Source organism: Methylobacterium sp. WL64, from assembly GCF_008039945.1.
Classification (GTDB): domain Bacteria; phylum Pseudomonadota; class Alphaproteobacteria; order Rhizobiales; family Beijerinckiaceae; genus Methylobacterium.
This window is the reverse complement of sequence record NZ_VRVA01000003.1, coordinates 115,153-199,865: the sequence shown is the minus strand read 5'-3', so window position 1 is coordinate 199,865 and position 84,713 is coordinate 115,153. Positions and strand designations below refer to the sequence as shown.

At 68.8% G+C, this 84,713-nt stretch carries 87 protein-coding genes and 1 pseudogene (1 of these 88 running past the window's edge); 54 read left to right on the top strand and 34 right to left on the bottom strand.

The window, feature by feature from the left end:
• Nucleotides 1-175: 175 nt before the first annotated feature.
• The 8 genes from FV242_RS03175 (at nt 176) to guaA (ending at nt 7,474) form a co-directional block, all read left to right on the top strand.
• Nucleotides 176-619, top strand: a complete 444-nt coding sequence (locus tag FV242_RS03175) for a CHRD domain-containing protein (protein ID WP_147937908.1) — start codon at nt 176-178, stop codon at nt 617-619.
• Between the two features lie 377 nt (nt 620-996).
• The gene (locus FV242_RS03170; RefSeq protein ID WP_147907745.1) at nt 997-1,335 is read left to right on the top strand and encodes a hypothetical protein; all 339 of its coding nucleotides are present in this window, start codon (nt 997-999) and stop codon (nt 1,333-1,335) included.
• A 539-nt stretch (nt 1,336-1,874) separates the two neighbouring features.
• Nucleotides 1,875-2,780, top strand: coding sequence for an aldo/keto reductase (locus FV242_RS03165; RefSeq protein ID WP_147937907.1), 906 nt, complete (start codon nt 1,875-1,877; stop codon nt 2,778-2,780).
• Nucleotides 2,770-3,513: an NADPH-dependent F420 reductase gene (locus tag FV242_RS03160; RefSeq protein ID WP_147937906.1), complete on the top strand. Its 744-nt coding sequence runs from the start codon at nt 2,770-2,772 to the stop codon at nt 3,511-3,513. The genes FV242_RS03165 and FV242_RS03160 overlap by 11 nt, the downstream gene beginning before the upstream one ends.
• A 7-nt stretch (nt 3,514-3,520) precedes the next feature.
• The gene (locus tag FV242_RS03155) at nt 3,521-4,867 is read left to right on the top strand and encodes an NTP/NDP exchange transporter (protein ID WP_147937905.1); all 1,347 of its coding nucleotides are present in this window, start codon (nt 3,521-3,523) and stop codon (nt 4,865-4,867) included.
• Nucleotides 4,868-4,967: 100 nt separating this feature from the next.
• A complete protein-coding gene (locus FV242_RS03150) occupies nt 4,968-5,348 on the top strand; it encodes a hypothetical protein (RefSeq protein ID WP_147937904.1) in 381 nt (126 codons plus the stop codon).
• Entirely contained in the window at nt 5,345-5,764 is a 420-nt protein-coding gene (locus FV242_RS03145; protein WP_147907750.1) for a hypothetical protein, read from the top strand. The genes FV242_RS03150 and FV242_RS03145 overlap by 4 nt, the downstream gene beginning before the upstream one ends.
• Before the next feature lie 153 nt (nt 5,765-5,917).
• The gene (guaA, locus tag FV242_RS03140; RefSeq protein WP_147907751.1) at nt 5,918-7,474 is read left to right on the top strand and encodes a glutamine-hydrolyzing GMP synthase; all 1,557 of its coding nucleotides are present in this window, start codon (nt 5,918-5,920) and stop codon (nt 7,472-7,474) included.
• A gap of 30 nt (nt 7,475-7,504) precedes the next feature.
• On the opposite strand, the gene FV242_RS03135 is transcribed toward guaA, so the two are convergent.
• The 3 genes from FV242_RS03135 to tsaA form a co-directional block, all read right to left on the bottom strand.
• Nucleotides 7,505-8,116, bottom strand: coding sequence for a LysE/ArgO family amino acid transporter (locus FV242_RS03135; RefSeq protein ID WP_147937903.1), 612 nt, complete (start codon nt 8,114-8,116; stop codon nt 7,505-7,507).
• A 275-nt stretch (nt 8,117-8,391) separates the two neighbouring features.
• Nucleotides 8,392-9,084: a GDSL-type esterase/lipase family protein gene (locus FV242_RS03130; RefSeq protein ID WP_147937902.1), complete on the bottom strand. Its 693-nt coding sequence runs from the start codon at nt 9,082-9,084 to the stop codon at nt 8,392-8,394.
• Nucleotides 9,081-9,539: a tRNA (N6-threonylcarbamoyladenosine(37)-N6)-methyltransferase TrmO gene (gene tsaA / locus FV242_RS03125; RefSeq protein WP_246692416.1), complete on the bottom strand. Its 459-nt coding sequence runs from the start codon at nt 9,537-9,539 to the stop codon at nt 9,081-9,083. Before tsaA ends, FV242_RS03130 begins: the two co-directional genes overlap by 4 nt.
• Nucleotides 9,540-9,698: 159 nt before the next feature.
• Between tsaA and FV242_RS03120 the strand changes: the two genes are divergently transcribed.
• The 22 genes from FV242_RS03120 (at nt 9,699) to dprA (ending at nt 31,254) form a co-directional block, all read left to right on the top strand.
• Nucleotides 9,699-11,192 carry an AMP nucleosidase gene (locus FV242_RS03120; RefSeq protein WP_147937901.1) on the top strand — a complete coding sequence of 498 codons (1,494 nt, stop codon included), beginning with the start codon at nt 9,699-9,701 and terminating at the stop codon, nt 11,190-11,192.
• A gap of 157 nt (nt 11,193-11,349) precedes the next feature.
• The gene (locus FV242_RS03115) at nt 11,350-11,931 is read left to right on the top strand and encodes a hypothetical protein (protein WP_147937900.1); all 582 of its coding nucleotides are present in this window, start codon (nt 11,350-11,352) and stop codon (nt 11,929-11,931) included.
• Between the two features lie 189 nt (nt 11,932-12,120).
• Nucleotides 12,121-13,422, top strand: coding sequence for an SLC13 family permease (locus FV242_RS03110; protein ID WP_147937899.1), 1,302 nt, complete (start codon nt 12,121-12,123; stop codon nt 13,420-13,422).
• Nucleotides 13,423-13,554: 132 nt separating this feature from the next.
• Nucleotides 13,555-13,956, top strand: coding sequence for a succinate dehydrogenase, cytochrome b556 subunit (gene sdhC / locus FV242_RS03105; RefSeq protein ID WP_147910782.1), 402 nt, complete (start codon nt 13,555-13,557; stop codon nt 13,954-13,956).
• A 12-nt stretch (nt 13,957-13,968) separates the two neighbouring features.
• A complete protein-coding gene (sdhD, locus tag FV242_RS03100) occupies nt 13,969-14,388 on the top strand; it encodes a succinate dehydrogenase, hydrophobic membrane anchor protein (protein ID WP_147937898.1) in 420 nt (139 codons plus the stop codon).
• A gap of 32 nt (nt 14,389-14,420) precedes the next feature.
• Nucleotides 14,421-16,238 carry a succinate dehydrogenase flavoprotein subunit gene (sdhA, locus tag FV242_RS03095; protein WP_147937897.1) on the top strand — a complete coding sequence of 606 codons (1,818 nt, stop codon included), beginning with the start codon at nt 14,421-14,423 and terminating at the stop codon, nt 16,236-16,238.
• Nucleotides 16,239-16,331: 93 nt separating this feature from the next.
• Complete coding sequence (locus FV242_RS03090) at nt 16,332-17,156, top strand: succinate dehydrogenase iron-sulfur subunit (protein ID WP_147937896.1); 825 nt, start codon at nt 16,332-16,334, stop codon at nt 17,154-17,156.
• A 166-nt stretch (nt 17,157-17,322) separates the two neighbouring features.
• A complete protein-coding gene (locus FV242_RS03085; RefSeq protein WP_147937895.1) occupies nt 17,323-17,904 on the top strand; it encodes an AprI/Inh family metalloprotease inhibitor in 582 nt (193 codons plus the stop codon).
• Between the two features lie 151 nt (nt 17,905-18,055).
• The gene (locus FV242_RS03080; RefSeq protein ID WP_147937894.1) at nt 18,056-19,921 is read left to right on the top strand and encodes an ABC transporter ATP-binding protein; all 1,866 of its coding nucleotides are present in this window, start codon (nt 18,056-18,058) and stop codon (nt 19,919-19,921) included.
• A 203-nt stretch (nt 19,922-20,124) separates the two neighbouring features.
• Nucleotides 20,125-20,718 (top strand): ubiquinol-cytochrome c reductase iron-sulfur subunit, encoded by a 594-nt coding sequence (gene petA, locus FV242_RS03075; RefSeq protein ID WP_147906554.1) that lies wholly within the window; start codon nt 20,125-20,127, stop codon nt 20,716-20,718.
• A gap of 13 nt (nt 20,719-20,731) precedes the next feature.
• Nucleotides 20,732-22,018, top strand: coding sequence for a cytochrome b N-terminal domain-containing protein (locus tag FV242_RS03070; RefSeq protein WP_147937893.1), 1,287 nt, complete (start codon nt 20,732-20,734; stop codon nt 22,016-22,018).
• Nucleotides 22,019-22,036: 18 nt separating this feature from the next.
• Complete coding sequence (locus FV242_RS03065) at nt 22,037-22,948, top strand: cytochrome c1 (protein WP_147937892.1); 912 nt, start codon at nt 22,037-22,039, stop codon at nt 22,946-22,948.
• A gap of 267 nt (nt 22,949-23,215) precedes the next feature.
• A complete protein-coding gene (locus FV242_RS03060; protein ID WP_147906557.1) occupies nt 23,216-24,091 on the top strand; it encodes an S-methyl-5'-thioadenosine phosphorylase in 876 nt (291 codons plus the stop codon).
• A gap of 87 nt (nt 24,092-24,178) precedes the next feature.
• A complete protein-coding gene (gene hisB / locus FV242_RS03055) occupies nt 24,179-24,766 on the top strand; it encodes an imidazoleglycerol-phosphate dehydratase HisB (protein ID WP_147855552.1) in 588 nt (195 codons plus the stop codon).
• A gap of 75 nt (nt 24,767-24,841) precedes the next feature.
• Nucleotides 24,842-25,327, top strand: coding sequence for a DUF2628 domain-containing protein (locus FV242_RS03050; RefSeq protein WP_147937891.1), 486 nt, complete (start codon nt 24,842-24,844; stop codon nt 25,325-25,327).
• 19 nt (nt 25,328-25,346) lie between these two features.
• On the top strand, nt 25,347-26,006 hold the full coding sequence (hisH, locus tag FV242_RS03045; protein ID WP_147937890.1) for an imidazole glycerol phosphate synthase subunit HisH: 660 nt from the start codon (nt 25,347-25,349) through the stop codon (nt 26,004-26,006).
• Nucleotides 26,007-26,043: 37 nt separating this feature from the next.
• Nucleotides 26,044-26,787, top strand: coding sequence for a 1-(5-phosphoribosyl)-5-[(5-phosphoribosylamino)methylideneamino]imidazole-4-carboxamide isomerase (hisA, locus tag FV242_RS03040; RefSeq protein ID WP_147937889.1), 744 nt, complete (start codon nt 26,044-26,046; stop codon nt 26,785-26,787).
• 40 nt (nt 26,788-26,827) lie between these two features.
• Nucleotides 26,828-27,286, top strand: coding sequence for a DUF29 domain-containing protein (locus FV242_RS03035; RefSeq protein WP_147937888.1), 459 nt, complete (start codon nt 26,828-26,830; stop codon nt 27,284-27,286).
• Nucleotides 27,287-27,304: 18 nt separating this feature from the next.
• A complete protein-coding gene (gene hisF, locus FV242_RS03030) occupies nt 27,305-28,108 on the top strand; it encodes an imidazole glycerol phosphate synthase subunit HisF (protein WP_147937887.1) in 804 nt (267 codons plus the stop codon).
• Nucleotides 28,105-29,409, top strand: a complete 1,305-nt coding sequence (locus tag FV242_RS03025; RefSeq protein ID WP_147906563.1) for a dihydroorotase — start codon at nt 28,105-28,107, stop codon at nt 29,407-29,409. Before hisF ends, FV242_RS03025 begins: the two co-directional genes overlap by 4 nt.
• Nucleotides 29,406-30,011: a glycerol-3-phosphate 1-O-acyltransferase PlsY gene (gene plsY, locus FV242_RS03020; protein ID WP_147906564.1), complete on the top strand. Its 606-nt coding sequence runs from the start codon at nt 29,406-29,408 to the stop codon at nt 30,009-30,011. Before FV242_RS03025 ends, plsY begins: the two co-directional genes overlap by 4 nt.
• Nucleotides 30,012-30,051: 40 nt before the next feature.
• Nucleotides 30,052-31,254 carry a DNA-processing protein DprA gene (dprA, locus tag FV242_RS03015; RefSeq protein ID WP_147937886.1) on the top strand — a complete coding sequence of 401 codons (1,203 nt, stop codon included), beginning with the start codon at nt 30,052-30,054 and terminating at the stop codon, nt 31,252-31,254.
• Here the strand turns inward: dprA and ruvX are convergent.
• On the bottom strand, nt 31,244-31,738 hold the full coding sequence (gene ruvX / locus FV242_RS03010) for a Holliday junction resolvase RuvX (protein WP_147906566.1): 495 nt from the start codon (nt 31,736-31,738) through the stop codon (nt 31,244-31,246). The two genes, dprA and ruvX, sit on opposite strands and share 11 nt — an antisense overlap.
• Before the next feature lie 103 nt (nt 31,739-31,841).
• Nucleotides 31,842-32,408: an SMI1/KNR4 family protein gene (locus FV242_RS03005; RefSeq protein ID WP_147937885.1), complete on the bottom strand. Its 567-nt coding sequence runs from the start codon at nt 32,406-32,408 to the stop codon at nt 31,842-31,844.
• 117 nt (nt 32,409-32,525) lie between these two features.
• Between FV242_RS03005 and FV242_RS03000 the strand changes: the two genes are divergently transcribed.
• The 5 genes from FV242_RS03000 (at nt 32,526) to gatB (ending at nt 36,768) form a co-directional block, all read left to right on the top strand.
• On the top strand, nt 32,526-32,720 hold the full coding sequence (locus tag FV242_RS03000) for a hypothetical protein (RefSeq protein ID WP_147906568.1): 195 nt from the start codon (nt 32,526-32,528) through the stop codon (nt 32,718-32,720).
• Between the two features lie 229 nt (nt 32,721-32,949).
• On the top strand, nt 32,950-33,237 hold the full coding sequence (gene gatC, locus FV242_RS02995; RefSeq protein ID WP_147906569.1) for an Asp-tRNA(Asn)/Glu-tRNA(Gln) amidotransferase subunit GatC: 288 nt from the start codon (nt 32,950-32,952) through the stop codon (nt 33,235-33,237).
• Between the two features lie 73 nt (nt 33,238-33,310).
• Nucleotides 33,311-34,789 carry an Asp-tRNA(Asn)/Glu-tRNA(Gln) amidotransferase subunit GatA gene (gene gatA, locus FV242_RS02990; protein ID WP_246692391.1) on the top strand — a complete coding sequence of 493 codons (1,479 nt, stop codon included), beginning with the start codon at nt 33,311-33,313 and terminating at the stop codon, nt 34,787-34,789.
• Entirely contained in the window at nt 34,786-35,085 is a 300-nt protein-coding gene (locus tag FV242_RS02985) for a hypothetical protein (protein WP_147906571.1), read from the top strand. The genes gatA and FV242_RS02985 overlap by 4 nt, the downstream gene beginning before the upstream one ends.
• A 210-nt stretch (nt 35,086-35,295) precedes the next feature.
• The gene (gene gatB, locus FV242_RS02980; RefSeq protein WP_147937918.1) at nt 35,296-36,768 is read left to right on the top strand and encodes an Asp-tRNA(Asn)/Glu-tRNA(Gln) amidotransferase subunit GatB; all 1,473 of its coding nucleotides are present in this window, start codon (nt 35,296-35,298) and stop codon (nt 36,766-36,768) included.
• A gap of 666 nt (nt 36,769-37,434) precedes the next feature.
• Here gatB and FV242_RS35330 read toward each other — a convergent pair.
• The 5 genes and pseudogenes from FV242_RS35330 to FV242_RS02955 all read right to left on the bottom strand — a co-directional run.
• Nucleotides 37,435-37,623: pseudogene (locus FV242_RS35330) on the bottom strand (DUF2380 domain-containing protein); the annotation flags it as partial.
• Nucleotides 37,624-37,983: 360 nt separating this feature from the next.
• Nucleotides 37,984-39,039, bottom strand: a complete 1,056-nt coding sequence (locus FV242_RS02970; protein WP_147937884.1) for an HlyD family secretion protein — start codon at nt 39,037-39,039, stop codon at nt 37,984-37,986.
• The gene (locus FV242_RS02965; RefSeq protein ID WP_147906574.1) at nt 39,039-39,233 is read right to left on the bottom strand and encodes a DUF1656 domain-containing protein; all 195 of its coding nucleotides are present in this window, start codon (nt 39,231-39,233) and stop codon (nt 39,039-39,041) included. The genes FV242_RS02970 and FV242_RS02965 overlap by 1 nt, the downstream gene beginning before the upstream one ends.
• A 24-nt stretch (nt 39,234-39,257) precedes the next feature.
• Nucleotides 39,258-41,294, bottom strand: coding sequence for an FUSC family protein (locus FV242_RS02960; RefSeq protein ID WP_147937883.1), 2,037 nt, complete (start codon nt 41,292-41,294; stop codon nt 39,258-39,260).
• A 209-nt stretch (nt 41,295-41,503) separates the two neighbouring features.
• Complete coding sequence (locus FV242_RS02955; RefSeq protein WP_147937882.1) at nt 41,504-41,836, bottom strand: hypothetical protein; 333 nt, start codon at nt 41,834-41,836, stop codon at nt 41,504-41,506.
• Between the two features lie 235 nt (nt 41,837-42,071).
• On the opposite strand from FV242_RS02955, the gene FV242_RS02950 reads away from it, so the two are divergent.
• On the top strand, nt 42,072-42,707 hold the full coding sequence (locus FV242_RS02950; RefSeq protein WP_147906577.1) for a glutathione S-transferase family protein: 636 nt from the start codon (nt 42,072-42,074) through the stop codon (nt 42,705-42,707).
• A gap of 3 nt (nt 42,708-42,710) precedes the next feature.
• Here the strand turns inward: FV242_RS02950 and FV242_RS02945 are convergent, their stop codons facing one another.
• Nucleotides 42,711-43,175: a DUF2147 domain-containing protein gene (locus FV242_RS02945; RefSeq protein ID WP_147937881.1), complete on the bottom strand. Its 465-nt coding sequence runs from the start codon at nt 43,173-43,175 to the stop codon at nt 42,711-42,713.
• A gap of 241 nt (nt 43,176-43,416) precedes the next feature.
• On the opposite strand from FV242_RS02945, the gene FV242_RS02940 reads away from it, so the two are divergent.
• From FV242_RS02940 to FV242_RS02925, 4 genes are all read left to right on the top strand, one after another.
• A complete protein-coding gene (locus FV242_RS02940) occupies nt 43,417-43,836 on the top strand; it encodes a type II toxin-antitoxin system RelE/ParE family toxin (RefSeq protein WP_147937880.1) in 420 nt (139 codons plus the stop codon).
• Nucleotides 43,837-43,849: 13 nt separating this feature from the next.
• The gene (locus FV242_RS02935; protein WP_187278314.1) at nt 43,850-44,239 is read left to right on the top strand and encodes an XRE family transcriptional regulator; all 390 of its coding nucleotides are present in this window, start codon (nt 43,850-43,852) and stop codon (nt 44,237-44,239) included.
• A gap of 183 nt (nt 44,240-44,422) precedes the next feature.
• Complete coding sequence (gene ndk / locus FV242_RS02930) at nt 44,423-44,845, top strand: nucleoside-diphosphate kinase (RefSeq protein ID WP_147856474.1); 423 nt, start codon at nt 44,423-44,425, stop codon at nt 44,843-44,845.
• 170 nt (nt 44,846-45,015) lie between these two features.
• The gene (locus tag FV242_RS02925) at nt 45,016-45,381 is read left to right on the top strand and encodes a hypothetical protein (RefSeq protein WP_147906581.1); all 366 of its coding nucleotides are present in this window, start codon (nt 45,016-45,018) and stop codon (nt 45,379-45,381) included.
• A 57-nt stretch (nt 45,382-45,438) separates the two neighbouring features.
• Here FV242_RS02925 and purN read toward each other — a convergent pair whose 3' ends face one another.
• Together purN and purM are read right to left on the bottom strand one after the other, a co-directional pair.
• On the bottom strand, nt 45,439-46,089 hold the full coding sequence (gene purN / locus FV242_RS02920) for a phosphoribosylglycinamide formyltransferase (protein WP_147906582.1): 651 nt from the start codon (nt 46,087-46,089) through the stop codon (nt 45,439-45,441).
• A complete protein-coding gene (purM, locus tag FV242_RS02915) occupies nt 46,089-47,156 on the bottom strand; it encodes a phosphoribosylformylglycinamidine cyclo-ligase (RefSeq protein WP_147937878.1) in 1,068 nt (355 codons plus the stop codon). The genes purN and purM overlap by 1 nt, the downstream gene beginning before the upstream one ends.
• 145 nt (nt 47,157-47,301) lie before the next feature.
• On the opposite strand from purM, the gene FV242_RS02910 reads away from it, so the two are divergent.
• From FV242_RS02910 to FV242_RS02890, 5 genes are all read left to right on the top strand, one after another.
• Complete coding sequence (locus FV242_RS02910) at nt 47,302-48,432, top strand: AI-2E family transporter (protein ID WP_147906584.1); 1,131 nt, start codon at nt 47,302-47,304, stop codon at nt 48,430-48,432.
• A 20-nt stretch (nt 48,433-48,452) separates the two neighbouring features.
• Nucleotides 48,453-49,163 carry a DnaA/Hda family protein gene (locus tag FV242_RS02905; protein WP_147937877.1) on the top strand — a complete coding sequence of 237 codons (711 nt, stop codon included), beginning with the start codon at nt 48,453-48,455 and terminating at the stop codon, nt 49,161-49,163.
• A 91-nt stretch (nt 49,164-49,254) separates the two neighbouring features.
• On the top strand, nt 49,255-51,810 hold the full coding sequence (locus FV242_RS02900; protein WP_147937876.1) for an RNA degradosome polyphosphate kinase: 2,556 nt from the start codon (nt 49,255-49,257) through the stop codon (nt 51,808-51,810).
• A gap of 270 nt (nt 51,811-52,080) precedes the next feature.
• Complete coding sequence (gene ppx / locus FV242_RS02895) at nt 52,081-53,631, top strand: exopolyphosphatase (RefSeq protein ID WP_147906587.1); 1,551 nt, start codon at nt 52,081-52,083, stop codon at nt 53,629-53,631.
• Nucleotides 53,632-54,056: 425 nt separating this feature from the next.
• Nucleotides 54,057-56,153: a methyl-accepting chemotaxis protein gene (locus FV242_RS02890; protein ID WP_147937875.1), complete on the top strand. Its 2,097-nt coding sequence runs from the start codon at nt 54,057-54,059 to the stop codon at nt 56,151-56,153.
• A 56-nt stretch (nt 56,154-56,209) separates the two neighbouring features.
• Here FV242_RS02890 and FV242_RS02885 read toward each other — a convergent pair whose 3' ends face one another.
• Entirely contained in the window at nt 56,210-58,537 is a 2,328-nt protein-coding gene (locus FV242_RS02885) for an NADP-dependent malic enzyme (RefSeq protein WP_147906589.1), read from the bottom strand.
• Nucleotides 58,538-58,615: 78 nt separating this feature from the next.
• On the opposite strand from FV242_RS02885, the gene FV242_RS02880 reads away from it, so the two are divergent.
• Complete coding sequence (locus FV242_RS02880) at nt 58,616-59,290, top strand: CatB-related O-acetyltransferase (RefSeq protein WP_147937917.1); 675 nt, start codon at nt 58,616-58,618, stop codon at nt 59,288-59,290.
• Nucleotides 59,290-59,547, top strand: coding sequence for a DUF3297 family protein (locus FV242_RS02875; RefSeq protein ID WP_147937874.1), 258 nt, complete (start codon nt 59,290-59,292; stop codon nt 59,545-59,547). Before FV242_RS02880 ends, FV242_RS02875 begins: the two co-directional genes overlap by 1 nt.
• Here the strand turns inward: FV242_RS02875 and FV242_RS02870 are convergent.
• The 4 genes from FV242_RS02870 to aspS are packed head-to-tail and all read right to left on the bottom strand — an operon-like array spanning nt 59,511 to nt 63,649.
• Nucleotides 59,511-59,840, bottom strand: a complete 330-nt coding sequence (locus FV242_RS02870) for a hypothetical protein (protein WP_147937873.1) — start codon at nt 59,838-59,840, stop codon at nt 59,511-59,513. The two genes, FV242_RS02875 and FV242_RS02870, sit on opposite strands and share 37 nt — an antisense overlap.
• Nucleotides 59,837-60,913: an acyltransferase gene (locus tag FV242_RS02865; protein WP_147937872.1), complete on the bottom strand. Its 1,077-nt coding sequence runs from the start codon at nt 60,911-60,913 to the stop codon at nt 59,837-59,839. The genes FV242_RS02870 and FV242_RS02865 overlap by 4 nt, the downstream gene beginning before the upstream one ends.
• Nucleotides 60,913-61,782 carry a glycosyltransferase family 2 protein gene (locus tag FV242_RS02860; protein ID WP_147937871.1) on the bottom strand — a complete coding sequence of 290 codons (870 nt, stop codon included), beginning with the start codon at nt 61,780-61,782 and terminating at the stop codon, nt 60,913-60,915. The genes FV242_RS02865 and FV242_RS02860 overlap by 1 nt, the downstream gene beginning before the upstream one ends.
• 22 nt (nt 61,783-61,804) lie before the next feature.
• On the bottom strand, nt 61,805-63,649 hold the full coding sequence (gene aspS, locus FV242_RS02855; protein WP_147937870.1) for an aspartate--tRNA ligase: 1,845 nt from the start codon (nt 63,647-63,649) through the stop codon (nt 61,805-61,807).
• A 133-nt stretch (nt 63,650-63,782) separates the two neighbouring features.
• Here aspS and FV242_RS02850 point away from each other — a divergent pair, with 133 nt between their 5' ends.
• The 6 genes from FV242_RS02850 (at nt 63,783) to xoxJ (ending at nt 70,580) form a co-directional block, all read left to right on the top strand.
• Nucleotides 63,783-64,175, top strand: a complete 393-nt coding sequence (locus FV242_RS02850; protein ID WP_187278319.1) for a hypothetical protein — start codon at nt 63,783-63,785, stop codon at nt 64,173-64,175.
• 86 nt (nt 64,176-64,261) lie between these two features.
• On the top strand, nt 64,262-65,449 hold the full coding sequence (gene rnd / locus FV242_RS02845) for a ribonuclease D (RefSeq protein WP_147906595.1): 1,188 nt from the start codon (nt 64,262-64,264) through the stop codon (nt 65,447-65,449).
• A 632-nt stretch (nt 65,450-66,081) separates the two neighbouring features.
• Nucleotides 66,082-66,369, top strand: coding sequence for a hypothetical protein (locus FV242_RS02840; RefSeq protein WP_147937869.1), 288 nt, complete (start codon nt 66,082-66,084; stop codon nt 66,367-66,369).
• A gap of 804 nt (nt 66,370-67,173) precedes the next feature.
• On the top strand, nt 67,174-68,979 hold the full coding sequence (gene xoxF1 / locus FV242_RS02835) for a lanthanide-dependent methanol dehydrogenase XoxF1 (protein ID WP_147906597.1): 1,806 nt from the start codon (nt 67,174-67,176) through the stop codon (nt 68,977-68,979).
• Nucleotides 68,980-69,111: 132 nt separating this feature from the next.
• The gene (locus FV242_RS02830) at nt 69,112-69,723 is read left to right on the top strand and encodes a c-type cytochrome, methanol metabolism-related (RefSeq protein WP_147906598.1); all 612 of its coding nucleotides are present in this window, start codon (nt 69,112-69,114) and stop codon (nt 69,721-69,723) included.
• The gene (xoxJ, locus tag FV242_RS02825) at nt 69,723-70,580 is read left to right on the top strand and encodes a rare earth element methanol dehydrogenase accessory protein XoxJ (protein WP_187193669.1); all 858 of its coding nucleotides are present in this window, start codon (nt 69,723-69,725) and stop codon (nt 70,578-70,580) included. Before FV242_RS02830 ends, xoxJ begins: the two co-directional genes overlap by 1 nt.
• 46 nt (nt 70,581-70,626) lie before the next feature.
• Here the strand turns inward: xoxJ and folK are convergent, their stop codons facing one another.
• The 16 genes from folK to FV242_RS02745 all read right to left on the bottom strand — a co-directional run bounded on the left by folK (nt 70,627) and on the right by FV242_RS02745 (nt 84,297).
• A complete protein-coding gene (gene folK, locus FV242_RS02820) occupies nt 70,627-71,100 on the bottom strand; it encodes a 2-amino-4-hydroxy-6-hydroxymethyldihydropteridine diphosphokinase (protein WP_147937868.1) in 474 nt (157 codons plus the stop codon).
• Entirely contained in the window at nt 71,097-71,474 is a 378-nt protein-coding gene (gene folB, locus FV242_RS02815) for a dihydroneopterin aldolase (RefSeq protein WP_147906601.1), read from the bottom strand. The genes folK and folB overlap by 4 nt, the downstream gene beginning before the upstream one ends.
• The gene (gene folP, locus FV242_RS02810; protein ID WP_147906602.1) at nt 71,471-72,307 is read right to left on the bottom strand and encodes a dihydropteroate synthase; all 837 of its coding nucleotides are present in this window, start codon (nt 72,305-72,307) and stop codon (nt 71,471-71,473) included. The genes folB and folP overlap by 4 nt, the downstream gene beginning before the upstream one ends.
• Before the next feature lie 88 nt (nt 72,308-72,395).
• Entirely contained in the window at nt 72,396-72,758 is a 363-nt protein-coding gene (locus FV242_RS02805) for a hypothetical protein (RefSeq protein WP_147906603.1), read from the bottom strand.
• Nucleotides 72,739-73,449 carry a hypothetical protein gene (locus FV242_RS02800; protein WP_147937867.1) on the bottom strand — a complete coding sequence of 237 codons (711 nt, stop codon included), beginning with the start codon at nt 73,447-73,449 and terminating at the stop codon, nt 72,739-72,741. Before FV242_RS02800 ends, FV242_RS02805 begins: the two co-directional genes overlap by 20 nt.
• Complete coding sequence (gene pqqE, locus FV242_RS02795; RefSeq protein ID WP_147937866.1) at nt 73,446-74,591, bottom strand: pyrroloquinoline quinone biosynthesis protein PqqE; 1,146 nt, start codon at nt 74,589-74,591, stop codon at nt 73,446-73,448. Before pqqE ends, FV242_RS02800 begins: the two co-directional genes overlap by 4 nt.
• Nucleotides 74,588-75,685: a pyrroloquinoline-quinone synthase PqqC gene (gene pqqC / locus FV242_RS02790; RefSeq protein ID WP_147906606.1), complete on the bottom strand. Its 1,098-nt coding sequence runs from the start codon at nt 75,683-75,685 to the stop codon at nt 74,588-74,590. The genes pqqE and pqqC overlap by 4 nt, the downstream gene beginning before the upstream one ends.
• Nucleotides 75,686-75,866: 181 nt before the next feature.
• Nucleotides 75,867-76,766, bottom strand: a complete 900-nt coding sequence (gene pqqB, locus FV242_RS02785) for a pyrroloquinoline quinone biosynthesis protein PqqB (RefSeq protein ID WP_147906607.1) — start codon at nt 76,764-76,766, stop codon at nt 75,867-75,869.
• Nucleotides 76,767-76,800: 34 nt separating this feature from the next.
• Nucleotides 76,801-76,890 (bottom strand): pyrroloquinoline quinone precursor peptide PqqA, encoded by a 90-nt coding sequence (pqqA, locus tag FV242_RS02780; RefSeq protein ID WP_007564431.1) that lies wholly within the window; start codon nt 76,888-76,890, stop codon nt 76,801-76,803.
• A gap of 223 nt (nt 76,891-77,113) precedes the next feature.
• Nucleotides 77,114-77,818, bottom strand: coding sequence for a response regulator transcription factor (locus FV242_RS02775; RefSeq protein WP_147906608.1), 705 nt, complete (start codon nt 77,816-77,818; stop codon nt 77,114-77,116).
• Entirely contained in the window at nt 77,815-79,449 is a 1,635-nt protein-coding gene (locus FV242_RS02770; protein ID WP_147906609.1) for an ATP-binding protein, read from the bottom strand. Before FV242_RS02770 ends, FV242_RS02775 begins: the two co-directional genes overlap by 4 nt.
• 79 nt (nt 79,450-79,528) lie before the next feature.
• Entirely contained in the window at nt 79,529-79,735 is a 207-nt protein-coding gene (locus tag FV242_RS02765) for a hypothetical protein (RefSeq protein ID WP_007564437.1), read from the bottom strand.
• Nucleotides 79,736-79,819: 84 nt separating this feature from the next.
• Nucleotides 79,820-80,614 (bottom strand): formylmethanofuran dehydrogenase subunit C, encoded by a 795-nt coding sequence (locus tag FV242_RS02760; protein ID WP_147937865.1) that lies wholly within the window; start codon nt 80,612-80,614, stop codon nt 79,820-79,822.
• 3 nt (nt 80,615-80,617) lie between these two features.
• Nucleotides 80,618-81,565: a formylmethanofuran--tetrahydromethanopterin N-formyltransferase gene (fhcD, locus tag FV242_RS02755; RefSeq protein WP_147937864.1), complete on the bottom strand. Its 948-nt coding sequence runs from the start codon at nt 81,563-81,565 to the stop codon at nt 80,618-80,620.
• Nucleotides 81,566-81,592: 27 nt separating this feature from the next.
• Complete coding sequence (locus FV242_RS02750) at nt 81,593-83,224, bottom strand: formylmethanofuran dehydrogenase subunit A (RefSeq protein WP_147937863.1); 1,632 nt, start codon at nt 83,222-83,224, stop codon at nt 81,593-81,595.
• A complete protein-coding gene (locus tag FV242_RS02745) occupies nt 83,218-84,297 on the bottom strand; it encodes a formyltransferase (RefSeq protein WP_147937862.1) in 1,080 nt (359 codons plus the stop codon). Before FV242_RS02745 ends, FV242_RS02750 begins: the two co-directional genes overlap by 7 nt.
• 294 nt (nt 84,298-84,591) lie before the next feature.
• On the opposite strand from FV242_RS02745, the gene FV242_RS02740 reads away from it, so the two are divergent.
• Nucleotides 84,592-84,713, top strand: the beginning of a protein-coding gene (locus tag FV242_RS02740; RefSeq protein ID WP_187278318.1) for a beta-ribofuranosylaminobenzene 5'-phosphate synthase family protein. The gene runs 865 nt beyond the window's last position; the window shows 122 of its 987 coding nt (coding positions 1-122); the start codon lies at nt 84,592-84,594; its stop codon lies beyond the right edge, outside the window.

Genomic DNA, 84,713 nt, shown 5'->3' with positions numbered 1-84,713 from the left:
GCCCATGCCCGCCCGCCGGGGCGCCCGCGTCCGTGACCGCCATCGCGCCCCCATCGGCCCACGCGGCCGGACATCTGTCCCAGGTTTCACGATAGCCCGATGGTCCGGGCGCCGCCGCCCCCTTATCTTGCGACACGTGGCCCCGCTTGAGGGCCACGCCGAAGCGGAGCGTCCGATGACACGCCTGTCCAAAACCGGTCTGATCGCCCTCCTCGCATGGTCCGTGCCGCTGGCGACCTCCGCGGTCCAAGCGGCCGGCGCCGGCACCCCGTACGCGGCGACGCTGAACAGCGGCAGCGAGGTGCCGGCGACCGATTCGAAGGGCACCGGCAGCATCACGGCGACCTACGATCCGGCCACCAAGCACCTGAGCTGGAACGGGACCTACAGTGGCTTGACCGGCCCGGTCACCGCCGCGCATTTCCATGGCCCGGCCGCCGCAGGCGCGAATGCCGGCGTCCTGGTGCCCGTGACCGCCACCAGCAGCCCGTTCTCCGGCGAGGCCACCCTCGACGATTCCAAGGCCGCCGACCTCGAAGCCGGCAAGCTCTACTTCAACCTCCACACCGCGGCGAATCCGAAGGGGGAGATCCGGGGGCAGGTCGAGCGCGCGCACTGAACGTCCCAAACGCCGGGAGACGCGGCTTCGCGCGGCAGCGCAGACCCTGTGCGACGGTGTGATCGTACACCGTCGGCGGCTCCGGCGGTCGATGATCTGGGCCGCGGATCTGGGCCGCGGTCCCCTTCTCATGTGCCGGGCGATCGAAGACCGCCCGGCCTCAAAGACGGGCGCGCGGTCGGGCAGGCTTCAGGCCCGGCATAGCTCCATGATCATGGCGAACGCGGGCGACGCGATCTCCGGCAGCGCGACAGCCTCGGCTGTGAAGAATCGCTGGATCGCTTCGCCATGCGGGACGACTACTTTTTAGCGCCTGCCGGGTGGCCCCTCCGGCAAATGACGCTTAGGCGGATTCTCCCGAGCAGCCGGAGGTGCCGATGAAGCAGATCGAGGCCATCATTGCGTGGACACCCGCCCGCTGGGCGGAGCTGCGGCCCGAGACGGCCGGGCAGATCGTGGTGCTGCCGGCCCCCGACACGGACGGTGCGGCGAAGCATTACATCATGCACGCGGGCGCGAGTTCCTCCGCGCTGGCGGCCCTGTCGGACGAGGCCCGGATCGCCCGCCTGTTCATCGATTTCCAGACGATCGTGGTGCGCGACGGGCTCGACCCGCAGGTCGTCCACCGCGCCTTCCTGGCGATCGACGAGTACCGATTCCGGATCGCGCCGGACACGGAGGGCGCCGAATTCGAGGACCCGCCCGAGGAGGATTAGCACCGCGCCTTGAAAACCGGGGCCACGCAGCAAGACCTGCGGCTGCGGAACGCCGACATCGTGACAACGGCTTTCCTCGCTTGGAGCGCCGGGCCTGCCCGCTCTCGACTTTACCGGCTAGAACGCGCGCCGTCGAAATGGAGGCCCGTTCGACGTAAGCGAGCGCGCGAAAGCTAGGACGCTAGATCTGCTCCCGATCGCAACGTAACCGGGACCAGCTCTGGCGTCCGTCGGATCGCGTTTCGCCGGAGTCTTGGACGGAGCAGCGATTTGCAGGGTCGCCTGGCGTTAGCGACTTGCCGCGCATCGAAGTGGCGCGATCCGGAGATCCCCCGGGATGCAACAGGGCGGGGCTGAGGCCGGAGACGGCCGGGCAGATCGCCATGGTGCCCGCGCGCGACGGTGCCGGACCGAGCGGACCCATTTCCGGACGTATGTGAAACCGGCCCGCCGCTCGCGCAAGCGTGAGAATAACGAATACACATCCGCGCAGCGTGCCCTATGTCCCGGTCGGGTTCCGACACCACCGGAGGCTGGCCATGCCCCTATCCCGTCGCGCCGTCATCGCGGCTGCCACTCTGGCGCCGCTCGCCGGCCGCTTGTCCTGGGCCGCGGAGCCACTGATCCGAAGACCGATCCCATCGACTGGCGAGATGCTGCCGGCGTTGGGGATCGGCACCTCCCGGCGCTACGAGGTCGAACCGAATGCCGAGGCGGTCGCGCCCCTGAAGGCGGCGGTGCAGGCTTTTGTGTCGCTCGGCGGCACGGTGATCGACACGGCGCCGAGCTACGGCACCGCCGAGGACGTGCTGGGCCTGATCCTGGCCGAGCCCGGCCTGCGCGAGAAGCTGTTCCTGGCCAGCAAGGTCGACACGCAGGGTCGCGACGCGACGCGCGCGGAGTTCGAGCGGTCGCTGAAGCGGATGAAGGTCGAAAGCCTCGATCTGGTGGCGGTCCACAACCTGATCGACGTGGACGCGAATCTCGCGGTCCTGCGCGACCTGAAGGGTACCAAGCGGATTCGCTATGTCGGCGTCACAGTCTGGCGGGACGGCCAACTCGACGCCCTCGAGGCGGTGATGAAGCGCGAGACGCTCGACTTCATCCAGGTGAACTACGCCATCGACAACCGGGCCGCGGCCGAGCGCATTCTCCCGCTCGCCGCCGACAAGGGCGTGGCCGTGATGACCAACGTGCCGTTCGGCCGGGATCGCCTGTTCAAGGCGGTGCAGGGCAAGGAGCTGCCCGCGGTGGCCAAGGATCTCGGCTGCACCAGCTGGCCCCAGGTCTTCCTGAAATACGTGCTCGGCCACCCCGCCGTGACATGCCCGATCCCCGGCATGGCCAAGGTGGCCTATGTCGAGGACAACCTTGCCGCAGCCCGGGGCCCGCTCCCCGACGCGGCTCAGCGTAAGCAGATGGAGACCTTCATCGATGCGGTCTGATCGCACCACGCGGCGCGCTGCGCTCGCCCTCGCCGCCGTCCTCATGACGGCCACCGCGGTTCCGGCCCTGGCGCAAGAGAGTGCCAAGAAAATACGGATCGGGGTGATCGGGGCCGGCAACATCGGCGGTACCATCGGCGGCCTCTGGGTGAAGGACGGCCACGAGGTGATGTTCGCCTCGCGCCATCCAGAGACCCTGGCGCCGATGATCGCGGAGCTTGGATCCAAGGCCAAGGCCGGGACGCCGGAAGAGGCGATCAAGTTCGGCGAGGCGGTGTTCGTCGCCGTGCCCTACAAGGCCTATCCCGACCTCGCGAAGGATTTGGCGGCGTCACTCTCCGGCAAGGTCGTGCTCGACGCCGGCAACGCCACGCAGAAGCGCGACGGCGCGCTCTACGACGAGGTTCAGGCGAACGGCATCGGGGCGACCTCGGCCAAGTATCTGCCGGGCGCCAAGGTGGTCCGGGCCTTCAACGCGGCCAACTACAAGGTGTTCGCGAAGGCGGGTGCGAACGGCGGCCAGGACCGCCAGGGCGGCCGGATGGCGATCCCGATCGCCGGCGACGATCCCGCGGCGCTGAAGGTGGCCGAGGTCCTTGTGCGCGATGCCGGCTTCGATCCGGTCGTCGTGGGCCCGCTCAAGGACGCCGACAAGTTCGCCATGGGGTCGCCCGGCTTCGGTCACGAGGCCACCGCCCCGGAGTTGCGCGAGAAGCTCGGGCTGGGGAAGTGACGGGCGCGTGCCTGAAACATCCGCGCCCCGCGGCCCGCTCGCGCGCCTGATCGACATCCGGCCCGGCGAGGGCCAGGCGCTCGCCTGGTCCTGGGCCTATATCTTCTCGATCCTGGCCGCCTACTACGTGCTGCGCCCGATCCGCGACCAGATGGGCGTGGCCGGGGGCATCGAGAACCTGCCGTGGCTCTTCACGGCGACGCTGGTCGGCATGCTCGCCCTGAACCTGCCCTTCGCCTACCTGGTGAAGCGCATGCCGCGGGCGCGGTTCGTGCCGATCACCTACCGGTTCTTCGCCGCCAACATCCTGGCCTTCGCGCTGGCCCTGTACCTGGCCCCGCCCGATTGGGGCATCTGGATCGGCCGGGTGTTCTTCGTCTGGCTGTCGATCTTCAACCTGTTCGTGGTCTCGATCTTCTGGGCCACCATCGTCGACGTCTTCTCGAACGACCAGAGTAAGCGCCTGTTCGGCTTCATCGCGGCCGGCGCGACCGTGGGGGCCATCACGGGCTCGGCCACCACCGCGATCCTCGCCAAGAACGTGCCGACCTGGGGCCTGATGCTCTGCGCGGTGGTGCTTCTCGAAGTCGCGGTGTTCTGCATGCGCGGGCTGGCGTCCCTGTCGGCGCGGCTCCACGCCGTTCCGGGCAGCGAGACCGTCAGCGACGGGCAGGACCGCACCATCGGCGGCAGCGTGCTGGCGGGCGTGACCCGGACCCTGGCGTCGCCCTACCTGCTCAACATCTCGCTGTTCCTGCTGCTGTTCTCGGTGACCTCGACCTTCCTGTATTTCGAGCAGGCCGGCATCGCCAAGCGGAGCTTCCCGGACCGGGGCGCACAGACCGCGTTCTTCGCCAGCGTCGATCTCGCGGTGAACGTGCTGACCCTCGGCGTGCAGCTGTTCCTGACCGGGCGGATCGTCAAGCGGCTCGGCGTTGGGATCACCCTGGCGCTGCTGCCGGCCTTCAGCGTGCTGGGCTTCGCCGCGCTCGCCGTCTCGCCCACCATCGGGGTGATCGTAGCGTTCCAGGTCCTGCGCCGGGCCGGAAATTTTGCGATTGCCCGCCCGATCCGGGAAGTCCTGTTCACCGTGGTTCCGAGGGAAGATCGCTACAAGGCCAAGAGCTTCATCGACACGGTGGTCTATCGCCTGGGCGATCAGGTCGGGGCGTGGTCGTTCACCGGAATCCAGGGGCTCGGCCTCGGCAGCACCGGGATCGCCGGGGCGGCGGTACCGCTCTCGGTGGCCTGGCTGCTCAACAGCCTATGGCTCGGCCGGGCCCAGGATCGCCGTCAGGCTGCAATGGACGAGCCTGCACCAGACCCCGCTGCCTTGCGACGCGACGCGCCGTAATCCGCCGCCACTGGTGCCGAAGGGGCCGCCGCGTTAAGCGGCGGTTTACCATGCGGCGCGAGATCTCGTGCTCAGCTCCGCAGGAGGGGGACGAGACGGCATGACGTGTCCGGCACAGCCCGGTCCGGGCTCGAAGGTCCGCGCCGCGGCTCTGCTCGTCCTGGTGGCGCTCGCCTCGGTTCCGGCCCGCGCGGAGGAGCCGCTGTTCATCCGCATCCGGCCGACGCAGGACGGCGACCGGACCGCCCGCGAGGCCCTGTGGGCGCGTCGTCAGGCCCATGCCCGCGCGGTGATCGAATCCGTCTGCACCGGCTGCCTCGGCGCCTGGAAACCGGAGCAGCCGGTACTCCCAGTTGCGACCCCCGGTCCCGCGCAGGCCAGGATTGCGGACCTTACTGCGCCGGCAGGGCTTGAAACCGACACCGGCTCCGGGGCATCCGAGCCAGCTTCCGATCCATCGCTTCCCGAGAGGCAACCATGACACAAGCGCATCCGACCAGCGGCGCCGAGCCCGAAGTCGATTGCCCCGTGAGCCTCGAGGTTCTGGGCGAGGTCTACCGGGCCGACGAGTTCGACCTTCCGATGATCCTGGAGCAGATCACGCCTCTGAAGCGCGCCCAGCTCGCCGCCTACCTCTACGGTAAGAGCCACATGCACAAGCTCGGCCTGAAGGTGGCCCGCTCCTGCGACCGCGACGACCTGATTCGGGTCGCCGGCGAGATCGGCTCGGTGATCCACGGCCAGGCGCACCTGAAGCCGGCCAAGCCGGCCCCCGTCGCCGCCCCGGAACTGCGCGCCAAGACCCTGCCGGGCCAGAAGAAGGTCAGCCTCGCGGGCGCACCGGCCAAACCCGCGATCAGCCTGGGCGGCTCGGCCAAGGTCCGCAACTTCGACTGACCGCGACCGGCGCGTAGGCCGTCCCGTCGGGCGCACGGCCCGGCGTCGAGCCGGCCGCGAGCTCTGCGCCCGGCGCGCGGCTCGCATCGTGATCCCCAGGCGGAGCCGGGCCCCTGCGTTGCGTGTGCCCCGGCCTTCGGATAATCGCCCGCGATGAACACCGACCACGACAAGATCCTGATCGTCGATTTCGGCTCTCAGGTGACCCAGCTCATCGCCCGGCGGGTGCGGGAGGAGGGGGTCTATTGCGAGATCGTCCCCTTCACGAAGGCCGAGGCCGCTTTCCGCGAGCAGAAGCCGAAGGGCGTGATCCTCTCCGGCGGCCCCGAATCGGTGACCGTCGAGGCGAGCCCCCGGGCGCCGCAGCTCGTGTTCGAATCGGGCGTCCCGGTCTTCGGCATCTGCTACGGCCAGCAGACCATGGCGGCCCAGCTCGGCGGCGCGGTCGAGGGCGGGCACCACGCCGAGTTCGGCCGGGCCGAGGTCGAGATCCTGGCCGATTGCCCGCTGTTCAACGGCGTCTGGCATACGGGCGAGAAATATCCGGTTTGGATGAGCCACGGCGATCGGGTCACCAAGCTCCCGGACGGCTTCACCACCGTGGCGATCTCGAAGAACGCCCCCTTCGCGGCCGTGGCCGACGCGGCGCGCAACTACTACGCGGTGCAGTTCCACCCCGAGGTGGCCCACACCCCGCACGGCGCCCTGCTGATCCGCAACTTCGTGCGCGACATCGCCGGCTGTTCCGGCGACTGGACCATGGGCGCCTACCGCGAGGAGGCGATCGCCAAGATCCGCGAACAGGTCGGCGCGGAGAAGGTGATCTGCGGCCTGTCCGGCGGGGTCGATTCGGCCGTCGCCGCGGTGCTGATTCACGAGGCGATCGGCGATCAGCTGACCTGCGTGTTCGTCGATCACGGACTGCTCCGCCTGGGCGAGGCCGAGCAGGTCGTGGCGCTGTTCCGGGACCATTACAACATCCCGCTGGTCCACGTTGAGGCGAGCGGCATGTTCCTCTCGGCGCTGGAGGGCGTCAGCGACCCGGAGGTCAAACGGAAGACGATCGGCCGCCTGTTCATCGACGTGTTCGAAGCGGAATCGAAGAAGATCGGCGGCGCGGCGTTCCTGGCGCAGGGCACGCTCTACCCGGACGTGATCGAGAGCGTGTCGTTCACCGGCGGTCCGTCGGTGACGATCAAGAGCCACCACAATGTCGGCGGCCTGCCCGAGCGCATGAACATGAAGCTCGTGGAGCCGCTGCGCGAGCTGTTCAAGGACGAGGTCCGGGTGCTCGGCAAGGAACTCGGCCTGCCCGACGCCTTCGTCGGCCGCCATCCGTTCCCGGGTCCCGGCCTGGCCATCCGCTGCCCCGGCACGATCACGACGGAGAAGCTCGAGGCCCTGCGCAAGGCCGATGCGATCTATCTCGACGAGATCCGCCAGGCCGGCCTCTACGACACGATCTGGCAGGCCTTCGCGGTGATCCTCCCGGTGAAGACGGTGGGCGTGATGGGCGACGGCCGCACCTATGACCACGTCTGCGCCCTGCGCGCCGTGACCTCGGTGGACGGCATGACCGCCGACTTCTACCCATTCGACATGGCCTTCCTGGGCCGGGTCGCAACCCGGATCATCAACGAGGTGAAGGGCATCAACCGGGTGACCTACGACATCACCTCGAAGCCGCCCGGCACGATCGAGTGGGAGTGACGGGCGCGCTTCGCAGCGATCGAACGACCGCTATGAACCCCCGCTCAGCAGCAGCTCGGCCGCGATCACCCACATGGTGATCGCGATCCCGCCTTCCAGCACGCGCCACGCGGCCGGCTTGGCGAACAGGGGCCGGAGGATCGCGGCGCCGTAGCCCAGCGCGAAGAAGAACGCGACCGAGGCGCTCATCGCGCCCGCCGCGAAGGCGGGTTCCTGGCCGGGGAAGCGCGTCGAGATCGATCCGATCAGCAGCAGCGTGTCGAGATAGACGTGCGGGTTGAGCCAGGTCAGCGCGAGGCAGGTCGCAAGCGTCCGCCCGAGGCCGGCGGCGGATCCCGGGGCGGGCCGCAGCGCCTCGGTGGCTGCGAAGGCCGACCGGAGGCTGCGCGCGCCGTACCAGATCAGGAAGGCCGCGCCGGCATACAGCATCGCCGGCCGCAGCCACGGGGCGAAGACCACGAGGCTCTTGAAGCTGGTCACGCCGACCAGGATCAGGAGCGCGTCGGACGCCGCGCACGTGGCGCAGACCAGCGCGACATGCTCGCCGCGCAGGCCTTGCCGCAGCACGAAGGCGTTCTGGGCACCGATGGCCAGGATCAGGCCGGCGCTGACGGAGAACCCGGTCAGATAGACGTCGAACACGCGGGGTTACTCATCGGAGGTCGAACGCTCTTGGCGCTGTCGGCGCGGTATGCGTTCAAGAGCCAGAGATTGTCCAAGGTCATCGCTACGAAGCCCGCCGACACGGTGAGCGCCGCGAATCGTCCCTGCCCGGCGCCGTGTCATCCCCTGTGATGCTGACCGGGGTCACGTCGCTTCACACCTGATGACGGGGCGGAAGGCCGAGATTCACACGCAGGAGCCGCGGGACCGAGTTCCGAGGCTCGCACAAGCGATCACCCGCCTTCCGCGAATGCTCACCGCGCGCACAGCACCGGCTCCAGCGCCGCCATCGCCTGCCGGAACGCCGCCAGGTGCAGGCCGTCCCGGAGCGCTCCGGGCTTGGCGTAGCCTGTCTCGCCGTCGCGCAGCGGCGCGAACGGGTCCGCGAAGGTGCATCCGAGGCGGGTGCAGAGCGCGCGCAGCCGGTGCGAGTAATCCGGCACGGCCGCCGCATCGAGGAACCGGCCGCTCTCGCGGCCGATCGGGGGCAGGGCGGTCACCACCACGCGGGGGCTAGCCGCCTGAAGCCGTTTGACGAGGGCAACCACATGCGCCTCGAACCGCGAAGCCGCCTCGGCTGACCGTGGGGCGTTCTTCGCGAGGATGTCGTTGGTGCCGATCGTCAGGGCCGCGACCTTGGGCGCATGGTCGAATCGCAGCCCGGCGAGGTGATCGAGAAGGGCGGCGGCGGTCGCACCGCTGAAGCCGCCGTTGACGAGGTCCAGGCCGCAGGGCCGCTGGCTTCCGGGCTGCAGCTCCACCTGGGAATCGCCGGCCCAGAACACGTAGTCCTGCGGCGCCTCGTCCAGGCTGACCTGGACGGCGATGCCGCGCATCACCGCGTAGGCCCGGGCATCCACGGCGGGCTTGTGCAGATGCCAGCCGGCGAGGGCTCCCAGCGCCAGCAGGGCCAGCGCCGCGAGGATCGCGAGAAGGCCCCGCCTCACGGCTCGGCGCCGGCCCGGTCGACCCGCGCCTCGGGCCGCGAATCGGTCGTCGCGTAATAGGGCTTGATGTCGAGGAGCGGCGTTCCGTCCAGGCAGTCGAGCCCGCGGACCTGCAGGGTGTCGCCCGCGCGGCTGATCAGCGCGACGACCGAGAGCGCGATCGGGTTGGGCCGGGCGGGGGAGCGCAGCGCGAACGTGCCGCGCGGCCCGTCGGCGTGGCGCGGCTGCTGAACCACGAGCCCCCGGGTGGCCTGGTCCATCCAGTAGAGCAGGATGAGGTGCGTGCAGCCGGTGATCGTGAGCAGGCCGGGCGCATAGGCTGGATCGACCTCGACGGTGCAGACGGCGTCGGTCTGCAGCCCGTTCTTCGGGCAGTCCCGGCGCGTACGCCACGGCGTCCTGAGGCGGCCGATGAAGTGGAGGCCGGCGTCGAATGCGGCGGGCAGGTCCGCCATCTCCTCGCCGGGACGGATCCCGAATTCGTCCGCGCCGCTCAAGGAACCTCCGCGCCCTCTCATCCCGCGCCGGTTCTCGGTCAAGCGCCGTCCGGCCGCAAGCCCGGGTCGCGCGCGCACGCTCCGCGGTGTAGATCCGAGCTTGCGACGGGAGGGTTCATGATCGAGCGGGAATTGCGGCCGATGCAGGCCGTGGCGGATGCGGAGAGCGCAGTCGATCGCCTGGTCGAGCTCTATGACGGCGCCGCCGACGCCTTGCGGCAGGCGCTGGAGCGGTACCTTGCGGGCGGTCCTCCGCCGGACGCCACCGAGCGTCTCGCGTTCCGCTATCCCGAATTGCGGATCAGCTATCGCCCCGCCGGCCCGCTGCCGCGGGTGCGCCGCGCCACCGCCAAGCTCCAGGCCGCCGGCACCTACGCCACCACGGTCACGCACCCGGCCTTCTTCCGCCACTATCTCACCCGGCAGCTGCAGCCGCTGATCGACGATTACGGCATCCAGATCGAGGTGGGCCTGAGCGCACAGGAGATCCCCTATCCCTACGTGCTGGAGGCAGGGCTCGACGCGCGCGGGAGCACCGTCGACGGCGCCGAACTCGCGACCTACTTCCCCGTTCCGCTGCTGTCGCTGGTGGGCGACGAGATCGCCGACGGGACGTTCGATCTTGTGGACGGCGAGCCGCTGCCTCTGGCGTTGTTCGACGCGGTGCGGGTGGATTACTCCCTGCGCCGCCTGGTCCACTACACGGGGTGCGACTGGCGCGAGGTCCAGCCCTGGATCCTGCTCACCAACTACCACCGCTACGTCGATCAGTTCGTCCGGCACGGGCTGGAGCGCCTGGCTTCCGGCGCGGAGGGTTTCGAGCGGCTGGTGCTGCCCGGTGGCCTGTCGGTGAGCCGGGCGGAGGCCGCGACGGCCGATCCCGCCGCGGTGATCGCCGCTTCGCCCTGGCACCGCCACCAGATGCCGGCCTATCACCTCGTGGCGCGCGGCGCCGATGGCACCATGCAGGGCACGACGCTGGTCAATATCGGCGTCGGCCCCTCGAACGCGAAGACGATCACCGATCACCTCGCCGTCCTGCGCCCGGATTGCTGGCTGATGGTCGGCCATTGCGGCGGCCTGCGCCAGTCGCAGACCATCGGCGATTACGTGCTGGCCCACGCCTATCTCCGGCGGGACCGGATCCTCGACGAACTGGTGCCGCCGGACGTGCCGGTGCCGGCGCTCGCCGAGGTGCAGGTCGCGCTCCAGAGCGCCGCCGCCTCGGTGACCGGCGAGCAGGCGGAGGCTCTGAAGCGCCGGCTGCGCACCGGCACGGTGGTGACCTATGACGACCGCAACTGGGAGCTGCGGTTCAGCCAGGAGCGCCGGCGGATCAACCAGTCGCGGGCGATCGCGGTGGACATGGAGAGCGGCACGGTGGCGGCGCAGGGCTTCCGCCTGCGCGTGCCGTACGGGGCGCTGCTCTGCGTCTCCGACAAGCCGCTCCACGGCGAGATCAAGCTGCCCGGCGCGGCGAACGCGTTCTACGACCGGGCGGTGTCGGAGCACCTGCGCGTCGGGCTGGCGGCCCTCGACGCGCTGCGGGCCGACCGGCACGGGCTGCATTCGCGCAAGCTGCGCAGCTTCGACGAGCCGCCGTTCCGGTAACCCGCCGGACCCTCGATACAGTCAAGCTTTCAATATTTTCGTACAATTTTCGCATGACAGCGACTGACTGACACGGCGTATTCAGTCGTCGCGCCGGGATACCTGCGATCGATCGGACGTTGGAAAGTCATACTCCTCGCAAGGATTGGACTTTCTCATGAAGCGCTTTGCTCTCGCATCGACGGCTCTGCTGGCGGCCTTCACCCTGGTCCCGGCCGGCGCGGATGCCCGCGGCTTCGGCGGCGGCGGCTTCCGGGGTGGCGGCTTTCACGGCGGCGGGTTCGGCTGTGGCGGGTTCCTGGGCGGCGCGTTGGGTGGCGGCGGTTTCCGCGGGGCCGGCTTGGGTGGCGGCGGCTTCCGCGGTTCAGCTCTTGGCGGTGGCGGATTTCGCGGCGCGGGCATCGGTGATCCCGGCATCGGGGTCGGCCGCGGTGTCGGAGTCGGTGGCTTCCAGCGCGGCGGCTTCGCCAATGCCGGCCGCGGCGGTCTGATCGGCCATCGCGGCGTCGTCGGCCGTGGGTTCGCCAACCGCGGCTATTATGGCCGGGGTTATGGTGGTGGCTACGGCCGCGGCCTGGGTTATGGCCTTGCCGGTGTCGGCCTCGGATTGGGGGTCGGCTACGGTCTCGGCGGTGTCGGATACGGCTTGGCCGGCGACGGCTACGGCGACAGCTGCACCGGTGCCTTCGGCTACGGTTACGATCCCGCCTATTGCGGCACCTACGGCTACGGCTACTGAACGCCGTCCGCAGGCTCCGTCGCTGCCATGAAGGCCCGGCCGGAAACGGTCGGGCTTTTTTTAGGCGCGAGGGCGGTTTCTGGACCCGTCGGCCTTCGCGGTTCGCGAAGGCTGCGTCGCGGACTGCCGAATTGCGAATGGTTCCAGACCGGCCCATGCAGGTGCTTGCGCGCAGAGCGGGAGGGGCGGATGAGCGGAGGAGCGGTCGTTCCGGCGACAGCCGCCCTGCTGGTGTTGTGCATGGGCCTCTGGGCCACGGCACTCCTGCCGGAGATCGTCACTGCGCTCGCCTTCTTTGGTCTGGCGATGCTGCTGCGGCTTGGAACTGCCGCCACCGTGTTCTCGGGCTTCTCGGCCTCGGCGTTCTGGCTGGTCCTGTCCGGCATGGTCGTGGGCCAGGGCATGACCCGCACGGGCCTCGGCGCCCGCATGGCCGGCGCGCTGGCGGGACGCCTGTCCGGCTCCTACGCGCAATTCATTGCCGGCCTTGTGATCCTGAGCTTCCTGATCGCGTTCGTGATGCCGTCCAACCTCGGCCGGATCGCCCTGATGATCCCGGTGACGCTCGCGCTCTGCGACAGCTTCGGGCTGGTGCCGGGCCGGCCGGGACGGACCGGCGCGGTCCTGGCGGTCGGCGTCGCGACGCCGATCCTGTCGGCGGCGATCCTGCCCGCCAACGTTCCGAATCTCGTGATGGCCGGCTCCGCCGAGAAGGTGCTCGGCCTGCACCTCTCCTACCTGTCCTACTTCGTCCTGCACGCGCCGGTCCTGGCGGTGGTGAAGGGCGCCCTGCTGGTGGCGCTGATCGTGCGCCTGTTCCCCGACCGGCTCAGCCCCGACGCACACGCCCTGCCGGTGCCGCGGCCCGTCTCGGGTGCGGAACGGCGCCTGGCGGTGATCCTCGCCTGCACTCTGGCGCTCTGGATGACCGACAGCCTGCACGGCCTCGCCCCGGCCTGGGTCGGGCTCGCGGCCGCGGTGATCTGCCTGCTGCCCAGGATCGGGGTGCTTCCGCCCGAGTCGTTCCAGCAGGTGAACCTGCGGACCTGCTTCTACATCGCGGCGCTGCTGGGCCTCGTCGCCCTGGTGAACGAGACCGGCCTCGGGGCACGGCTCGGCCATGCGCTGCTGGCCGTGGCGCCGCTCACCCCGGACGTGCCGACCCAGAACTTCGCGGTGCTCGCCGGCATCAGCACGGTCCTGACGCTGCTCGTCACGGCCAACGGGGCGCCGGCCCTCTACACCGCGCTGGCGGGGGAGATGTCCCAGGCCAGCGGGCTGTCGGCGCTCGCCGTCGTGTCCGTGCAGGTGATCGGCTATTCGACGCTGTTCTTCCCCTATCAGGCGCCCCCGATCGTGGTCGCCAGCGAGCTCGGTGGCGTGCGCCTGCGGGACGCGACGCGACTCACCCTGGCTTTCGGGCTGGCCTCGCTCGTGATCGCGACGCCCCTCGATTACGCCTGGTGGCGCCTCCTGGGCCAACTCAAGTGACAGATCCGCCACCCTATCAACACGCCCCCCGCATTGCGCCGCAGCATGACACATTGCGGCTTGGGCCCGGAGGCACTAGCGCTACCACCAGATTAGAGACGGTCCAGTTCGCAGCTGCGAGGCTTCAACCCAATGGCACCCACCGCCCGCCCGACAGTGGCACAGCCGCTTTCACCGCATCTCCAGATCTATCGCTGGACCTGGACGATGGCGATGTCGGTGTTTCACCGTATTACCGGCACCGCGCTCTACGGCGGAACTGCCCTCGTCGCGATCTGGCTCGTGGCGCTTGCCTCGGGGCCGGCGGCCTATTCCTACGTCGCCTGGTTCTTCGGCTCGCTGCTCGGCCGCCTGATCTTGTTCGCCTACACGTGGGTGCTGATGCATCACATGCTCGGCGGCCTGCGCCACCTGGTTTGGGATACCGGCGTCGGCTTCGACCGGGAGAAGCGCCTGAACATGGCGCGCCTGACGCTGGTCGGGTCGATCGCGCTCACCATCGTCATCTGGGCGGTCGCCCTTCTGGTCCGCTGAGGGGAGGCCGGCATGGCTAAGGAAGAGATCCGCCAGGACACCCGCGTCTCGATCCGCACGCCGCGCGCGCGCGTCCGCGGCATCGGCATCGCCCATCACGGCGCCGGCCACTGGTGGCAGCAGCGGGTGACCGCCGCGGCGAACGCCGTCCTGATGCTGGCCTTCGTGGTGATCGTCGCCAGCATGGCCGGCCGGGGCTATGTCGAAGCGACGCAGCTGATCGCGAAACCCTTCGTCTCGATCATCCTGATCCTGGCGCTCCTGTCGGTGACGATCCACATGCGGATCGGCATGCAGGTGGTGATCGAGGACTACGTTCACGGCCAGGGCACGAAGATCGCCGCCGTGTTCGCCAACAACATCTACGCGGTCCTGGTGGCCGTGGCTTGCCTCTACGCGGTCCTGCGCATCGGCTTCGGACAGCCGGCCTGAACCCCGCCATCACGCATTTCGAGGAGCCGATCATGGCCGCCAACGGCACCAACGGCAGCGGACCTGCCTACACCATCCACGATCACGCCTTCGACGTGGTGATCGTCGGGGCCGGCGGCGCGGGCCTGCGCGCCACCGTCGGCTGCTCCGAGGCCGGCCTGCGCACCGCCTGCATCACCAAGGTGTTCCCGACTCGGTCGCACACCGTGGCGGCGCAGGGCGGCATCTCGGCCTCGCTCGGCAACATGGGCCCGGACGATTGGCGCTGGCACATGTACGACACCGTGAAGGGGTCGGACTGGCTCGGCGACCAGGACGCGATCGAGTACCTCGTCCGCAACGCGCCGGCCGCCGTCTACGAGCTGGAGCATTGGGGCGTGCCCTTCTCCCGCACGGACGAAGGCAAGATCTACCAGCGCCCGTTCGGAGGCATGACCACCGATTACGGCAAGGGCACCGCCCAGCGGACATGCGCGGCGGCCGACCGAACCGGCCACGCCATGCTGCACACCCTCTACGGGCAGGCGGTGAAGAACCAGACCGACTTCTTCATCGAGTACTTCGCCCTCGACCTGATCATGGATGAGGACGGCCGCTGCCGGGGCGTCATCGCCCTCGACCAGGCCACCGGCGAAATCCACCGGTTCCGCGCCCAGACCACCATCCTGGCCACCGGCGGCTACGGCCGCGCCTACTTCTCGGCGACCTCGGCGCATACCTGCACGGGCGACGGCAACGCCATGGTGCTGCGGGCCGGTCTGCCGCTCCAGGACATGGAGTTCGTGCAGTTCCACCCCACCGGCATCTACGGCGCCGGCTGCCTGATCACCGAGGGCTCGCGCGGCGAGGGCGGCTACCTGACCAACTCCGAGGGCGAGCGCTTCATGGAGCGCTACGCCCCCTCGGCCAAGGACCTCGCCTCGCGCGACGTGGTCTCGCGCTCGATGACCATGGAGATCCGCGACGGCCGCGGCGTCGGCAAGAACAAGGACCACATCTACCTGCACCTCGACCACCTGGACCCGAAGATCCTGCACGAGCGCCTGCCGGGCATCTCGGAATCCGCCAAGATCTTCGCGGGCGTCGACGTGACCAAGGAGCCGATCCCGGTCATCCCGACCGTGCACTACAACATGGGCGGCATCCCCACGAACTATCACGGCGAGGTGCTGACCCTGCGGGACGGCAACCCCGACACCGTGGTGCCGGGCCTCATGGCGATCGGCGAGGCGGCCTGCGTCTCGGTCCACGGCGCCAACCGCCTCGGCTCCAATTCGCTGATCGACCTCGTGGTGTTCGGCCGCGCCGCCGGCAAGCGCTGCGCCGAGATCGTCGAGCCGAACGGCCGGGCCCAGGAACTGCCGAAGGGCGCCACCGACAAGGCGCTCGAGCGCCTCGACCGCTTCCGCCACGCCAACGGCTCGACGCCGACCGCGGAGCTGCGCGCCGAGATGCAGAAGACCATGCAGAACAACTGCGCGGTGTTCCGCACCGGCGAGGTCCTGGAAGAGGGCAAGGGCCTGATCCACAAGGTCTGGAACGCCGCCTCCGACGTGAAGATCACCGACCGGTCGCTGGTCTGGAACACCGACCTGCTCGAGACCCTGGAGTTCGACAACCTGATCGGCCAGGCGGTGGTGACCATGGAATCGGCGGCCAACCGCAAGGAATCCCGCGGCGCCCATGCCCGCGAAGACTTCCCGGACCGCGACGACAAGGAGTGGATGAAGCACACCCTCTCCTGGCTCGACGAGGGCCGCCACCAGGTCAACATCGATTACCGGCCGGTGCACACGTACACGATGTCGAACGAGATCCAGTACATCGAGCCGAAGGCTCGGGTGTACTGAATTCAACACTCTCGATGCGCGCGTCGGACCGCGGCGTGCGTATCCGTCCAGACCGGTTTCCGGTTCTGACCGATATTGCCGGATATAAACGCGATGGCCCAGTTCAACCTTCCCAAAAACTCCCAGATCACGCAGGGACGCTCGTGGGCACCGCCTGCCGGGTCCAAGAACCTGCAGACCTTCAAGATCTACCGGTGGAACCCGGATGACGGGGCCAACCCGCGGATCGACACCTATCAGGTCGACCGCGACGATTGCGGCCCGATGGTGCTCGACGCGCTGTTGTGGATCAAGAACAAGGTCGACTCGACCCTCGTGTTCCGTCGTTCCTGCCGCGAGGGCATCTGCGGCTCCTGCGCCATGAACATCGAGGGGCAGAACGCGCTCGCCTGCACGATGGGCATCGAGGAGTGCAAGAGCCCCGACAACGCCCTTCCGATGATGACCCGCAAGGACAAGGACGGGGCGATCCGGATCTACCCGCTTCCGCACATGCCGGTGCTGAAGGATCTGGTCCCGGACCTGACCAACTTCTACGCCCAGCACGCCGCGATCGAGCCCTGGCTCCAGACAGAGACCCCCGCCCCCGAGAAGGAGTGGCGCCAGACCCCCGAGGACCGGTCGAAGCTCGACGGCCTGTACGAGTGCATCCTGTGCGCGTGCTGCAGCACGTCGTGCCCGAGCTACTGGTGGAACGGCGACAAGTTCCTCGGCCCGGCTGCCCTGCTCCAGGCCTATCGCTGGCTGATCGATTCGCGCGACGAGAACACCGGCGACCGGCTCGACGCCCTGCACGACCCGTTCCGGCTCTACCGCTGCCACACGATCATGAACTGCGCCAACACCTGCCCGAAGAACCTGAACCCGGCCAAGGCCATCGCCGAAATCAAGAAGATGATGGTCGAGCGGGTGGTCTGACCGTTGGATCTGAGGCGCCCCGGCCACACCGGGGCGAAAAGGCCTTCCGTCCGCAGCGGACTCGGGTGCGGCCGGCGCGGTCGCCTTGCCGTCAGCGCATTTGCCACCGAGTCAGGGCCCAAGGCGCCGCCGTGCGCTTTTCCCAAGCCTGATCCGAAGTGGTCCGATGCTGCGCCCGAGCCTGCCGACCTTCGCCGCCCTGTGCCTGAGCGCCACGCTCGGCGCCTGCGCGTCCACCCGACTGGAAAGCCCGAGGACGAGGGCTCCGTCGCAGGCGCCTCTTGATTCCGTTCAGGCGGTCCCGTCGGGCACGGTGACGGCGGCGCCGCTCGCGCCCCCGCCCGGTGCGAGCGCCAGCCCCGACGCGCAGCCGCTGCCCGGCGCTCAGGCCAATGCGACGCCCAACACCCCCACGGTCATCGCCGAGCCGGTCGTGCCGCCGGCGCCGCCCCCACCCGTCGTCACCAGCGGCCGCGCCTCGGTGGTCGGCAGCTGGGACGCGCGGGACGCGACTGGCGGGAACTGCAAGGTGACCCTGTCCAGTGCCCCGGCCCTCGACCTCTACAAAGCCTCCGCGTCCGGCTGCCCCAACAAGGACCTCGCCCGGGTCTCGGCCTGGGATTTCCGCGATGGCGAGGTCTACCTCTATCAGCCCGGCGGCACGGTGGCGGCGCGGCTGCGCCAGGGCGGCGGCGCGCTCGAGGGGGCGCTGACCAAGTCGGGCGCCTCGCTCGCCCTGGCCCGCTGAACCGGATCCGCGACAACGGGATCGGCCGCGTCCGGCCGATCCTCAAGAAGGAATTTTATCTGAGGCCCCGGCGCCGCGACGACCGCGCGCGCTTGGCGGCCGACGGCTGGCGCTTACATGGTGGGCTCTCCCATCTGTGCGCCCGGAAGACATGTTCCTGAATTGGCTTGAGCGCCGCGTCGATCCGTTCGCGCCCTTCGACGAGACGCGGACCCCGCCGCGGACGGTGCTGGGCTTCGCTGGGTTCTACCTGCGTCCGATCCGGGCGGCCCTGGTGGCGTTGTTCGTCATCGCGGTGGTGGCAGGGACCGTCGAGGCCTCGCTCTACCTGGTGATGCGCTGGTTCATCGACCTGCTGGCCACGTCCGACCGGGCCAGCGTCCTGTCGGACCATGCGGTCGGGCTCGGGCTGGTGTTCCTGCTGATCGCGCTGGTGCGGCCGATCTCGATCTGGCTGCACGAGGTGCTGTCCAACCAGCTGATCGTGCCGCAATCGACCAGCCAGATCCGCTGGCGGGCGCATCTCTACACCCTCGGGCATTCGCTCTCGTACTTCCAGGGCGACTTTTCGGGCCGCCTTGCGAACCGCGTCGTGCAGGTCGGTCCGGCGGTTCGCGAACTGGCCGTCGTGTTCATCGACACGCTGCTCTACGTCGCGATCTACGCGGTGACAGCGGTCGGGCTGTTCGGGTCGATCTCGCCCTGGCTCGCCCTTCCGGTGCTGGTTTGGATCGGCGCCTATGCCGCGCTCACGACCTGGTTCGTGCCCCGCGCCCGCGCCCGCTCGCACAAGACCGCCGACACCCGCTCGGTGCTGATCGGCCGCATCGTCGATAGCTACACCAACATCCTCACCGTGAAGCTGTTCGCCCGCGACCGCGAGGAGCGTGCGACGGTGCGCGACGCGGTGGAGGTCCATACCGACGCCTACCTGTACCAATTCCGGCTGGTGACGCTGACGACCAGCGTGCTCGGGATGCTCAACAGCGCGCTGCTGATCGCCACCGGGGCGGCCTGCCTGATTCTCTGGCGGGACGGCAGCATGACCACCGGTGAAGCCTCGGCCGGCCTCGCCCTGATCCTGCGGCTCATCGCCATGTCAGGCTGGGTTATGCAGACGGTCCGCGGCGTGTTCGAGAATGTCGGGGTGATCCAAGAGAGCATGCAGACCATGGCGCGCCCGCACGCGCTGGTCGACGCCCCGGAGGCCCGCGAGTTGGCAGTCGCGGGCGGCGAGATCCGCTTCGAGAATGTCGGCTTCCATTACGGACGCGGCGACGCCACCGTGATCGAGGATTTCACGCTGACGATCCGCCCCGGCGAGAAGGTCGGGCTGGTCGGCGTCAGCGGCGCGGGTAAATCCACCCTCGCGAGCCTGCTGCTGCGCCTCTACGAGGTCGAGAGCGGCCGGATCCTGGTGGATGGCCAGGACATCGCGACGGTGACGCAGCAGTCGCTCCGCGAGGCCATCGCGATGGTCAGCCAGGACACGTCCCTGCTGCACCGCTCGATCCGCGAGAACATCGGCTACGGGCGTCCCGGGGCCACGCAGGAGGAAATCGATCGCGCCGCCCGGCTGGCCCATGCCGACCGGTTCATCGCCGATCTCGTCGATCACAAGGGCCGCCGGGGCTACGACGCCCAGGTCGGCGAGCGCGGCGTCAAGCTGTCGGGCGGCCAGCGCCAGCGCATCGCCATCGCCCGGGTCATGCTCAAGGACGCGCCGATCCTGATCCTGGACGAGGCGACGTCCGCCCTCGACAGCGAGGTCGAGGCGGCGATCCAGGAATCACTGGACACGCTGATGGCCGGTAAGACCGTGGTGGCGATCGCCCACCGGTTGTCGACCATCGCGGCGCTCGACCGCCTGGTGGTGATCGACCGGGGCCGAATCGTCGAGGAGGGCACCCATGCCGAACTCGTCGCCCGCGGGGGCGTCTACGCCGGCCTTTGGGCCCGCCAATCCGGGGGCTTCCTGGACGGTGGAACGGCCTGTCTCGACAGCGCCGTGGCGTAGCAGCGCAGGCCGGGCGCTGCCCTGCAACATATGACAACGATCGTGACCTAAGCGCGTCCTCCGGCGCCCCGGCATAGCTTGACTTGGGGGTGGCAGACGGTCTCATTGCTCAGATTAGAACGATAATGCTTTGATCTCGGTACAGCCGGGACATCAGGGCAGGGCACCTGCGGCCCTCACGCCGACGCACGGAGTTCCAAATCTTGGCGACCACCTCCGCCACTACTCCCGCATCCCGGGAGGGCAGCGCCCACGACGGCAGCTCCCAAGACGGCAGCCGCCGCGACTTCCTGTTCCTCGCCACGGGGGCTGGCCTCGCCGTCGGTGCGGGTGCCGCGGCATGGCCGCTGGTCTCCTCCATGGCGCCCGACGCCGACACGATCGCGGCCGGGGCGCCGATCGACGTCGATCTGACGCCCATCCAGGACGGACAGATCGTCAACGTCTTCTGGCGCGGCAAGCTGATCTTCGTCCGCAAGCTCACCGCCAAGGAGGTGACCGACATGGAGGCGGTCCCGCTGTCGGCGATGATCGATCCGGCGGCCTTCCCGACCCGGGTCAAGAAGGGCCACGACCAGTGGCTGATCGTTTACGGCAACTGCACGCATCTCGGTTGCGTGCCGATCGGTCACCAGGGCAGCTTCGAGGGCTGGGCCTGCCCCTGCCACGGCTCGCAGTTCGACGCCGTCGGGCGCGTCCGCCACGGGCCGGCCCCCATCAACCTGCCGATCCCGCCCTACGCCTTCGAGACGGATACGAAGATCCGGATCGGCGAGGGTGGCAAGGAAGCGGCGTGAGAAGGACGCGGACATGAGCGGAACTGCCAGCACGTACGTCCCGAAGAGTCGCGTCGCCAAATGGTTCGAGGCCCGGCTGCCGATCGCCGGGCTCGTGCACTCGTCCTTCATCGCCTATCCGGTCCCGCGCAACCTCAATTACTTCTGGACCTTTGGGGCGATTCTCGCCGCCTTCCTGGGAATCCAGATCGTCACCGGCGTCTGGCTGGCGATGCATTACGAGCCCTCCGCGACGGGGGCGTTCAACTCCGTCGAAAAGATTATGCGCGACGTGAATTACGGCTGGCTGCTGCGCTACGCGCACGCCAACGGCGCGTCGATGTTCTTCGTGGCGGTCTACGTCCACATGTTCCGGGCACTGTACTACGGGTCGTACAAGGCCCCGCGTGAGGTGCTCTACATCCTCGGCGTGATCATCTACCTGCTGATGATGGCGACCGCCTTCCTCGGCTACACGCTGCCGTGGGGCCAGATGAGCTTCTGGGGCGCCACCGTCATCACCAACATCCTAGCGGCGATTCCGGTGGTGGGCGACACCATCCAGACCCTGCTGTGGGGCGGCTACTCGGTCGGCAACCCGACCGTGAACCGGTTCTTCTCGCTGCACTACCTGCTGCCCTGGATGATCGCCGGCGTCGTCGTGCTGCATGTCTGGGCGCTGCACGTCACCGGCCAGAACAACCCGGCCGGCATCCCGATCAAGTCGGGCAAGGACGCGGTTCCGTTCACCCCCTACGCCACCGTCAAGGACGTGTTCGCCACCTGCGTGTTCATGACCCTGTTCGCGTGGTTCCTGTTCTACCAGCCGAACTACCTGGGCCACGCCGACAACTACATCCCGGCCAACCCGGCGGTGACGCCCGCGCACATCGTGCCCGAATGGTACTTCCTGCCGTTCTACGCGATCCTGCGGGCCGTCCCGAGCAAGCTCGGCGGCGTGATCCTGATGTTCTCGGCGGTGATCATCCTGGCGTTCGCGCCGTGGCTGGACTGGTCGCGGGTGCGCTCCTGCAACTACCGGCCGATCTACCGCCAGTTCTTCTGGGCGTTCATCGGCGCGACCTTCCTCCTGGGCTGGCTCGGATCCCAGCCGCCGGAGGGGGGCTACGTGATCGCGTCGCAGATCTGCACGGCCTATTACTTCGCCCACTTCCTGATCGTGATGCCGCTATGCGGCCTGTTCGAGACGCCCAAGGCGCTCCCGGCCTCGATCCTGGAGAGCGTGACCGGGCCGGGCAAACAGGTGAGCGGATCGGGGATGCCGGCGGGCGCCGCCGCCGCTCCGATTACCAAAGGCTGACGGGGTGACGACGGAACCATGATGATGACCCGCGTCCTCTCGACGACCGCTGCCGCCGCCCTCGCGGCGCTGCTGATCGGCGCCGTGCCGGCCTCCGCCCAGGAAGGGCATGGCGGCCCGGTGCCGGGCCGCGTCAACTGGAGCTTCGCCGGCACGTTCGGCCGCTTCGACACCGCCCAGCTCCAGCGGGGCTTTCAGGTCTACAAGGAAGTCTGCTCCGCTTGCCACTCGATGAAGCTGGTGGCCTTCCGCAATCTCGCGCAGGAGGGCGGGCCGGACTTCTCGGCCGCGCAGGTCAAGGCGCTGGCCGCGACCTACCAGGTGAAGGACGGCCCGAACGATGCGGGCGACATGTTCGACCGGCCGGGTCGGCCGGCGGACACGTTCCCGCCCCCCTTCCCGAACGACCAGGCCGCGGCGGCCGCCAACGGCGGCAAGGCACCGCCGGACTTCTCGGTGATCGCCAAGGCGCGGACCTTCTCCCGCGGCTCGCTGTACTTCCTGACCGATTGGCTGCCGCTGATCGGCTATTCCGAGCAGGGGCCCGACTACATCCATGCGCTCCTCAACGGCTACGAGGAGGCGCCGAAGGACTTCACGGTCCCCGATGGCGGCCACTACAACAAGTACTATCCCGGCCACATCATCGCGATGCCGCCGCCGATCACCGACGGCCAGGTCACCTACGCCAAGAACGACGCCGGCCAGCCCGTGGTCCCCGAGACGGTGGACCAGTACGGCAGGGACGTCTCGGCCTTCCTGATGTGGGCGGCCGAGCCGCACATGATGGACCGCAAGGCGCTTGGCTTCCGGGTGATCCTGTTCCTGATCATCATGTCGGGGCTGCTCTACTACGTGAAGAAGAAGGTCTGGGCCGATGTCGGCGGCGAGGTCCACGGCCTCCAGCCGGAGCTGCACAAGACCTTCTGAGGCGCCGCCTCACCGATCCTGCCGGGTGGGCCTCCTTCGGGGGGCCCATCTTTTTTGCGCTGGGACTGCGTGCTACCGGTCGGCGAACGCGATGGTCCGCCTCCCGGCAACGCAGATGCCCTCCACCCCCTCATCCTGAGGTACCCGCGTCGGCGGGCCTCGAAGGCGGGCTCCAGGGATAGCCGCTGACGCCGGAGGCCTCCGCTCCGCTCCGGCACCTCACGATGAGGTCGCGGATTGGACGAACCTCACGAAAGGGAAACCGGCATGACGGCAGCGGTGCTCGGGGTGATGGGCGGGTCTGGGGTCTACGACCTGCCGGGCCTGGAGGACGTGCGCGAGGAGCAGGTCGCATCGCCCTGGGGCGAGCCATCGGACGCCCTGCGCATCGGGCGGATCGGCGACACCAAGATCGTGTTCCTGGCCCGCCACGGGCGCGGCCACCGGTTCTCGCCGTCGGGCATCAATTACCGCGCCAATATCGACGCGATGAAGCGGGCGGGCGTGACGGATCTGGTCTCGCTCTCGGCCTGCGGATCGTTCCGCGAGGAGCTGCCTCCGGGACTGTTCGTGCTCGTGGATCAGTTCGTCGACCGCACCCATGGGCGCGCGTCGTCGTTCTTCGGCGACGGCTGCGTGGCCCATGTCTCGCTCGCGCATCCGGTCGGCCCGACCCTGCAGGCGCACATCGCGGCGGCGGCCAAGGCCGAGGACATTCCCGTCCATCGCGGCGGGACCTATGTCTGCATGGAGGGCCCGCAATTCTCGTCGCTCGCCGAATCCCGCGCCTACAAGGCACAGGGGTTCGACGTCATCGGCATGACCAACATGCCCGAGGCGAAGCTCGCCCGCGAGGCCGAGATCACCTACGCCACGATCGCCATGGTGACCGACTTCGATTGCTGGCACCCCGGCCACGACGCCGTGGACGTCGCCGCGGTGATCGCCGTGGCCCGGGCCAACGCCGACAAGGCCGCCCGGCTGGTGGCACGGCTCGCCCGCGATTTCCCGGCCACGCGCGAGCCCTGCCCGGCCGGTTCGCACCGGGCGCTGGACGGCGCGATCATGACCGCGCCGGCCGCCCGCGACCCGGCGGTGCTGGCCAAGCTCGACGCTGTGGCGGGCCGGGTGCTGAACGGCTAGGGCGGCGTCGCCCTTTCCATTCCGAACGAAGTCACACTAGAACGCCCGCGCGGCCGCAGGCCGGCCCCGACGCAAAGTCCTCATAAAATGCGCAGCGCCTCCATCAGCCGGAAGACCGCCGAGACCGACATCGCGGTTAGCGTCGGCCTCGACGGGACCGGGCAGTCGAAGATCGCCACCGGCATCGGCTTCCTCGATCACATGCTGGACCTGTTCGCCCGGCACGGCCTGTTCGACCTGGAGGTCAAGGTCGACGGGGACCTGCATATCGACCAGCACCATTCCGCGGAGGATTGCGGCATCGCGCTGGGCCAAGCCTTCGCCAAGGCGCTCGGCGACAAGCGCGGCGTGACGCGCTACGCCGACATCCACCTGCCCATGGACGAGGCGCTGACGCGGGTCTGCGTCGATATCTCGGGGCGGCCGTTCCTGGTGTTCCGCACCACGTTCAAGGTGGAGAAGATCGGGCAGTTCGACACCGAGCTGGTCCGCGAGTGGTTCCAGGCCTTCGCGATGAATGCCGGGCTGACGCTGCACGTCGAGACCCTGTACGGCGACAACGCCCACCACATCGCCGAAAGCTGCTTCAAGGGCCTGGCCCGCGCCTTGCGGAAAGCCGTCGCGATCGATCCCCGCGAGGAGGGACGCGTTCCCTCTACGAAGGGCTCCCTGTAGACCGTCGTTTCGTCCTTGAGTTTGCACCGTCCCGAAAACATCGTTCGGGATAGCGCCGGAGCCGGGAGACCCGCCATGCGGATGCGCAGCTACACGCTCCACCTGCCGATCGATGCGCGGCCGGGCGAGTCCATCGGCCTCGACAGGGCCGTGCTCGTGCCGGACGGCTTTGCTTGGCCGGCCTTCGCCTTCGGCGTGCTGTGGTTCCTGTTCCACCGCCTCTGGATCGCGGCGCTCATCGTCCTGGCGGGGTTCCTGGCCCTGGCCGGCATCGGCCATCTGCTGGGATTGCCGGCGGGGATCGCCACGCTCGTCACGCTGCTGACCTCCTGGCTGGTCGGCCTCGAAGCCTCGAGCCTGCGCCGCTGGACCCTGGCGCGCCGGGGATGGCCGGCCCGGGATGCCGTCATCGCCGCTACCCCCGAGGAGGCTGAAGCCCGAGCCCTCAACCGCTGGCTCGATTCGAGCGCAGCGGCGCCGCGGGCGCCGTTCCCGGCCGGGCCGACCCGACGCACCGAGCCGGTGATCGGCCTGTTCCCCGCGCAGGAAATCGCCCGGTGACTGTCACGTCGAGACCCGCATGAGTACCGAGACGGTCGCGATCATCGATTACGGGTCGGGCAACCTCCATTCGGCCGCCAAGGCGTTCGAGCGCGCCGCTCGAGAGAGTGGGCGCGACGCCCGGATCCGCCTGACCTCCGACCCGGCCGTGGTGGCCGCCGCCGACCGCGTCGTCCTGCCGGGCGTCGGCGCCTACGCGGATTGCCGGCGCGGGCTCGATGCCGTCCCCGGCATGGTCGAGGCAATGACCGAGGTGGCGCAGGTCGCCGGCCGGCCGTTCCTGGGGATCTGCGTCGGCATGCAGTTGCTCGCGACCCGCGGTCTCGAATACGAGACCACGCCGGGTCTCGGCTGGATCCCGGGCGACGTCGCGCCGATCCGCCCGTCCGATCCGGCGCTCAAGATCCCCCATATGGGCTGGAACACCCTGCTGGCGGCTCGCGACCACGCGCTGCTCGCCGGCATCCCCACCGGGGAAGACGGCCTGCACGCCTACTTCGTGCACAGCTTCGCGCTCGCCGCCGCGCACCCGGACGACGTGGTCGCGCAGGCCGAGTACGGTGGGCCGGTCACCGCCATGGTCGCCCGCGGCAACATCGCCGGAACGCAATTCCACCCCGAGAAGAGCCAGCGCCTCGGCCTGGCTCTCATCGCGAACTTTTTGAACTGGCGCCCCTGAGCGGGCTCCGGCTTCGGCCAGAAGGAAACGACCACCCGTGATCCTGTACCCGGCGATCGACCTGAAGGAAGGGCGCTGCGTCCGCCTCATCCAGGGGGATATGGCGCAGGCCAAGATCTTCGGTGACGATCCGGCCGCGCAGGCCGCGACCTTCGAGGACCAGGGCTTTCCCTGGCTGCACGTGGTCGATCTCGACGGCGCCTTCGCGGGCGCGCCGCGCAACGCCGGCGCGGTCGATGCGATCCTGGCCCGGGTCGGCGTCCCGGTGCAGCTCGGCGGCGGGATCCGCGAGATGAAGACGCTCGAGGGCTGGCTTGCGAAGGGCGTAGCCCGGGTGATCATCGGCACCGCCGCCGTGCGCGATCCCGCATTCGTCCGGGAGGCGGCGCGCCTGCATCCCGGCAAGATCGCGGTGGGCATCGACGCCAAGGACGGCCGGGTGGCGGTCGAGGGCTGGGCGCAGACCTCCAGCATGACCGCCGAGGAGCTCGGCCGCCGGTTCGAGGATGCCGGCGTCGCGGCGATCATCTACACCGACATCGCCCGCGACGGGATCCTCAAGGGCCTCAACGTCGAGATGACCCTGGCGCTGGCACAGGCCGTGCGGATCCCGGTGATCGCCTCCGGCGGCCTCGCCTCGATCGACGACGTGCACCGCCTGCTCCAGCCCGATTGCGCCCTTATCGCCGGCGCCATCACCGGCCGGGCCCTCTACGACGGCCGCATCGACCCGCAGGCCGCCCTCGCGGCGATCGCGCAGGCACGCGGCCCAGCGGCGTGATAGGTTTGACGATCGACGCCCATCGACCCAAGAAGTTGTCATGGCCCACCGCGCACCAGTCGGAACGGCCTACCAAGACGACTTCTACGCCTGGACGCAGGATCGGCGCGCTCTCCTGCGTGCAGGCGCCGTAACGGGGCTCGACCGGGAGACTCTCGCTCAGGAGATAGAGTGCTTAGGCCGGATTCAATTCGCCGGCTTGATGGGCGTCTTGCGGGGGGTACTCGCGACCGTGCTCACGGTCGACGACGGCTCAAGCGCGCATAGCCGACGCGATGCAATCGATATCGCAAGGCACCGGAACCACGTCTCTGACGAACTTCGTGACAGCCCAAGTCTCAAGAACCGGCTGGGCGATGCTGTCGGGCGGGCTTATCGATCCCCCCGCCTTGAAGCCGCGGACACGACAGGTCTCGCCTTGAGGCACTTCCCAGAAGCCTGCCCCTACACGTATCAGGACATCATGGATCGGCCGTTCGCGATCGATCCCGAAACCTGATCGGACCGCCGAGGGCTCGTGCTCAAGACCCGCATCATCCCCTGCCTCGACGTGAAGGACGGGCGCGTCGTGAAGGGCGTCCGCTTCGAGGGCCTGCGCGACGCCGGCGACCCGGTGGAGGCGGCCAAGGTCTACGACGCGGCCGGTGCCGACGAGCTGTGCTTCCTCGACATCACCGCCAGCCGCGAGGCCCGCGGGACGCTGCTCGACATCGTCAGCCGGACCGCCGAGGCCTGCTTCATGCCCCTCACGGTCGGCGGCGGCGTCCGCGCGGTGGAAGACGTGCGCGGGCTGCTCCTGGCCGGTGCCGACAAGGTCGCGATCAACACCGCCGCCGTGAAGGACCCGGACCTCGTCGCCCGCGCGGCTGAGAAATTCGGTGCGCAGTGCATCGTGGTGGCGATCGACGCCAAGCGGGTCTCCGGCCCCGGCGAAGCCGCCCGCTGGGAGATCTTCACCCATGGCGGCCGCGATCCGACCGGCATCGACGCGGTGGCGTTCGCCCGCCTCGTCGCCGGGAAGGGCGCAGGCGAGCTGCTGGTCACCTCGATGGACAAGGACGGCACGCGCTCCGGCTACGACCTCGCGCTGACGCGGGCGATCAGCGACGCCGTGACCGTCCCGGTGATCGCCTCGGGCGGGGTCGGCGGTCTGGACGACCTCGTGGCCGGCGTGGCCCAGGGCGGCGCCAGCGCCGTGCTGGCCGCCTCGATCTTCCATTTCGGGCAGGCCAGCGTGGCCGAGGCCAAGGCCCATATGGCGGCGGCCGGCCTCGCCATGCGTCTCGACGGCCCGGCATCCTCAGCGAGAGCGCCCCTGTGAGCAGCATTCTTCTGGCCAACGCGACCCTCCTCGACCCGGCGACGGGCCACGAGACGCGGGGGGCCGTTCTGGTGCGCGACGGCCGGATCGCCGACATCGCCGAGGGGGCCGCCCCCGGAGTTCCGGCGGAGGCCACGCGGATCGATTGCCGTGGGCGTGTTCTCACCCCGGGCCTGATCGACATGCGTGCCTTCGTGGGCGAGCCCGGGGCCGAACACCGCGAGACCCTGGCTTCGGCCAGCGCCGCCGCGGCGGCGGGCGGCGTCACCACCCTGGTCTGCATGCCCGACACCAACCCGGTGATCGATGGCCCGGCGATCGTGGACTTCGTGCTCCGCCGCGCCCGTGACACCGCGTGCGTCAACGTCCTGCCCGCGGCCGCGATCACCAAGGGCCTGGCCGGCAAGGAGATGACCGAGTTCGGCCTGCTCCAGGAAGCGGGCGCGGTGGCATTCACCGATGGCCTGCATGCGGTCGGCAACGCCCAGGTGATGCGTCGTGCGCTGACCTACGCCCGGGATTTCGATGCCCTCCTCATGCAGCATGTCGAGGATGCCGACCTGGTCGCCGAGGGCGTCATGAACGAGGGCGAACTCGCCTCGCGCCTTGGGCTGATGGGCATCCCCCGGGAGGCTGAAACGGTGATGCTGGAGCGCGACATCCGCCTCGTCCGGCTGACCGGCGCCCGCTACCACGCGGCCATGATCTCGACCGCCGATTCGGTCGAGATCGTGCGCCGGGCCAAGCAGGACGGGCTGCCGGTGACCTGCGGGGTCTCGGTCAACAACCTCGTTCTGAACGAGAACGACATCGGCCATTACCGCACCTTCTGCCGGCTCTCGCCGCCGCTCCGCGACGAGGCCGACCGGCACGCCATGGTGCAGGCCCTGAACGAGGGCGTGATCGACGTCGTCGTCTCCGATCACAACCCGCAGGATGTGGAGACCAAGCGCCTGCCCTTCGCGGAGGCGGCCGACGGGGCGCTGGGGATCGAGACCCTGCTCGGCGCGTCCCTGCGGCTGGTCCATACCGGCGACCTCGCGCTCGCCAAGCTCGTGGCGGCGCTCACCGTCAACCCGGCCCGGATCCTCGGCCGCGAGGCCGGCCGGCTGGCGGTCGGTGCGCCCGCCGACCTCGTGCTGATCGACCCCGATCTGCCCTACGTGCTCGACAAGCGGCGGCTCAAGTCGCGCTCGAAGAACTCGCCGTTCGATGAGGCGCGCCTCCAGGGCGCCGCGGTGCTGACGCTGGTCGGAGGCCGGACGGTACACGCCCTCGACGATCTGGCGGCGGCGGCATGATTTTCCCGGACCTCGCGACGCCGGCCGTCCTCGGCGGCCTCGCCCTGGGTTATGCCCTGGGGGCGATCCCGTTCGGGCTGATCCTGACGCGCTTCGCCGGCCTCGGCGACGTCCGGGCGATCGGTTCAGGCAATATCGGCGCGACCAACGTGCTTCGCACCGGCCGGAAGGGTCTCGCCGCCGCGACCCTGCTGGGCGATGCCCTGAAAGGAACCGCCGCGGTGCTGATCGCCCGGCAGTTCGGCGAGGGACCGGCGCTCGCCGCCGGGCTCGGAGCCTTCCTGGGCCATCTCTTTCCGGTCTGGCTCGGCTTCAAGGGCGGCAAGGGGGTGGCGACCTTCATCGGCGTGCTGCTGGCCTTCAGCCCGCCGGCTCTGGCGGCCTTCGCGGCGATCTGGCTCGGCCTGGCCTTCGCGCTGAAATACTCGTCGCTGGCGGCCCTGGCCGCCTCCGCGGCGACGCCGCTCGTGCTGTGGGCGCTCGGCGCGCCGACGCAAGCTGTGCTGTTCCTGCTGCTCGGCCTGCTGCTATGGTGGAAGCACGCACCCAACATCCGCCGACTCGCGGCCGGCTCAGAGGGGCGTATCGGCCAGAAGGGCTGAGCCGTCACGGGCGACGGCGTGATCCCGAGGAGGGGGCGCCATGCAGCTCAGCGACGCCCAGCGCCTCGACTGGCTGCGGCTGATCCGGACCGAGGGCGTAGGCCCCCGCAGCTTCCGCTCGCTGATCAACCGGTTCGGCGGCGCCGCCGCAGCCCTCGAAGCCCTGCCTTCGCTGACCGGGCGCCAGGGGAAACGCATCGAGCCGCCGAGCCGGATGCAGGCCGAGGACGAGGTCGCCGCGCTGGCACGCCTCGGGGGTCGGCTGCTCGCCACCGGTGAACCGGACTTTCCGCGCCTGCTTCAGGTTACCGACGCGGCCCCGCCGCTCATCGCGCTGCGTGGCGACCCCAGGATCCTGGCGCGGCCCGCCATCGCCATCGTGGGGTCGCGAAACGCGTCGACCGCCGGGCTCGCCTTCACGGAGCGGCTGGCCCGGGGCCTCGGCGAAGCCGGTCTCGCCGTGGTCTCGGGGCTCGCCCGGGGGATCGACGCCCGCGCCCACAAGGCCAGCCTGCACACCGGCACCGTCGCAGTGATGGCCGGCGGGCAGGACCGGATCTACCCCGCGAGCCACGCGGCCCTGGTCGACGCGATCCTGGGGGAGGGCGGTGCGGTGCTGGCCGAGATGCCGATCGGCTGGGACGCGCGCGGCCGGGACTTCCCGCGTCGCAACCGCATCATCTCGGGCCTGGCCTACGGAACGATCGTGGTGGAGGCGGCGCGCCGCTCCGGCTCGCTGATCACGGCGCGCTACGCCCTGGAGCAGAACCGCGAAGTGTTCGCCGTCCCGGGCTCCCCGCTCGACCTGCGGGCGGAGGGCACCAACGACCTGATTCGCCAGGGCGCGACCCTGGTGGCCGACATCGACCACGTCCTCGCCGTGATCGGCCCGATCATCGATCGCGGCCCAGATCCCGATGCAGCCCCCGCACGGGACCGGCCGGACTTCGCCGAGCAACCGGATTTCTGGGACGAGATCGATCTGGATGGGCGGGCGGACCTGCTCAACGACAGCACCAGGATGGCCGCCGGTCCCGACGCGCCGGCGGTCGAACCGGAGGAGCCTACAGACGACCGCCAGAGAATCATCGCCCTGCTGGGGCCGTGCCCGGTTGGGACCGACGAGCTCGCGCGCAGCGCCGGGGTCGGCGCCCGGGTGGTGCAGACGGTGCTGCTGGAGCTGGAGCTCGACGGCCGGATCGAGCGGCACGGCAGCGGTGCGGTCTCGCTCCTCAGTCGTTGAGTGCGTCTGCGTCGGAATCCGCGAGGTTGCGCATCACGTCGAGGCAGCCCTGCAGGATGTAGGCGGCGGCGAGCTTGTCTACGAGCTGGCCGCGCCGGGCCCGGGAGGCATCCGCCTCGATCAACGCCCGGGTCACCACGGCCGTGGACAGGCGTTCGTCGAAGAAGACGTGCGGGATGTCGATGATCGGCCTGAGGTTGCGGATGAAAGCGCGGGTCGATTGCACCCGCGGCCCCTCGCTGCCGTCCATGTTCAGGGGCAGCCCCATCACCAGGCCGCCGACCGCGTGCTGCCGGCACAAGGCGGCCAGGCGCTGCGCGTCCGGGGTGAACTTCACCCGGCGGATCGTCTCGAGCGGGCTCGCGATCTGGCGGCCGAGATCCGACAGGGCGAGCCCGATCGTCTTGGTCCCGAGATCGACCCCGATCAGGCGCGCGCCACCGCGCGATGCGGCCGCGAAGGTGCGGATCTCGTCGAAGTTCATAGCTCCGCCTGATGCATCGTCCCGAACGGTGGTCGCCGGCTTTCGGGACGATGCCGCATAAAAACTGAGAGCATCATTCAGGATTCCGACCCTTGGCGATGCTCTAAGCGACCCCGGCGCCACGCGCCAGCGTGGCCTCCGAGATCCCCTCGAACCCGGCGGGGAGCGACGCCGCCCCGGGGCCCAGGACCAGGGCGGCGGAGGGTCCGGTCACCCGGGTGAAGAAATCGGCCAGGCTCTCGCCGCCGAACCGCACCGTCTCGAGGTCGGGCGCGAGCAGCCAGATGTCGTATTCCTCTCCGGTGCCGGAGACGTCCCAGAACAGGAAGCTGCCGTCCTCGCCGGCGCCGAAGAAGCACGCGCGCTCGATCACCGCCGGGTCGCCGTCCTCGACATCGAAGCGGTGCGGTTCCCCGCCATCCTCCAGCATCGCCACGGCGTTGCCGACGCTGATGGCGATCACCCCGGCCTGGGTGGCCAGATCGCTGGCCTCGTACGGCGACGGAACGGCGATCCGGAACTGCCCGCCCGCCAGGCCGATGCCGCAGGTCTCGCAGAAGCTGCGGTAGGAGGCGGGCAGGGGGAAGCCCAGCTCCGCCGCGGCGCGGTCGAGGTCGGCCCCCTGCGCCGTGAACCCCGCCGCCAGGCTCGTGAACACAGACTCCCACATCACAGCCACTCCACCGTCCACAGCGTTAACGCTCTCCGTAGATCGACCCGGATGCGCCCGGAGCCGTTCGCGAATAGGTAGGTTAAGACTTCGTTAATCCCCACTCCGGGTATCGCCATGACGACGATCGGCCAGCCCTGCACTCCGGCCCAGCCCAGCCGCAAACGATCCGTGACCCGCAAGCACTGCTGGATGTTGGTCCTGGCCTTCGAAGTCCTGGTCTTCGGCGCCTCGCAATCGGTCTTCCGGCCCGTGCGCCCGGCCGGCATCACCATCGAGATGTCGGTCACGCCGAACCACGTGGTGACCTAGCGCATCGCGCCGGGCAGCGGAACCGGCACGATGCGCTAGATCCTTGGTCCGCATCGTCTTTTTCCGAAATCCAGCCGCTACCGTCCGGAAAGAGGCGTTCGGCGCGCCTCTCGCCCGCCATCCTGTGGGGCGGGCCGGCTCTAACGCCCGCGTTGCGGCGCGTCGAACCGCAGTGCTATAGCGCGGCCGGCGCCGGGGATGCCTCCCGGGCAGGGACGAACGGGACGGCATGTCGGTCGACGAGAAGACGGTTCGGCGCATCGCGCATCTGGCGCGGATCGCGGTCACCGACGACGAGGTCGGTCCGCTGCAGGGTGAGCTGAACGCCATCCTGGCCTTCGTCGAGCAGCTCGGCGCCATCGACGTGAGCGGCGTCGAGCCGATGACCTCGGTCACCCCGATGGCGATGAAGAAGCGCGAGGACGTGGTCACCGAGGGTGGCCGCGCCGCGGACGTGGTCGCCAACGCCCCCGAGACCGAAGACAATTACTTCCTGGTTCCGAAGGTCGTCGAGTAGGCTGCATCCAGCCTTCGGCGAAGCTAACATTCTGGCGGGCATGCGCGCCGTGGCGCGCGAGGACGGGAACAGCGTGGATCCGAACGAACTCACCCTGGCCGAGGCGCGCGACGCCCTCAAGGCGAAGCGGATCTCGGCCCGCGAGCTGACCCAGGCCCATCTCGACGCGATGGCCAAGGCCCGCGCCCTGAACGCCTACATCCTGGAGACGCCGGACCGCGCTCTCGCGATGGCGGATGCCGCGGACCAGAAGTTCGCGGCCGGTGCGGCGCGCCCGCTCGAAGGCATCCCGCTCGGGATCAAGGACCTGTTCTGCACCGAGGGCGTCACCACGACCGCGGGCTCCAAGATCCTCGAAACCTTCGTGCCGCACTACGAATCGGCTGTTTCGGCAAACCTCTGGCGCGACGGCGCCGTGATGCTGGGCAAGCTGAACCTCGACGAATTCGCCATGGGCTCATCCAACGAGACCAGCGCCTATGGCAACGTGGTTTCGCCCTGGCGGCGCAAGGGCTCCGAGGCGCAGCTGGTGCCGGGCGGGTCCTCCGGCGGTTCGGCCGCCGCCGTGGCGGCGCGGCTGTGCCTGGGCGCCACCGCTACCGATACCGGCGGCTCGATCCGCCAGCCCGCCGCCTTCACGGGCACGGTCGGGATCAAGCCGACCTACGGCCGCTGCTCGCGCTGGGGTACGGTGGCCTTCGCGTCCTCCCTCGACCAGGCCGGCCCGATCGCGCGCACGGTGCGGGACTGCGCGATCCTGCTCGGCTCGATGGCCGGTCCGGATGCGCGCGACACCACCTGCGTCGACCTCCCGGTACCGGACTTCGAGGCCGCGGTCAGCCGCGGCGTGAAGGGCCTGACCATCGGCATCCCCAAGGAGTACCGGGTCGACGGCATGCCGCCCGAGATCCAGAAGCTCTGGGACGACGGCGCAGCCTGGCTGAAGGATGCCGGCGCGACGATCAGGGAGATTTCCCTGCCGCACACCTCCTCGGCGCTGCCGGCCTATTACATCGTCGCCCCGGCCGAGGCGTCCTCGAACCTCGCGCGCTACGACGGCGTCCGCTACGGCCTGCGCGTGCCCGGCAAGGACATCGCCGGGATGTACGAGAACACCCGCGCCGCCGGCTTCGGCCGCGAGGTCAAGCGCCGGATCATGATCGGCACCTACGTGCTCTCGGCCGGCTACTACGATGCCTATTACGTCCGCGCCCAGAAGATCCGCACCCTGATCAAGCGCGACTTCGAGGAGGCTTACGCGGCCGGGATCGACGCGATCCTGACCCCGGCAACGCCGTCCTCGGCCTTCGGGATCGGCGAGAAGGCGTCGGCCGACCCGGTGGAGATGTACCTCAACGACGTGTTCACCGTGACGGTGAACATGGCGGGGCTGCCAGGCATCGCCGTCCCGGCCGGCATCGACGGCCAGGGCCTGCCCCTCGGCCTTCAGCTGATCGGCCGTCCCTTCGACGAGGAGACGCTGTTCGCGGTCGCCCAGGTGATCGAGCAAGCCGCCGGCCGGACGACCCTGCCCGAGCCTTGGTGGGCATGACAGTCCCCTTCTATCCCTGGACGGTCTGGATCTGGGCCGCGTTCGATCCGGCGCTGATCGTGGTGGCGGTCTATCTCGGCTGGACCGCCAGCCAGTTCGGCAAGGTCTTCATTGCGGCGATCGCGGCTCTCGGATTCTCGGTCCTGTTCTCCTGGGCTGTGAGCGCGGCCGGGATCCCGTGGCCGGCGCCGATCACCCATGACGGGCCGACCTTCTTCCCGGTACGGACGATCGCCGCCCTGCTCTGGGCCATGCTCGCCTATGGCGCCCGGCGGACGATCGCCCGGCGCGCTTGATTCTTCCGCGAAGCGGCCCGTAAGTGCTTCTCGAGAGTAGGACAGCGGCACACCGCGCGATCCCATCCGCGACCGCATCCTGAGGTGACCGCGCACGCGCGCCTACCAAGGGGGCCGCGAACGAGCCCACGAGGCCGCTGCGCAGCACCTCAGGATGCGGTCGTGAATTGGATCGTGCGGAGACCGCATCACATCCTGGCCCGGACCACCATGAACGCACCTGTCGACCCCAAGAAACTGATCAAGGGCGGCCTGCACGACTGGGAGGTGATCGTCGGCATGGAGATCCATGCCCAGGTCTCCAGCCAGTCGAAGCTCTTCTCCGGCGCCTCGACCGAGTTCGGGGCCGAGCCGAACGACCACGTCTCGTTGGTGGATGCCGCGATGCCCGGCATGCTGCCGGTGATCAACGCCGAATGCGTCGCCCAGGCGGTACGGACCGGTCTCGGCCTGAAGGCGCAGATCAACCTGCGCTCGGTGTTCGACCGGAAGAACTACTTCTACCCGGATCTCCCGCAGGGCTACCAGATCTCGCAGTACAAGGACCCAATCGTCGGCGAGGGCGAGGTGCTGGTCGACATGGCCGACGGCACGTCGATCACGGTCGGCATCGAGCGGCTGCACCTGGAGCAGGATGCCGGCAAGTCGCTGCACGATCAGGATCCGCTGCGCAGCTTCGTCGACCTCAACCGCTCGGGCGTGGCGCTGATGGAGATCGTCTCCCGGCCGGACCTGCGCTCGTCTGAGGAAGCCAAGGCCTACGTGACCAAGCTGCGCACGATCCTGCGCTACCTCGGCACCTGCGACGGCGACATGGAGAAGGGCTCGCTGCGCGCCGACGTGAACGTCTCGGTACGCCGCCCGGGTGAGCCGCTGGGCACGCGCTGCGAGATCAAGAACGTCAACTCGATCCGCTTCATCGGCCAGGCGATCGAGATCGAGGCCCGGCGCCAGATCGCGATCCTGGAAGACGGCGGCAAGATCGACCAGGAGACCCGCCTGTTCGATCCGGGCAAGGGTGAGACCCGCTCGATGCGCTCCAAGGAAGAAGCGCATGATTACCGCTACTTCCCCGATCCCGACCTGCTGCCGCTCGAGTTCGACCAAGCCTATGTCGACGCGCTGGCGTCCGGCCTGCCGGAGTTGCCGGACGCCAAGAAGGCGCGGTTCGTCAAGGATTACGGCCTATCCCCCTACGATGCCGGCGTGCTCGTGGCCGAGCGCGCCTCGGCCGACTATTACGAGGCGGTCGCCAAGGGTCGCGACGGCAAGGCCGCGGCCAACTGGGTGATCAACGAGCTTTTCGGCCGCCTCAACAAGGAGGGGCTCTCGATCGACGCCACGCCGGTCTCGGCCGACCAGCTCGGGGCGATTGTCGACCTGATCGGCGAGGGCGTCATCTCCGGCAAGATCGCCAAGGACCTGTTCGAGATCGTCTGGACCGAGGGCGGCGACCCGCGCGCCGTCGTCGAGAGCCGCGGCATGAAGCAGGTCACCGACACCGGCGCCATCGAGGCGGCGATCGACCAGATCATCGCGGCCAATCCCGACAAGGTCGCCCAGGCCAAGGAAAAGCCGACCCTGCTTGGCTGGTTCGTCGGCCAGACCATGAAGGCCACCGGCGGCAAGGCGAACCCGGCGGCGGTCAACGCCCTGCTGAAGGACAAGCTCGGCATCGCCTGAAGTGAGATCGGCAAAGCGCGCGCCGCTTGGTGATGCGACGTCCGCCTTGCCGGTTCCTGTCACGAGCCAGGGATGTCGGCGCGAGGGGTTCGAGTCCGGTCGGCGCCGTCATCTCAGCCGCGGATACGTCGTCCGGCCATCGCGGGCGGCGTTCATCGCGCCAAGTGGTGTGACCGCCGCGGCGATGCCGGGCGGTGGAGAGCCAATCTGGACCTGATGGGAACCGCGGCGGAAGCGGCGCGATGTGGGGCCTTTCGCGCATTCGAAGACGAGCCATTGCTTGGCCGCTTCTGCGCCCCTGAGGCCGCCTCCGTCCGGTTGTTCGTCTGATGCCGCTGGATTCCGGGCCGAACCTGTCCCGAAGCCGTCTAGGCGGCGTCACGCTGCGGTGGAGTCATCCCTGTCTCCTCCAGCTTCCGGAAGCTGATCTGGACCAACACATCCCCGACGTGCCGGCCATCTCTCCGGTTTGTGTTCACTATCGCTGAACACATCCGAAGATTGCGCCGCCTTCAGATGCCCGTCAACACCCGATTTCCGGCCAGGCTCGATTTTCCAAGAACCCCCCCGCATCCTTCGCAGCGCGGGACAGCCGAATCAAAGACTTACGGGCCGGGGCTCGGCACCGCAAAAGTTTGTCTCGTGCCCGTCTGGATCGACCGCATTTCACTGGCCGGCACCCCTGTCGTCCTCAACCAGAAACCCGATGCCGCGCTCGAAGAACTCGTCCGTGTCGCCGCGCAGGTTGACGCTATAGGCGCTCTCCGGAGCGTTTCCGGAAACCGGCTCGACATAGACATTCAGGTTCAAGATCCGGTTCGAAACCTTCTCGACCTCCCCGGTGATCGCGATGGCGGCGCCGAGCTTGCGGGCGAAGACACCGACGCAGCCGCTGCAGCGGCGTAGGTCTTGCGCTCCAGGCGACCTCGTCTTTCACCGGGTCGGTCGGCGCGACCACGGACAGACCCATCTTCCGGAGCAGGTCGCGCAGTTGGTCGCTGGTGCGTTCGAGCCGCGCCCGGTTGGCCTCGTCGCCCGGCACGGGGGAGAAGTTGGAGATTTGGACGTCGAACACCGCGGCCGTCTCGCGGGCCGCGACGGCTCGGCCCGCCGCACACAGCAGGCCTGCCGCGCTGAATACGGTCCGCAACGAGGGCGCCTCCTGATCGGCGCGCGTTTCGGGCCCTTCAGGACCAACCCTGTCGAGGTCTGCGATCAGCGTCGATCGGCTTCGACCTGCGGGCCGGACGGGCCGGAGATCAGGCCCGAGACCCGGTTGCGCAGGTCCATGAACCATGTCGGCATCGGCGCGCGGCCATCACCCACCACCACGGTCGCGGTCATGCCGGCCACCAGCGGCACGTCGGCGGGCTTGCGGTCGATGCGGACGCGGACCGGGACGCGCTGGGCGAGGCGCACCCAGGTATAGACCGGGTTCACGTCCGGCAGGCCCTGGGTGCTCGCCGCCGCGTTCGCCGTCGAGATACCAAGCGTGATGCTCTCGACCGTCCCCGTGAGATGCGGATCGTAGCCCATCAGCTTCACGTCGGCCGCATCGCCGACATGGATGTTGGCCATCTTGGTCTCCTCGAAATAACCGTCGATCCAGAACGAGTCCGTATCCACGATGCTGATGTTCGAGGTGCCCGTGCGGGCGTAATCGCCGACCCGCATCAGCAGGTTGGTGACGCGGCCGTTCACCGTGGATTTCACCTGGGTCCGTTCGAGGTTGACCTTGGCCTGCCGCAGCTGCGCCTGCGCGCTCTCCAGCGCCGCCTCGGCGATCTTGGCGGTGCCGGCGTATTGCTGCTTCTCCTCGACCGACGTCGACACGGTGGTGAGCGCCTGGCGCCGCGCGGATTGCGCATTCTTCACTTGGAGGTCGGCCTCGCGGTTCTTCACCTCGGCATCGGCCGAGGTGACGTTGACCTCGAAATCGATCGGATCGATCACGTAGAGCAGGTCGCCCTTCCGGACGAGCTGGTTGTCCTGCACGCGCAGCGCCACGATCTGCCCGGAGACCTGCGGGGCGACGTTGGCGACCTGCACGCGGACCCGGCCGTCCCGGGTCCACGGCGCCGCCACATAGAACTCCCAGACGAACCAGGCGGCCGCGAAGGCGACGAGCAGGATCACGCCCGTGGCGGCCAGCCGTAGGACCTTCCCGGCGCGGCCCCGTTGCGCGGTGAGGGGCGGCGGATCGGCCGGGCGCGGCGCCTCCTCGCGGTGAGCGGCTCTGGGATCGTCCTCGTCGGCGGTGGTGGCAGGCATCAGATGAACGCGATCAGGAGGGCGAGGACGCAGACGTAGATGCCGGCCTCGGCGAGCGGCGCGTTGGCGACGTAGCGGCTGAACCGGATCCGGGCAAAGACCCAACGCAGGCCGAGGAGGATCACGAAGGCCGCAAGCGCATACGCGACGAACGAGGAGACCAGGACCCCACCGATATGGATATCCTCATACATGTCGGTTTCGCGCCAAACCCAAAGTTAGAACAATGCGATATCGAGGCGCCGCAGGACGCGTCGATGGCGCGCGATGGTTCGGGCCGCGGTCACCAGGTCACTGGCGGCCCGCGCCGTCGTCAACCGCAGAACCCGGTCCTCCTGGGAGGCTGCCCGGATCAGGTCCCGTGCCGCGCTCTCCAGTGCCCTGTCGTCGCCGGTGGCGAGGCCGGCCCTGGCCCGCTGGATCGCGGCCCGCAACGGCTCGACCGCCCAGAGCCGCCGCAGCTCCGCATGGGCCCGCGCGGCCGAGGCTTCGAGCCGGGCCAGCGCGAAGGCGTGCGACAGGCTCGCCCGGCGCACCGCCCCGCTGCCTGAACTGTAGCCGGCGAATTGGAACAGCCTGTCCGCGTTGAGGCTCGTGCGGGTGGTCGCGTCCCCGCCTTCGCCGACCAGGGCGTCGGCCAGCGACCGCTGGGCCGAATCGAGTGCGTAGACCCGCTGACGCTCCGGCGTGACCGGCAGGAGCAGGCGGACCACGATCGACAGGACGATGGCGGCGATCACGACCAGGAACGCGTTCAGCAGGAAGCTTTGGGCGTCGTAGCTCTGCGGGTTGGACGGGCCCAGAAGTACGGGGAAGAACACGATCACGATGAAGCCGATTCCGAAGGTCTTCGGATTCAACGACAGGAAGCAGCCGAGGAAGATCACCGGCGCCATCACGATGGCGAGCATCGGGAAGCCCTGGACGCCGTCGAGGAACACGAACCGCGCGATGCCCGCGAACGTCGCCGCCAGCGTCATCCCGATGACCACGCCGTTGGCGAACTTCTTGGGATCGGGCGTTACTGACGAGAGCGCCGCGGTGGACGCCACCTGGACCAGCGCGAAGGATGCCTGCGGGAGCCCGAGTGCCACGAAGGCGGCGGCCGTGATGGCAAAGCCGATCGCCACCCGCAGGGCCCCGCGCAGGGCCACCGGGAAATCCCGGTGCGTCGGCAGCCTGGCGTCGCGCAAGGGCCGATGGCCGTCGGCCACCGCCTGGATCCCGTCCTGCGCGAAGGTGGCCGCGCAGGCGACGTCGAGGGCACGCTGCAGGACCACGACCTCGTCGAGGGGCCTTTTGCCGTCGCGGATCGCGGCGTCCACCAGATCCCGCAGTCGGGCGTCGTCCCGCTGGAGCGTCTCGGGGTCGGGATCCTCGGCGACGCGGCGGCAGATCGCGAGCGCCTCCTCCACCGCAGGGCTCCGCGTGCGCAAGCAGGCGGAGGCCGCAGCGACCGCGCGGACCGCAGCCGCCAGGACGTAGAGCGCCGCGATGCAGCTGCGCGCGCCCGCGGCCCGCCAGGGTCCGTCGTCGAGCTCGCCCGCGATGGCGCTGGCATCGGCCCGCATCGGCGCGATGGTGCGGATCAACGCGGCGGTCCGCGATGCACCCAGATCGCCGTCCGACAGGGTCTCGCGGGCGTAGGCGCGCGTGTCGTCCCAGGCCTTGCGCAACTGCGGCAGCAGCGTCCGCCAGGTACTCGGCGAGGCAAGGGCGTCGTTGATGAAGGTGATGACGATGATGCCCAGCACGATCACGGCGACGCGGGAGACCGCGGCATCGAAGGTGCCTTGCGGCTCGTCGATCTGGCCGAGGGCGACGATCGCCACCGTGTAGCCCGACAGCATCGCCCCGTAGGCGCGCGTGTCCTGGAGGTACTGCGCGGTGAACACGCACAGCCCGAGCCAGACCGTGAACGAGAGCAGCAGCAGGACCCGGTCCTGGCCGAACAGCGCCATGAACAGGATCGATACGGCGGCGCCGATCAGCGTGCCCAGCAGGCGGTAGACGCCCTTGGAGATCGCCTGCCCGCGCTTCGGCTGCGCGAGGATCGCCACGCAGGTGGCCGCCGACGAGGCGCTGTCGAGTTGGAGCCAGAACGCGGCAGCCAGGGCCAGCATCATGGCGATCCAGATCCGCAGGGCGAACGCCCAGGCCGGGGGCTTGGGCACCCAGGCATCGAGGAAGCCGATCAGTCGGTCGCCGATCGCCGCCTGCCGGGGCGAGCCGGCATGGGCCGAGACCTCAGCCATGCTGCACCGGGTCCGGCGTGCTTGCGCAGGGGCGATACCCATACCGGGAGGAACGCCGGCACGACGGCATCGACCACGCGCACCGATCGGCTGCCGGGTATGCCGCAGACGGCCGGAGTGCCTGCCGATCCGTCATGTCAGCACCGAATTCCACCCACGCTCCCGATCAAACCAGCAACGAACGAGAGGTGCGGCGGTTCGCGTTGCTGTCAAGCTTTGTCGCCGCCTTTCAGCCGCTTGTTACAACTGCTCCAGTATTGCGGCCATTTCGGCCCTTGAGTGGTCTTCTGAGCGTCGGAGAGGGCGCGCCACTGGGCGCCGCACGTCTTCTGCCGTTCGCGGGCCGCGCTCTGCCCGGCGCTCGGCGCCTTCGTGGAGGGCTCCTTGGCGGCCGGCTCCTTGGCGGCCGGCTCCCGGGTGGCCGGCTCCTTGCCCGCGGGGGCCTCGCTCGCGGTCGGAGCCGGCGCCTCCTTCGCCAGAAGCGGCTGGACCAAAAAGAGCGGCGCTATCAGCACCGCAATCCGCACACGACGATCGAACATCGAGACTCCCCCCGGGATCACAATGATTCCGGGGGGCAATCTCGCCGGACGGCCACGCTTCGGACAAGGGCGCGGCAGCTTTCGCCAACAAGACAGGTGCGCGCTCTCGGAAACGTGAGCCCGTCGCAATCGACGCCCTTGAGCGCGGCCGGGAAATCGTCTTCACTGCCGGCAGTGTCCGAGATCGGCGGGGGAACGCCGCGCCGCCGTGTGATCGGTCGAGGAGCAGATCAAGATGGCAGCGGTGTCCGGGCGGCCGATCGACGTCCATACCTGGAGCACGCCGAACGGCTGGAAGATTCCGGTGATGCTCGAGGAGTGCGGGCTGCCGTACCGCGTGGTTCCGGTCAACATCGGCAAGAACGAGCAATTCACGCCCGACTTCCTGGCGATCTCACCGAACAACAAGATCCCGGCCATCGTCGACCCGGACGGGCCGGGCGGGCAGCCGATCACGGTGTTCGAATCGGGAGCAATCCTGCAGTATCTCGGTCGCAAGACCGGCCAGTTCTACCCGACGGACGAGCGCGCCCGGGTGGCCGTGGACGAGTGGCTGTTCTGGCAGGTGGCCGGGTTCGGCCCGATGCTCGGGCAGACGCACCACTTCAAGATCTACGCGTCCGAGAAGGTGCCGTACGCCATCGAGCGCTTCACCGCCGAAGCCAACCGCCTCTATGGGGTGCTGGAGCGCCGGCTCGAGGGTCGAGACTACCTCGCGGGCGACTATTCCATCGCCGACATCGCGACGGTGACCTGGGCCAAGCTCAACTTCAAGCAGGGCGTCGAGATCGCCGCCCTGCCGAACGTGGCGCGCTGGCTGGACTCCGTGCTGGCGAGGCCGGCCGTCCAGCGCGGCCTCGCGGCGATCTAAGCCTCAGTTCTTGTTGGCGGCCTGCTGGTTCACGTCCGGAACCCGCGTCCAGGTCTGCGAGCCGCAGAGCACCTTGAGCATGCAGCCCGAGACGCTGAGCTCGGCCTCGCTCTCGCGCTCCAGGCTGACGGTATAAACCTTGCCCTCTTCGATGTTGTAGAGTTCACCGGTGAACTTCTCCTCGTCGGGCTTCAGGCCGTCGATGAGCTGCAGGCCGATTACCGGACGGCTGCGCTTTTTCGGATCGGGGTTCTTCACGTCGGTCTTGGCGGCGCCGTTCTCGGCGGTGGGTGCCTTGAGCCAGACCACCTTGCCGCAGACGAGCTTCTGGCCGAGGCCGCAGCGGTCGATGCGGATCTTGGCGCGGCCATCGCCGGTGAGCCACGTGCCGGACGGATCCTTCCCGGTATCGGCGGCGGCGGCCGAGAGTCCGGCGAGCAGGAGGGTGGTGCTGAGGGCGAGGCGCATGGTTCGTCTCCGTATGTTGGGCACCGAAGGCGCCTGAGGGGCGGACGAAATCGGCTTGGGCCGAGTGAGCCGCCGCAATCAGGCGATTTTTCGGCGGTGTTGCGGCAGAGCCACGGCTCAGTTTGTTTCGCCTGTTGGCAAAGCCGCCGCGCGGGCGAAACTCAACGCCAGCGCAGGACTCGCTAACGCACGCCCTTGACGATATAACTCATGAGTTATAATCAGGTCGGACGGCCCGGCAATGACGTGGACGGTCGCTTTCGACGTGGATTTTCGCGCGGAGTTCGCCGCGTTCGATGCTGAAGCCCGAAAAACGATCGCGGCTTATGCCTTGGTCCTCGCCAGCGAAGGCCCGCAGCTGGGCCGTCCCATGGCCGACACCTTCAAAGGCTCGAAGCACGCGAGCATGAAAGAACTGCGTCCGACCGTGAACAAGGTCGAATGGCGCGTGGCCTACGCATTCGATGTGACGCGCAGGGCGACCGTGCTCGCAGCCGCATCTAAGGGCGGTCGATCTTCGGCGCTTGTCTACAAGCAAACGATCGCGACGGCGGATGCGCGTTTCACGCGGCATCGAGCGAATTTGGTTTCGTCCCGGACCACACAATCGGCCTCGCATACCCGTTCGCAACGCAGCAGCAGAAGGACGCCCAGGCGATGACGGAGGGCTTCAGATGACAAAGGACGCACAGCGCGGAACCATCTTACCGCTCACCGACATCCTGGCGGAGTTTTCCCCAGACGATCAGGCGGAGATCCAGGCCCATGCGGACCTGCTTGTCCAGGAGAGCCGAACCTTGGCGCAGTTCCGGCGCGACATGGGGATGACGCAGGCAGAACTGGCGCAGGCGCTGGAGACCTCTCAGGCCTACGTGGCCAAGCTTGAACGTAATCCGTCCGCGGACATGCAGGTTTCCACCATCGCCCGCATCGCTTCCGCCCTCGGCGGAAAGCTCAGGATCGTCGTCAGCCTGCCGGGCGGGCCGGATGCGACCTTCGCGATGCCGGCTGCCGGCCCGCGGAAGAAAGCCGCGCGTTCGAGGAAGAGCTCGGCCACCGCCTGAGCTTCGGCTCCCGGATTCGGCGCGACGCCGCAGATCGCCGGCAGAGCCCAGTCCGTGCGCCGCTTGAGGCCCGGTAGGGCGCCCGCTATAAGCCTGCGGCGGAAGCGAAATTTTCGCGCCTGAGATGCGCCCGTCAGCCCGGCGCGCACCCTCCGCCTTTTTCACAGACAGACCGGACACACCATGGCCACCGAGCGCACCTTCTCGATCCTCAAGCCCGACGCCACCCGGCGCAACCTGACCGGCGCCGTGAACGCGGTGATCGAGGAGGCGGGCCTGCGCATCGTCGGCCAGCGCCGCATCCGCCTGACCCAGGAGCAGGCCGAAAAGTTCTATGAGGTCCACAAGGAGCGGCCCTTTTTCGGCGAGCTCGTCAGCTTCATGACCTCCGGCCCGGTGGTCGTGCAGGTGCTCGAGGGCGAGAACGCCGTCGCCAAGTACCGCGAAGTGATGGGCGCCACGAACCCGGCCCAGGCCGCCGAGGGCACGATCCGGAAGCGGTTCGCCGAGTCCGTTGGCGAAAACACCGTGCACGGCTCGGACAGCGCCGAGAACGCCAAGCTCGAGATCGCGCAGTTCTTCAAGGATTCCGATATCGCCGCCTGAAGCGGAGGCCGGGGTGGCGGGTCGGGCACACCGTTCCGCCATCCCGTCGCATTCCCCCCGGCAGCGGGATGAATGCCGCCCGGTGTGTCCGGTCCGTCATTGACGGAGCGGCGCCCCGCGGCGTCCAACGGCCGAGGTTATTTGACCCTCAGCCCTGGACCGCCAAGACCATGACGATGCGCCGCCTGCCCCTGCTGATCGCGTCCGGCCTGATCGCGATCGGCGCGACCGCCGCCCTCGCGGGCGGATCCCCGGCCCCGTTCCAGCAGTACGAGCCGGATCCGGCGCTGAAGACGGCCACGAAGGCCAGCCTCGAAGGCCGCGTACGCCATGCCTGCACGGTCGTCCAGGCCCGGCTGACCAGCGCCCCCGAGGCGTCCCTCGAGCGTCCCTGCGGCTGCTACGCCCGGCAGACCCTGCGCAGCCTCGACGAGTCCGAGGTCGAGTCCTACCGGGCGACCGGCTACTTCAACGATTCCGCCCGCGCCAAGGCCCTGTCGGCGCTCGACAGCTGCAAGCTGCAGCGGCCGATCTGATCCTCCCGGGGCGCGGCCCCGGCCCCTCCCGAAGGGGCTTGTCCCTTCGGGATCCCGCTACAGGCTGAACAGGACGCCGTCCGGTGCGGCGTCGGCGATGACGACGCGGTCGCCCTCCAGCCGGGCACGTCCCCCGGCCACCAGCGCCAGCACCGCGGGATAGAGCCGCCGCTCCTCGACGATCACCCGATCGGCGAGACTGTCCGGGTCGTCGCCCTGGCGCACCGGGATCGCGGCCTGCGCCACGATCGGCCCGGCATCGAGTTCGGGCACCACGAAGTGAACCGTGCAGCCATGCAGCCGCACGCCGGCTTCGAGCGCCTGGGCGTGCGTGTGGGTCCCCTTGAACAGCGGCAGCAGCGAGGGGTGGATGTTGAGCATCCGCCCGGCCCAGCCGGCTACGAAGTCCGGCGTGAAGATCCGCATGAATCCGGCAAGGCAGACGAGGTCGATGTCGGCGGCCCGGAGTTCGGCGTCGAGGGCGGCATCGAAGCTGGCCCGATCCCGGAAACCGGTGTGGTCGATCGCCCGGGCCGGAATCCCGGACGCCGTCGCCCGCGCAAGGCCGGCGGCATCCGGACGGTTCGACAGGACCAGCACGATCTCGGCCGGGTAGGCCGGATCCTTCGCAGCCTCGATCAGCGCGACCATGTTCGAGCCGCGGCCCGAGATCAGGACCGCGACGCGGGTCTTCCGGGGGGCGGCCATCAGAGCGCGAGGCGTCCGCTGAAGGTCACGGGCTCGGAGCCGCGCGCGGTGATCCGGCCAAGGCGCACCGGCGCCTCGCCGGCTCGGGTCAGGGCCTCGTCGACGTCGTCGACCGCCTCGGCGGCGGCGATCACCACCATGCCGATGCCGCAGTTGAAGGTCCGCAGCATCTCCGCCTCGGCGACACCGCCCTCGCGGGCGAGCCAGCCGAACACCGGGGGCGGGGTGATGGCGTCGAGGTCGATGGCGATGCCGATATCGTCCGGCAGCACCCGAGGCAGGTTGTCGGGGAAGCCGCCGCCGGTGATGTGCGCAAGCGCGCGGATGCCGTCGGTCGCCTCCAGGGCGGACAGCAGGGGCTTCACGTAGATCCGGGTCGGCTCCAGCAGGGCGTCTCCGAGGCTGCGGCTCGCGTCGAACGGGGCCGGCGCGTCCCAGCCCAGGCCGGTCTTGGCGACGATGCGGCGGACGAGCGAGAAGCCGTTGGAATGGACGCCGGAGGAGGGCAGGCCGAGCACCACGTCGCCGGGTCGGATACCGGGCTTCGGCAGCAGCGTGCCGCGCTCGGCAGCGCCCACCGAGAAGCCGGCGAGGTCGTAATCCGAGCCGTCGTAAAGGCCCGGCATCTCGGCGGTTTCGCCGCCGATTAGTGCGCATCCGGCCTGCCGGCAGCCCTCGGCGATACCGCGCACGATGTCGGCGCCGACGCCGGGCACCAGCTTGCCGGTGGCGTAATAATCCAGGAAGAACAGCGGCTCGGCGCCCTGGACCACGAGGTCGTTGACGCACATCGCCACCAGATCGATGCCGATCGTGTCATGGCGACCGGTCTCGATCGCGATCTTGACCTTGGTGCCGACGCCGTCGTTGGCCGCAACCAGGATCGGGTCGCGGAACCCCGCGGCCTTCAGATCGAACAGGCCGCCGAAGCCGCCGATCTCGGCATCCGCCCCCGGCCGCCGCGTCGAGCGCACCAACGGCTTGATCGTCTCGACCATCGCGTTGCCGGCGTCGATATCGACGCCCGCCTCCGCGTAGGTCAGTCCCTGTCCATCCTTGGCGGTCATGCCAGCGTCGTCCCGGTCATCATCGGGTCCGCTCTAGCGGCTTCCAGCGCGCTGCGCGAGTCGGCTGGCGCGTGCCTTGATCGGGACCTGCCCGATCTCCACTCTGCGACAGGGCGTGCTATGCGGCCCGAGGGGGGACGACATCATGCGCGCACGGGCTGTCATCGGGCTGGGGAGCCTCGTCGCCCTCGGCCTCCTGGTCTACCTGCTGCGCGAGGTGATGCTGCCGTTCGTGGCCGGCATCGCGCTGGCGTACCTGCTCGATCCGCTGGCGGACCGTCTGGAGCGCCTGGGCCTCGGCCGCCTTGCCGCGAGCCTGCTGATCCTGGCGCTGTTCGTCGTGGCGCTGATCGTGTCGCTGCTGATCCTGATCCCGCTGACCGCCAATCAGGTCGCGGGGTTGGTGAACGCGCTGCCCGCGATGGTCTCACGGCTCCAGGGGATCATCGCCGAGCGCGCCGGGCCGCTGCTGGAGCGCGTCGGCGGCGACAACGTGCTCACCGAGCTGCAATCCTCCGTTGGCACGCTGGCGAGCCAGGGCGGCGCGTGGCTGCTCGCGTTCCTCAAGTCGATCTGGTCAGGCAGCCAGGCGCTGATCTCGATCGCGTCGCTGCTGGTGGTGACCCCGGTCGTGGCCTTCTACATCCTTGTCGACTGGGATCGGATGATGGCGGCTCTGGACAGCTGGGTGCCCCCCCGGCACCGGGCCACGGCGCGCGACCTCGCACGCCAGATCGACGGCGCGATCACCGGCTTCGTGCGCGGCCAGACCCTGGTCTGCCTGATCCTCGGCAGCTTCTACGCCGTCGGCCTCTGGCTGGTCGGGCTCAATTTCGGGGTTCTGATCGGGCTGATCGCCGGCCTCCTGACCTTCATCCCGTATGTCGGGACGCTCACCGGCTTCATGCTCTCGGTCGGGGTCGCCCTGGTGCAGTTCTGGCCGTCCTCGGACTGGCTGCATCTGGGGCTGACCGTGGGCGTGTTCCTGATCGGCCAGTTCCTCGAGGGCAACGTGATAGCTCCGAAACTGGTGGGCGAGTCGACCGGCCTGCATCCGGTCTGGCTGATGTTCGCGCTGCTCGCCTTCGGAACCCTGTTCGGCTTCGTGGGCCTGCTGCTCGCGGTGCCGGTGGCGGCCTCGCTCGGCGTGCTCGTGCGGTTCGCCCTGAAGCGCTATCTTCAAAGCCGCCTCTATCATGCCGAGCAACCGGTGCTGATCGACCTGAACGACGAGGCCGGCCGGACCTTGACCGCCACCAAGACGCGGTCATCCTGAACGATCGATCTGGGCACCCCATGCGCGAGAACGCACCACCCCGGCAGATGGCCTTCGACCTGCCCCTCGATCCCCGGTACGGCCGCGAGGACTTCCTGGTCGGGCCGGCGAACGAGGCGGCCTACGCGCTGGTCGAAGCCTGGCCGGACTGGCCCGACAGCGTGCTGGTGCTGACCGGCCCCTCGGGCAGCGGCAAGAGCCACCTCGCGGCGATCTGGGCCGAGCGGGCCCATGCCTGGACGGCCGCCGCCTCCGAAATCGGGGCGGATGCGGTCCAGCACCTCGTCTCGAACGGCGCGCTGGTGATCGAGGATATCGATCGCGCGGAGGGGCGCGACGAGGCGGCCCTGTTCCATCTGCTCAACCGTGCCCGCGAGCGGGCGTGTCCGGTCCTGCTGACCAGTGCCTCCGGCATCGACGCCCTGGGCCTCGTGACGCCGGACCTGCGTTCGCGGCTGCGCCTGGCGCCGAGCATCGCCATCGAGGCGCCGGACGACGCGCTGCTGCGCGCCGTCCTGGTCAAGCTGTTCGTCGACCGTCAGCTGGTGGTGGATCTCAGCGTGATCGAGGCATTGGCGCTGCGGATCGACCGCTCCTTGGGACGCGCGCGGGATCTCGTCGCCGAACTGGATCGGGACGCGCTCGGACGCGGGCGGCGGATCAGCCGGCCCCTGGCGCTGGCCGTGCTACGCCGCATGGGGTTCGACGACGAGATCGATCCGGACGCTTAGAAGCGGAAAGCCGTGGCCGTCACGAAAGCGTCGTGAAAGCTACGGGTGTAGAATGGTAGACGCGCCGGCAGCGGCAAGGACAGGAATCGGAATGGAATCGACGCAGAAGCCCATGGACCGCGACGCCGCCGACGAGGCTGCGGAGCCCCGTCGGCCCGACGCGACCGATCCGGCCCCACGCCGCCCCGCCGCAAGGCGCGCGCCGGTCAACCGCACGGCCGCATCGGGCCAACCGGCCGAGGACACGGCCGATGCGAGCGCACCGGCTCCGCGGGCGCGCGCTCCCGCCTCTCGTACGGCCTCGCGGAGCGCCGCCGCCAAAAGCGCGGCCGTCAAGAGCGCTGCGGTGACGAGCGACACCAACCCGAAAGCGATGGCCGCCGCGGCACCCGGTGCAACCGCTGAGACGAAGCCTGTACCGATCGATACCGCCGACGAATGGCCCGCCGTCCCGGCGGCACCGGTGGAGCAGCCGGCCGGCGCGGCGCGGGAACCCGTGGTCGAGGCCGGGCGCTCGCTCCGGCATTCCCCCGAGCGGTTCGTGAACCGCGAGCTGTCCTGGCTGCAATTCAACCGCCGGGTGTTGGAGGAGGCCTCCAACCCGAACCATCCGCTTCTGGAGCGCCTGCGCTTCCTGTCGATCTCGGCGAACAACCTCGACGAGTTTTTCATGGTCCGCGTGGCCGGCCTGATCGACCAGGTCCGGGCCGGTCTGACGCTCCCGTCCCAGGACGGGCTGACGCCGTCCGAGCAACTGAACCGGATCGGTATCGAGGTGGCGCGGCTCGCCGCCGACCAGCAGGCGCGCTGGCGCCAGCTGCGGGTGGAACTGCAGGCCTCCGAGATCGAGATCGTCGAGCCCGCCGCCCTCACCGCCGAGCAGGCCGCTTGGCTGGAGGAATACTTCCTCAATCATGTCTCACCAGTCCTGACGCCGCTCGCGATCGATCCGGCGCACCCGTTCCCGTTCATCCCCAACCTCGGCACCACCATCGCGCTGGCGCTGGTGCGGCCACGCGACGGCCGGCTGCTGCGGGCCCTAATCCGGGTTCCCGGCGTCATCGATCGGTTCGTTCGCCTGCCCACCAGCCAGAGTGAGACCGCCGCGCGCCTGATCTCGATCGAGCAGGTGATCGGGATGTTCACCGGTCGGCTGTTCCCGGGCTATCTGGTCAAGAGCAGCGGCGCGTTCCGGGTGGTGCGGGATTCGGATCTCGAGATCGAGGAGGAGGCAGAGGACCTCGTCCTGCATTTCGAGACCGCCCTGAAGCAGCGCCGCCGGGGCGTCGTGATCCGCCTCGAGGTCGAGTCCGGCATGTCCGAAGACCTCCGCGGTTTCGTCGCCGACGAACTCGAGATTTCAGCGGACGCGATCTTCCTGATCGAGGGCATGCTCGCCCTCAACGAGCTGTCCCAGATCGTCGGGATCGACCGGCCGGACCTGAAGTTCAAGCCCTACAACCCGCGCTTTCCCGAGCGGATCCGCGAGAGCGGCGGCGACGTGTTCGCGGCGATCCGCCAGAAGGACTTCATCGTCCACCACCCCTACGAATCCTTCGATTCGGTGGTGCAGTTCCTGGCCCAGGCGGCCCGGGACCCGAACGTCGTGGCGATCAAGCAGACGCTCTATCGCACCTCGTCGAACTCCCCGATCGTCGCGGCGCTCGCGGAGGCCGCCGAACTCGGCAAGTCGGTCACCGCGCTCGTCGAGCTGAAGGCCCGGTTCGACGAGGAGGCCAACATCCGCTGGGCGCGCAACCTGGAGAAGGCTGGCGCGCAGGTGGTGTTCGGCTTCGTCGAGCTGAAGACCCACGCCAAGCTGTCGCTGGTGGTCCGGCGCGAGGGCGACAAGCTCGTGACCTACTGCCATGTCGGCACCGGCAACTATCACCCGATCACGGCGCGCGTTTACACGGACCTGTCGTTCTTCACGGCCGACCCGGCGATCGCCCGGGACGTCTCGCGGATCTTCAACTTCATCACCGGCTACGCCGAGCCCGCCGAACTGGAGCGGATGTCGGTCTCGCCCCTGACGATGAAGAACCGGCTGCTGGAGAACATCGAGGCCGAGGTCGCCCACGCCAAGGCCGGCCGGCCGGCGGCGATCTGGATCAAGTGCAATTCCCTCGTCGACGCGCAGATCATCGACGCGCTGTACGATGCGTCCTCGGCCGGTGTGCAGATCGATTGCGTGGTACGCGGCATCTGCTGCCTGCGGCCGGGCATCCCGGGGCTGTCCGAGACGATCCGGGTCAAGTCGATCGTCGGGCGCTTCCTGGAGCACGGGCGGATCTACGCCTTCGGCAACGGTGTCGGGCTGCCGCACCCGAAGGCGACGATCTACATCTCGTCGGCCGACCTGATGAGCCGCAACCTCGACCGCCGGGTCGAGGCTATGCTGCCGATCACGAACCCGACCGTGCACCAGCAGGTCCTCGACCAGATCATGCTGGCCAACCTCCTGGACAACCGTCAGAGCTGGCGGCTGCTGGCCTCCGGGGGCTGCGAGCGGATCCAGCCGGCGGACGGTGAGGAACCGTTCAACGCGCACAAGTACTTCATGACGAATCCAAGTCTTTCCGGCCGGGGCAAGGCATCGAAGAAGTCGAGTCCCCGCGCTCTGAGCCGTCGGGCTCAGCGCGCCTAAGTGCACCGGCCGATGCGCGGGACGCTCGACAGGTTTCGGGACCATGTTGTGCGGGTCTGCGTCCGGAAACTCCGCCCGGCGAAAGGGCCGGGCGGCCGAAACGTTGCTCTGCCGGCCCGATTGGGCTTAGAGCTTGCGCCGTCGCCAGGGATCCCGGTTCGGCCGCGAGCGCAGCGAATCATCGACGTGGAGCCGATCTCGGTTGCGGCTCCGGATTGCACACGCGGCCCGCCGGTCCGGCCGGCCACGTTCCATCAAGGACTCGGACGTTTGGGCAGCCCTCGCGCCAACCTCACCCTCGCGCATTCCGCCGACCGGCCTTCGCGCGATCCGCGGCCGCCGGTGGCGATCATCGATATCGGCTCGAACTCGGTGCGGCTCGTCGCCTATGACGGCCTGAGCCGCGCGCCGACGCCGCTCTACAACGAAAAGGTCCTGTGCGGCCTGGGCCGCAACGTGCTGACCACGGGCCGGCTGAACGAGGACGCGGTCAACCGTGCGCTGACCGCCCTGGGACGGTTCCGCGTGCTGTGCGAGACCATGCGGGTCGGCCGGGTGTTCGTGCTGGCGACGGCAGCGGCCCGGGACGCCGAGAACGGGCCGGACTTCCTGCGCGCCGCCGAGGCCGCCTGCGGCCAGGAGATCCAGCTGCTGTCGGGGCGCCGTGAGGCGGAGCTGTCCGCCATGGGCGTGATCTCGGGCTTCCACGCGCCGGATGGCGTGGTCGGCGACATGGGCGGCGGCTCCCTCGAACTGGTGGACGTGCGCGGCACCGTGGTCGGCCAGGGCGTGACCATGCCGCTCGGCGGCCTCGCCCTGCAGGACCTCTCCGGCGGGTCGATCAAGAAGGCCGCCAAGATCGTGCGCGAGCATATGCGCAAGGCCGAGCCGCAGCTCGAGACCCTGCGCGGCCGGACCTTCTACGCGGTCGGCGGTACCTGGCGCGCCCTGGCGCGGCTGCATCAGGCGGCGCGCGGCTACCCGGTCCACGTGATGCACGGCTACGCGGTGGAGCCCACCGACGAGATGAGCTTCCTGCAGATCGTCGAGCAGACGGATGTCAGCCTGCTCCAGGACGTCGACACGATCTCGGAGGCGCGCCGCCCGCTCCTGGCCTACGGCGCCGTGGTGCTCGAAGAGATCATCCGGGTCGGGCGCCCGCGGGAAGTCGCGATCTCGGCCTCCGGGGTTCGGGAGGGCTTGCTGTTCGAGCAGCTCGACCGCGACACGCGACTCGTCGATCCGCTCCTCGCCTCGGCGGCGGAGTTCAACGCTTTGCGCTCCCGCGCGCCGCGCCACGGCGAGGAGTTGATCGCGTGGACGGACCGGTTCGTGGCGACGCTGGACGGCCCCGAAACCGCGGACGAACGCCGCCTGCGCCATGCGGGCTGCCTGCTCTCGGATGTCGGCTGGCGCGCGCACCCCGATTACCGCGACGAGCAGAGCATCGCGGCGATCCAGAACGCCGCCTTCGTGGGGGTGGACCATCCGGGACGGGCCTATCTCGCCCTCGCCGTCTCGCTCCGCCACAGCGGCCTCGCCCCGGAAAAAGCCAACCCAATCCTCCGGACCGTGGCGGGTCCGCGCCTGTTTGAGCGGGCCCGCCTGCTCGGCGCGATGCTCCGGGTGGCGTTCCCGATCTCGGCCGGCATGGACGGTGCGCTCACCCGGGCGCCGCTCCTCGTCGAGGACGGCCGGGTCACGCTGCGGATGCCGCGGGATTGGGCCGCTCTCGCCAGCGACCGCCTTCTGAACCGGGTGCGCGCACTCGGCCGCGTGGTCGGGATGGACGGGCGCATCGAGATCGACACCGCCGCCTGACCCGACGCGGCCGGCCTGTCAGGCGCGCCGGTTCTGGAGCCGGATCGGCCGGGTACGACGGCCCGAACCCGCACCCGAAACCGGATCGCGCCCGCGGACGCCTGTTCGAGCGGGTACTTCAGTCATCACGTCCCGGGGCACGCCACGAAAGCCCTGCGTGCGACAAACGCGCGGCCTCGCCGCTGCGACGGTGCGGAGCTTTGGCCCCGGCATAAAAATTCTCTATTAACAGCCGATGTGTTGTCGGCACCACCGTACAATATGACGTCGTCTAAGCTATAACTATTGAATCATTTATTATAATTCTTTGGTTCTTCAACATCAAAGTACAGCAAATCCATCGCATCAGTAGGATGCGGTGCATCGAAAGAAAGTTTCAGGTATCAGGATCTGCAGAGGCCGTGGGCGGCCATCGGATTGTGATCATGCGTTGGCTTGGACGGTTCTCGATACGGACGCTCCTATGCTTGGTGATCGCCGCTCTGGCGGTGATGTTGCTGAGCTATACGACGACTGCGCTCGTCTCTGCGCAGGAACAGGCCCGGCAAGCCGATCTCGCCGTCACCCTGGCCCATACGAGTCGGCGCCTGCTCAAGACGATCCTGCCACTGCGTCTCGAACGCGGCTCGACTCTCGCCCTGGGTAGCCAGGAACCCGCGGGGCCGAACACGCTGTCGGCGATCGCGACGAACCGGCAGGCGATGATCGAGAGTTTCGCCAGGGCCCAAGACCTCCTGCACGAGCAGACCGTTCCGGCGGTGACCGCGACCGTCACGCGGCTGAACGCAGCGCACGAGGCCGTGAACGCGCTGCGCCCCCGCATCGACGCGGCCCTGCGCCTCACCAAGGAGCGACGCGACGCGACGCTGATGCCCGCGATGCTCGCCGCCTATCAAGAGCTGCTCGATGCCCTGACCGCAACGACGAACGCCGTGGACGGCGCCATCCCCCGTTCGGACGCCGCCCTGCAGCGTTATCTCGGCCTCAAGCGTGCGGCCTGGGCGGCGCGGGTCGCGATCGGAAACGTCGCCCTCCGGGTCCAGACGTCGCTGGCGGCCGGCACCTCCTGGACCCTGCCCGAGACCGTGGCGGCTGCCGGGGAACGGGCGCGGTTGGAAACGGCCTGGGCCGTCACCACCGAGGCCGCCGCCTCCGTCTCGGATACGGTTCGGTCCGCGTTCCAGAATGCCGACGCCAAGAACTTCCAGGGCGAGAACGCGGCCACCGCGAAGGCCGTGTTCGACGCCCTGAGCCAGGGAACGCCGCCGAGCGTGACGTTCCAGGACCTGCGGCAGCGGAATACCGAGACGCAGGCCACCATCGTCGATCTCGCCTACGCGAGCCTCGACGATATGATCGAGCACGCCGACCTCCTGGCCGATGCGGCACGCGGCATCCTGGTCCGCAACGTCGCCGCCCTCGCGGCGGTCGTCCTCCTGGTCGGCCTGGGCCTCGTCGTCATCTTCGCCGGCGTGCTCAGGCCGATCCGGACGATGTCGACGACGATGCGGGACCTCGCCGCGGGCGACGCCTCCGTGGAGGTGCCGGTCGGACAGTATCGCAACGAGTTCGGGCCCGTGGCGGCGGCCGTGCAAGTGTTCAAGGACAACCTGATCCGGAACCGTCAGCTGGAAACCGCGGCCGCTGAGGCGCGCCTGGCAACGGAGCAGCAACGCAAGGCCGGCATGCGCCAGATGGCCGAAGCCTTCGAGACGGCGGTCGGCGGCATCATCGGTCAGGTCTCGTCCTCGGCCGCCGAGCTGCAGGCGACCGCCCAGACCCTGACGGCCACCGCGAACCAGACGGCCAGCCAATCGACGACGGTGGCCGCAGCGGCCGAGCAGGCGGCCAGCAACGTCAACACCGTGGCGGCCGCCTCGGAGCAGCTGGGTTCCTCGGTGCAGGAGATCGGCCGGCAGGTCGACGGATCGGCCAAGCTGGCGCTGGGGGCGGTCACCGAAGCCGGGCAGACCGGCGCGCTGGTGCAGGAACTCTGCAGCGCAGTGGCGCGGATCGGCGACGTGGTCGGGTTGATCTCGAACATCGCCGGGCAGACCAACTTGCTGGCGCTGAACGCCACGATCGAGGCGGCTCGGGCCGGAGAGGCCGGGCGCGGCTTCGCGGTGGTCGCCTCCGAGGTGAAGGCGCTGGCCGAGCAGACCGCCAAGGCGACGGAGGAAATCTCCGGCCAGATCGCGCGGGTGCAGGCCTCGACCGGCCAGGCCGTGACGGCGATCGGCACGATCACGGCGCGGATCCGGGACATCAACGCCGTGGCGACCTCGATCGCGGCGGCGGTCGAGGAGCAGGGGGCCGCGACCCAGGAGATCGTCCGCAACGTCGGGCAGGCGGCAGCGGGCGCAGGGGAAGTCACCAGCAACATCGCCGGCGTCGCCAGTGCCGCGGAGGAAACCGGCAAGGCCGCGAGCCAGGTGCTCGGCGCGGCCACCGACCTGTCGCGGCAATCCGAACACCTCACCGCCGAGGTGTCCCGTTTCCTCGACACCGTCCGGGCGGCCTGAAGGCGCGACTCGGAACGATCCCGGCAGCCGAAGCTGCCGGGATCGTTCCGCTCAGTTTACTCGGAGATCATGCCGGCGCCGGCTTCGCCCCCGGGCAGGGGCGCCGGCTCGGATTGCGCCTCGACCACGGCCGCGGCGGTGACGTTGACGATGCCGCGGGCCGTAACCGACGGCGTCAGGATGTGGGCGGGCTTGGCCGGGCCGATCAGCAGCGGCCCGACCGGCAGCGCGTCCGCCAAAACCTTGGCGAACTGGAACGCGATGTTGGCCGCATCCAGGTTCGGGAAGATCAGGACGTTGGCCGCGCCCTTGAGGCGCGAGCCCGGCAGCACCCGGTCGCGCACCAGCTCGGAGAGCGCCGAATCCGCCTGCATCTCGCCGTCGACCATCAGGTTCGGGTCGCGCGACTGCAGAAGCGCCAGCGCCTCCCGCATCTTCATGGCCGAGGGGGAATCCGACTGCCCGAAATCCGAGTGGCTCAGCAGGGCGATCTTGGGCGTCAGGCCGAAGCGGCTGACATGGCCGGCGCAGGCCTGAGCGACCTCGGCGATCTCCTCGGCGGTGGGATTCTGGCGGACATGGGTGTCGGCCAGGAAGTACGCACCTTCGCTGGTCACGATCAGGCTCATGGCGGCGCATTGGGCGATGCCGGGCGCCAGGCCGATCACGTCGCGGATGATCCTGAGCCGGGTCTCGAACCGGCCCTCCAGGCCGCAGATCAGGGCGTCGGCCTCGCCGCGCCGGACCGCGATGGCGCCGATCACGGTGTTGTTGGTGCGCACGAGCGTGCGGGCGGCATCCGGGGTGATGCCGCGCCGGCCGGCGACGTCCAGATAGGTCTGGACGTAGGCGCGGTAGCGGGGATCGTCCTCGGGATCGATCAGCTCGAAGTCGCGACCCTCCTGAATGGAGAGGCCGAAGCGCTTCAGGCGCGATTCGACCACGCGCGGGCGCCCAACCAGGATCGGGAACGCGACCTTGTCCTCCACGATCGCCTGGACGGCGCGCAGGACCCGCTCGTCCTCACCCTCGGCGTAGATCACCCGCTTGGGGTCGGCCTTCGCCTTCGAGAACAGCGGCTTCATGATGAGGCCGGACCGGTGGACGAACCGGTCGAGGCTGTCGACGTAGGCGTTGAAATCCGTGAGCGGCCGGCCGGCGACGCCGGAATCCATCGCGGCCTTGGCCACCGCCGGGGCGATGCGCACGATCAGGCGCGGGTCGAACGGGCTGGGGATCAGCGATTCCGGGCCGAACGGCCGTGCCTCGCCGCCATAGGCCCGCGCGACCACGTCGGAGGGAGTCTCGCGGGCGAGCGCCGCGATCGCCTTCACGGCCGCCTGCTTCATCTCCTCGTTGATGCTGGTGGCGCCGACATCGAGCGCCCCACGGAAGATGTAGGGGAAGCACAGGACGTTGTTGACCTGGTTCGGGAAGTCCGAGCGGCCGGTGCAGATCATCGCGTCGGGGCGCTTGGCCTGCGCGAGGTCCGGCATGATCTCCGGATAGGGGTTGGCGAGCGCCATGATCAGCGGCTTGTCCGCCATCTTCTCCAGCAGCTCGGGCTTCAGGACGCCGCCGGCCGAGAGGCCGATGAACACGTCCGCCCCCGGGATCACCTCGGCCAGCGTGCGCGCCTCGGTCTCCTGGGCGTAGACGTCTTTCCACCGGTCCATCAGCTCCGGGCGGCCCTTGTAGACCACGCCCTTGATGTCGGTGACCGTGATGTTCTCCCGGGTCGCGCCGAGCGAGACGAGCAGGTTCAGGCAGGCCAGCGCCGCCGCGCCGGCGCCGGAGGTGACGATGCGGACATCCGAAAGCGCCTTGCCGGCGAGTTCGAGCCCGTTGAGGACCGCCGCCGCCACGATGATCGCGGTGCCATGCTGGTCGTCGTGGAAGACCGGGATGTTCATCCGGGCCCGGCACTGCTCCTCGACCTCGAAGCACTCCGGCGCCTTGATGTCCTCCAGGTTGATGCCGCCGAAGGTCGGCCCGAGCGCGCAGACGACGTCGACGAGCTTGTTGACGTCCTTCTGGTCGACCTCGATGTCGAACACGTCGATGCCGGCGAACTTCTTGAACAGGACCGCCTTGCCCTCCATCACCGGCTTGGAGGCGAGCGGGCCGATATCGCCAAGGCCGAGGACGGCGGTACCGTTGGTGAGCACCGCCACGAGGTTCTGGCGGATCGTCAGTTCGGCAGCCTGTTGCGGGTCGTCGTAGATCGCCATGCAGGCGGCTGCGACGCCGGGCGAGTAGGCGAGGGCGAGGTCGCGCTGGTTGCCGAGCGGCTTGGTCGCCTGGATCTCCAGCTTCCCGGGCTGCGGCAGGCGGTGGTAGACGAGCGCCCCGGCCTTGAGGTCCTCGGACATGTTATCGGCCATCGCTCACCTTCCAGCTCGCCTACTTTCCCGGAGACGACGCGGTCGCGCACCGCGCCGGATCCCATCGTGACCGGTCTGTTGCACCGGCTGCGTAGGGGGCGCAACCCGCATAACGAGACGCGGATCCACCTCGCCGCGCTGGCGCGCGCGCACGGCTTCTCCATAGGCGCTTACTCGTACGGGCGTCCCAAAGTGCGCTTCCCGGAGAGCGGCCGTCGCCTGACGATCGGCCGCTATTGTTCCATCGCCGACAAGGTCGAGATCCTGCTCGGCGGCGACCACCGGCTCGACTGGGCCTCCACCTACCCGTTCGCGGCGATGCGCGGCCTGTTCCCGGATGCGCGTGCACCGGCGGATCACCACGCCTCGCGCGGCGACGTGGTGATCGGGCACGATGTCTGGCTCGGGTCCGGCTGCATGATCCTGTCCGGCGTCACGATCGGGCACGGCGCCGTGGTCGCGGCCCGGGCGGTGGTGACCCGGGACGTCCCGGCCTACGCTGTGGTCGCCGGCAACCCGGCCCGGGTGGTGCGCCACCGCTTCGACGAGGCCGCCGTGGCGGCGCTGGTGGAGACCGCCTGGTGGGACCGGCCGCACGCGACGGTGACGCGGCTGGTGCCGCTGCTGCAGAGCGGGCGGATCGCCGACCTGCTCGCGGCGTTGCGCGCCGAGCCGGATTCCCGTACCGGCGAGCCCTTCGCCCTGCCGGACCCGCGCGGGGCCGCACACGAAACCGACCCGAGATCCGGATGATGACCGACACGCCTCCCGACCGCCTGGCCGCGAACCCGAACAGCCCGTTCTACGACGAGGCCATGCTGGAGCGCGGCGTCGGCGTGCGATTCAAGGGCGTCGATAAGACCAACGTCGAGGAATACTGTGTCAGCGAGGGCTGGGTCCGCCTCTCGGCCGGCAAGACCCTCGACCGGGCCGGCAACCCGATGACCGTGAAGCTGAAGGGCACCGTCGAACCCTACTTTCGCGAGCCCGAGGCCGAGGCCGAGGGTTGAGCCTCTCGTAGAGTCAGTGCCGCGCTGAAGTTCTTCAATGCCCCCAGGACCAGCGTATGAACCTGATCCGGCGAGCGGGGCGCATCGATGATCAGGCTCGTCAGGATGTCATTGCGCCGGGCGCGCTGCTTGGCGGTTCGTGCATGGTTCGACAGACGCAGGTGCCAGGGGCTCTTAGATAGCGCGAGATAGAGGCTGTCACCGCGCTCGTTCCGGGCGACGATGGCGAAGCCCTCGGCCTCCAGAAGCCGTGCTGCAAGGGCCAGCGCGGCCGATGGGGGGAGGGTGCTCACGGCCCGGCCGGCTCGATCGTGCCGAGGCTGCGTCGGCCGAGCGCCCGCGCCTTGAGCGCCAGTGCCGGCCGTTCGACGCCGTACCAGGACAGCGCCGCCACCGGCAGCGTCACTGCGAGCGCGGGAGCGAGCAGGGCGAGGCCGGAGGGCTCTGGCCAGAGGGCATGCAGGCTCTGCTGCACCGGCCAGCCGTAGAGATAGATCCCGTAGGACAGGTCGGCCCTCGGATCGAACAGGCCGCGCGCCATCGGCCCGAGGGCGAGCCACACGGCGCCGTAGGCTTCCGCCAGGAACAGCAGGGGCGGGTAGGCCGGCGTTCGAGCGAGGAGCGTGGCCGCGACAGCCAGGCCGGCAAAGACGACACCCGAGACGCGCAGGCTGTCGCGCCACAGATACAGTCCGGCGCCGGCTGAAAAGATGAGCGGCAGCCGCAGGACCGTCTCCAGACCCTTCGGCAACTCGGGGCCACGCCAAGCTATGGCGGCCGTCAAGGCGACAGCGAGCCCCGCAACGATCAAGAGCGTCGGGATCCGCCGGCGGAGGAGGCCGCATAGGGCGGCGAGCAGCACGCCCAGGTAGCAAAGAGACTCGTATTTTAAGGTCCAGATCGTGCCGAGCGGCGCCCGGTACGGGTTGGCCTCGAAGACGCCGGGCAGCGCGGCGTTGCTCTTGAAGGCGGTCAGCGTCCCGCGCACGAACGACCAGAGGGCTGGATCGCGCAGGTACTCGCTCAGCGGCAGGCGCGTCATCGCGGCGCCGAGGAGCAGAGAAACGAGCACGGTGGCGGCGACGAAGCCCGGGAGGATCCGCAGGGCGCGGGCCAGCGCGTAGTCTCTGAGGCCGCGCCGGTCGCAGCTCATGGTGACGAGAAACCCCGAGACCGCGAAGAAGCCGTTCACCGCGTGCTCGCCCAGAGTGTAGCCGGTGAGCCGCGCCAGCGGCTCGTCGCCCGCGGCCCCGGTAGCGACGCTGAAAGCGTGCGAAACGACCACCGCCAGCGCCAGCGCCAGGCGCAAGCCGGTGAAGCCGTTGCGGCCGCGTGCCAGGGCGGTGGCGATCGTGGGGCCGGCCATCAGCGCAGCCCCTCGCGGGCCAGGGCGTCTCGGCCGCGCAGGAAGGCGAGGGCGCCGGATGCGGAGCCACCGTACCGCTCCAGCCCGGACCGGCGCAGGGCGAGTGCCGAGAGCGCGACCTTCGGCAGGTTGGTCATGAGGTGGGACACGCTCGGGTCGGGCAGGCCGTATTTGCGGCTGACATAGGCCCGCGACCACGCCTGATGCCAGCGCGACCGGAACACCCGGCCAAGCTCCGGTGCGGACGAGCGCCCGCGACCGTGCAGAGCCACGGCGCCGTGGACGTGGACGAGGGCGCGGCCCGCATCGGCTACGCGCCGACAGAGGTCGTCGTCCTCGTAGAACAGGAAGATGTTCGGATCGAAGCCGCCGAGGTCGAGGAACAGGGCCCGCGCGATCATCAGACAGGCCCCGGACAGGAACGGCGCGCAGGCATCGCCCTCGGGCAGCGCCGGGCGTCCCCCCGGGTTGGTGAGATACGGCGCCAGCAGCGAGCGCGCCTGGTAGAAGAACCGCCCGTCCGGCTCGACCAGGCGCGGCGCCAGCATTCCCGCATCCGGCCAAGCGGCGGCCGCCGCCAGCAACGCATCGACGGACCCCGGCTGCAGGACCACGTCCGGATTGACGATGAGGACCCGCTCCGCCGTCACGGCCGCGGTGACGCCGATATTGTTGGCGCGGCCGTAGCCCTCGTTGCGGGCGTTGCGGATCACCCGCGCGCCGGCGGCCTCCGCCACCGGCACGGAGGCGTCCTGGCTGGCGTTGTCGACCACGATCGCCGGCACGTGCTGCCGCGCCAGTGCCGCCAGACAGGCCGGCAGCACGTCGGCGCTGTCATGGGCGACGACGACCGCGACGAGGCTCGCCACGGCGCGACCGGACCGCCTGCGCTTACGCCTTCTTCTCGGGCAGGTTCAGGCGGATGTGCAGCTCGCGGAGCTGCTTGGGCGTCGCCTCGGAGGGCGCGCCCATCATCAGGTCCTCGGCGCGCTGGTTCATCGGGAACAGCACGACCTCGCGGATGTTCGGCTCGTTGCACAGGAGCATGACGATGCGGTCCACTCCCGGGGCGATGCCGCCGTGCGGCGGGGCGCCCATGCGCAGGGCGTTGAGCATGCCGCCGAACTTCTGCTCCAGCACATCGTGGCCGTAGCCGGCAATCGCGAAGGCCTTCTCCATCACGTCGGGGCGATGGTTGCGGATCGCGCCCGAGGACAGCTCGATGCCGTTGCAGACGATGTCGTACTGGAACGCCTTGATACCCAAGATTCTTTTTGTGACTTCGCCGTCCTGGCCCTCTGTGGCCAGGGTATCGAGGTCGAGGGCCAAAAAGTCCTCGCGGTCGATGTTCGGCATCGAGAACGGGTTGTGGGAGAAGTCGATCCGCTTCTCCTCCTCGCTCCACTCGTACATCGGGAAGTCCGTGATCCAGCAGAACGCGTACTGATCCTTGTCGCAGAGGCCGAGCTCGTCGCCGACGCGGATGCGGGCCTTGCCGGCGAGCGCCGCCGCCTTGGCCTCGGTCCCGGCGGAGAAGAACACCGCGTCGCCCGCCTTCGCGCCGGTCTTCTGCGCGATCAGGGCCTGGACCTCGGCCGGGATGAACTTGGCGATCGGCCCCTTGCCGGTAAGCTGCCCGCCGTCGTCCTCGAACACGACGTAGCCGAGCCCGGGCGCGCCCTCGGAGCGGGCCCAGTCGTTGAGCTTGTCGAAGAACGAGCGCGGCTGCGACGCGGCTCCGGTCGCCGGGATCGCCCGGACCACGCCGCCGGCACTGATGACGCCCTTGAAGGCCTTGAACGCCACGTCGTCCCGGGCGAACTCATCGGTAACGTCGGCGATGATGAGGGGATTGCGAAGGTCCGGCTTGTCGACGCCGTATTTCAGCATCGAATCCGCGAAGGTGATGCGCGGGAACTCCTTGGTGACGCGCTTGCCCTCGGCGAACTCTTCGAAGACGCCGCGCAGGACCGGCTCCACCGCCTGGAACACGTCTTCCTGGGTAACGAAGCTCATCTCGATATCGAGCTGGTAGAACTCGCCCGGCGAGCGGTCGGCGCGGGCGTCCTCGTCACGGAAGCAGGGCGCGATCTGGAAGTAGCGGTCGAAGCCCGCGATCATCGTCAGCTGCTTGAACTGCTGCGGCGCCTGCGGGAGCGCGTAGAACTTTCCGGGATGGACCCGGGACGGCACGAGGTAGTCGCGCGCGCCCTCGGGCGACGACGCGGTGAGGATCGGCGTCTGGAACTCGAAGAAGCCGCCGTCGCGCATCCGGCGGCGCAGCGCGTCGATGATCGCCCCGCGCTTCATGATGTTGGCGTGGAGCTTGTCCCGGCGCAGGTCGAGGAAGCGGTACCGCAGCCGCGTCTCCTCAGGGTATTCCAGATCGCCGAAGACCGGCAGCGGCAGCTCGCCGGCCGGACCCAGCACCTCCAGATCGTCGATGTAGACCTCGACCGCCCCGGTCGGCAGCTCGGCATTCTCGGTGCCGGCGGGCCGGGTGCGCACGCGCCCGTCGATACGCACCACCCATTCCGAGCGCGCGACCTCGGCGGCCTTGAAGGCGGGCGAGTCGGAATCGACCACGCATTGCGTCAGGCCGTAATGGTCCCGCAGGTCGATGAACAGCACGCCACCATGGTCGCGGATGCGGTGGCACCAGCCGGAGAGCCGGACGGTCTGTCCGACGTCGGACGGGCGGAGCGCCCCGCAGGTGTGGGAACGGTAACGGTGCATGACGGGCTTCTTCTCTGGGAAGGCGGGCACCATTCACGCGAGGCCCCCCAAGTCAAGCACGCGACGCCGGAAACCGGTGCCGAACCGGGCCTCCAGCCTACCGGACGGGGCCCACGATCCCCATATGATGTCCATGAGCCAAAACGCGTTTTCCGTTTCTGTCGGCCGTCCCGACCGGCCCGTCGAAAGCCAGTCCGGCGCCTGGCGCACGCTACCGCTCGAGGGGCATTTCGATCTGGTCTACGAGGACGCGACCGGTGCCTGGAGCAACCGCTCCCTGTCTGCGCGCGAACTGAAGCTCGGACCGGGCCGGACGCTCCTGGGCGGCATCGACGCCCGCCGGGGCGGCTATCGCGGCTTCCGGGTCGACCGGATCCGCCGGCTGACCGACGGCGCCACGGGCGAGCGCATCGAGACCGGCATCCTGGATCGCCTGCTCGGGCGCGCCGAAGCCCAGCGCCGGGCCGACGCAATGCGGATCCGCCGGCAGGCCCAGGCGCGCCGCCGGACGGCCTTGGCGAGCTGACCGGGCGCAAAGAGGACCGTGTGAAACATGGGGACCTTCGCGCAGGCGTCTCCCCATGACGGCGCCGGTTGCGTATAGCCGGATCCATGGACCTGATTACCACCACCGCCGCGCTGCACGACGTCTGCTCGCGTCTCGCCGAGCAACCCTTCGTGACCGTCGACACGGAGTTCATGCGCGAGACGACGTACTACCCGAAACTGTGCCTGATCCAGATCGCGGCACCGGACGGGACCGGCGTATTGGTTGATCCCCTGGCACCGGGCATCGACCTGCAACCGTTCATTGATCTGATGGCCGACGAGCGGACCGTGAAGGTGTTCCACTCGGCCCGTCAGGATCTCGAGATCATCTGGCTGATGGGCGGGATCCTGCCGCAGCCGTTCTTCGACACGCAGGTTGCCGCCATGGTCTGCGGCTACGGGGATTCCGTGTCGTACGAGCAGCTCGTCAACGACGTGGCGAAGGCCAAGATCGACAAATCGTCACGGTTCACCGACTGGTCGCGGCGGCCGCTCTCGGAAGCCCAGCTCAGCTACGCCCTGTCGGACGTCACCCACCTGGTGAAGGTCTACGAAGTCCTGGTCGCCGAGCTGCTGCGCACCGATCGCGGCGCCTGGCTCGACGAGGAGATGGCGGTCCTGACGTCGCCGGAGACCTACCGGGCCGACCCGGCCCAGGCCTGGCGGCGGCTTTCCGGACGGATGCGCAAGCCCCGTGAGATCGCCGTGCTCATGGAAGTAGCGGCCTGGCGCGAGAGCGAGGCACAGTCCCGGAACGTCCCCCGTGGCCGGGTCCTGAAGGATGAGGCGGTGATCGACGTCGCCTCGGCGGCGCCACGCGGCGCCGAGGCCCTGGGCCGGCTGCGGACGATTCCGGCCGGCTTCGAGCGTTCGCGCACTGGAGCCGACATTTTGGCCGCCGTGGAGCGCGGTCTCACCCGGGACACCGGTGACATCCGCATACCGGAGCGGATGCGCCGGAGCGGCGGCAACGGTGCCATCGTGGAATTGCTGAAGGTGCTGCTCAAGGCAGTGTGCGAGTCCGAGGCCGTCGCGCCGAAGATCATCGCGACGGTGGACGACCTGGAGGCCATCGCGGACGACGACACCGCCGAGGTCGCCGCGCTGCAGGGCTGGCGCCGGACCCTGTTCGGCGACAAGGCCCTCGCCTTGAAGCAGGGTCGTCTGGCGCTTTCGGTCGAGAACGGCCGCATCGTGGTTCGAGAACTGGAGCCGACGAGCGCGGTGGGTCACTCGGGTGTCGATGGCTAGGTCACGGGCGGGCGCCGGGACAGCGTCTGCAGGGGCGGTGGCGGTCGATAGGTGTTTACCGCGCCTCGGCGCGGGATGTGGCCCTGACCGGAGCCACTCTGAGTAAATTTCCGGCATCCTGGGATCGAGGAAGAGAGACATCTCTCAGCGAACCATCTTCGGGGCCCAGGCCGCCTGTTCGAATGTCGCCCCAAAGAAGGATGGCCGGTCGTCGGACCTGGCTCACATGGCCTTCGCCGTAAGCGTTACCCCGATCGAGGATTAGGTCCGTGTCGACCCCCGGCCCACGGCCAGGCGCAGCCAGTCTGTTTGATTTTTGTGGCGCTGTTATCGAAGCGGGGTTGCACCCCGGCACGGTAGGCGACCGCACCGAAAGACTCGAACGGAGTTGTCTTCAGCGTATCGCGCCCGCCGTGAACGGTATCGGCGGCGACCTGCTCCCCAGATGCTGCGAAGCACAGGGCTGTCGCCGGTTGTCCGTATCAGCTCAGCACCGTGAAGCTTCCGACGCCTGCACGCCGACGACGCTGCCGCTTCACGCAACAATACGGTCACGAGGGCGTGACACGTCGCGGCGGTAGGATTAAGTGGCAATGTTGCTTGCCACTTAATCCTACCGCCGCGTCACGCGTATGTTCGAACCGAACGAGATCCTGACGACGCTGACCGGGCGGGGCCTTGTCACGGCTGAAGGATGCCAAAGCGTTCGTGTCCGCTACCGTGTCGTCGTGGAGCGAAGGCAGGGCGGTGTGTTCGCCCACGGTGACCTCCACGGCAGCCATGCCGGCTTGAGACCGATCTGGCTCGAACCCGATGCCCAGCTCCGTCTCAAGAACGGCCGCCGCGTCGACATCTCCCTGACGGACCTCGTCGGCGACAGTGCCGAATTCGAAAGCGTTGGCGACGTCGGCGCGCTGTGACCGGTAACGACCGACGTTACTGACGGCCGGCAAGGGCTGTCTGCATGCATTGTTCGTAGCGACGCCCGGCCACCCCGCACCAAGCTGTCCCCGGCCGAGCCTGAACCCGCTGATGCCGGCGCAACACCCGGCCCAACCCGCCGGACCGTTGCTGTCTTGAACGTCACGAATCGAGCCGGGACGATTCGGCAATCACAGCCTCGTGAGGAGGACGAGCCACGGGCTCCAAAACGTCGCATCCAACGCGAGCGGCGGGACTACAAGCAGTCTTCAACCCACGAAAACGCCGCCATTTCCCAAGCTCGACCATTTCGCACCGCGATTGAACAAGCTCTCAGCCTGCGCCCTGAATACCGGTTATGGTCACGCTCATCAGGCAGTCGGAGCATAGTGGAACGAGCCTGGCGGCCTGGGCGTGCAAGAACTGCATGGACAGCGCGCTCTGCAGCCTGAGACGGGCCCAAATAGCCGCACCCCAGCTTGTGCAGCGCAGCATTCCACATTGCACAGCAATGACATTCGCGCGTGTTTTGTTACGCAAAAAGAAGCTTTCACCGTATCCCCAAGGCTCAGCAACATCGAGTTGACGGCGCTCAAAAATCTCTTAAGGTCCGGGCAAGCTTCGGTTTCGAGGGAGCCGCCTCAGGGATGGCGGCTCCTGGCGAGGGGATCTTTCGATCTCCTCAAGTCCGCTACGCCCGCTACCGAAGCGTCCATCCCTGTCGCAAACAGTCAGGTCGGGGTCCGAGCGACGCCACTCTCTAAGTGCGTCTGTACGACTCTTAAGACTTGTCGGAGGAACCCATGAGAGCGGTACATCTCCTCGCGCTCGGCGCAGGTGTCGCGGCTATCGCCGCGCCGGCGCTGGCCAACGAAAGCGTCCTGAAGAGCATCGCCAACCCGGCGGAACAAGCGCTTCAGACGGTTGACTACGGCAACACCCGTTATTCGAAGCTCGATCAGATCACCTCGGCGAACGTGAAGAACCTCCAGGTTGCCTGGACCTTCTCGACCGGCGTGCTGCGCGGCCACGAGGGCTCGCCGCTCGTGATCGGCAACATGATGTACGTGCACACGCCGTTCCCGAACATCGTGTACGCCCTGGACCTCGACCACGAGGCCAAGATCGTCTGGAAGTACGAGCCGAAGCAGGATCCGTCCGTGATCCCGGTCATGTGCTGTGACACGGTCAACCGCGGCCTCGCCTATGCCGACGGCACCATCCTGCTGCACCAGGCCGACACCACCCTCGTGTCGCTCGATGCCAAGACCGGCAAGGTGAACTGGTCCGTCGTCAACGGCGACCCGAAGAAGGGCGAGACCAACACCGCCACGGTTCTGCCCGTGAAGGACAAGGTCATCGTCGGCATCTCGGGCGGCGAGTTCGGCGTGCAGTGCCACGTCACCGCCTACGACCTGAAGACCGGCAAGAAGGTGTGGCGCGGCTACTCCATCGGCCCGGACGACCAGATGCTGGTCGACCCGGAGAAGACCACCTCGCTCGGCAAGCCGGTCGGCAAGGATTCTTCGCTGAAGACCTGGGAAGGCGATCAGTGGAAGACCGGCGGCGGCTGCACCTGGGGCTGGTTCTCGTACGACCCCAAGCTCGACCTGATGTACTACGGCTCGGGCAACCCCTCGACCTGGAACCCCAAGCAGCGTCCGGGCGACAACAAGTGGTCGATGACCATCTGGGCGCGTAACCCGGATACCGGCGTCGCCAAGTGGGTCTACCAGATGACCCCCCACGACGAGTGGGACTACGACGGCATCAACGAGATGATCCTCACGGATCAGAAGGTTGACGGCAAGGAGCAGCCGCTCCTGACCCACTTCGACCGTAACGGCTTCGGCTACACGCTGAACCGCGAGACCGGCGCCCTCCTGGTCGCCGAGAAGTTCGATCCGGCCGTCAACTGGGCGACCAAGGTCGATATGGACAAGGGTTCGAAGAACTACGGCCGGCCGCTGGTCGTGTCGAAGTACTCGACCGAGCAGAACGGCGAGGATACCAACTCCAAGGGTATCTGCCCGGCGGCCCTCGGCACCAAGGATCAGCAGCCTGCTGCCTTCTCGCCGAAGACCAACCTGTTCTACGTGCCCACCAACCACGTGTGCATGGACTACGAGCCGTTCCGGGTGACCTACACCCCGGGCCAGCCCTACGTCGGTGCGACCCTGTCGATGTACCCGGCCCCGAACTCGCACGGCGGCATGGGTAACTTCATCGCCTGGGACGGCGTCAACGGTAAGATCAAGTGGTCCAACGCCGAGCAGTTCTCGGTGTGGTCCGGTGCTCTCGCCACCGCCGGTGACGTGGTGTTCTACGGTACCCTCGAAGGTTACCTGAAGGCTGTCGACGACAAGACCGGCAAGGAGCTGTTCAAGTTCAAGACGCCGTCGGGCATCATCGGTAACGTGATGACCTACCAGCTCAAGGGCAAGCAGTACGTGGGCGTCCTGTCGGGCGTCGGCGGCTGGGCCGGCATCGGCCTCGCGGCCGGTCTGACCGACCCGAACGCCGGTCTCGGCGCGGTGGGCGGCTACGCAGCCCTCTCGCAGTACACCAACCTCGGTGGTCAGCTGACCGTCTTCGCTCTGCCGAACTAATCGGCCGCAGGGTTTAGGTGTCGAAATGGTGCCGGCGCGGGTTTCCGCGCCGGCATCCTTGTGATTAGAATTCGTCGTAAGAGGCTACGGCTCCAAGCGAGACGAAGGGCCTCGCTCCAGGGAGACTACGCGTTGCACAACCTCAGCAACATCGTCACGCGGCCGTTTCTCGCCGCCCTCGCCCTAGCGACCGTTTCCGCGGTTGCCGTACATGCTGAGGATGCCAAGCCTGCCGATCCGGCTCTCGCCAATTCGCTGAACGCGAACGACAAGACCGCCGAGCAGGACCCCGCTCTACTTAAGAAGAACGCCGCCGTTAAGGTCGAGGACGGCAAGTACGTCGACGCCGACGGCCATCCGACGTACCACGTTACCAACGATGGCAAGAAGCTCGACTGGTACACCTACTCCGGTTACCGCCGCTATCACGCCGAGTGCCACGTCTGCCACGGCCCTGATGGCATGGGCTCGACCTACGCGCCGGCCCTGAAGGACTCGCTGAAGCACCTCTCGTACGAGGAGTTCATCGGCATCCTGGTGGGCGGCAAGCAGGACATCAGCGCATCCGAGCAGAAGGTCATGCCGGCCTTTGGCGATAACAAGAACGTCATGTGCTACTCGGACGATCTCTACACCTACCTCAAGGCCCGGGCCGATGGCGCGGTTGGCCGCGTTCGTCCCTCCGACCACGAGGACAAGCCTGAGACCGCCCGGAAGGCCGAGAAGGAGTGCATGGGCGGCTGATGTCCTCCCTTGCATCGTCCTTTACCCGGACGCTCGCCCTCTGCGCCCTGTCGATGACGGTGGCGCAGGGGGCTGCAGCGCAGCATCTACCGGACACGGTTACGACCGATGTGCTGCGCGTCTGCGGCGATCCCGGCAACATGCCGTTTTCCGAGCGTAAGGAAGACGGCTTCGAGAACAAGATCGCGGCGATCATCGCCGACGAACTGAAGATCAAGGTCCGCTACTACTGGCTGACCCAGGGTCCCGGCTTCGTGCGCAACACGCTGGGCACCGGCCTGTGCGACCTGATCATGGGCCAGGCCTTCGGCAGCGACCTCGTCCAGACCACCAATCCTTATTATCGCTCGTCCTACGTGCTCGTCACCCGCACGGGAGAACTCGACGGCATCACCGCCCTCGACGATCCGCGGCTGAAGGGCAAGGCGATCGGGGTCATCGCCGGCACACCGCCGGTGAACCGGATGGGTGATCTCGGCCTCGTCTCGACCATGAAGGCCTACGCGCCCTATCAGCTCGATCCGGCCCGCAAGTACCAGACCGTCGGCGCCGAGATCGTCGGGGGGCTGGCTGCCAAGGACATCGATGCAGCGGTGCTCTGGGGACCTGCTGCAGGATGGCTTGCGAAGCAATCCGGAACGCCCATGACGGTGACGCCCCTGCTCAAGGAGCCCTCCCGTCCGCCTATGGCCTACCGGATCGCCATGGGTGTGCGCCTCGGCGAGAACGACTGGAAGCGCTCGCTCAATACGGTCCTGCGCAAGCGCAAGGCAGACATCGATCAGGTACTGCGCGACTACGACGTGCCGCTCCTCGACGACGAGGCCAATGAAATGGCCGAACCCGGCGCGAAGTAGGCCACGCTTCGGACTTGCGGGCTGACAGCCGCCCGCAAGCCTCAGCTCAGACTCGCGTGATCCCGGCGCGGTCGAGCTTGGCCAGGGCATCGGCGACGCGCTCACCGCCGATCACGAGATCCGGGGCGATCTCGGCCAGTGGCACCAGCACGAAGGCACGCTCCCGCACATGACGGTGGGGCAGAACCAGCCGCGCGTCGTCCACCGTTGCTCCCTCGTACGCCAGCACGTCGACGTCAATCACCCGGGGGCCCCAGCGCTCCTCGTCGCGGATGCGCCCGAGCGCATGCTCGACGCCGAGGCAGGCATCGAGCAGCCCATGCGGATCGAGCGTCGTATCGACGGCCACCGCACCATTGAGAAACCAGGGCTGATCGGTCTTGCCCCAGGGCGGTGTCCGATAGTCGGCCGAGCGGGCGACCACGTCGATGCCGGGCGTCGCGGCAAGCCCCGCGACCGCACGGTCGAGCATCGCGGCCATGTCGCCGATGTTGCTGCCGATGCCGAGATACGCCCTCATGCGCGGGCTCCGCGGTGGCGCGTGATCTCGACGCTGACCCCATCCAGGATCGCGGGCACCGGCGCGCTCGGCTTGTCGATGCGGATCGTGATCGCTTCAACCATGGCGTGGCGTTCGAGGATCGTGGCCGCGATCGTCTCGGCGAGAGCCTCGATGAGGTTGAACCGGCGCTCCGTCGCGATCATGACGGCGATCTCGGTGAGGTCCGCGTAGCTGACCGTGTGGGCGACGTCGTCTGAGCGACCGGCCGGCGCAAGGTCGAGCCGCGCATCGATCGAAATGTAGAAGCGCTGACCGAGCACGGCTTCCTCGGGCAGCACGCCGTGGCGCCCGAACACCGCGATGCGGGCGACGCCGATCCGGTCCGTGCTCATCGGGCGTCCGGCCGCATGACGGCGTCGACAACCCGAACGGCATCGACATGGGCCGCGACGTCGTGGACCCGCACGATGTCGGCTCCGAGCGTGGCGGCGAGGGCATGGGCTGCGAGCGATCCGTAGAGCCGGTCCGCCGGCCGGGTTTCACGGTCGTGCAGTCGGCCGAGCAGCGATTTGCGGGAGACTCCAACCAGGACGGGAAAGCCCAGGGCCCGGATCTCGGGAAGGCGCCGCAGCACGTCCAGGTGCTGCGTCCAGGTCTTGCCGAAGCCGACGCCAGGATCGAGCACGATGTCGCGCTCCGGAATGCCGGCCCGCCGGGCGATGTCGAGCGAGCGCTCGAAGAAGGTCAGCAGGTCCGAGATGATATCCAGATCCGCGTCGATGGTCTCACGGTTGTGCATGATCACCACGGGGGCGCCGTGTGCGGCTGCCACGGAGGCGATGTCGGGCTCTCGCTGGAGGCCCCAGACGTCGTTGACGATGCGCGCGCCCGCTTCGAGCGCGAGACGCGCGGTGGACGCCTTGTAGGTATCGATCGAGATCGGGACAGTCAGGCCGGGTGCCACCGCCCGGATCACCGGCAGGACGCGGGCCTGCTCCTCCTCGGCCGGGACGGGAACGTGGCCCGGCCGGGTCGATTCACCGCCGATATCGAGGATCGCGGCGCCCTCGTCCACGAGGCGCTTCGCCTGGGCGACCGCCTCGGCCTCACCGGAGAACAGGCCGCCGTCGGAGAACGAATCGGGCGTGACGTTGAGGATGCCCATGACCAACGTGCGCGACCCGAGGCCGGGCAACAGGTCGGACAGGCCGGGGGAGGGGGGCACGGATCGGGTCCCGTTCTCAGGAGCGGTTCGGGACCCGGTGTGATCGAAACCACAGGCCAGCGCAACGCCGGCCGTCATGGTCAGGTCATCAGCCGCGATAGCAGCGGATTTCCGCCTCGGCCTGCGCGCGCCGGAGATCGGCGACCTTGTCGTCGAAGATCTTGGTCGCCTTGAACTCGTTCGCCCGGTTGCCGATGCCCTGGCGCATCGACAGGACCGTGCTCGCCTGCACGTACTTGTCGTAGGGCAGGATCGCGGCGAGCTGGTCGAGGGAACAGGAGCAGCGCTGCATGCTCTCGCGGGTCTGGCCGTTGGCCGCCATGCAGCCGAAGACGTAATCGACCCGCGCGTCGGTGGGATAGTCGTTCTCTTCAGCCGCCCAACCGGCGAGGCCGGACAGGCACAGGGCGAGTGCGGCGAGCGCGCCGCGTTCAGCCAGCTTTCGGATCATAGCTCAGCTTCTCCTCGAGCAATTCGCCACCCTCGGCGTTCTTCGACGACGCCTCGATGGAGACGATCTCGCCAGGAACCTCCGGGGCGATGATGAAGGTGTAGATCAACTTGTCCATGCCGCGCATGCGCTGTTCCATGGCATCCTTGGCGAAGGGCTGTATCTCGACCCGCCAGCCGTCGACCTCGCGGCCGCTCACCGAGACCTTGGTCGGCGTCACGGTCGCGGCCTCGCGCAGTCCCTTACGGATGGCGAGCTTCAGGTAGCGCGGGTTGGCCTCCAGCACCTTCGCCAGAGAGCGGAGGTGGTTCTCCAGGAACAGCGAGACCACCGGGTTGCCGCTCATGTCCTCAAAGGGACCGGCCGGCACGCGGTTCAGGCCGGAGAACATCATGACGCGGATGTCGCGTGCCTCCGGGCTCTTACCTGGCTCCAGCGTGAGCGTGAGCGTATCCGACAGGGGCGGCCCGAACGGTCCCTTGGCGATGCCCGACCGGCGCAGGTAATCGTACGTGATCGTCGAGCCGGGGGCCGCGTTCTTCATATGCGGCTGCTCGAACAGCAGATCGGCCGCACTGGGCGGGGCCGCCGCGTTGACCTGGGTGACCGCCGCGGGCTTGGGCGCATCTTCAGCAAACGCCGGCGCCGCGGCCAGCACCAGCGCGACGGCTGTCGTGGCAAGAAGCTTCACGAGTTGACGTCCTCCTTGAAAGGCGACCGGACGTTGCTGCCGATCGTCCGATACACATATTCCGGCGGCGTCTCAGCCGCTTCTTCGACGGCCAACGCCCGCACCTTGGCGTGGAGCGGCGAGAGCGAGCAGGCCGGATCGGTCGCCGCGGCATCCCCGGCGAGCGCCAGGGCCTGACAGCGGCAGCCGCCCCAATCCTTCTCCCGACGGTCGCAAGAGCGGCAGGGCTCCTTCATCCAGTCGGTCCCGCGATAGGCGGTGAAGGCTGGCGAATCCCGCCAGATCTCGCCCAGCGCGTGGTCGGTGACGTGCCAGAACTCGAGACCCGGGATCGTCTCGGCCGCGTGGCAGGGCAGGACTTTGCCCTGGGGCGTGACGTTCATCAGCTTGCGGCCCCAGCCGCCGGCACAGGCTTTCGGGTATCTCGCGTAGTAATCCGGCACGACGAGGTCGATGACGAGCTGACCCTTGAGCCGCTCACGTGCGGCCTCGACGATCCGGATTGAGGCATCGACCTGCGCCTTGTCGGGCATCAGGGCCGCGCGGTTGACGTAGGCCCAGCCGTAATACTGCGTGTGCGCCACTTCGAGGCGCTTGGCACCCATCTTCACGGCAAGGTCCATGAAGCCTTCGACCTCGTGGATGTTACCGCGATGGATCACCGAGTTCAGCGTCAGCGGCAGCCCCAGCTCGACCACCTTGGCGGCGAACTCGAATTTCTGCGGCTGCGCGTTCTTCAGGCCCCCGATCTTCTCCGCGTTCTGCGCATCGACGCCCTGCACCGAGAGCTGCACGTGGTCGAGCCCGACATCGTAGAGCGCCTGGAGCTTGCCCAGAGCACCGCCCACCCCGGAGGTGATCAGGTTCGAGTAGAGGCCGAGATCCGCGCAGGTCTTGGTGATCTCGACGATATCGTTGCGCGCCGTCGGCTCGCCCCCGGAGAGGTGGACATGGAGGACGCCGAGGCCGGACGCTTCCGTCAGGACGCGCTGCCACGTGGCCGTGTCGAGCTCGCCGGAGCGACGGTCGAGCTCCAGCGGGTTCGAACAATAGGGGCAGCGCAACGGACAGCGGTGGGTCAGCTCGGCGAGCAGGCCCACCGGCGCTGGAACGTCCGGCCGGTTCGGCGTCAGTGCGTTCATCGCTCCAGGACCCGTTTTTCCGCCAGCCCGTCCAGCATCACCAGGATATCGGCCTCGATGGCCCGCGGATCGGCCGCATAGGTCCGGCCAAGCTCGTCGGCGATCGCAGCGACGCTGCGGTTCCCATCCACGAGCTTGAGCACCGCCACGGCGTTGTCGTCGAGGTCGAAGGTCCGCTCGGGAGCGAGCAGGACGTATTTGCCGCGGGTCTCGTCGTGGCGCAGCCGCACGCCTCGCGGAAGGCGCGGCCGGTCGTCGGCCGCCATCTTGCGAACGCCGGACCCCGCCGTCGCGACGGGTGCTTCCGCAACGAGACCGGTTCCCGGCGTCCACGCATCCGGCGGGATCATGCCGGGGGCGACATAGGCGAAATAGAGGGCGTCGAGCTGGGTCCAGAGCACGTTGCACTTGAACGTCAGCGCGGCCATCGCCTGAAGCTGCAGGTCCGGCGTCGTCGCATGCGTCTTTACGTAATCGAGGGCGAAGTCTGCATCACGCGGTGCCTGGGTCAGGCGCTTGTCGAAATACGCCAGCGTGTCCTTGGTGATGAAGTCGTAGTTCTTCAGCATCCCGGCGACGCGCTCCGAGATGATCGTCGGAGAGAACATCTCGGTGAGCGACGAGGCGATCGCCTCCAGTAGGCTCTTCTCGGCGACGAAGTGGACGTAGGCCTCGACGGAAAACTTCGTGGCCGACAGGATGCCACGGGTCGACAGCACGTAATCCCGGTCGAACCCGACACCCTCGGCGAGCTTCAGCCAGCGCTCGATGCCCCCGTCGCCCGGATGGTCACCGTCGTGATCGACGATGCGCTGGCGCCAGATCCGCCGCAGGGACGCGTCGGTCATCCGTGCGAGCACGGCGGCGTCCTTCACCGGGATCATCGCCTGATAATAGTAGCGGTTCAACGCCCAGGCCCGGACCTGATCCTTCGAGAGCTTGCCGTCGTGCAGGAGCCGGTGGAACGGATGCAGGATGTGGTACCGACGCGCGCCGATGTCGCGCAGAGCTGCCTCAAGCTCGTCCGGGGAGAGCAGCCGCTGGCTCTCGGCAGAGTCGGGGGTCGACGAAGGGGTCGGGAAGACTGCGTTCATGGCGTTACCGGAATCCGTTCTCGGGTCGCGTTTCCTGTACTCCGATCCCGCCCTCTGCGCGGGAACCATCCCGAGTGACGGCAACGACCGTTCGGAATGATGCCCCGCCGGGGCGAATGTCCGGGCTCGATCCCGATATAGTGCCGGCTCGGCCTGTACCCAACCGGTGGGCGAGATTGCCTCAGAGGGCGAGGCTCAGACCGTCATGGGCCACGGTCCAGCCGGCCGCCTCGACATCGGCGCGCTCCGGCGAACCTTCGACCAGGACCGGATTGGTATTGTTGATGTGGACGAAGACGCGGCAGCCGAGCGAAACGCCGGCCAACGCATCGATCGAGCCATTGTCGCCCCGCATCGGCACGTGCCCCATCCGCCAGCCGGTCTTGGTGCCGACGCCGGCACGGATCATGTCGTCATCGTGCAGGACGGTACCGTCGAACAGCAGAGCGTCCACGCCGGCGATCCGGTCCCTGAGCGCGTCCGTGACCCGGGCGCATCCGGGGATGTAGGCGAGGCGACGCCCGCCCGCCTCGATCAGCGCGCCCACGGTGGTCTCGGTCTCTGCGCCGATCTCCATGGTCTCGTCCTCGAGCCAGAGCGGCACCTTCCCGGGAACCGGGAACAGCGTGACGGACAGGCCGGGCATCGGCTCGAACCGCTGGTCCATGGCGATCGGTTGGCGGGCGACGACGCCCTCGGCCATCACGTCGAACACGCGGTTGGCGTTGACGGAGTCCAGAATGCCGCGGGTGGCGTACAGCGTATAGGGCTGGCCCTCGCGCAGGGTGAGCAGACCCGCCACGTGGTCGACGTCTCCGTTCGTCAGGAGCACGGACCGGATCGGCGAGTGGCGCAGTCCCTCGCGGGGATGCATCTGGGAATTGTCGAAGAGTTGTTGCCGGATATCCGGCGAGGCGTTGATCAGGAGCCAATCGGACCCGTTCGCGGAGACCGCGATGCTCGATTGGGTCCGTGGGCGCACCCGGTCCGGCTCGGACCGTGCAAGGGTGCAATTGGGGCAGCGGCAGTTCCACTGCGGGAGGCCGCCACCGGCAGCGGAGCCGAGAATCACGACGCGCATGGTGCGGTTCCCGCGATCCCCGGCCCCTGAAAACTTAGTTGAAGGTGTCGATCTCAGCCGACTCGTAGCTCGTCACTTCCATGCCGACACAAATCTCGGACACAACAGGGGCAGCCCACTTCATGGTGTTTCTCCTTGGCGGTATCCTCACCAGGCGTCTCGGGTTCCTAAGAGTACCCTAAGACACTGATGGCGCTCTGGTTTTCCGGCGCGCCACCGATATCGGCGATTCAGCAGCGGTCTTCAAGCACTAAGTTGCCGGATACTCCCAAATTTTTTGTGAGACTCTAGCTAAATGCCCGGCTCACCATCAAAACCGTTACCGGATTCGACTTAAGTATAGTGGCTCATTGGCGGAAATCGGGACCGCGTAGTTCGAGCATGAAGCCCTTGCCCCGAACGGTGACCAATCCTGGCCCCCCGTACCGAACGAAGTCCGCCATCTTGGAGCGGAGATAGCCGATATAGACGTCGACCACGTTAAGGGAGAGGCCGCCCTGGCTGGCCCAGAGCCGGTCGAAGATATCGGCGCGGGACACCGGCTTGCCGATGCTCTCCATCAGCATGGCGAGGAGATCGGCCTCCCGCGGGGTCAGGCGCGCGCTGGCCTCGCCGCAGCTCGCCTGACGGGTGTCGAGATCGAGCAGCAGCCGCCCGGCACTGATCCGCGAGCGCGGCGCCTCGGCCTGCTCGCGCCGCATCAGGTGCGTCCGCAGGCGTGCCACGAGCTCGTCGAACACGAACGGCTTGATGATGTAGTCGTCGGCGCCGAGCGCCAGGCCCTCGGCCCGGTCGCGGATCTCGTCGCGCGCCGACAGGAACAGGATCGCGCCCGGGAAACCACCCTCACGCAGGGACCGGCAGACATCGTGGCCGGAGCCGTCGGGCAGGTTGATGTCGAGCAGGACGGCGCCGGGCGCAGGATCATGCGCCGCCTTCAACGCCTCGTCGACGCAGGCGGCGGTACCGACCTCGAACCCTTCGGCCTCCAGGCCGCGGGCCAATAGCCCCCGGATGTCGATATCGTCCTCGACGATCAGGATCCGCGTCATGCGGCTGGCTCCCTCACCTGCATGGTACTGGCCGTATTCCCAGCCGTGCCGCTCTCCCATGCCGGATCGAGCGCCGGGATGTCCAGGCTGACCCGAGCGCCGCGTCCGTCGGGGCCGGCCCCGAGGCGGATCGAGCCGCCATGCTGCTCGACGATCCAGCGCGCGAGCGCCAGGCCGATGCCGAAGCCGGTCTCGTCGGGGCTCGCTCCGGCGCCGCGGCGGAAACGCTCGAACAGCTCGGCCTCCGACGCGCCGAAGCCGGGCCCGTCATCGGTCACGGTTATCAGGGCGCGGGCTCCGGGCTCGCCCGACAACGCGACCTCGACCCGGGCCAGCCCCTTAGCGTGACGCAGGGCGTTGTCCACGAGGCTCTCCACCGTCTGGCGCATCCACTCGCGGTCGGCCAGGCACTCGACGTCCTGGGTGCCGGGATCGAGGCTGAGGCCGACGCGACGTCGGGCCGCCTCCGAGGCCATGTTGTCGACGGCCTCGGCCAGCACCGAGGCGAGCCCGAGCGGACGCTTGTCGAACTCGATCTCCCCGGATTCCGATCGCGCAACGCGCAGCAGATCCTCGACCCGAAGCTTCAACCGCTGCGCCCGCTTCCGGATCGTCGCGAAGACCGGCGCCGGATCCGCACCCCGGGACGCACCACGCAGCGCTAGATCGCATTCGCCGAGGATGACTGTGAGCGGCGTGCGCAACTCGTGGCTGACATCGGCGAAAAAGCGCCGGCGGGAGCGATCCACGGCCTCCAGGCGGGCGTTGGCGGCCCGCAGGTCCGCGGTGCGGGTCGCCACGGTGTCCTCCAGGGCAGCACGGTCGGCCACCACCCGGGATTCGCGCCGGGCGAGGCGTGCGGCCATGCGGTTGACGTTGGTCATCAGCAGCCCGAGTTCGTCGCGGGTCGCCACCGATAGGCGCGTATCGAGGGCACCGTGGCCGATGGCGCTCGCCGCCCGACGGACCTCCTCGATCCGCGCCAAGGTCGGGCGGGTGACTCCGCGATAGAGAACCGCCAGGAGCACGAGGGCCGCCGCAACCGCCGAGGCTGCGGCCACGCGCAGACGCGCCGACAGGGCGCGGGCCTGTTCGGACCCGAGCGCCATGCTGCGCCGCTCCGCCTCGATCAGGAACGACAGCGGCTGGCCGGTCATCGCCCCGAAGCCGTTGAGCGCACCCTTGATCGCGTCCTGACGCTTCTCGGGTTCGGTCTGCCGGTTGATCCGCGCGACCTGACGGTCGAGCACGACCCGGGCGGCGCGCAGCTGCGCCATCGGTCGCGTCCGGGCGGCGTATTGCATGCGGTCGGCCGGGTCGTCGCTCGGCGGGAAACTCTGGGCCAGCGCCTCGTCGACCGTGGTGAGCGCCCGGTCGGCATTGTCGCGGGCGATCGCCATGGCCTCGGGCTGCCCGTCGGGATTGCCGACCGTCTCCACCGCCGCGAGGCCGAACTGAGTGAGGCGGCCGGACAACTCGGCCAGCAGCTCGAGACGGCGCTGCGCTTCGAGGGTGCGGTCAACCGTCCGTTCGGCCGCCGCGATCGAGGCCAACGCCGCGAGGGCCGCCAGCATCACCACGATCGCGGTGCCACCAAGCAGCAGCGCGAAACGGAGTTTCAGCGAGCGCATCGGTGCCGCCCGGCCGGGGCTCGTCGCCGGCAACCGGCCGCCCGGAGACCCGGCGCCGGGACGCGGTCTTGGGACGCGCTCACAGGTTTTTCGGCAGGCTGCCGCGCGCGGCGCAGCGCCAGCGCTCGACATGCCAGTCCGGATGGGCGGCCTGCCAGGTCGCCAGCGCGCTCTGCGAATGGCGCAGGCAGATGAACGGGTTCGAGCCCTCGTAGGACATTTCGATCCTGTCCTCGCGGCAGGTCGAGGGCTGGGCGACGAGACAGATCGACAGAAGCAGGAGCATGGGCGTCTCCCCAATGTGCCGGCCTCGTACGGGCCCGCTTGGACAGAGCATATGCCGCGTGCGGCCGCTCTGCCCAGGGTGACGTCAGGACGCGACCCAGATCTCGCCCTTGGCGAGGGTCGCGAGGTCGCCGGAATAGCGCCGCAGCGGCCGATCGAGCAGCGCGGCATGCTCCGCGCTGAGGCCCCGGAGTGATTTTCCAAGCAACTTCAGGAAGACGAGATCGTGCGTCCCGGTCTCCACGAAGGTCGGAGACAACCGTCCGTGCGAACCGATCAGCAGGGTTCCACGGCGCATGCCGTAGCCCGGATGGTCCCCGACGGTCAGGGCGGCCAACGTCCCCGCGATCATCCGAGAGCCGGCATAGGCACCCGCCCGGCCAGCCAGGAGGATCCCGCGCCGCATCCGGTCGCCGAGATGCGCGCCTGCCGTTCCGCGGATGATCAGCGTCGCACCATCGAGGCCGGCCTTGGCCGCATACACGGCACCGCCCGCATAATCGCCGGCATCGCCGTCGATCGTGATGGCGCCACCGGTGGCGCCGGAGCCCGCATAGGGTCCGGCATCGCCGGTCACGGTCAGGCTGCCGCCGGCCATGCCCTCACCGAGGCGCTGGCCGACATTGCCGGTCACGCGGATCGCTCCCTCGGACAGGGCAGCGCCGACCCGGTCGAGGCGCTCGTGGCCGCCCTCAATGGTCAGGGTGTCGGAGCCGTCCAGCGAGACGGAGAAGCAGTCGCCGAGACGCACGCCGGTGCGGGATGTCCCGATCTCCAGGCGTTCGGCGTCGGCCTGGGAAAGCCGGCTCAGGGCCAGCGGATTGATGTTCAGGAAGTCGAGCCGCTCGGGCGGGGCCGCGCGCAGGGTGAGGGTGCTCAAGGCTCAGCCCTCCGTCTTGGTGTCGTCGCGCGCGAGCAAGTCGCGCAGATGGTAATGGTGACGGCCTAGATTGCCGCCGTAATTGCCCGCCGTCACGGCGATCAGCCCGTGCTTTCCGCCGATCTCGGTGGCGGCATGGAGGCCGGCGCGCATCGAGTCGGACACGCCCTGCGAGGTCAGGGCATCGATCACGATCTCCAGCACGACGCCGCAATCGGCCGGCAACGCCGAGCCGGCACGGCCCTTGAGGGTCGGGCAATAGGCATCGTTGGTCGAGGCCATCATGCCCTTGGTGCGGCCGCCGACCTTCGAGCCCGAACGGACTATGCCGCCCGGGAACGGCAGGATCGCACCTTGTACCGCCTTGGACGCCTCGACGGCCGCCTCGGCGACGATCAGGGTTTCGGAATGGGTCCGGCCAAGGAACAGCAGGTTACCGCCGCCCACGGCGCCATCAACGGACCGGACCGAATCCTCGCAGAGGAACTCCCCGTCCATCACGGGGATGCGCCAGTAGCGCCGAAGCTTGCCGCTGGCGTCCGGCAGCCGCTTGGCGATGGCGAAGCCGTCACCGAAATACCGGATCGCGCCGCCGAGCTTGATCTTCGTCGGTCCGTCCACGCCGGCATAGCAGGCCGTGCCCGGGCAGGTGAGGATGCACTGACCCACGCGCTTGATCAGCTGGTCCTTGAGGCCGTTCGGCTCGAAGCCGAACAGCAGGATGCGCACGCCGTGCCGCCCGTCCGGGGTCTCGTCCGGCGATAGCACGGCATCGATGCCGGCCTCGGCGCCGCAGCCGATCACCGACGTGGCGAAGCCTGTCATGGTGGTCGCGGCGATCATCGCCCATTTGGCGGTGTCGTTGGTGACGATGATGGCGGTCCCGGCCACATCGAACGCCTCCGCGAAGGTGTCGATGATCGGGATGCCGTTGAGGCTGAGGTCAGACATGGTTATTTCCGCCACTCGCCCCGCTGATCACGCCCGGCATGGCACCGCCTCGAAGGTGTCCGTATCTGCGTCGAACGCCGCGTCCGGGACAGCGAAGCTATCGAGCCCCTCGCCGAACCGGTCCGTCAGGTAGGCGTCGGCGCGCTTGGCCATCGCCGGATCCGACTCGACCGAGAGCGAGAGCGTCCGGCCGGCGCGCCATTCCACCACCTCGCCATCCTCGACGATCGGCACGCCGTCCTTGAGGACCAGCTTTGCGGCCGTGAACATCGCCGTGCGGTCGGATATGTCGCGGTAGACCGCCACGTCGGCACAGGCCCCGGGCCGCAGGTGGCCACGGTCGGCGAGTCCCAGCAGCTTGGCCGGGCCGGATCGCGTCAGCTGAGCGATTTCCGAGAGGCTGTATTCCCGCTCGAGAGTCGGCAGGCTGGACCGCTCCGCGACGATACCCGGCAGCGTCGCGATCTCGCGATCGCGCTCAGCTTTGTCCATCAGCCAGTGGATGATGCGCGGGTATTGCGTGAACGGGCCGCCGTTCGGGTGGTCGGTGGTGAGGATCGTGCGCTCCGGATCCGTGGAGAGCAACATGATCTCCAGACCGATCGCCCATTGCAGCGAGCTGGTCGGGCCGCGCGGCCGGTACAGGAACGGCACCACGCCGCCGCCTTCGGCATCGCCGGCGTTCAACACCCACTTCTTCGGCTTGGCACCCTTACGGCCGGCGAACTGCCGCAAGATGTCGAGCGAGACCGTTACGGTCTGTCCGAACACCACCTGCCCGATATCGAGGGTCGCGTTCGGGTTGTCGGCGATGGCCTGGGCGATGCGCTCGGCCGCGGAACGGAAGCCGCCACCCTCGGTGGCGCCGTAGGCATAGAACTGCGCATGGGCGAAGTGGATGCGTCGGCCTTCCGCGGCCTCCAGGGTCTCGATGAACGAATCGTCCGCGCCGGGCAGGCCGAGATTGTTGCAGTGGACGTGCAGCGGGTGCGGGACGCCGATCTCTTCGACCGCGTCGAGCAGCGACCCCATGATCTGCCGAGTCGAGAGACCGTAGACCGGAATCTCGTCATCGAGAGACAGGCGCAGCGCGCCGTCCTTGAAGGCGGATGCGCCGCCGGCGTTGATGCACTTGACGCCGAGGCCGCGCGAGGTGGCGACCGAGAGCGCCACGAGATCGCGGACGGCATTCCCGCCCTGCCGTTCGCGCAACAGCTGCAGAAGCTGGTCGTCGTTGCCCATCACGGTGAGCGCGCCGCGATCCAGCAACGGGATGTCGGCCAGTTCGAGCTGGGTCGCCAAGGCGTGTGTCGGCGGCATCGCCGGCTCGACCGCGGTGGTGTAGCCCATCCGCGCGTAGGTCGAGCCGATCCAGCCCGCAGCTCCGCCGGCATGCGCGAAAGGATGCCCCTCGGGCGAGGCCTCGCTGACATAGAGGTCGGGCAGGAGCAGGCGCGAGGTGATCACGTTGCCGCCGGCAATGTGCGAGTGCACCTCGACGCCCCCCGCCATCACGACGCAGCCGGACGCATCGATCACCCGATCGGGCGCCCGGCCGGCGGGCTCGACGATGCGGCCATCCTCGATCCAGACGTCGCCGACGGCATCGCGGGACGCGGTCGGATCGACGACGCGCCCGCCCCGGATCACGCTCAGCATGCGGGCTCACTCCTCGACACGGCGCCAGCTTCGACCAGGCGCTCTGTCAGGGCACCCAGTACCGACGCGGCGGACGGCAGGTCCGTCGGGGCCGAAGCCGGCCAATAGGTCAGCGCGGCGCGCTGCTCGTTCCACAAGACGCCGCCCAGGTCGCGTCCCGGACGGCCGACCGCAATCACCACGTCGGCGAGAGAGGCTTCCGCCTCGGCGACCAGCGCCACGGACGGCACGGCAGCCAGCCAATTCGGCCGGTCCACCGGCAGCGCGGCGAGCCAGACGACGGCATCGACCTCGCCAGCGGCGACCTGCCGGGCGACATCGAAGCGCCACGGATCATGTTCGGGGACGCGGCGGCCGAACCCGCTGCGCGGCGCCTGCCCGGTCAACCAGGCGGCCACCGGCACGACGGCGCGGTCCTGATCCGGTCCAGCCACCGAGAGCGTGAAGCAACGCGTGGTCTCGTTCAGCTCCATGGCGAAGCCCTGGAGCATCTCCACGCCCAGTTCACCGAGCTCCGCGGGATCGTACAGCAGGACGCCGTACTGTGCGGCGGCGATCCGCGCGACGAGCTTGGCCTGCAGCGTGTCGCCCGCGAGATGGCCTTTGGCGTAAGCGCGCAGTTCCGCGACGGCCTCCGCCAGCCCGCCCGTAGCCGGGCAGGACAGCGCCGCCTGTGAGCCCTCCGGACCGGCTCCGAGCGCCAGGAGCGCCCGGTCCGAACCGGCAGCGCGCCCACGCGTGGGCTTCGATTCCGCCAAGCGTTTGATGAGTGGCGTATGCCAAGTGGCTGCGCCGACCACGAGCACGGCATCGGCCCGGCCGACCGCCTCGGCCGGCGTCGAGGTCATGGCGCCCACCCGGCTCAGCGAGCCTAGCTCGGCATACGTGCCGACCGCGCCGGCGGTATCGATGGAGGCGCCGATGCGCCCCGCGAGATCATAGGCCGCGCGGATCGCGGCGACGTCGGCACTCAGGCCGGCGATCACCGGCGCGCGCGCCTTGGCGAGCAAGGATACGGCCGCCTCGATGGCGGTGCCCGCGTCCGTCGCGCCACCCTTCACCCAGGCTGCCATGCTCCCTCACGCGACGTTCTTGTTTGGCTTCGGAGCGGGCGACGGCCGTAAGACCGGACGAAGCAGGTTCACTCCCGAAGGAGAATCCCGCCGGATCGGAATGGCTCGACCGCCCGACAGGTCCGGGCGGGCGGCAACTCGGCGCGCCGTCGCTGCCCTAGGTTTGCATTCATCCGCACGCCTCGGCAAGGGGGGTTCGCATTCTGGTTCGGCCGATCGGCCGCAAGATCCCGTTGCTTCGGCCGCCCGCCGCATGGGAAAAGCGCGCCGGTTCGGCGTGTGGATTTCGAAGACATGGGCGTGGGCAAGGTCCCCCAGCGGAACGAGGCGGCCGCTTCGAGCAGCGCCATCCGAGTCGAGGCGCCTGCGCGGCTGCATTTCGGATTCCTGGACCTGCACGGCGGCCTGGGCCGCCG

Bases quoted from the DNA above. Each gene is read 5' to 3' on its own strand.
- FV242_RS03175 (WP_147937908.1), top strand. From the start codon at position 176: ATGACACGCCTGTCCAAAACCGGTCTGATCGCCCTCCTCGCATGGTCC.
- FV242_RS03170 (WP_147907745.1), top strand. From the start codon at position 997: ATGAAGCAGATCGAGGCCATCATTGCGTGGACACCCGCCCGCTGGGCG.
- FV242_RS03165 (WP_147937907.1), top strand. From the start codon at position 1,875: ATGCCCCTATCCCGTCGCGCCGTCATCGCGGCTGCCACTCTGGCGCCG.
- FV242_RS03160 (WP_147937906.1), top strand. From the start codon at position 2,770: ATGCGGTCTGATCGCACCACGCGGCGCGCTGCGCTCGCCCTCGCCGCC.
- FV242_RS03150 (WP_147937904.1), top strand. From the start codon at position 4,968: ATGACGTGTCCGGCACAGCCCGGTCCGGGCTCGAAGGTCCGCGCCGCG.
- FV242_RS03145 (WP_147907750.1), top strand. From the start codon at position 5,345: ATGACACAAGCGCATCCGACCAGCGGCGCCGAGCCCGAAGTCGATTGC.
- guaA (WP_147907751.1), top strand. From the start codon at position 5,918: ATGAACACCGACCACGACAAGATCCTGATCGTCGATTTCGGCTCTCAG.
- tsaA (WP_246692416.1), bottom strand. From the start codon at position 9,539: ATGGCGGACCTGCCCGCCGCATTCGACGCCGGCCTCCACTTCATCGGC.
- FV242_RS03120 (WP_147937901.1), top strand. From the start codon at position 9,699: ATGATCGAGCGGGAATTGCGGCCGATGCAGGCCGTGGCGGATGCGGAG.
- FV242_RS03115 (WP_147937900.1), top strand. From the start codon at position 11,350: ATGAAGCGCTTTGCTCTCGCATCGACGGCTCTGCTGGCGGCCTTCACC.
- FV242_RS03110 (WP_147937899.1), top strand. From the start codon at position 12,121: ATGAGCGGAGGAGCGGTCGTTCCGGCGACAGCCGCCCTGCTGGTGTTG.
- sdhC (WP_147910782.1), top strand. From the start codon at position 13,555: ATGGCACCCACCGCCCGCCCGACAGTGGCACAGCCGCTTTCACCGCAT.
- sdhD (WP_147937898.1), top strand. From the start codon at position 13,969: ATGGCTAAGGAAGAGATCCGCCAGGACACCCGCGTCTCGATCCGCACG.
- sdhA (WP_147937897.1), top strand. From the start codon at position 14,421: ATGGCCGCCAACGGCACCAACGGCAGCGGACCTGCCTACACCATCCAC.
- FV242_RS03090 (WP_147937896.1), top strand. From the start codon at position 16,332: ATGGCCCAGTTCAACCTTCCCAAAAACTCCCAGATCACGCAGGGACGC.
- FV242_RS03085 (WP_147937895.1), top strand. From the start codon at position 17,323: ATGCTGCGCCCGAGCCTGCCGACCTTCGCCGCCCTGTGCCTGAGCGCC.
- FV242_RS03080 (WP_147937894.1), top strand. From the start codon at position 18,056: ATGTTCCTGAATTGGCTTGAGCGCCGCGTCGATCCGTTCGCGCCCTTC.
- FV242_RS03070 (WP_147937893.1), top strand. From the start codon at position 20,732: ATGAGCGGAACTGCCAGCACGTACGTCCCGAAGAGTCGCGTCGCCAAA.
- FV242_RS03065 (WP_147937892.1), top strand. From the start codon at position 22,037: ATGATGATGACCCGCGTCCTCTCGACGACCGCTGCCGCCGCCCTCGCG.
- FV242_RS03060 (WP_147906557.1), top strand. From the start codon at position 23,216: ATGACGGCAGCGGTGCTCGGGGTGATGGGCGGGTCTGGGGTCTACGAC.
- hisB (WP_147855552.1), top strand. From the start codon at position 24,179: ATGCGCAGCGCCTCCATCAGCCGGAAGACCGCCGAGACCGACATCGCG.
- FV242_RS03050 (WP_147937891.1), top strand. From the start codon at position 24,842: ATGCGGATGCGCAGCTACACGCTCCACCTGCCGATCGATGCGCGGCCG.
- hisH (WP_147937890.1), top strand. From the start codon at position 25,347: ATGAGTACCGAGACGGTCGCGATCATCGATTACGGGTCGGGCAACCTC.
- FV242_RS03035 (WP_147937888.1), top strand. From the start codon at position 26,828: ATGGCCCACCGCGCACCAGTCGGAACGGCCTACCAAGACGACTTCTAC.
- plsY (WP_147906564.1), top strand. From the start codon at position 29,406: ATGATTTTCCCGGACCTCGCGACGCCGGCCGTCCTCGGCGGCCTCGCC.
- dprA (WP_147937886.1), top strand. From the start codon at position 30,052: ATGCAGCTCAGCGACGCCCAGCGCCTCGACTGGCTGCGGCTGATCCGG.
- ruvX (WP_147906566.1), bottom strand. From the start codon at position 31,738: ATGAACTTCGACGAGATCCGCACCTTCGCGGCCGCATCGCGCGGTGGC.
- FV242_RS03005 (WP_147937885.1), bottom strand. From the start codon at position 32,408: ATGTGGGAGTCTGTGTTCACGAGCCTGGCGGCGGGGTTCACGGCGCAG.
- FV242_RS03000 (WP_147906568.1), top strand. From the start codon at position 32,526: ATGACGACGATCGGCCAGCCCTGCACTCCGGCCCAGCCCAGCCGCAAA.
- gatC (WP_147906569.1), top strand. From the start codon at position 32,950: ATGTCGGTCGACGAGAAGACGGTTCGGCGCATCGCGCATCTGGCGCGG.
- FV242_RS02985 (WP_147906571.1), top strand. From the start codon at position 34,786: ATGACAGTCCCCTTCTATCCCTGGACGGTCTGGATCTGGGCCGCGTTC.
- gatB (WP_147937918.1), top strand. From the start codon at position 35,296: ATGAACGCACCTGTCGACCCCAAGAAACTGATCAAGGGCGGCCTGCAC.
- FV242_RS02970 (WP_147937884.1), bottom strand. From the start codon at position 39,039: ATGCCTGCCACCACCGCCGACGAGGACGATCCCAGAGCCGCTCACCGC.
- FV242_RS02965 (WP_147906574.1), bottom strand. From the start codon at position 39,233: ATGTATGAGGATATCCATATCGGTGGGGTCCTGGTCTCCTCGTTCGTC.
- FV242_RS02960 (WP_147937883.1), bottom strand. From the start codon at position 41,294: ATGGCTGAGGTCTCGGCCCATGCCGGCTCGCCCCGGCAGGCGGCGATC.
- FV242_RS02955 (WP_147937882.1), bottom strand. From the start codon at position 41,836: ATGTTCGATCGTCGTGTGCGGATTGCGGTGCTGATAGCGCCGCTCTTT.
- FV242_RS02950 (WP_147906577.1), top strand. From the start codon at position 42,072: ATGGCAGCGGTGTCCGGGCGGCCGATCGACGTCCATACCTGGAGCACG.
- FV242_RS02945 (WP_147937881.1), bottom strand. From the start codon at position 43,175: ATGCGCCTCGCCCTCAGCACCACCCTCCTGCTCGCCGGACTCTCGGCC.
- FV242_RS02940 (WP_147937880.1), top strand. From the start codon at position 43,417: ATGACGTGGACGGTCGCTTTCGACGTGGATTTTCGCGCGGAGTTCGCC.
- FV242_RS02935 (WP_187278314.1), top strand. From the start codon at position 43,850: ATGACAAAGGACGCACAGCGCGGAACCATCTTACCGCTCACCGACATC.
- ndk (WP_147856474.1), top strand. From the start codon at position 44,423: ATGGCCACCGAGCGCACCTTCTCGATCCTCAAGCCCGACGCCACCCGG.
- FV242_RS02925 (WP_147906581.1), top strand. From the start codon at position 45,016: ATGACGATGCGCCGCCTGCCCCTGCTGATCGCGTCCGGCCTGATCGCG.
- purN (WP_147906582.1), bottom strand. From the start codon at position 46,089: ATGGCCGCCCCCCGGAAGACCCGCGTCGCGGTCCTGATCTCGGGCCGC.
- purM (WP_147937878.1), bottom strand. From the start codon at position 47,156: ATGACCGCCAAGGATGGACAGGGACTGACCTACGCGGAGGCGGGCGTC.
- FV242_RS02910 (WP_147906584.1), top strand. From the start codon at position 47,302: ATGCGCGCACGGGCTGTCATCGGGCTGGGGAGCCTCGTCGCCCTCGGC.
- FV242_RS02905 (WP_147937877.1), top strand. From the start codon at position 48,453: ATGCGCGAGAACGCACCACCCCGGCAGATGGCCTTCGACCTGCCCCTC.
- FV242_RS02900 (WP_147937876.1), top strand. From the start codon at position 49,255: ATGGAATCGACGCAGAAGCCCATGGACCGCGACGCCGCCGACGAGGCT.
- FV242_RS02890 (WP_147937875.1), top strand. From the start codon at position 54,057: ATGCGTTGGCTTGGACGGTTCTCGATACGGACGCTCCTATGCTTGGTG.
- FV242_RS02885 (WP_147906589.1), bottom strand. From the start codon at position 58,537: ATGGCCGATAACATGTCCGAGGACCTCAAGGCCGGGGCGCTCGTCTAC.
- FV242_RS02875 (WP_147937874.1), top strand. From the start codon at position 59,290: ATGACCGACACGCCTCCCGACCGCCTGGCCGCGAACCCGAACAGCCCG.
- FV242_RS02865 (WP_147937872.1), bottom strand. From the start codon at position 60,913: ATGGCCGGCCCCACGATCGCCACCGCCCTGGCACGCGGCCGCAACGGC.
- aspS (WP_147937870.1), bottom strand. From the start codon at position 63,649: ATGCACCGTTACCGTTCCCACACCTGCGGGGCGCTCCGCCCGTCCGAC.
- FV242_RS02850 (WP_187278319.1), top strand. From the start codon at position 63,783: ATGAGCCAAAACGCGTTTTCCGTTTCTGTCGGCCGTCCCGACCGGCCC.
- rnd (WP_147906595.1), top strand. From the start codon at position 64,262: ATGGACCTGATTACCACCACCGCCGCGCTGCACGACGTCTGCTCGCGT.
- FV242_RS02840 (WP_147937869.1), top strand. From the start codon at position 66,082: ATGTTCGAACCGAACGAGATCCTGACGACGCTGACCGGGCGGGGCCTT.
- xoxF1 (WP_147906597.1), top strand. From the start codon at position 67,174: ATGAGAGCGGTACATCTCCTCGCGCTCGGCGCAGGTGTCGCGGCTATC.
- xoxJ (WP_187193669.1), top strand. From the start codon at position 69,723: ATGTCCTCCCTTGCATCGTCCTTTACCCGGACGCTCGCCCTCTGCGCC.
- folK (WP_147937868.1), bottom strand. From the start codon at position 71,100: ATGAGGGCGTATCTCGGCATCGGCAGCAACATCGGCGACATGGCCGCG.
- folB (WP_147906601.1), bottom strand. From the start codon at position 71,474: ATGAGCACGGACCGGATCGGCGTCGCCCGCATCGCGGTGTTCGGGCGC.
- FV242_RS02805 (WP_147906603.1), bottom strand. From the start codon at position 72,758: ATGATCCGAAAGCTGGCTGAACGCGGCGCGCTCGCCGCACTCGCCCTG.
- pqqE (WP_147937866.1), bottom strand. From the start codon at position 74,591: ATGAACGCACTGACGCCGAACCGGCCGGACGTTCCAGCGCCGGTGGGC.
- pqqC (WP_147906606.1), bottom strand. From the start codon at position 75,685: ATGAACGCAGTCTTCCCGACCCCTTCGTCGACCCCCGACTCTGCCGAG.
- pqqB (WP_147906607.1), bottom strand. From the start codon at position 76,766: ATGCGCGTCGTGATTCTCGGCTCCGCTGCCGGTGGCGGCCTCCCGCAG.
- pqqA (WP_007564431.1), bottom strand. From the start codon at position 76,890: ATGAAGTGGGCTGCCCCTGTTGTGTCCGAGATTTGTGTCGGCATGGAA.
- FV242_RS02775 (WP_147906608.1), bottom strand. From the start codon at position 77,818: ATGACGCGGATCCTGATCGTCGAGGACGATATCGACATCCGGGGGCTA.
- FV242_RS02770 (WP_147906609.1), bottom strand. From the start codon at position 79,449: ATGCGCTCGCTGAAACTCCGTTTCGCGCTGCTGCTTGGTGGCACCGCG.
- FV242_RS02765 (WP_007564437.1), bottom strand. From the start codon at position 79,735: ATGCTCCTGCTTCTGTCGATCTGTCTCGTCGCCCAGCCCTCGACCTGC.
- fhcD (WP_147937864.1), bottom strand. From the start codon at position 81,565: ATGTCTGACCTCAGCCTCAACGGCATCCCGATCATCGACACCTTCGCG.
- FV242_RS02750 (WP_147937863.1), bottom strand. From the start codon at position 83,224: ATGCTGAGCGTGATCCGGGGCGGGCGCGTCGTCGATCCGACCGCGTCC.
- FV242_RS02745 (WP_147937862.1), bottom strand. From the start codon at position 84,297: ATGGCAGCCTGGGTGAAGGGTGGCGCGACGGACGCGGGCACCGCCATC.